Raw genomic sequence first — 115,343 nt, 5'->3', positions numbered from 1 at the left:
CGCTGCTCGGCGTGCGCGAGGAGATCGAACGCGCCGGGTTCGTCCGCAAGCACGGCGGCATGTTCCGGTGGGGCAACGATCCCGAACCGTGGACGTTCGCGTTCGCCGCGTCGGACCGCATGGCCGGGCCGACCTCGTACGCCTACCAGGTGGAGCGCACCCGGTTCGACACGATCCTGCTGCGCAACGCGCGCCGGCTCGGCGCCGACGTCCGCGAGGGGCACCGGGTGCTGGGCACGATCCGGGCCGGCGGCCGGATCGCCGGCGTCCGCTACCTCGACGAGTCCGGCCGCGAGAGGGTGGCCACGGCCCGGTTCGTCGTCGACGCCTCCGGGCACACCAGCCGCCTGCACCGGGACGTCGGCGGCCGCCGCGAGTACTCCCCGGACTTCCGCAACCTGGCGTTGTTCGGCTACTTCCACGGCGGCGCCCGGCTGCCCGAACCGGACGCGGGCAACATCCTCTGCGCCGCGTTCGACGCCGGCTGGTTCTGGTACATCCCGCTCTCGGCGAGCCTGACCAGCGTCGGCGCGGTCGTCCGGCACGACGCCGCGGCCCGCGTGCAGGGCGACCCCGAGGCGGCGTTCCGCGGCCTGATCGCGGACTGCCCGCTGATCGCCGGGTTCCTCGGCGACGCGCGGCGCGCCACCGAAGCGCCGTACGACCGGCTGCGGGTGCGCAAGGACTACTCCTACGACCGGACCGAGCTGCACTGCCCGGGACTGGTGCTGGTGGGCGACGCCGCCTGCTTCATCGACCCGGTGTTCTCCTCCGGCGTGCACCTGGCCACCTACAGCGCCCTGCTGGCCGCCCGCTCGATCAACAGCACGCTCGCGGGTCTCGTGCCCGAGGAGCGTTGCTTCGCCGAGTTCGACGCCCGCTACCGCCGTGAATTCGGTCTGTTCCGGGACTTCCTGCGCGGCTTCTACCGGCTGGAGGCCGATCAGCGGTCCTACTTCCGGCACGCGCAGCGCGTCACCGGCCACGAGGGTGACGACCGCACGGCGTTCGTCGACCTCGTCGGCGGGGTGTCCTCGAGCGACTTCGACACCTTCGGCGACGTGCTCGCCGAAGGTGCGCAGTTGCAGCTGCGCGGCCTGCTCGGCGACGCCGCGGGGGACGAGTCGCCGATGTTCCCCGGCGGGCTCGTGTCCGCGCCGGACGGCCGCCGCTGGCAGGTGCCCGATGCCTGAGCTCGCGGTCCTGTTCGCCGCCCTCGCCGTGTTGCTGGGCCTCGCCCGGCTCGCGGGACGGGCGATGGCCCGGCTGGGGCAGCCCGCGGTGCTCGGGGAAATCCTGTGCGGCGTGGCGCTCGCGCCGGCCGGGCAGGTGCTCCCGGCGCCGGTCGAGTCCACCCTCACCTCGATCGCCCAACTCGGTCTGGTGCTGTTCCTGTTCACCGCCGGTGCCCGGCTGGCGCCGTCGATGACCGCCGCGCACCTGAAGGCCGCCGTGATCCCGGCGCTCGGCGCCCTGCTCGTGCCGCTCGCCATGGGCGCGGTGCTGGCCGGGTGGCTGGCCCGGCGGCACGCACCCGCCGGCACGGGCCCGTTCGTGGTGTTCGCCGCGGCCGCGGTGGCGGTGACGGCGTTGCCGGTGCTGGCTCGGATCCTCGCCGAACGCGGCCTGCTCGACGACGTCGCCGGACGCCGCGCGCTCAGTGCCGCCGCCGTCACCGACGTCGCCGCGTGGGCCCTGCTCGCGATCGCGGCCGCGTCGCTGCACGGCTGGTCCTCGACGTCGTCGCTGCCAGCCGTGGCGGCGCTGGCGGTACTGCCGGTCCTCGCCCGGGCCCGGATCGGCCGCTGGGTCGCCCGGCTGTCCCCGCCCTCGGCGACGGTGGTTCTGGTCGCGGCGGCCTGCGCGGCCGCGGCGGCGACCGACGCGGCGGGGCTGCACCCGGCGATCGGCGCGTTCTTCGCCGGTGCCGTCCTCGGCCACGCCGTTCCGGTGATCGAACCGGCCGCCCTGGTCGCACCGGCCGGGTCGCTGCTGGCGCCGCTGTACTTCGTGCTCGTCGGGCGGACGGTCGACCTCGGCGGCTTCGACGTCGCCCTGGCCGCCGAGACCGCCACGATCGTCGCGGTGGCCGTGGCCGGCAAGTACGGCGGCGCCTACCTGGGGGCCCGGCTCGCCGGGGTACCCCCGCACCCGGCCGGGGTGTTCGCCGCCCTGATGAACACCCGCGGCGTCACCGAACTGGTCTTCGTCAGCATCGGGCTCGGCCTCGGCGTCATCGACAGCGCGTTCTACACCGCGATGGTCGTGATGGCGCTGGTGACCACGGCGATGACCGGCCCGCTGCTCACCCGCCTTTCCCGGCAACGCGAGGGAGTCTGACATGCCCGCCTACCCACCGGAACCGTGGCGCATCAAGATGGTCGAGCCGCTGCGCACCACCACCCGCGACGACCGTGAACTGGCCCTGTCCGCGGCGGGCTGGAACCCGTGCCTGCTGCGCTCGGACGACGTCTACGTCGACCTGTTCACCGACTCCGGCACCAACGCGATGTCGGACCGGCAGTGGTCGGCGCTCATGCGCGGCGACGAGGCCTACGCCGGCGCCCGCAGCTTCTACGTCTTCGAACAGGCTGTGCGTACCTTCTACGGTTACGAGCACGTCATCCCCGTGCACCAGGGCCGCGGCGGCGAGAACATCCTGTCCCGCTGCCTGATCCGCCCCGGCACGCACGTTCCGGGGAACATGTACTTCCCCAGCACCCGGGCCCACCAGGAACTCAACGGCGCGACGTTCCACGACGTCATCATCGACGCGGCCCACGATCCCGCGTCGGAACATCCGTTCAAGGGCAACGTCGATCTCGGCAAGCTGCGCGCGGTCATCGCCGAATTCGGGGCCGGCGCGATCCCGTACGTGTCCCTCGCCGCGACCGTGAACATGGCGGGCGGCCAGCCGATCAGCGTCGCCAACCTGACCGAGACGTGCGCGCTGGCGCACGCCAACGGGATCCCGGTGTTCCTCGACACCGCCCGCGCGGTCGAGAACGCCTGGCTGGTCAAGCAACGCGAACCCGGCTGGGCTAGTTGTGCGGTCGCGGACATCCTGCTCGCGCTGTGCGCACCGACCGACGGCGCGGTGATGTCCGCCAAGAAGGACTCGCTCGCCAACATCGGCGGCTGGCTCGCCCTGCGCGACCCCGCGCTCGCCGAACAGGCCCGCGGGCTCGTGCTGCTCTACGAAGGACTGCACACCTACGGCGGAATGGCCGGGCGTGACATGGAAGCCATTGCGGCCGGCATCGCGGAATCGGTGACGGAGAAACACATCCGCGCCCGCGTCGCCCAGGTCGAGTACCTCGGCGAGCGCCTGCACCGCGCGGGCGTGCCGATCATCCACCCGATCGGCGGGCACTGTGTCTGCATCGACGCGGCGGCGGCGCTCCCGCGCGTGCCGCGGACGGAGTTCCCGGCCCAGACCCTGGCCTGCGCGGTCTACTTGGAAGCCGGTGTCCGCGGCGTCGAACGCGGCGCCGTCACCGCCGGCCGCGACCCGGCCACGGGCGAAAACCGCCTGCCCAATCTGGAACTCCTGCGACTCGCCATACCACGCCGGGTTTACACCCGCGCCCACATCGATCTCGTCGCCGACAGCGTCATCGCCGTCCACCGCGACCGGGACCGGATCACGTACGGACTGACCTTCACCTACGAGCCGCGGCACTTGCGGTTCTTCCAAGCCCGCTTCAAGCCGACCTCCGGAGCGGGCATCTTCAGGGAATAGCCGAATGTCGTTGCGTAGCCGGGACGCGCTCGGATGGGGCCCAAGCGTGGCTGCCCGGCGATCGCAGTATTCGCCTGGCATAGCTAGTGACTGCGAGTGGTGGGATCACCGGTCGCAGCCGAGCACGCGCCGGACGCTTCCGTGCAGGGGTGGTCGTTCGCGATCGGTAACAGCTGGTTTGCCCGGGCGGGCCCGTTCGACGCGTCAGTTAACTGAATCGTGACAGTTCGGCGAGGGCAGGGTAAGAGAGGGCGCGGATGCTGTCCGTATGACCGAAGCCGAGGTGCCGCCGAAGATCGTCAAGCGAGCGAGGACCTCGATCAGCTGTGAGCTGATCGAGCTCGCGGCCCTGTTCATCGCCACCGGGGTCGCCGATCTGTTCGTCAGCACGTTGTCGCACAACCGAGTCGGGCCGGTCGTGCTGTTCGCGCTGGGCGGGCTGCTGATCGCCACCGCCGTGTGGCGCCGGTGGTGGACCCATCGACCGCGGGCGGACCCGGCGCGCGGCAGCGCGGATGGACGTCTGCCGCGGACCGGGGTGGCGTGGCGGGTGCGTGCCACGGTGCGTGACGTGCCGGGGAGCTTGGCTGGGGTGACGGCCGCGTTGGCGGCGCACCGCTACGACATCGTCTCGTTGCAGGTGCTCGCGGTGCCGGACGGCGTGGTGGACGAGTTCCTCGTCCGCGCGCCGGCCGGCGCGACAGCAGCGGACATCGCCACGGTGACCGAACTGGGTGGTGGCCGGGACGTGCGGGTCGTCCGGGCGGACGTGCACGAGTTCGTCGACCTGCCGACGCGGGTGTTGACGATGGCGGCGGCGCCGGAACCCGACCTTGTGCAGCTGCTCCTGGCGGTACTGGGCGATTGCGACATTGAGGGGAAACCCGCCGGGCGTCGCGGGAAAAGGGCTGGTGAAGGCATCGACGGAACGGTGATGCGGCTGGTCGACATCGACCGTGGCTTGGTGGTGGTGACCCGGTCGCTGCTGCCGTTCGCGCCCGCGGAATTCGCCAGGGCCAAGGCCGTCCTCGACCTCCAGCGCCGCCTCACCGAGTCGCGGTCCGCCCCGCCGGACCAGGTCCCGGCATCCGATGCGTAAGTGGTGAGCGCCCGCCACGACCTAGCGACGCCGGGGCGATCGAGGCGACTCGCACCCCGGCGGCGACTGGGCCCGTCGAAGGTCGGGATGTTCCGGACGATGTGACACGAATCCATCTTGGTGAACAGTTTCGCGGTGGTGCCGACATCTGGTGGCTTCTTCACTGTCACTGTGCCGTCGCCAACTCCTGCGCATGGTGATGGCGACCGAGGAAGCCGGACTCCTCGGCTGACTCACTGTTCGCCTGCGAAAGGAACCGAGATGAGCCGCCCCGTCCTTCGTGTCTGTCTCTCCGTCGCCGTCGTGAGCGTCACGATCGGTGTGATCGATGTGCCCGCGTACGCCGCCGGCGGCACTTCTGTCGGCCCGCTGTCGACCACAGCGTCGTGCTCGCAGTCCTACCTGCCGCTGCCTGACCCCGCCTGCACTCCGGGAGCGAAGAACCCGGACGTCACCCAGTCCACGATCGGCTCGACGATCTGCGTGTCCGGCTGGACCGCGACGATCCGGCCGTCGACCACGTACACCAACGGGTTGAAGAAGCAGGGCATCATCGACTACGGCTACAGCGACACCAGCCTGTCGGACTACGAGTAGGACCATTTCCTCCCGCTCGAGCTCGGTGGCGCGCCGAAGGACCCGAGCAACCTGTGGCCGGAGCCGCATTCCGGTAGCGAGAACTCCTACAGCAAGGACTCGGTGGAGAACGCGGTCAAGAAGGCAGTGTGCGCCGGTCAGGTCACCTTGTCTGCCGGGCAGACGGCGATGCTGCGCGACTGGACCACCGCGCGGTCAGTGCTCGGCATCTGACCCGAACCCAGCTCCCAGGTCACCGGAGGCGAGCGCTTCACGCCGCCGGCTCGTCTCAACGACCGGTGCTTGCCGTGCCGTGGAGGTGAACGGTGGCGTCGAGGCCGACTCCTGCAGCCGGGTGGAGGGGATGTGACCGCCCGCGTCACCAACGGCCGAATGGGCTGCTTTCGGCGAGGTGACGCTGCGTCAGCGTGGCTTGATCGAGTGGGAACACCCGATCGACCAGCGGGCTGATCTCCTTGCGGGCGGCGAGATCGAGCGGGTGGGTGTTCGCGGCGTTGATCCGCCCAGGGGTGAACAGGGCAAACCGGAAGCCGTGGACGTGGGCGTTCTTCCAGACGAGGTCGGTGACGCCGATCTCGGCCTGGGGGCTCGCCGTGTAGCCGATGCTGATCAGGGTGCCGTCGACTGCCAGGGCTCCCAGTGCCGCTCCGGTCAGGGAGCCGCCGACGCTGTCGAGCACGCCGTCGATGCCTTTGCTGTCGGTGAGCCGGTTCACGCCGTCGCGGAGGGATTCGGTGGACGGGTCGATCCGCTCGAATCCGGCTGCCCTGCCGTGCTCGGCCTTCGCGGTGCCGACGCTGAACCCGCCGGCCGGATCGGGGTAGGCGGACGGCCGCCGCGGGCAGCTTGCCGCAGCGGACGGGGAGTCGTCCAGCGGGGTTCACGCCCGCCAGGGTGAGCCGGATGAGCGCCTGCCCAGGGCCGAGCGCCGGGATCAGGACGTCGACCGCACTGAGGACGTCGTACCCGCCGAACTCGTCGTGCTGGATCGCGCGCATGGTCCTGTGGGCGGTGTCACGGTGGAGCGGCGAGTGGGTCAGGGGCGTGGTCGGCGGGACGCGGCGACGGCGGCGGCGACCTGCTGCGCGGTCAGCGTCACCGCGGTGTGGTCGACCTGGGCCGGAACCCGGCTGATTCGGCTACTCTCGGTGCGACGGATCAACTGTTTCAATCAATTTGTTGATTGCCTTTGAAACTGCCAGGGTTGCGTGCGTTTGAGCAACCGCATTCTGGTTGTGTGCCAACGCCTCTGCTGCAGCGTCCTCATGCGTTTGTGATTCATTGAGAGGTGGGTCTTCCATCGTTCATCTCGCAATACTCCCGGACCGGGTAAATCCAGGGGCAATTTTAGCGTAATTGCTCGGAAATGTAGAGGTGCTCCTTTGACCTTCACGCGAATCGGTGACAAGGGCGATCCGAGGACCACTCGTTCGGCGCACTCGTACACGCAGTGTAGCCATGATCCCATCGGGCGCTCACTTGACGCGATACCACTTCCCGTCGCGCAGTTCCATGACGGCGTCGTCCAGTTCGGTTTCGATGAGCTCGACGTCGACCTTGACCACTGCGGCGGGGATCTCGACCCTCGTCGGCGATTCGGTGATGCGGGACCGGTCCACGGTGGCGCCCTGCATCGCCTTCTTCTCCTCGGGGGAGTACATCTCGAATTGGAACTCCATCGAGTGTTCGCACGGGCCGAGGCTGCCTCGCCCCTTCTTCTCGTCGGCGATCCTGCCGATCTCGCAGGCCGTGGTGACGTCCTTGTTGCCGATCGCGTGCAGGTAGGTCTCGTACCGCCCTACGGCGTCGTCGCCGACCGGTTCCGTCGACGGTTTGGCCTCCGAGGGTTCGGTGGGGGAGGACGCGTCCGACGGCGCGGCCGGGAACAGGCCGGTACCCGAGGCGGCCGCCGAGGTGTCGCTCCCTCCTGAACAGCCCGCGATCAGCAGGGCGACGCCGGTGACGAGCAAGGGGAGTACGCGAGCGAACATGGAGCACCTTTCAGATCGGGCGGAATGCCTGGCAGCCAAAGACCTGAACTCGGCAACAAAAGCCTTCGGCACCGGCGCGAAAGCGCTACTTCTTGACGGGATACGCCATCGGGGTCCTGCCGTCGTCGGACACGCCGATGGCCGCGTACTTGCTCACCCAGATGGGTTCGACGCCGATCTCGGCGGGCAGGTCCTTCCCGGTCTTGGCGTCGAGCGCGATCGGCTTCCCGCCCTGGGTTGTGCCGTAGAGGACGCCGTGCCAGGCGAGGAGGACGCCGGGCGCGACACGGTTCGCGGTCTTGTCGGGCAGGCTCCAGAGTTTCCGCGCGGTCGCGGCGTCGTAGCCGGTCAGCACGCCGAGCGCGGAGCAGATCAGCACGGACTGCTGGTCGTAGAAGCAGTCACCGTAGCTGGAGGCCGCGGAGCCGTAGTCGCCGACGAGCCTGGTCTTCTCGGCGCCGGTGGCGGGGTCGAGGAACACCAGGAACCTGCCGCCATGGACGTTCTGCTCGATTTCGGCCTTCTGGTCGATCACGACCAGCGCGGGATCGGCGGAAACGACATCGAGCGAGTAGGAGTCCTTGGCGGCGACCCATTTCTCCCGCCCGGTCGTGACGTCGAGGGCGGTGATCTGGCTCGTGTAGCCGCTCTGAAGCCCCTTGCTGTAATCGACGCCGGCCAAGGTGTCTCCGTGGATGGTGCCGCCGCGGTAGTCCTTGCGGGTCCACAGCGTGTTGCCGGTGGCCTGGTCCAGGGCGACCGTGATGCGCTCCTCGTCCTTGTCGTAGCCGGCGATGACCGCCTTGTCGGTGACGCCGACGACCTTGGTGACGGCGTTACTGGCGTCGGCGTACTCGTCGGTGGAGACCTTGGTGTCGGTTTGCCACACCTTCTTGCCGGTGGTGGCGTCGGCGGCGAGCACCGTGAGCGCGATGTAGGCGGGGGTGGTGCCCTGTTCGGGCACCTTCACCGGGACGGCCGCGACGGCGAGCTTGCCGGTGACGACGGGTGGTTGCGGCCCGGTGGTGTTGACGAACGGGCCGCTCTGGTTGTTGGGATCGCCGGGTTTGCCCTCGATCGGGGCGGCCCACTGCTGCTTCCCGGTGAGGACGTCCACGGCGGTCAGCCCGGTCGGCGCGACGATGTACGCGGTGCGGTCACGCAGGGTGAGGAATTTCGCGGTGACGTTGCCCCCGATGTTGGTGCTGAACGACGTGGTGGGCAGGGGGACGCCGGCGGCGGCATCGAACGCGGTGGGCGGGTCGGCCGTCGTGGCCGCCGGGGTGGTGGGTTCCCCGGACGACGGGGCGACCACGTCGGATCGGGGCGACTGCGGGGTCGACCCGCCGCTGCAGCCACCGATGGTGATCATCGCCGCCAGGCAGGTCATGGTGGCCAGTACTCGCCGCATTTGTCTGCTTACTCCCCATCGCATCGTTCCGGTCGGAAGCTGCGCGGATCGGTCCTCCCAGACGGATCGCACAGATCGGCGTTACCGTACGAACCGGGGGCAAACAAGTTTCTAACACCGGGACGCGGGTCCACAGTGGCCGGACCACCTGATCGGTCACGCCGGGTTCATGTCGTCGCGTAAAGTACGACCCGGTTATGAACTTCTCAGTGCTCGGGCCGGTACGGGCGTTCCTGGATGGGAGCCCCGTCGACCTCGGCGTTCGCAAGCAGCGATTCGTCCTCGCGGTGCTGCTGCTGGAAGCCAACAAACATGTGCCGGCGGACCGCCTGATCGAGCTGGCGTGGCCGGCGGGCGAGGCGCCGGACACCGCCCGGGCTGTCATCCACACCCAGATCAGCCGCCTGCGCGCGACCTTCGCCGGGCGCGAAGACGTCACGCTTGTGCGCGAAGGATCCGGCTACCAGCTGCGCGTCGACCCCATGCGGGTCGACGTGTTCCGCTTCCGCGCCCTGTGCGCGTGGGCGCGGGCCGGCACGGACGAACGCCGGATCGAGCTGCTGGAGGAGGCGCTGGCGCTGTGGGACGGGCCTGCTCTCAGTTCGGTGGCCACCGAGGACGTCCGGCTCCGGGTGGCCGCGCCGCTGGAAGAGGCGCGGCTGGGCGCGCTGGAGGACCGGTTCGAGGCGTACCTGCGGCTCGGCCGCGAGGCCGAGATCATCCACGAGCTCGCCGAAGCGGCGATCGAGCAGCCGCTGCGCCAGCAGCTGGTGGCCAAGGTGATGCTCGCACTGCACCGCCTGGATCGCACGCCTGAGGCGCTGGCCACCTACCAGCGGCTCTACCAGCACCTCGACGAAGAGCTGGGCATCGAACCGGCGCCCGCGGTCCGTCAGCTCCAGCTCCGGATCCTGCGCGACGACCCGTCGCTCATGCTCTTCACCGGACCCCGCCAGCTACCGCCGGACGTCAACCACTTCGCCGGCCGCCGCGACCACCTGGACACCCTCGCCGGCCTGTTCGACCTCGGAGACCAGGCACCGGCCGTGGTCGCGATCACCGGCAAGCCCGGGCTGGGCAAGACCGCCCTCGCGGTCCGCGCGGCCCACCGCCTGGCCGCGCGGTTCCCGGACGGGCAACTGTTCGTCGACCTGCACGGCGCCGGCCCCCAGCCGCGCGCCCCGGCGGAGGTCCTGGCCCGGTTCCTGCGCGACCTCGGGGTCGCCGGCGCGGACCTCCCGGCATCCTTGGAGGAACGGATCGGGCTGTTCCGGGACCGCACCGCGACCCGCCACATCCTGGTGGTCCTGGACAACGCCGCCGGTGAGGAGCAGCTGCGCCCGCTGATTCCGGGGAACCCGGAGTGCGGTGTGCTGATCACGAGCCGTCGCCGCCTGACCGGGCTGGACATGCGTGGCCTGATCGACCTGGACGGCTTGGCCGACGCGGACGCCCTCGCACTGCTGACCGGCCTGGCGCCGCGGGTCCCGGCGGGGGAGGAAGCCGCTCGCAAGATCGTCCGGCTCTGCGGTGGCCTGCCGCTGGCCCTGCGGATCGTGGGCGCGAAGCTGCGGTCCCGTCCGCATCAGACGGTCGCCGACCTGGCCGCACGGCTGGCGGACGAACGTGATCGGCTGGACGAGCTCGTCGGTGGCGACCGGGAGGTCCGGGCCGGCTTCCTGCTCAGCTACACCGGCCTGGAGCCCGCCCAGCAGCGCGCTTTCCGGCTGCTGGCGGCCATGCCGGACACCGGTTTCGCGGCCTGGGCGGCGTCTGCGGCGCTGGGGGAGGACTTCCGTACCACGGAAGGGCTCCTGGAAAGCCTGGTGGACGTGAACCTCCTGGAGTGCGGACGTGGCGAGTTCACGCCGACCAGATACCACTTCCATGACCTGATCCGCTTGTACGCCATGGAGAAGCTCTCGCCACCGGATCGCGCGGCGGTCTGGTCGAGGCTCACCGACGCCTACCTTTACCTGGGGAAACGCGCGGATGCCCGGCTGGAGTTCGGTGGCCTGCACCAGTTCACCCCACCGCCGCTGGCGCTGGACGCGCCCCGGCTGGTGGCGGACGTGGAGAGCAACGCGCCGGCCTGGCTGGCGGACGAGCACGCTTCGATCGCCCAAGCCGTGGAACTGTCGGCGGCGGCCGGCGACGATGCGACGACCTGCCGGCTCTCGGCGACCGTGGCGGCCTTCTTCGAGCTGCGCGCCCAGTGGAGCGACCTGAAGCGCGTGGCGGAACTCAGCCACGTCGCGGCAACCAGAATCGACAGTCCATACTGGACTGGCTTTGCCCTGTTCGCACTCGGCTTGGCGGCCAGGGAGACGCGGGATTTCGCGACTTCGGAGCGCTCGTTCCGGGACGGACTTGCGGTCCTGCCGAAGGCGGGCGATCCCTTGCTGGAGGTCGTCATCCTGTTGTCGGTGGGTGTGTCCCACCGGTTGCTGGGGCGGTGGGACGAGGCGGCGTCGTACTTCGCCGGTTGCCTGTCCAGATTGGACTCCCTGGCCGCGCCGCGGTGGCGGGCTTATGCCCTGCGGGAATATGGGGTACTGCACCGTTACCGGGGCCAGTGGGCAAAGGCGAAGGAGTTCCTGACCGAAGCCATCGCGACGTACCGTTCGCTCGGCGACGTGAGGTGGGAGGCGGCCAGTGGGCGCGAACTTGGGATTGTCCATCAGGACGAAGGGAATCACGCGGCGGCGGTCGAACAGCTGACGATCAGCCGCGAAGCCCTCAGGAGCGTGGGCGACCACAGAAGGGAAGCCGCCACGCTCCGCTGCCTCGGCTGGGTGGCGCTGGAAGCGGGCGCCCTTCCCGAAGCCCTCGCGTACGCCCGGCAAGCCCGGGAAACTCTCCGGCGGACGCTGGACACCCACGGCCTGGCCTGTGCGGAAGTGCTGCTGGGCGACATCCAGCTCGCGATGGGCGATCCTGTGGCGGGGCGTGCCCACCTGGACCGGGGAGTTGCCTACCTCGATACCTCCGGTGATCCCCGGTGGCGTGGAAAGTCCATGCTCAGCCTGGGCTGCCACCTGGCCGCGGCGGGTGATCACGCGGGCGCCCGGGCGGCGTGGGAAAAAGCGTCGGATGACCTGTCCCGGATTGGCGCCCACGAAGCCGCGACGGTTCGTGCCTTGCTGGACCGGTGAGCTGGGCGATAGGTGCACGAGCCCGGGTGGGCTCCTCGCTGCTGACTCGCCGCCGGCCGCATTGGTCGCCGTCGGGCACAGCACCTACATGTGCCTGGTCGAACCCGTCCTGTGTGGACGTCGCCACGACCCACTCGACGAGCCGATCCCCGCCCTCGCTGACGATCGACTCCCGCAAGACCACCAAGCCGATCGGCCGGCTCCGCTCGCACGCCAACCCGAGCGGTCTGTCCTGGCAGTTCGTGATGGCGCCGCCGAAGCCGAACATGGTTCGAACATGAATCGAGGAGCTCGCAACCTCCGACGTCGTAGCACCGTCTGTCCGGATCGGTGACGTATCAGGCGGCGGACAATGTGCAATTTGCCAACTGCTTGCCCCGCCCCTCGCTGAAGCCCGTCTCGGACAGGCGGAAGATCTGTGGCGTGTCAACCTCGGTGGAATAGCCTGGAGTCTGGATCCGGATCGAGTGGAAAGGTGCGTGGTTGAACGGGTTGCCTGGTGAGCCTCGTCCGCCTCATCGCGACCATGCGGCTGGCGAGCGTAGCGGTCGGCGCCGAGTGACCAGCGCGCTAGTCGTCGGAGGGTGGCTTCGGGGGCGGGGGCGAAGAGTCGCGACTTTCGGCGCGTTGCTCGTCGGTGCGTACGACCGCTGGGAGAGGTTGGTGTGGCTGGGTTCTGTCGGAACCGGTTTTACAGACGGCAGTCTGCGTGTTCTGCGGGCCCGGTTGGATGCGTTGAGTCAGCCGATCAGTCCGTTCATCGTGCAGCCACCAGTTCCGGAGTGTGATGTCAGCTGGGTCGAGCCGGCGATCGTTGTCGATGTGATGCACGAAGTTCCGCGAGGCAGCCGAAGTCGTTTGCAGGCGGCCGTGTGGAAGCGGATTCGGTTCGACTTGAGCCCAGAGGCGATCGCGTTGCCGCCTCAATTCTCGGCGTAGGGCGCTCGCGCAGCTCGCCCCGACAGGGCAGTGTTCCGGCGGCGCAGGTCCAGGTCATCTTGACGGTGGTGCAGGTGGGCTGTCGTGAAGGTGACGTTGTCAGTCAAGTCGCACTGCGGCATGCATACTGGTCGCTGGCCGGAGCGGTTGTCAGCCTGCAAGGCCGACGTCGTGCTCAGCCTCAGCCCTCGAGAGAAGATCGTCACTGGGTGTTGTGACCTGGGCGAGACAGGCGAACACGGCTTCGGAACGGACCCGGCCGTGGTGGGGTCAGGCAGGCGGCTGTGGTCTCGGGGTGACTCCGGTCTTCTCGAGCAGTTCGCCGTCCGGCGCACCAGCGTGTGATATGTCGCCTGCAGTCGGGGTAGGCGCCCGGACTGAGCCCGGTGCCGGTTGTCGCCCGGCCTGGGCGACACGGCGTCATCCGGCGCTCCGACTGTCGGACGCCGTCGCATCGACGGACTGTGTGCCGGGCCGAGCAGCATCCCGCCGATGTGCTGGCATCGGGCCGATTCACCCGAAAGGTGACGTGATTCGGCGGGCGACGGGATGCTGAGGTCTCTGGTTTGGTCCCGTCCAGGGTGGGCCAGGGGGCGCCCGCGCCGGCCCCGACCCTGTGCGAAGAGCCGCATATCAGTCACTGCGGCGTTTCGTGCAGGACAGCGGTGCAGAAGCCACTCTCGCCCGCACTACGTGATCCTGGCGCGGTGAGGCGATACGGGATGACGTCACATGGGTACGCTGATGGGCACCGTCGGCTCATGTTTTGGTCGAGGCGACCGTCCGTTGGCCTATCGGCGATGCCGCTTGACCCAGGAGGTCGGGCTGTGTGACATGTATATGGCATTCTCGGGTCTTGCCCGTTCCGACTGATTCTGAACATGAAAAGGCCAGCGCTGCCTGAATAAGCTGGCCGCTCCGGTCGGGCCGAAGGATTTGATCCCCTGCGACCCTTGTCGGTCTCATACTTCTACGAGATCGTCGATTCGTGACGTGCGCCGACTGGATCGACCACTCGCGTTTCGGTCGACCCGCAGCTGTTGGTTGCCATACTGGCCGGTGATCTGCCGTCGACAGCGACCGGGAGCAGTGTCACGACTGGTCGGCCGCCTGTTGCAGAGTGTGGTCTTCGCGGAGGGGCGTGACGCGGCGTGTGCTGTACGTCGCCCAGGTGCCCCGAGTTGACGGCCGTGCTCGGCTGGTGAGCCCGCACTTTCTGCGCGGTTGTCTGAGCCCGACCCATTCCGAGATGCACGCGGCGTGCGAGGTGTCGGACACGCGGCACTTAACCGCCGTACCCGTGCTCGGGATTTCCGCTGTCGTCGGAGTTCTCCGCGTATCCGCCTGTGGGCATGTCGGTGTGACGGCTGTCTCCGGGGGTCGAATCGCCGACATGTTCGTCCACGGAATGGTGATCGTCATGGTCCCCCTGCGGACAGTCGGCGCTGTTGATCGCGTGGCGGCCGTAGTCGTCGGCCACGGTGTTCTCGCCACCGCCTCCGGTCGGCTGCTCGCCGTTCAAGTCGTCGTTGAGGAAGTGCTTTGCTTTCGCGGCGGCTGCGTCGATCGTGTCGGCGTGGTCGCCGAAGTGGGATTTCGCGAACTCGGCGGCCTGATCGACGTTGTCGCCGTTGGCGACGTTCTTGAGGCTGTCGAAGTCGATACCCATGGCACTCCTCGCTTCGTTTCCGGGGCCGGGTGATCGGGGTTCGGATATCACCCGGTTGATGTGTTCTATCAAAGGCGTTCGGCGCTGGAGCGCAACTCAAGCCGGGTGGCTGGGTGAAGAGCACTGCTCGCCGTCGGTTCGTGGCACCGGTGGCGCTATCCTGTCGCGCTCTTGCTGTCGTGGCTGGTGCCGCTGGGTTTCTTCACGCGGGTGGCCGAGGTCCCTCACGCGGGTGGATCTGCGCGTTGTTGTTACCCACTGCGTGGATGGCTGGTCGAAGTCGTATTGGTCGCCGGTCTTCCTGGTAGACGCGTTGCCGGCACGACGTGACGGCGGCTTGGGAATACGTCGGAGGCGTTCAGGTGTGGTTGCCGCGTCAATGCCGGCGTGTTCGTATCCCTGGCGTCAGTCGACGCGAAGCACTCGTAAAGGAGCTTGAAGTTCATGCGCAGGACAATCGTCCAAACGGCAGCAGGAGTCGCGATCGTGGCGGGCTTGGTCACGGGGTGCGGCTCGGACGGCACCAACAACACCGCGTCGTCCGGCCCGGATCTCAGCTCGTCTGGTGGTGTTGCCGCGTCGTCGGGTGCCGCGGATCCGAGTTCGCAGGGGCAGAGTGCCGGGGGCACGACCCAGCAGGTGACCGCGTCGATCGAGCAGGCGCTGCAGCAGTCGCCGATCACCTTCGAACCGGAGAAAGCCGACCTGACCGCGCAGGCGACGCAGACGCTCGGCGAGATCGCCAAGGCGCTGCAGGGCAATGCCGTGAAGATCAGTGTCGCCACCCATGCGGGTTACCCCGATACGGAAAAGGCGAAGACGCTGTCCGAGAAGCGCGCCGAGGCGATCACCTCTGCGCTCGAAGGGCTCGGGGTGGCCAAGGACCGCGTTGCGCAGGACGCGACCGGCAACGAAAAGGCTCAAGGCGACCAGGCGTTGAACACGCAGATCAGCGTCGCGCAGTGACTTTGGGCAGCGGCGTCGGCTGGGCTCGGCCGTCCGCCCTGGTCTCGCCTGCGGGAGCCCGCCGCGTGCACTACCTCGTCGGACCGAGCGGCTTCCCGAACTTCGGCGACGAGCTGATCGCCGCGACGTGGCTGCGCTACTTGGCCAGAACCGAACCGGAAGCCGATGTCTGGCTTGACACTCATTCCCCCGGTCCCGCGCAGCTCTTGCTCGGCGACCTGCATCCCCGGCTCCGGTGTACGGACACCCTGTGGCGACTGTGTGGGGAAGCGTCGTCGGACGATCCGGGGGAGGTGGCGGACTGGGTGCGGGCGGCAGTGGACGACCCCGGGCTCGCGCCGCGGTGGGACGCGGGCATTGAGTTGCTCGGACGAACCGACGTGGTCCATCTGATCGGCGGCGGCTACTTGAACGCGCTCTGGCCTCGGCATATCGGGCTGATTGCGGGCGTGGCTGCGGCCGCCCGGCGCTGCGGGGCCAGCACCGCCATGACCGGGCAGGGCCTGGTTCCGGTCCCGCCCGGCGCGGCCGATCTCCTCCGGGCGCTGGCCGAGCACGTCGACGTGGTCGACACGCGCGACAATCCGTCGGCGGAGATGCTGGACCGGGGCGCGAGCACGTGCGACGACGTCTTTCTCGAGCTGCCCGAACCGGCGCCCGTAAGGGATCCCAGGGAATTCGTGGTGTGCCTGCAGTCCGACATCGGCACCGTTGCACCGTGCTCGCTGGCCGCCCGACTGCTGGACACCATGCGGGCTTGGGGTGTCGACCCGGGACGGCTGGCGGTCGTCGAAGGAATCCCGCGGGTGGATCGCACCGTTCCAGCGCTCCTGGAGTCCGAACTGGACGGTGCCGAATTCCACCCGTTCCGCGAGGTGTGGCGCCGCGGCCTGCCTGTGGCACCGGGCCAGACCTGGATATCCAGTCGTTACCACATGCACCTGCTCGCGGCCGCCGCCGGCGCGACCGGCGTCGCGGTCAGCGTGTCCCGCGGGTATTACACGCCCAAGCACCGTGGCCTGATCGACCTCGGCTCTGGCTGGACGTTCTCGGACGTGGACGACTCCGAACCGCCGGCGCGGCCCGCAGGCAGCGGGTTCCCGCCGGACGTCCTCCGTCGGTGTCGCGCCCTGAAACGCTCGGTCGCCGAAGCGATCTACGGTCCCCGGCCCGCCGGGGTGGTTGAACCGGCGACTGTTTCGTTGGCGCGTCGGCTGACCCTGCGATCCCGCCGGTCGAGTCTCGAACGTTGATGCCGCGGGTGGTTCACGCCGGCGGGCCGGGGGAGGGCGGCGGCTCCCGCGGCGGCGGGTGCAGGGGCAGGTGCGGGTCAAGTTCGATTCCGCCGACGCGCAGCGAATCGTCGAGAATGCGCCAGATCCAGCGGGTGAGCAGGTCGGTGAGCTGGGTTCTCGTGAGGTCCTGGGGGCTTTCGAGCCATTGCGCGGTGCAGGAGTCGACGAGGCCGACGACGCCGAAGGAAATGACGTCGGCGATGCGCGCGTCCAGCTGGAACGCCGTTAGGTAGAAGCCGAACACTTGGGTGAGTTGGCGCGCGATGACGGTCTTGACGTCGGCAACGGCGTCCCGACCTGAAGTTCTCCCGATCTGGGAATGCCGGGTCAGATAGCGGTAGAGATTGCTATTGTCGGCGAGCCAGCCGGTGTGCGCGTCGACCGCGACGGCGATCATCTGCATCGCGCTGCCGTGCGGTTCCCACACCGGCAGCAGCGCGGCGGTGATGAGCTCGGTGGCCCGGTCGGCGATCGCCCGCTTCAGGTCGGTTGTGTCGTCGAAATGCTTGTAGAGCTGGGGGCGAGCGACGCCGGCGACGTCGGCGATGCGTCCGGTCGACACGTCGGGGCCGTGCTCGGCGATCGCTCGCAGAGCAGCATCGACGTATTCGCGACGCCGGCGTTCGCGCTGCCCTGCCCAGCGGGCAGCGCGCCCGTCGCCGGGACCCGGATGTGCTGAAGAGGGCGTCACCTCGGGGACTCTATCGGGAGGAGGGTAGGGGCTACACTTCTGTATCTGTTACTTTAGGCCCCGAATAGTCACGGAGCGTGTTGGTTGTGTGGGTGGCGGGTGAGTGACTGCCTTCCGCAGGCCGCCGCGGTGTCTGGCACTGGTTGAATCGGAGAACGCGATGTGGGATGCGGTGGACGACGGTGACCCGTCGGATGCTCGGCTGATCGCCGAGTTCCGGCAGGGGGACGGCGGCGCGGGTGGTTTGCTTTTCCGCCGGCATGCCGAACCCCTGCGCCGGGTCGCTGCGGGCTGGGTGAATCAGCCAGCCGAACGGGACGACCTGGTAGCGGAGGCGTTCTCCTGTGTCCTCGCCGTGTTGCGCGCCGGCGGCGGGCCGCGCGAGAACCTCCGTCCGTACCTCGTCGTGACGATGCGCAACCTGGCCGCCCGGTGGAGCCGATACCGAGGGCGGGTCGAGCCCCACGCTGTGGTCCCCGGAGTCGGGGAGGCCGAGGGGGCCGACGATTTGGCTTTGCGGCGCTCGACTGATGAGCTGGTCAGGTCTGCTTTCCACACCTTGCCGGTCCGGTGGCGGATGGTGCTGTGGAGCACGGTCGCCGAAGGGCGTACGGCGGCTGAGCTGGCGCCTGTGCTGGGCGTGTCGCCCAATGGGGTCGCCGCATTGGCCTGCCGTGCCCGAGAGGGGCTGCGGCAGGCCTACCTTCGAGCCCAGCAGAGTCCCGTGACGGGAGAGCGGTCCTGTTCTCAGGCGCGGCGTCAGTTCGGCTCGTGGCTCCGGGGTGAGCTCCCGGAGGGCCGGTCGGAGTCGATTGCCGCGCACGTCGCGGTCTGCATGACCTGTCGAACGGCGGTCGACCCGGGCGGGCGGTGTGCGCGCCAGGCTGGCAGCACACTCACCCCAGGCGTCGAGTGTCGTAGGCCGGTCGGTAGCTCGACTCGGCAGGAACGTTGATGAACGACACGGCTGTCGGCTCGGCAACGCCCATCTTCGATTCGCTGGTCGCCGAGATCGGCCTGCAATGGCCGGGTCTCACCGCCGATGCGGACCACGACGAAACCGCGGCGAGCCTCGCCGACACTCCTGAGCCACAGGTGACCACCGCCGCTCCATGATTGGCTGGCCCGCCTCGTATGAGTCCGTCAGTGGCCATCACCTGTGCGGGATGAATAACTCGTGAGGGTTAGCTCATCCGGCGGATCTAGTGGACTCTTTGCGTCACGGTCGGCGACGAGCTCCGTCGAACTCTCGACACCAACGGGAATGGCGACGCAAGCCGTCACGAATTGTGATGGCGTGGAGGGCGGGCCAGTGGGCGATCGAGGCCACGTCGGCGGGACGGGCTGTGCCGTGTGGAGACTGCGCAGCCGCTGGCGGATAGCGAGTATCACCAGTGGATGGCGGTTTCCGAGCGACTGGGCGGTACCCGAAGTGGACGCCGTGTGCGGCTCGGCGCTGTTCCGCGGTGACCTGATCGCGGCGCTGACCGTCCTGGGCGGGTCGCGGGCACGCACGGGCGCCGGCTTGGACGAGACGCTGTACGACGTCGCCGCGCTTGACGCGGTCCTTGACAGCGATTTGGACGCAGACGGGATGATTTCCGCCGATCCCCATGTCGCGCCGTTTGCCATGCTCCGCGCCGCCGCGGTGGGCTGGGCCGATGTCGCGAGCGGGATCTGTGACGTCGCGACGACCGAGTCGTACACCGGCCTGGCGACGGAGCGTATCTGCGTGCCCGGTTGGGTGAGGTGTACCGCCACGCCGCGCGGACCGACCGCGACGTAACGGAGACGCTCGTGCTACTGGTGATCGACGTCGACATGTCCGAGGTGACCGGTTGGTCCCGGCCGATGGTCATGGGGCTGGTCGCCGACGTGCTGCGCAGCGTCTTCGACGGTGGGGAGACCACCGCGGCGCTCGGCCGGGCTGGTGCCGTGGTGCTCGCTGAGCGAGACGCCGGCCTTGGTCATCGCATCAGGCACGCTCGCCGCCGGATCGTCGATCGGCTCTTCGAGGACCCGCAGCTGGTTACGGCGGCCCGCCCGACGGTTCGGCTGCATCGCTTGCCGGACACTCTGGCCGCAGCCCACGACCTGTTGCACCACCTGTCTGGTCGAGGAGGACCGGCGAGTCTCAGGCGTGTCCGTCGAATAGGTTAGTGACGGAGCCGTCGTCGAAGACTGCGCGGATCGCCTTGGCCAAGAGCGGCGCGATCGGCAGGACGGTGAGCTGGGGAAAGCGCCTGACGAACGGGATAGGGACGGTGTCGGTGACGACCACCTGGTGAATACCGCTGGCGGCGAGATGGTCCACGGCGTCGCCGGAGAAGACACCGTGGGTGGCTGCGGCCACGACGCTGAATGCCCCTTTGCTCAAGAGCAGGCGTGTCGCGCCGGTCATGGTGGCGCCCGTGTCGATCATGTCATCGACGACCACGCAGAGCCGGCCTTCGACGTCGCCAACGATCTGAGTGGCGTCGGGGTGCTGGGCGTGGAGGGCGTCGCGGTGCTGGATGAACGCGATAGGGCAGCCTCCGAGTAGGTCGGCCCATCGTTCGGCCAGGCGCACGCGTCCGGAGTCCGGGGCGACGACGGTGAGTGCCGCGGTGGGGTGGCTGCGGCGGATGTGGTCGGCCAGCAGTGGTTGCGCGAGCAGGTGGTCGACGGGGCCGTTGAAGAACCCTTGGGTCTGCGCTGTGTGCAGATCGACACTCATCAGCCGATTCGCACCCGCGGTGGCGAACAGGTCGCTGACCAGTCGGGCGGAGATGGGTTCGCGTCCGCGGTGTTTCTTGTCCTGCCGGCCGTAGGGGTAGAACGGCAGGATCACCGTGATGCGTTTGGCGCTGGCGCGTTTGAGGGCGTCGACGGTGATGAGGGCTTCCATCAGCCACGTGTTGAGCTGTTCGGTGAAGGACTGCACGAGGAACACGTCACAGCCGCGCAGCGACTTCTCGAAGCGGACGAAGGTCTCGCCGTTGGCGAAGACGTGTGCCACGCGTGGCGCGACGGTGGTGTCGAGGTGGTCTGCGAGCGCCTCGGCGAGCGCAGGGTGGGCGCCACCGGAGACGAGCATCATGCGTTTGGTGACGGCGCCTTCGCGGCGGGTCGGCATGGTCGTGGATTGCTGGCTCATTCTGCGGAGGTGTCCTTCGTCGGCGTACCGGATACGGGCGCGTAGCGGAGTGCTTCCGGCTCCACTCAACGGAGATCGGGTCAGCCCAGGCAGCGGACCAGTGTGTCGAACTCGTCGCGCAGCTCCCTGGGCAGCTTGTCGCCGATGGTGCTGAACCAGTCGCGGATCAGGTCGAGCTCGACCGGCCATTCCCCGGGGTGGACGGCCAGGGCGGCCTCGACATCGGCGGGATCGGTGTCCAGCCCGGTCAGGTCCAGGTCACTGGCGGCCGGTACGGCGCCGAGTGGGGTGTCCACGGCGCCGGCGGTCCCGTCGATGCGGCCGGTGATCCAAGCCAGGACACGGGAGTTGTCCCGGAACCCAGGCCACAGGAAGCGGCCGTCGCCGCCGCGGCGGAACCAGTTGACGCCGAAGATACGAGGCAGCTTGGCGGGATCCGCGCCGGCACCGAGGGCCAGCCAGTGCGCAAAGTAGTCACCGACGTGGTAGCCGACGAAGGGGCCCATCGCCATCGGGTCGCGGCGGGCCACACCGACCTCGCCGGTGGCCGCGGCGGTGGTTTCCGAGGACAGCGTGGCGCCGAGGAAGACCCCGTGCTGCCAGTCACGGGACTCGACCACCAGCGGCATCGTGGTGGCGCGGCGTCCGCCGAACAGAATCGCCGAGATCGGCACCCCGGCCGGGTCGTCCCACTCGGAGGCGAGGGTCGGGCACTGCTGGATCGGGGTGCAGAACCGGGAGTTGGGGTGGGCGGCGGGTTCGGCGAAGTCGGGGTGCCAGTCCCGGCCCTGCCAGTCGGTGAGGTGCTGGGGGACCTGCTCGGTCATGCCTTCCCACCACACGTCTCCGGTGTCGGAGATGGCGACGTTGGTGAAGATTGCGTTGCCCTGTTCGATCATCCGCATCGCGACCGGGTTGGTGCGGTAGCCGGTGCCGGGTGCGACGCCGAAGAACCCGAACTCCGGGTTTACTGCGTAGAGTCGGCCGTCGGGGCCGAAGCGCAGCCATGCGATGTCGTCGCCGAGGGGCTCGGCTTTCCAGCCGGGCAGGGTGGGCTGGAGCATCGCCAGGTTGGTTTTGCCGCAGGCGCTGGGGAACGCCGCGGCGATGTAGTGGACGGCGCCGGCCGGGGAGGTGAGTTTGAGGATGAGCATGTGCTCGGCGAGCCAGCCTTCGTCGCGCGCCAGCACCGAGCCGATGCGCAGGGAGTAGCTTTTCTTGCCCAGCAGCGAGTTCCCGCCGTAGCCGGAGCCGTAGCTCCAGATGGTGCGATCCTCGGGGAAGTGCGTGATGTACTTGACGGGGCTGCACGGCCAGGGCGCGTCGGCCTGGCCGGGTTTGAGCGGGGCGCCGACCGAGTGCAGGGCCTTCACGAACTCGGCGTCGTCGCTAAAGCGCTCCAGCGCCATCGCGCCCATCCGGGTCATCAGTCGCATGGACACCGCGACGTAGGCGGAGTCGGTGATCTCGACGCCGAGTTTCGGGTGTTCGTCGGTGAGCGGGCCCATGCAGAACGGGACCACGTACATCGTGTGACCTTGCATACTGCCCCGGTACAGCTCGGTCATAATGATCTTCATGTCGACCGGGTCCATCCAGTTGTTGGTGGGTCCGGCGTCGGCTTCGTCCTCGGAGCAGATGTAGGTGCGGTCCTCCACGCGCGCGACGTCGTCGGGATCGGAGGCGGCAGCGAAGGAGTTCGGCTTCTGCCGTAGCCGTACCAGGGTGCCCGCGTTGACCAGGTCCGTGGTCAACTGGCGCCATTCGTCGTCCGACCCGTCGCACCACACCACCCGCTCCGGCGCGGTCAGGTCCGCGACCTCCTGGACCCAGGCCAGCAGGTTGCGGTGCGTGGTGGGGGCCGAGTCCAGTCCGGTGATCGTGCTCAACATCGAGACACCCATGGTGGTCATCCTGTGGCTTCCTTTGCTGCGCATGCGATGGTCGCTATGGGGCGACGTGGAGGGTATTGATCGGTGACCTGACCGCATCGGTCACTCGGTCGGCCAGGACCTGAGCGTTCCGCTGCGTGAACGGCAGATCGACCGCGTGCGCGGAGACCAAGGCTCGTGCAGCGGTGCGATACGTCGCGAGATCGAAGGTCGTTGCCGGGTCGCGCAAGGCTGCACGCAGCAGGCCGGCTGCGGCGCAGGGAGCGGTGCGCGCGGCCCCGCGGGTGATCACAGCGATCTCAGCGTGGCGGTCGTCATCGACCCAGCCGGGCAGGGCGCCGACCAGATCGACGATGGCGTCGGCGCCGTACACGACGTGCCGCAGCGGAAAGGCCACCGCGTCCGAGGCGTTCCACGTGGTGATGTCCCCGACTCCGGCCGCGGCGAGCAGCGGGGCGAGGATCGGGAGGTACTGCGCACCGGCGACGACCACTTTCCCGATCCGCGAGGCGGGCGGCCGGTCGGCGACCGCGGCCAGGACGGCCGCCGTTAGCGCGATCGCAGTGGCGTCCTGGTCGGTGAGCACCAGAGGCATTCCACCGTCGCGCAGATCCTGCTGCACGAGGCGGGTCCGTTCGGGGTCGGCGTGGGTCAGCAGGATCGGTCCGGCCTCGGCCCCCAGGGCGCGGATACCCGCGGCGAGTTCTGCCGCGTCGGCGGCATCCACGGTCACCGGCCGCACCATTACCCGGGCCAGGCCGCCGAGGTGCTCGGCGAACTCGCGCACGATCAGGTCGACAGGTCCGGCTGCGCGGTCGCCCAGCGCGCTGCCGTCGGAGACGACGGCCGCCCAGCGGTGCTCGTCGGCGTCTCGTTGCCGCGTGCCGTCACGGTTCATCGAGCACCTCCGCTGCCCCGCAGGGCGCCGTCATCGAGGATGCGAACGTCATCGGTCAGTCCTGGTACGGCACGGCCGTCAGGTCCGCGGGGTCGACCCATCCGGTGGTGTCGACGCTGTTGCGCTCGGCCAGGTCCAGTAGTTCCCGGAGCCGGGCGACGTGGAGGTCGCTCTCGTAGTCGTGCCCGACCTCGCGTGCGGCGTTCAGGGCGTCCTGCACGGCCCTGACCCGAGTCCGCAAGACGGTCACGAATTCGCTCACGCTCACCTGGTCTCTGGTCCGCTGCCGGCACAGGAGCACGACAAACCTCCGCTCTGACGAATCCATCTTCTTATTACTTAATGAAGTTTGCAAGTCTTGGGTTTTGCGAGGCTGCACACACTCGATCGGGGGTCGGCCAGCTGCCCAGGTCAGAGGTCGTTGCCGGCGTAGGACAGGTTGAAGCTCTTGTTGGTCAACGGAAAGTCCGGAACGATCGTGTCGGCCAGCGCCACCGGCAGCGCGGGCCAGTTGAAGAAGCTGGGATCGACGATCTTCACCCGCGTGAGCAGACCGTCGGCCGAGCATTCGATACGATGGACGATGGTGCCTCGCCAGCCCTCGACGATGCCGACGCCGGATCGGGCGCCAGAGTAGGGCGTGTGGGCCAGTGCACTCGCCGCCGAGGACACGCGCTCCTCGAGATGGTCGAGCAAGTGCCCGATCAGCGCGATCGAATGGCCGATCTCCTCCGCACGCACGAGGAAGCGGGACAGCACGTCCCCGTCGGTGCGGGTGTGGCGGGCGCGGGGGAACTCGGCGGCCAGGAACGGGTGGTCGTGGCGGGCATCGCCGGTCAGGCCGCTGGCGCGGGCGACGTAGCCGAGGGTGCCGAGGTCGGTGGCTTGTTCCCGAGTGAGGACCGCGGTGCCTGTGAAGCGGTCGGCGACCACGGTGTTGCCCAGCGCGAGTTGCACGATCTCGGCGATATCGGCGCTGATCGAGGCAAGGCCGGCCGCATCCGGCAGCTGGACGAGGTCGGTCCGACCGGGCCGGATCGCTCCGCGCAGCAGCCGGTGGCCGGTGACCCGGTCGTTGAGCCGCAGCAACTGTTCGCGGACCCGTTGGGCGTGGGTGTTCAGAATGCCGTGAGCGACGTCGTTGCACAGGGCGCCGAGGTCGGTGACGTGGTTGTAGAGCCGTTCCAGCTCCAGCAGGATCGCCCGCATCCGCTGCGCGTCCTCGGGGACGGGAATCGCGAAGGCGTCTTCCACGGCCTGGCAGAACGCCAACGTGTGGCCGACGGCGGTGTCACCGCTGATCCGTTCGGCCAGCTCGAGTGCTGCCTCGGGGCGACGGCCCTGGAACAGCTTCTCGATGCCTCGGTGCACGAACCAGAGTCGGGCTTTGAGGTTGAGGATTGTCTCGCCGACTACGGAAAAGCGGAAGTGTCCTGGCTCGATCATCCCGGCGTGGACCGGGCCGACCGGGATCTCGTAGACGCCGTCTCCCTCCACGGTCCGGAAGGGGTACGGCCCGTCCTGGGTACCGAATTCGGGTGGTTCGCCGGTGTCGTTGAGCATCGGGTACCAGCCTGCCGGCCAGTGGAAGTGGCGGACCAGCCGCCGCGGCAGCGGATGATCGGCAGGCACGATGCCGAACAGGTCGCGCATCTCGCGTTCGAATCGCCCGGCGGGGAAGGACAATCCGGCCAGGCTCGGCAGCTCGGGCCGGGTGGGATCGAGCGGGACGTGCAGTTCCACGCGACGGTCGGGATCGGCGGCGGTGAAGAGATAGACGGCGCGCAGCCGGTGGCCGTCGTCGTGTCCGGCGACGAGCGCGACACGGTAGCCGTGCGCGAGCAGTCCCCGGGCACGGTGGGGCAGTTCGCCGGGGGTGATGGTGCGGGCGGAGCGGCGATAGCCGACCTCGTCGCTGAACGAGTCCGGGTTGGCGGTCATGATGCTCCTGTCAGAGTCCCGGCGGCGAGCCGTAGCAGCGAGCCGAGCGGGCCCGCGGTGACACCGAGTACGGCGCTGGCGACCAGGCCGGTGACCAGCGTGAGTCCGAGCGTGGCCGGGATCGGCCTGGGCGCGGGCGCGGCGCCGGGTCCCTCGGGTGCGGTGCCGAGCAGCATGCGGCTGGTGTGCCCGAGCAGCGCGGCGGCGATGACCACCACGACCGCGAGCACGGCGGCGGTGGCCCAGCCGAGCCCTCCGGCGAAGCCGGTGCGGGCGATGCCGAGTTCGCTGGCGAAGACGCTGAACGGCGGAAGCCCGATGAGTGCGAGCACGCCGAGGCCGAGACATCCGGCGACCACCGGCTGGCGGGCGACCAGACCTCGGACGGCGTCGATCCGGCTGGTGGCCTCGCTCTGCAGGATCCGTCCGGCGGCCAGGAACAGCACGCCCTTGACCAGGCCGTGGCCGAGGATGTGCAGCAGGATCGCGGCGTAGGCGAGCGGGCCACCGACCGCGGCACCGAAGGCGACCAGAGCCAGGTGCTCGATGCTGGAGTAGGCCAGCATCCGTTTGTAGTCCCGTTGCGCCAGCAGCAACGAGGCCGCGAGCAGCAGCGAGGCGAGCGCCATGACCAGCAGCAGCGCCCGGGCGAAGTCGCTGCCCAGAACGACGTCGGCGATCACCTTGACCCGCAGGACCGCGTAGAACGCGACCGCCAGCAGCACCCCGGACATGAGCGCCGACACCGGCGCGGGCGCTTGCGAGTGCGCGTCGGGCAGCCAGGCGTGCAGCGGCGCCAGCCCGGCCTTGGTACCGAACCCGATGATCAGCAGTGCGATCGCGATCCGCGTGACACCCGGGTCGAGCCCGGCCGCGTGCTGGGTCAACGCGGCCAGGTCCAGCCCCGGGGTACCAGGCGCGTGCTGGGCCGCGTAGTTGAGGAGGAACGTGCCTAGGAGTGCCAGCGCGATTCCGGTCGAGCAGATCACGACGTACTTCCAGGCGGCCTCCACGGCGTGGCGGGTGCGGCGTTGCCCGACCAGGAACGCGGTGACGATGGTGGTGGCCTCGACCGCGACCCACAGCACCCCGAGGTCGGCGGCTAGCACGGCCAGCGCCATGGCGGCCAGGAACAGCTGCACCAGCACGCTGTGCCGGGTCGCGGTCCGTGCGGTGGCGCGGCCGCCATCGATTTCGCCGCGCAGGAACGCCGGCGTCGCCGCGGTGGCCAGCAACCCGACCGCGCCGATGACGATCAGCATGAACGCGGTGAGCGCGTCGGCCCGTAGCAGTCCGCCGAGTGCGGTGCGTGGTCCGGACGTAGCGACATCGACCGCGAGGGTGATCGCAGCGGCCAGCATCAGGGTCGCGCTGACGGCGCTGACCCAGCGGGTCGCCTGCCGCCACCGGGCACCGAGGTAGAGCAGCGCGCCGAGCAGCGGCACCGCGATCGGGGCGAGCAGCAGGAAGGTGGTCATGAGTCGCGCAGCTCTCGCAACTCGTCGAGGTCGGCGTCGCCGAAGGTCTCCCGCATGCGCGTAGTGAGGATCTGCAGCACCAGCACGACCAGCAACACGTCCAGCGACACCCCGAGCTCCACGACGAGCCCGGCACCAGCGGTGGTGAGGAACCCGACCGCGGTGATCCCGTTGTCCATCAACAGGAACCCGACCAGCTGCGAGAGCGCGCGCCGACGGGTCACCAGGACGAAGAAGCCGATCAGCACCACGGTCAGCCCGATCGGGACGGCCTGGGTCGCCGGGGACGGGGCGAGCGCGATCAACGGCTGAGAGACGGCGTAGGCGAGCATGGTCAGGACCGCGGCGGCCAGCAGCGAGGACGCGACGTTGACCAGCGGGCGGGTTTCCCGTCGCACCTCGCCACCGCGCGCCAGGACGCGGCGCAGCAAGTACGGCAGCACCCCGGCTCGCAGGACGGCGATCCCCACGGCGACCGCGCCGAGCTCGGCCGACCGCTCGTGCGCGGCCAGTACCGCGACGAGCGCCGCCAGGGCGACGCCCTGGACGGCGAAGACCCGGATGATCACCGTGAGCTCGCGGCGCCAAAGGATCAGTACCGCGGTCAGCAGCAACGCCCCGCACGCGAGGTCCAGCAGCTGCACGAAGACGGTGTCGCTCATGACGGGCACCAGCACACGTACATGTCGGGACGTCCTTTCACGTCAGGCCAGGAAGAACGACGCGGCGACCGCGAGCAGCGCCAGCAGGAAGGAGCCGGCCAGCAGCTCCGGTACCCGGAACAGCCGCAGCTTCGCCAGGAACACCTCGCCCGCGGCCAGCAGCGATCCGAGCAACGTCACCTTGACGATCCAGGCCAGCACGCCGAACCCGATCGCCAGCGGGGCGGCGGAGGTGGCGATGCCCCAGGGCAGGAACAGGTTCGCCAGCAGCCCGAGGAACACGCTCAGCCGCATCGCCGAGGCCAGCTCCACCAGCGCTAGGTCCGGGCCCGCGTACTCGAGGATCATCGCCTCGTGCACCATGGTCAGCTCCAGGTGCGTGGAAGGGTTGTCCACCGGCAGCCGCCCAGTCTCGGCAACGATCACCACGACCAGCGCGACCGCCGCCAGCAGACTCACCGGGGAGATCACCCGCGCCGGATCGTCCAATGTGGACGTAACGATTGAGGCCAGGTTCGTCGACCCGACCCGCACCGACAGCGCGAAGATCGCCACCAGCAGGGTCGGCTCGACCAGCGCGATGATCGTCATCTCCCGGCTCGAGCCCATCCCGCCGAACGCGGTGCCGGTGTCCAGCCCGGCCAGCGCCAGTGCGACCGTTCCCAGCGTCAGCAGCGCGACGACCGCGAACAGGTCCGCGACCGGCCCAACCGCCGAATCAGCCGTCGCGAACGGCGCCACCACGGCGACGACCGACGTGGTCGCCACCAGCACGAGCGGCGCGATCCGGAACACCTCGCTTGTTCCGCGTGGGGTGATCGGTTCCTTGCGCAGCAGCTTGCGCAGGTCCCGCCATGGCTGCAGCACTCCCGCGCCGGCGCGGCCTTCCAGACGCGCCCGGATCTGCCGCATCACGCCGACCAGCAGCGGTGATCCGCCGAGGACCACAGCCGGCTGCACGATCCCGCCGACGATGCCCGCTGCGCTCATCGGGTCACCGCCAGCAGGACCAGGAGCCCGCACACGGTGTAGAAGCCGTAACCGAGGTAGCGGTGCACGCTGCCGGTGGCCAGCCGTCGCCCGGCCTGCCCCCACCGGGCGACTGTGGCCAGGACCGGCTCGTAGAGCCGCCGCTCGATCCGGTCCGGCACCCGGCGTCGGTAGGCCACGGCTTGCACGAGGTAGGCCGACTCCCGGTGGTGGGTGACGTCGACGTCGGTTTCGGGCTGCACCACGTCGTCGAAGACCCGCTGCAGCGGCTCGGCGAACGAGGTCGCCGTGTACTCCATCCGCGGCGACATCGGTCCGGCACCGCAGTCCCACAGCCGGGCTACCCGCCGGACGCGCCGCGCGGCCACCACCCGCAGCACCCCGACCGTGGCGATCATGCCGAGCAGCAGGGTCAGGGTGAGCAGGAGGGGCGAGAGCGCGCCGGTGATTCCGGCCAGCCGCACCATCACCACGTCCGCGGCCACGGGATCGGCGGATCCGGTGACGATCGCCGCGGTCCGGCTCAGCCCCGGCAGGACCACGCCGGGCAGGACTGCCAGTACCGCGCACGCGAGCGCGGCCAGCCCCATCCCGGCCAGCATGCCGAGCGGGCTTTCGTGCGCGTTCTCGGCGCCAGTGCTGCGGGGCCGGGCGAGGAATCCCACGCCGAACGCCTTCACGAACGTCGCGACCGCCAGCCCCGCGGTGAGCGCGACCGCGGCCACCGACAGCGGCATCGCGATCGCCGTCGCCACCCCGGAGGCCGGCAGCCCGTGGATCAACGCCTGCAGCAGCAGCCATTCGGACACGAACGCAGTCCCCGGTGGCAACGCCGACGCGGCCAGCGCACCCCACCCGAACAACGCGGTGGTCACCGGCATCCGGGCGCGCAGCCCGCCGAGCTGATCGAGGTCGCGGGTCCCGGTGGCGTGCAGGACCGACCCGGCGGCCAGGAACAGCAGGGTCTTGAACGCCGCGTGCCCGACCACGTGCAGCAGCGCCGCGGCCAGCGCAAGGCCGGCCAGGTCGCGGTTCCCGGCGGCGGTGAACAGCCCGGCCGCGCCGACGCCGAGCAGCACCAGGCCGATGTTCTCGGTCGTGGAGTAGCCGAGCAGCCGTTTCAGATCGGTGCTCATGGCGGCCTGGAGGATCCCGTACACAGCCGAGGCGGCGCCGAGTGCCAGGATCAGCAGCCACCACCAGCGGGGCCCGCCGCCGAGCAGGTCGAACCCGACCCGCACGATGCCGTAGATGCCGAGGTTGACCATGGCTGCCGACATCAGGGCCGAGACGTGACTCGGCGCTTCGGGGTGCGCTCGCGGGAGCCAGGCGTGCAGGGGCAGGATCCCGGCTTTCGAGGAGAACCCGACGAAGGTCAGGACGAACACCAGCCCGGCGGTCGCTGGCGGGAGGTGGGCGGCGCGCAGTGCGCCGAAGGTGTCGTCGCTCGCGTGCGCGGCGGCGACGAGCAGTCCGATGAGGATGCTTATCAGCCCGAGATGGGTCATCACCGCGTACCAGCGGCCTGCCGACGCGACCTGCGGGCGCTGGCGGTGTTCGGCCAGCACCAGCAACAGTGACGCCAGCGCCATCAGCTCCCAGCACAGCAGGAACGTGCCGACGCTTGAGGCGGCCGGGACCAGCAGCATCGCGGTGACGAAGACGGGCAGCGCGGCCTGGACTCCCCGGGAATCCAGGCCGCGCCGGGCATAGGAGATCCCGTAGATCCCGGTGGCGACCGCGACTCCGCCGGTGACCGCGACGAACACCCCGCCCAGCCGGTCGAGGGTGAACGACACGCCCGACAGAGGAAGCACAGCGGGCAGGGCGAGGGTGAACGACCGGCCGCCCACCGCCATGACACCGGCAGCCACGGCCAGAACCCCAGTGATCGCGGTGCCCGTCCCGGCCACGGCGGAGCGGGGCGAGGTCGACACGAGGGTGGTGGCGGTGGCGCTGAGCAGGCCGGCTGCCACAGTGAGGGTGAAGGTCAGTTCCAGGAGGTTCATCGCCCGGTGAGCTTCCGCAATCCTTCGACGATCGCCTCGGGCCGCGGCGGGCACCCAGCGATCTCGACATCCACCGGCACGACATCGGAGACCGCACCGGCCACGCCGTAGGCGCCGGCGAACGCCCCGCAGTTGCGGGCGCAATCGCCGACGGCGACGACCAACCGAGGTTCCGGTGTCGCCTCGTAGGTGCGACGCAATGGCTGGGCCATGTTGCGGGTCACCGGCCCGGTAACCAGGAGGACGTCGGCGTGACGGGGAGAGGCGACCAGCCGGGCGCCGTAGCGCTCCGCGTCGTACACCGGCCCGAACGCCGATCCGATCTCCACCTCGCAGCCGTTGCACGACCCGGCGTCCACGTGCCGCACCTGCACCGACCCGCCCAACAGCCGCGCGGCTTCCGGTTGTGGCCCGGCAGGCTGTGGCGGCGCTGGTTCGGCCACCCGCCCCGTCCTATGGATCTTGCGCCACAGTCCCAGCACATTTGGCTCCCGACTTTGTTGACCGACAGTGGTGCGACCGCCCCGCCCTGGTGACGGAGGCAAGAATCGGGCGGGGCGGTCGCGGCTCATCCCCGGTCTGGCCCCGGTGGCGGAGCGGCGGAGGGCGGCGGTGTGCGCAGGTCGTCGAGCAGGCCGATCTGGTCGGAGAGCACGCTGCTGAGGATCGTGCGGGCGATACCGAGCAGTTCAGCCACGTGTGGGCTGGTCAGTGAGTAGTACACCGTCGAGCCTTCCCTGCGCGTCGTCACCAGCGCGGCCCGGCGCAGCACCGCAAGCTGCTGGGACAGGTTCGTCTTCTCGATTCCCACCTCCGGCAGAATCTCGGCGACCGCGTACTCGCGGTGGCTCAGCAGTTCCAGCACCCGGATCCGCGCAGGGTGGGTCAGCGTCTTGAAGAACGCCGCCTTCGCCCGATGGTCGGTGCTGGTCACTCGACAAGTCTCCTGCATTCGTGCGGATCTTATGTTCAACAGTTGCGAAGCTTAGCAAGTCTGAAACGAAGTGAGCCCGGGGGAGTTCGCCAACACCACGAGGTCTGCAGAGTGGCGCAGAGACGATGGAGCGCGCGGTTACGGCGCCAGCGGGTGTGTGGCCAGCGCATCGCTGGTGTGATAGTTCGTCAGCCCGTCGAGGTCGAAGAGACCGAACAGCTCCGTTTGCGCCAGCTCCTGGCTCTGCGGCTACACGACCACCGAGTCTCGGCCAGGCCGCAGGCGACCAGCGTGCTGCGCCACTGCGGGCTCATCCGGGGAAAGTCATCCCGGGTATGGCCGCCACGACTCCGGGCGCATCAAAGCTGCTTGTGCAATGCATTCACTGACCGTGAGCATGCTGCGCAGATCGAGGGTGAGGTGTCAGCCCGGTTGAGTTGCCGGTGGCCCTCGACCCCGGCTGCCGTGCCGAGTCCCGCGTGGCGGTCGAACACCAGCGGGTCGAGCAGCGAGTTGCCGCCGAGCCGGTTGGGCCCATGCGTGGGCATATCGCGACCTTGCGCGACCGCACGTACCGTCCTGAGCCGGGCCGGAATGCCCATTCGTTGGCGTGCAGCGGGCTAGGGGCAGATTACCGGCGGAGACGGCTGAGATGGACGCCGGCCGCGATGTCGACGATCAGGCGAGTGAGCCTCAAGCCCTGACCGCGCGCGAGCGGGCGATTGCTGGGCAACTCGGGCGCCAGCGCCCGCGCACACGCGGCCAGTATTTCGGTGTCGAGTCTCAGTCCGGCTGTGCCCGCGGCTGCACGCAGCAGACCGGCGCTGACGAAGGGCACGACGTGGGCGTCTTCGCGGGAAATCACCGCGATCCCGGCTCGCCGGTAGTCCGCCGCCGCGACGGATTCATTGACCAGATCGATCACCATGTCGGCGCCGTGGAGCACCGTATGCAGCGGGAACACGACGGCGTCGGACAAGTTCCACGTGGTGATGTCCGCGACTCCTGATGCCATCAGGATGGTCGACAGCATCGGCAGTTCCCGCGCGCCGGCGAGCACCATGGTGCACCGCTGAGGGCTGCGACCATCGAAAGCCATGGACCGAAGTGCGACGGCCGCCAGCACGACGGCGCTCACGTCGTGCTCTGACACCGTCGGGCGAACGCCATGAGATTGCAGCTCATGGGTGACGTGATAGGCGCGTTCCACCTCGACGTGTGCGAGCAGGACGGATCCGATGTCAGCGGGCAGTCCGCGCACGCCCGCCGCGAGACCGTCAGGACTGTCGGCCAGGATCACCTGCGACAATGCCGGGATTCCGCCCAGGTCGCTGATCAAGGCCGCGTCTGCTCGCAGCATCGCACTCACGTCGGCACCGCGCGGCAAAGCGCTGCCGTCGGACACGATCGCGACCCGCGAATTCCCTTGTCCAGCCTCCGACGGTGGCCGTTCCGAACTCATCGCTGCGCGCCCTCCGGTCCTGTATGCGATACCCCGCTGCCTTGACCCCGGAACGACTCGCGACCTCGGCCGACCTCAGCGACTGACATCCTCGGCGGGCAACTCCGCGCGGTCGATCCACGTCGCGGTATCCACGCTGTACCGCTCGGCGAGATCAAGCAGTTCCTCGATGCGGGCGGTGTGGAGGTCGACGTCGTCGTCGCGCTCGGCGGCCCGCGCTGCGGCCAAATCCTCGCGTGCCCTGTCGATCCGTCCCCGGAGCACGGTCACGAACTCGCTCATCGTTTGTCGCCTCTTCCCGTCCCCGACGTCGGTGCCGGCGAACCGCCACCTCCACGCCGCTCTTATAGTCTAAGCACTTAAGAAATTTCGCAAGTCTTGCGTTGCGCGAGAAGCCTCACACTTCTGGCCACGGCCAGGGTGCGGGGCGTTGGTTCGGGTGGATGCAGGCGACCGTGAGGCGGCGGGACCGCGTCGTCGCGAGCGACGATGGCCGCTACGCGTGACGGCCATCGACTTCCTCGTCAATGGGTACCCCGGCGATCGCGGGGAGCTCACACGCTGCGCTTGCTCCCCGACGACCGGGCTCCGGTCGAAGCCGCAGGTTCGCGCAGGTCGTCGAGGAGTTCGATCTGGCCCGTCAGTACGCCGGTGAGGATCTGTCGCGCAACCGCCAGCAGCTCGGCAACATGCGGGCTGGTCAGGGAGTAGTACACGGTCGAGCCTTCCTTGCGGGTCACGACCAGGCCGGCGCGCCGCAGCACGGCCAGCTGCTGCGACAGGTTCGCCGCCTCGATCCCCACCTCGGGCAGCATCTCGGCTACCGCGTGTTCACGTTCACTGAGTAGCTCGAGCACCCGGATCCGCGCGGGATGACCGAGGGTCTTGAAGAATTCGGCCTTGGCTTGATAGAGAGGCCTACTCACCGAAGGTCCCTTCTCGCCAGGCAGCCGCAACGGCAACGTGTAAGACTTGCTAAGCTTAGCAAGTCTGTAACTTTGTCGCGAGCGACAGGCTCGCGCTGGCGGTGGCGGATGCGTGAGATCACCGTCGGCGACTTGATGATGAGAGCCGTGACCACTGCCGTCCCTGAAACGTCGATCAGGGAGATCGTAGCGATCCAAGCCGCTCGCCTCGGCGAGGCCGTACCGGTCATCGATGCCTCCGGCCGGTCGGCATGGTCTCGGAAGCCGACGTGCCCACGAAACTGGAGTTCCACGGCGGAGGGGACGTGCCGCCACTGCTCTGCGGAGCCGCAGCCCGCGCCCGCTGGCGCACGTCGGCAGCCACGACTGCCGATGAGGTGACGACCGCCTCAGCGACCTGCATTGCTCCCGACGCCGGGTTGAGTGCCGCCGTGCGGGCGCTCGCGGCAGCGTCCGTGCCCGGCGTGTGCGTAGACCCATGGGCAGGCTGGTTGGCACGGGCAGTCGACTCGACGTGCTACGGCCGTTCCTGCGCGACGACGTCGAACTCCAGACGGAGGTCGAGCAGGAGATCTTCGGCCGTGGTCGCGCTGAGGGCACGATCTGCATGGAGGTCGCGGACGGGATTGTCATTCTCGACGGCGCTCCTGCTACGCAACAGTGCCGACCACGCCTGCTTGAGAACCCGGCGCGCGCCTGGCGCGGTGGCCGTCAACAACCGTCTCCGGTTTCAGGTGGAGAACCTGATGATCACTGATCTGTGAATGGCCGGGCTTCAGCGCGTTGTGTCGCTGTTGATCTGGACCGTCATAACTCGCGGCGAGTACCCCGCCGGCCCGCTCTTCCGTGCAGCAACCGGGCCAAACGGCCGCCTGTTCGTCGGAACCGCGCAGCGCCTGATGTTCTATCTCGACAAGCCCTCGCAGGAGTCTGGCGACCGGGCAGGTATTCGACATGTTCGAGGCGTTCGCCAATCTGCGAGCCGACGTCGAACATGCCGTGGGGGACGGCGTATTCACGATTCTTTGACGCGCGTCGGAGGCTGGCCAGGCTAACTAGTGTCCGGTGACGTCGACGCCGATTTTTGCTCGGCACCCTTCGCTGTTGACACGCAATCACCTTGAGCGGCTGACGGCCCCCGTGGAGACTTCGAGCGCCGATGAGAGCCCGGCCATGGTGACCATTTCACTGATGGTGACCGGCGACTTCCGCGGCCGGGCAAGCATGATCGACGCCGCGCGCAGTAGTGCGGTCGCCTGGACAGACCGATCACCCACGACCTGGGCTTCCCGCCCCGGCATCCTTGGCGGCACGACGCACGAAAGCGTGGCCAGGATACTGCGGGTGGGTATCAGAGCGGTCGACGTCCTCAACTGCGCCTGGCAGCAGCAGCTCGCCCGCCTGGGCCGCGGCAAGCCCGTCCGTCCGAACCTTCAAGCGCGGACCGGCAGGCACGTCGAGGCCGTCCAACAGCGCGCCGGTGCGTGAATACGTCATGGCCACATCACGATGGGTCGCCAGGGTCCGCCGAGTCCGTGGACGTGCGACCGCGTCCTGCGGGTGACAGGAAATGTGTCCACGAAGACGGGAGCCTGCGAGAACCCGGTCAGGTGGGGCGGCCCCGGCCGGCGGAAGGGGGAGGGGCCAGCCGAGGTCGCCGGGCGAACGGTAGCGCAGGGCATCCGCTTCGACCAGGCTTATCGGACGTAGCGCCCACGCCCAGCGCTGCGAGCTGCAACGACTCCGCACACTCAGGTAGCGGGGTGGTCCGCGTACGTGGTGGTCGGTGAGTCTGAGCGGCGTACTCGCCGGTCGGTGGTGCTCAATCGGAACGCCACATCTGACGCTCACGCGCCCGCCGCCGGTCTTGCGTACGATGCTGATTGCGATACCGCACCGAACCGGCGAAGATTGTGATTGAAGAACTGGAAGAGTTATGAGCACGCCCGTCGAATCACGCCACGCCGAGCCGTTCACCCATCCCGCACTCTTCTACCGGGATATCAGCGAGTATCTCGCTGGCACTGTCCCGTTCATCCGGTTTGGGCTCGCCGCGGGTGAGCCGGTCGCCGTCGCGGTCCCCGAGCCCAACCTCGCCCTGCTACGCGCCGAACTCGGCGCCGACGCCGCCCGGGTTCAACTGCTGGACATGCGTACCGCCGGACGCAACCCCGGCCGGATCATCCCCGGAGTACTCCGGGCCTTTGCCGACACCCACACCGGCCGCCGCGTCCGTATCATCGGCGAACCGATCTGGCCGGATCGCCGTTACCACGAGTACCCCGCCTGCGCCCAGCACGAAGCCTTGATCAACCTGGCCTTCACCGGCCGAGACGTCACCATCCTCTGCCCCTACGACACGCAGAACCTGCCCTCGGCAGTGCTGGCCGACGCCGAAGCGACCCATCCGCTGCTCATCGACAACGCCGGCCGGCGAACCAGCGCCGCTTACGACCCCGACGCGATCATCGCCAGCTACAACCAGCCACTACCCGAACCGGCAAACGCCGCCGAGCTCACTGTCGATGCCACCAACCTCTCGCAGGCCCTGACCTTCGCCCGCACCCATGCACGCCAAGCGGGCCTGACCGATGGCAAGACCGCCGATCTGGAAGTGGTCATCACCGAGTTGGTCACCAACAGCATCGACCACGGTGGCGGCTTCGGTCGGCTGCGGATCTGGACGGACGATGGGAACCTCGTGTGCCAGGTCGACGACCACGGGACCCTGACCGACCCGCTGGCCGGACGGCACCCGATCGCACCGGGCCAACGGCCGAACCGCGGCTTGCTATTGGTCAACCACATATCCGACCTGGTGCGCCTCTACGCCGGCGCCGCAGGTACGGCCACGCGCGGCCACTTCCAGCTGTGACCGTGAACTGTTGCCGCGGCAGACGAGTCGTTGCCGGGGCAGTTCACGGTGGTGCCTATGCCTGATGAGCAAACGTGGTCGCGGTGAACTCGGACCGTGGCGCCATCGATGACTGGGGCCCCTGCAACGTCGGCGACAGCAATATCTCGCCCAGGCCACTGCCGGGAAGTCGGCGCCGCGTTTCAGGGAACACGTGCTCCGGACCTTCGGTCAGGCCTCGTCTAAGAGCGCGATCAGCTGGGTGCACCATCCGACACGATCTGAGCCGAAGGTGAGCTGTCGGTCGCTGATGTTGCCGATCGCGACTGAGGCTTGGACGGAGACGAACAGCCGGCCGGGAGCCAGCGAAAGGCCGTTGCTCCGGAAATCGGGGCGGAAACAGCGTGTTCGCTGCTCGGTAGCGGTGTGTCTGAGATTCGGTCCTGGACGGCGTTGTGGGCGATCTCTTCTGTTGTCGCGTTGACACCCTCGGTAACCCTGGCTCGTTGGTGTGTCTGAAGCGTTGCGGCAACAGCATCGTAGATCGGAGTTGGTTCGACATCCCCTTCTTCGCGGCCTGGCGCGGAAATCGTGTCTTCCATGTCAAGCATTCTGCACGATTTCGATTCGGCCGTTGGCATCAATCGTGAAGGCAAAGGCATGACTACCTTTGCCGGGTGAACTCGAATGGGTGACATCGTTGTGGAGACTGTGATGAGACCTGCGGCTTCTCGGGCATGATTCCAAAGGGCGGCTGCCTGAGGCGCCGACTGCAGTCGCTGTCGGGTGAGTATCTCGTCGCGGCCCCGCGACGTCGTGGAGCACGCCGTCATGGCGACGTCGCAAACTGGCCTTGCGATTCGAACGGGTCAGATCCTCTCATCGCGTTCTTGCTTCGTCTTGCGTTCGCGTCAGTGAAGACAGCGGCCATGGAGGCTCGGCGCCCCCGCCCGGCGTGAGCGCACGCAAGGCAGGCAAGCGATCGTAGTGAACGCGCTGGTGGGTGTGCGGTCATGTGCAAGCGCGGCGATTGCGAACGCGAGGTGCACCACCGTCCAACTGCGATCTTCGCGGTGCAGGACTTGCAGCAGGTCGAGTGTTGCGTTGTCCGAACTGCGCCCGCGGCGGCGAGCGGCGGCGTAGGTCCGGGTCAGTTGGTCGAGATTGCGACGGAACTCGGGGAAGGTTTCCGCGTGTCGGGTGGGGTTGAGGGGATCGGAGGGCATGTCACAGAGGGTTACATGCTGAGTCGCAGTGTTATCGCTGCGACACACCAAGACCCCCCGCGCGGGGGGTACTTACTGCGATATGGCGTGATTGGTATGGGGTGCCATGGCTGACACCGACCAGCCTCTGTGGGGACTCACAGTTTCTGTTGGCATTTCCCACAACGCGCATCGAACTCTGACGTCAACACTGAACATCAGGCCGCAGATCCCGGAACGCTCCCGGCTACCATTGTTTTCATGCACACCCGGATACTGAACTCCGCGGTCTTCCGGCTTGCGGGTGCCGCAGGCCTTGGAACGCTGGCGGGCCTGGCTGTCGGTGCGCTGATGGACCCGGCCATGGGCACACTTGCAGGCATCGCCGTTACAGCGACGATTTTCGTCGTCGCCGGCTGGATTGAACTGTGGCCGATGGACGCTGCGGCAACCCACCGCAACGCGCGTCGTGAGGTCTTTCGGCCGGCGATCGAGGAACTTGTCGTGGTTGGGGCTGCTTTGAGCGGGCTGACGGGCATCGTGGTGTTGCTCGTGTTCGACGATTCCGCCACCAGCGGCGCCGCAGCGGCAACGGCGCTGGGTGGTGTGTTCATGGCTTGGGCGGGGTTGCACTTGATGTATGCGACGCGTTACGCCGACCTCTACTACACGGCGCCGGCGGGCGGGATCGACTTCAACTCGGACGAATCGCCCGCATATCGGGACTTCTTCTACTTCAGTTACAACCTCGGCATGACCTACCAGGTATCCGATACGGACGTCTCGAACTCCACGATCCGGGCGGTGGTACTGCGGCACACGTTGCTGTCGTATGTTTTCGGGACAGTGATCCTGGCCGCTACCATCAACCTCGTCGCCGGGATCATCAGCCGCTGAACCCGGCCGTCGGCCTGCCGACCAGTTGCACCGCACAGGTCAGGGGCCACACAACGGGCGCTGTCGGTTCACACAAACTTCGACGACGCGTGGCACGATCTGAGATCGCACGGGTTACGTTTGCCACCTTCTCCGAGGAGGCCGCGATCGCTGCCTCGGCGCCGGACCGGCTCGCCGGCATTTTCCGCGAGGTGTTCTCATGACCGCACCGACTATCGTCGAGTTCGAGTTGACCAGCTCAGGCTCCGCTGACGCGCCCCTGCCGTCGGCGGTCCGACTGGGTCGCGTCCTGCACAAGCCATTCAGCTTCCGAACCCGACGGGTCACAAGTGGCTCGCTCGCTGTCGAGGAAACTCGCTGCACCGACGAAGTCCACATGCGCATGCCCGACGAGCACGGCTATCTGGTCGGGATTCCGGTGCGGGGAGCGCTGCGCATCCGCTACCGAGGGCAGGATCTCGACCTCGGACCGGGCCGGGCCGCCGTGCTTGCGCCGCCGGCCGAGGCGACCGTGGACACAGTCGAGCAGTTCGATGTCGTGGTGGCAGACATCGGTTCGGTGGCGCTGGAGGACATGCTCGAGGCGTTACTCGGTCGCTCCGTCCGCCGACCTCTGCCGCTGGCCGCGTCACTGTCCCTGAACAGTCCCGCCGGTCGAAGCTGGGCGGCCGACGTACGGCTCATCACGGACGTCACCGCGAAGCCGACCTCATTATCGGCCGACCCGATCAGTGCAGAACCGATGCAGGACCATGTGATGGTGCAGTTGCTGTTCGCCACCGATCATCCCCACCACGAGGCACTCGACGCCTCGGTGCCGACCTGGGGACCGCGGGCGATACGCCGATGCATCGACTACATCGAGGCTTTTCCGGACCAGCCGTTGACACCAGGCCGACTTGCAACTGTGGCCGGGCTGAGTATCCGGGCGCTGGCAGGCTCCTGGATCCGGCATCGAGATGTGCCGTCCTGGCAGGACATCGAGCGCGTCCGCCTCGGGCGTGCACATGCCGATCTGGAGTTCTTTCGGCCAGGAGAGACCACAGTCGCCGCGGTCGCCAGGTCGTGGGGGTTCGGCCCGCCGCGGTTCGTGGCTGCCTACGGCACACGCTTCGGCCGCTCGCCAGCACAAACGTTGCGCGGCCCGGCGTTCGCGTGACCGTCTGCTCGTCGCGCCCCGCCGTGGCCGTCGTTGTCGCGTTCACCAAATAGATTTGGTGTTGCCGACAAGGGAGTAGATCGACGCCCCCCAGCCTCGGCCGACGACGCTAGCCTTGCGTCCATGACCGTCTCGGAGACCTTGTTCGATGTCGACATCCGAGCGCTGCCGAGCCATCGGAATGGCCTCGACGACCGCTCGCGCAAGCGACGCGGCTGCGTGCCCCGCTGACTCGGCGACCGTTCGCATGGACACCGAAGTACGGCCACCGCGCCTCGGTCGGCTACGCCGCCGGTGTCCGTGGCTTGAGCATGTCTTCCGGGCCGCCAAGTCGTTCAGCGAGCACTACGGCACCTATTACGCGGCCGCCATCACCTACTTCAGCGTGCTCGCCCTGGTGCCGGTCGTGATGGTGGCGTTCGCCGTCGCCGCTTTCGTGCTTGCCGGCAATCACGCCGTGATGGAACGGCTGATGACCGAGATCCGCGCGCAGATGCCCGGTGCGTTCGGCGACACTGTCGGCGACCTGGTCCGCGGCGCGGTCGACGCCCGGGGCACGGTCGGCGCCATCGGGCTGCTCGTCGGGCTCGGTGCGGGGGTCGGGTGGATGACACACCTGCGGGCCGCGCTGACCGAGCAGTGGCGGCTGCAACGACCTGCACTGCCGGTCGTGTCCACGGCGGTCAAGGACCTGTTCGCGTTGCTCGGCCTGGGCTTCGCCCTGGTGGTGTCCTTCGCGATCACCGCCGCCGGCGCGGTGCTGCCGCGACTGACGACGGGGCTCTCTTCCCCATGGGCAACGACGGCGAGTGTAGTGCTTGCCCTGACGATGAACTGGCTACTGTTCCTGTGGGTGATCGCCCGGTTGCCCCGACGCCCGGTCGTCGCCCGCGCGGCGATACCGGGCGCACTGCTTGCTGCTGTCGGATTCGAGGTTCTCAAGCAGATTGCGAGCATCCTGCTGGCCAAGGCTGCTCACTCTCCGGCTGGCGCCGTGTTCGGCCCGGTGATAGGGGTGCTCGTATTCGCCAACGCGACAGCGCGGCTGCTGCTATTTGCCACGGCGTGGACCGCGACCTCGGCTTCGCGTCCGCCAGAACAGTGAACCCGGTCACGTGGGCCGGACCGGACCGTCGTCCCACTCGCGGTCGGCCAGATCTGACGCTTCAGTGCGTTCGCGGGCGATGTCCAGTGCCCGACGGGCCGTAGTCTCGTCCGGATAAGGACCGAGCCGGTCAGCGGCTCGCGACAGCGAGCCGTGTTCGACCTGGTGCGTCGTGGTGTTGTAGTACCACGCCGGGTCAGGACACGGATCGGTCTCCGGACGCTCGTCACGCGTCATGCTGCGTTCCTCATTTCAGTTGGAATCGGGCAGCCACGGCGCCTGCCAGTCTCGTCCCGCCGGCAGCAGCGCGTCGGCCTCGACTGGTCCCCATGTGCCCGGCCGGTACTCGTGCGCGCGTGGCGGGTAGGCCACGAGGGGCCGCAGGATCCGCCAGCTTTCCTCCACAGCGTCCTGCCACGCGAACAGCCGGTCGTCGCCGGCCAGGGCGTCATGCAGCAGCCGCTCGTAGGGCGCCTGCGGTACGCCGAGGTCCCGCGCGAACGTGGTGTCCAGCCGGACCGGGCGCCACGAGTCGTTGCCGCCCAGCCCTGACAGCTGCAGCCGCAGGCCGGGCGTAGGTGAGATGCGCAGGACTATCTGGTTGGCCTCAACCCTGGCCGCGTCGGGCAGGAAACGCAGTCGCGGGGTGTGGCGCAGCACCAAACGGACCTCGGTGGCGTTTACCGGCAGGTGTTTGCCCGCCCGGATCAACACGGGAACACCCGCCCAGCGCCAGCTGTCGATCTCCAGCCGCAGCGCGACGAACGTCTCGGTGTCCGAGTCTGCCGCGACTCCCGGGACCGCCAGGTAGCCGTCGTACTGGCCGCGTACGCACTGCCGGACGTCGACGGCGGGGATCGCTTTGAGCACCTCGAGTTTCTTGGCCCGCAGCTCCGCCACCGAGGAGCCGATGGGTGCGTCCATCGCGACCAGCGCCAGTACCTGCAGCAGGTGGTTCTGCACGACATCTCGTACCGCGCCGACCGAGTCGTAGAACTTTCCCCGGCCGGCGACGCTGTGGTTCTCGGCCATGGTGATCTGGACGGACTCGACGCTGTCGCGGTGCCACAGTTCGGCCATGGCGAAGTTCGCGAACCGCAGGTATTCGATCTCGATGACCGGTTCTTTGCCCAGGAAGTGGTCCACCAGCAGCAGCTGCCGGTCCTCGAGGATCTGGTGCAGACGGCTCTGCAGTTCACGCGCCGTCGCCAGGTCGGAGCCGAACGGTTTCTCGAGCGCCACGCGGGCGTCGACCAGCAGCCCGGCCGCGCCCAGCCGCTCGACGATCGGCGCGAACAGGGCGGGCGGGGTGGCCAGGTAGTACAGCGGCCGTCGCCGGCCGCCGCCGAGCTGGGTGGCCAGCGATTCGTACAGGTGCGGGTCGGTCGCGTCGCCGCCGAGGTAGGTCAGCCGGCGGGACAGCCGGGTGAAGACGGCGTCGTCGATCGGGCCGCCGGATTTCTCGATCGCGCGGCGGGCGCGCTCGACGAGCTCGTGCGTGGTCAAGGGTGCGGACGCGACGCCGATGATGGCGCAGTCCAGGGCGCCTCGCCGCTCCAGCTGGTATAGCGCCGGCAACGTCATCTTGCCGGCGAGGTCGCCGGTGATCCCGAAGATCACCAGGGTGCTCGCGGTCCATCCCGGTTCCGGCATGCCGGCCTCACTCCTGCCTGGTCGGAAGTTCGGGCGGATCGGCCAGGAAGTCGGCGGGTGGGACGAAGAAGAGCCCGCCGGTCACGGCGGTGGAGACGTCGAGGAGGCGGTCGGAGTTTCCGGGCGGCTCGCCGACGAACATGCGGGTCAGCATTTCCTCGGTCACGCCGGGATCGGCGGCGTAGCCGGCGAAGTACGTGCCGTACTCGCCGCGGGCGATCGACCCGAACGGCATGTTGTCCCGCAGGATCTTGCGTTCGTTGCCGTCACCGTCCTCGATCGTGGTCAGCGCCACGTGGGAGTCGGTGGCCTTCTTCGCGTCGGGGATCTCGACGTCGTCGAGCATGTGGCGGCCCACCGCGCGCTCCCGGTCCTCCACCGGCATCGCGTTCCACCGGTCGAGGTCGTGCAGGTACTTCTGCACGATCAGGTAGGAACCGCCGGTGAAGCGGGGATCGTCGTCAGTACCGACCAGCGCGGCGGCGGCTGCCAGGCCGCCCGTGGGGTTCTCCGTGCCGTCGACGAACCCGAGCAGGTCACGGCGGTCGAAGTACCGGAAGCCCGCGACCTCGTCGGTCACGGTGACGGCGTCGCCGAGGCCGTCGACCACCCGGCGCGCCAGCTCGAAGCAGGTGTAGAGCCGTTTCGCGCGCAGGTGGAGGAACAGGTCACCCGGGGTCGCCGGTGCCCGGTGTCGCGGTCCGTCGATCTCGCGGAAGGGGTGCAGGTGCGCCGGTCGCGGGCCGGTGAACAGCCGATCCCACGCCGCGGACCCGAAGCCCACGACGCAGGTCAGCGCCTCCTCCGGGAGAGGAAAGCCGACCGAGCGGACCATCCCGGCCAGCTCCGGCAGCAGGTCGTGGACGGCGGCCTCGTCGCCGGGCCGCCGGATCGTGAGGGTGAGGAACATGGCGCTTTCGGTGAGCGGGGTGAGCACACCCTGGGGCTCGGGCACCGGCGTCTCCGATCGTGTCGTTCAAACGAGTCGCGGGTCGTCCGGCAGTACTTCGCACGTCGGATCGACATTCCTGCCTTCGGCCGCGTGCACGACCTTTCCGGTCCCGCAGCCGACCCACCTGACCGTGATTCCCTGCGGCTGGTCCTGCGCCGGTCCGATGGCGCCTTCTCGTGCCAAGCCGGCGGGCGCGACGTGGTAGGTCCGCAGGTCCTGCTCGTCCTGGTCCACTTTGGTCACTTCGAAGGCGAAGATCGCGACCTGGTCGTCCACGGCGGGCCGACCGTGCTGCCACGGGTTGTCGAACAGCCCGCCGTCCGGGTTTCCGATGGTCTTGGCCGTGATGGTCTGCTGTGCGTTCACCGCTGTCCTCGAGTGAGTAGGAGAAAGGGTTCTCGTGTCAGTGTTTGCCGTCGGTCTGCGGTGCCGGTGCCGCGCCGGGAGCGCGGCGGCCGGGATTCAGCCGGAGGGCCTGTGCCGCGGTCACCAGTTCGGCGATCGCGCGCGGATCGGTCAGTGACCGGCCGGTGAGCTCCCGGATGCGGCGCAACCGGTACCGGACGGTGTTGGCGTGGCAGTGCAGGACTTCCGCGGCGCGATCGGACGATCCGCCGCAGGTGAGGTAGGCGTGCAGGGTTTCCAGCAAGATGTCGCGTTCCTCGGTGGGCTGGTCCAGGACCGCGCCCAGTACTTCCTCGGCCAGGCGCCGTCCCTCGTCCGGGTCGTAGGCGAGGAAGGCGGCGAGCGGGCTGGAGCTGAACGGGCGGACGTCCGGTTTGCCCGGTGGGAGCCCGGCGAGCGCCGTGCGGGCCAAGTGCAAGGCGCGCGGGGTCTCGACGAGGGATCGATATAGGGGGCTCACGCCCGCGCGGGCGACCGCGACCTCGTTCAGCACGGCCAGCATGGGGTCGCGTTGTTCGTCGCGCAGGGACACCACGCCGGCCTGCAGTGTGGGGGTGAGCTGCCACGCCGAGACGATCCCGAGCCGGGCGAGCCGCCGCTCGACCCCGATCAGGCTCTCCTCGGCCAGGCCGCGGGTCTCCGCCGCCACCACCGCGAGCTTCCCATCGAGGGACAGGCCGAGCAGCTTTCCGGCCTCCCAGGGGCCGGCGTTGAACACGCGCTGGCCGGTGAACAGGGCTTCGGCCAGCGCTGATCGGCGCCGTTGTTGCGCCACGAGCAGCTCCGCGCTCGCGGCGCGGTAGGCCTCCGTGAGCCGCACCGCGTGGTCGTCGGTGACCTGCCAGAGCAGGCTGGCCACGTCGACGAGCGTGTCCGTCGTGGCCGGCCCGCCATGGTTGCGGGCCTGGTCGACCACCATGTCCCACAGCATCGCGCAGCCGACGCGGTAGACCTGCAGGACCTCCGGCAGCGGTGCGCCCTGGTGGGCTCGGCGGCTGCCGGTTTCGACCGGTGCGGCCAAGTCGGCGTCGGTGTGGTTCCCGGCGAGCGCGGTGACCATGAAGCGCAGGTTGACCGCGATCGAGCGGTGCAGGTCGTCGCGCGGGACGATCTTCTCGTCGCGGTAGAGGTCGATGCGGTCGCAGACGGCGGCGTACACGTCGTCGATCAGCCGGGGCAGGCGTGTTTCCAGCCAGGTGACGAGCGCGGCTGGGGCGGCGTTGTTCACCCGGCCGCCCCATTCGCCGGCCGGCCGGGGCGGTGAACTTCGTTCACGCCGATCACCGCCGGAATGCTACGCGGCACTGTCGCCGGGTCGCAGCTTTCGCTCGGCATCTCACCCGCCCTCCGGGTTGTCGTAGGTGACGGCGAGCTCGCCACCGACGAGCGCGACGCGGATCACGGCGCCGTCGCGGGCATCGCCGCTGAGCAGCGCCCGCCCGATGCGGGTCTCCACCTGGCGGGCGAGGTAGCGACGGAGCGGGCGGGCGCCGTACACGGGGTCGAACCCCTGCTCCGCGATGTATCGGAGGGCTTCGCCGGTGACCTCGAGGGTCATCCGCTGCTGAGCCAGGCGGGTGCGCAGGTCCTCGAGCATCAGCTCGACGATCCGCTCGATCTCCGGTTCGGTGAGCGGCTTGAACAGCACGATCTCGTCGATCCGGTTGAGGAACTCCGGCCGGAAGTGCCCGCGCAACTCGGCCAGCACCGCATCGCGGGCGTCGGTCTTGATCTCCCCGTTCGCGGTCACCCCGTCCACGAGGTAGGGCGCGCCGATGTTCGAGGTCATGATGATCACCGTGTTGCGGAAGTCGACCGTCCGGCCTTGCGCGTCGGTCATGCGGCCGTCGTCGAGGACCTGCAACAGCGTGTTGAACACGTCGGCGTGAGCCTTCTCGATCTCGTCGAACAGCACCACCGCATAGGGCTTGCGGCGCACCGCCTCGGTGAGCTGACCACCCTCGTCATACCCGACGTACCCTGGTGGGGCGCCGACGAGCCGCGAGACGGTGTGGCGCTCCTGGTACTCGCTCATGTCGATGCGGACGATGTTGTCCTCGGTGTCGAACAGGTTCGCCGCGAGCGCCTTCGCCAGCTCGGTCTTGCCGACCCCGGTGGGGCCGAGGAACAGGAACGACCCGATCGGGCGACCGGGGTCCTTGATCCCCGAGCGTGCCCGGACGATCGCATCGGCCACCACGTCCACGGCCTCGTCCTGGCCGATCACCCGTTCGTGGAGCAGGTCGTCCAGGCGCAGCAGCTTGTTCCGTTCGCCCTCCTGAAGCCGGCTGACCGGGATGCCGGTCCAGCGGGCCACGACGGCCGCGATCTCGTCGTCGGTGACGACCTCGCGCAGCAGCCGGGTGCCGCCCTGTCTGGTCGCGAGCAGACCTTCTTCGCCTTCGAGTCGCCGTTGCAGCTCCGGGAGCCTTCCGTGTCGCAGCTCCGCGGCGCGGTTGAGGTCGTAGGCCCGTTCGGCGGCTTCTGCGTCGATGCGGACCTGTTCGATCTCGCCGCGCAACGCCTGGACCTTGTGCAGTGCGGCGCGTTCGGACTCCCATTGGGTCCGCATGACACCGGCTTCGGCGCGCAGATCAGCCAGCTCACGGTCCAGCTCGTCGCGCCGTGTCCTGCTCGGGGCGTCGGTCTCCTTGGCCAGCGCGGCTTCCTCGATCTCCATGCGGGTCAGGCGCCGGGAGAGCTCGTCCAGTTCGGCGGGCATCGAGTCGATCTCCGTGCGGAGCATTGCGCAGGCCTCGTCCACCAGGTCGATGGCCTTGTCCGGCAGGAAGCGGTCGGAGATGTAGCGGTGCGACAGGACCGCGGCGGCCACGAGGGCGCTGTCCTGGATCTTGACGCCGTGGAAGACCTCCAGGCGTTCGCGCAGTCCGCGCAGGATCGAGATCGCGTCCTCCACCGAGGGTTCGTCGACCAGCACGGGCTGGAACCGGCGTTCGAGTGCGGCGTCCTTCTCGATGTGTTTGCGGTACTCGTCGCTGGTCGTGGCGCCGATCATGTGCAGTTCGCCGCGGGCGAGCATCGGCTTGAGCAGGTTGCCGGCGTCCATCGCGCCTTCGGTGGCCCCGGCGCCGACAACGGTGTGCAGCTCGTCGACGAAGAGCAGGATCTTCCCTTCGGCGGCCTTCACCTCGTTGAGTACGGCCTTGAGCCGTTCCTCGAACTCGCCGCGGTACTTCGCGCCGGCCACCAGCGCTCCCATGTCGAGCGAGAAGACCGTCTTGTCCTTCAGCCCCTCGGGTACATCGCCGTGGCTGATGCGCAGAGCCAGTCCTTCCGCGATGGCGGTCTTGCCGACACCGGGATCGCCGATGAGGACCGGGTTGTTCTTCCGCTTGCGGGACAGGATCTGGATGACCCGGCGGATTTCGGTGTCCCGGCCGATCACCGGGTCGAGCGTGCCGGCCGCGGCGTCGGCCACCAGGTCCACGCCATATTTCTCCAGCGCTTCGTAGGCGACCTCGGGCATCGCGGAGGTGACCCGCTGGTTGCCCCGGACCGACCGCAGCGCCTGGAGGAAGGTGTCGCGGCTCAGTCCGGCCGCGTGCAGCAAGCGCCCGGCCGCGCTCTCGCTGCCTTCCTCGAGCAGGGCCATCACCAGATGTTCGACCGAGACGTAGTCGTCCTTGAGGCGGGTGGCCTCGCGGTCGGCGGTGTCGAGCAGCCGGGACAGCCGCTGGGTGATCAGGGTCTGGCCGGGGGTGGTGCCGGGCCCGCTGACCTTGGGGCGGCGGCCGAGCTCGGTCTCGAGGTCGGTGCGCAGCCGGTCGGGGTCGGCCCCGGCCTGGGTGAGCAGGCGGGTCGCGAGACCGTCGGGCTGCTCGAGCAGAGCGAGCAGCAGGTGTTCCCCGTCGACCTCGGGGTGGCCGTGCCGGGTCGCCTTGGTCTGGGCGTCGTGCAGCGCTTCCTGGGATTTCCGGGTGAGCCGGTCGGGGTCCATCGTCAGCCTCCGCTGCGTCGAGAGCGCGTCCGAAGCGCCGCTTCCAGGTCCGCGATGTGGTCGAGCAGGTCGGCCACCAGCCCCGCTGCGGCATAGTTGAGCGAGAAGCCGTGCCGCAGGCGCTGGATGCGTCCCACGGTGGCGAGCTGCCCGACGGGGAACCAGAGCTCACCGGCGGTGTCCTGGACGGCGTCGACGAGCCCGAGGGTGAGCAGGCGCTGTACCAGCTCGGGGTGCAGCCCGGTGGCTCGGGCGAACGACGTCAGGTCCAGGTGTGCCGCGCCGGTGTGCCTGCGGACGAGTGCGTAGGTCACCGTTGCCTCCTCGGATCGAAGGTCGAGGCCGCCGCGAGCTGTTCGAACAAGCGCCGGTCCTCGTCAGTGAGTTCGGGCGGCACGACGATGCGGGCCTCGGCGAACAAGTCGCCGGGCTTTCCGCGCGGGTGCGGCAGCCCTCGTCCTCGCAGGCGCAGCCGCCGTCCGCTCGACGTTCCCGCCGGCACCTTCACCTTCGCCTCGCCGCCGGGGATCTCGAGGGTCACGGTCGTTCCCAGCGCCGCTTCCCACGGTGTCAGCGGGAGATCGACGTCGATGTCCCGGCTGTCGACGCGGTATCGCGGGTGCGGCGCCAGCCGCACCACCAGGTACAGGTCGCCCGCCGGCGCCCCGTCACTGCCTCGGCCGCCCTGCCCGGCCAGCCGGATCCGCTGCCCGTCGGTGACCCCGGCCGGGATGTTCACGTCGATGGTGCGCGGGCCGGGCAGGGTGAGTGACCGCCGCCCACCGCGGTAGGCGTCCTCGACCGTGAGGTCGATTCCGGCTTCCTGGTCCGCACCGGGGACCGGGCCGCGGCGCCGACCCGCCCGTGCGCCGAACAGGCCGCCCAGCAGGTCGTCCAGGTCGATGTCGTCGGCGCCGTAGCCGAACCGGACGCTGCCCTCGTCATCCGGCCACGACCCGCCAGCCTGCGCAGCCTTCGCGTGTGCCCAGGTAGCGGGGTCCACGCCGTCGGGCACCTGCCGGAAGTCGGCGCCGAAAGCGTCGTAGCGACGGCGCGTGTCCGGTTCGGACAGGACGTCGTAGGCCTCGGAGATCTCCTTGAACCGGTCCTCGGCCGCCGGGTCCTTGTTCACATCGGGGTGGTACTGGCGCGCCAGCTTGCGGTAGGCCCGCTGGATTTCGTCCTGACCGGCGGTCCTGGGGACGCCGAGGATCGTGTAGAAGTCGTCGCTCGCCGTCACGGGTCTGCCCTCGCCGCCACCACCACTGCGGCCGGCCGCAGCTGATGCTCTCCGGTGCCGTAACCGGCTCGGACGGTCTGCACGATCGTGCCGGGGACCGCACCGTGCACGGGTACCGCGCTCACGGCCTCATGGGCGGCCGGGTCGAACGTGGTGCCCGCTTCGTCGTCGCGGCGGGCGAAACCCAGCCGGGCCATCACGGCGTCGGCCTGTTCGCGCACGGCCCGCAGGCCTGCGACGATCGTGGCGGGGTCGGCGTCGGCGTGTTCCAGGGCGATGTCCAGGTTGTCGAGCACGGGCAGCCATGCGGCGGCCGCCCGCGCCCGTTCGAAACCGCCGAGCTGCTCGGCATCGCGTGCGGTGCGCTTGCGGAAGTTGTCGAGGTCGGCCGCGGTGGACCGCCATCGGCCTTCCAGTTCGGCGACCCGTGCGCGAAGATCGGCGACCTCGTCGGGCGCGGTCTCCGGCGGATGGTCGTGTGCCATTTCCTCGGTCATGGTCAGGAGGTGGTGAATTCGGCGTCGATGACGTCGCCGTCATCACCGGAACGGCCAGTTGCCGCGTCGTCGGCTGAGACGGCTTCGAGGCCGTGGTAGAGCTGCTGCAGTTCGCCGGTCGATGCGCGCAGCCGCTCGAGGCTCGGCTCCTGGTCGTCCTTCAGCAGCTTCCGGGCGTCACCGACGAGCATCTCGGCGCGGGCCTTGTCGTGCACCGCGGCGCCGGAGCCGAGTTCTTCGAGCTTGTGTTCCACCTGGTAGGCAGCCATGTCCAGGGTGTTGCGGGCGTCGATGAGCTCCCGGAGCCGGACGTCTTCGGTGCGGTTGCGCTCCGCGTCCTGGACCATCCGCTCGACCTCGGCGCCGTCGAGGTTGGAGCTCTCGCTGATGGTGATGCGCTGCTCGGCGCCGGTTTCCTTGTCCTGCGCCGACACGTTGAGGATGCCGTTGGCGTCGATGTCGTAAACGACTTCGATCTGCGGGACGCCCCGGGCGGCCGGGCGGATGTTCTCCAGCCGGAACCGTCCCAGCACCCGATTGTCCGCGGCCTGCTCCCGCTCGCCCTGCAGCACCACCACGTCGACCGCGGACTGGTTGTCCTCCGCGGTGCTGAAGGTCTCCTTGCGCCGGGCCGGGATGGTGGTGTTGCGTTCGATGACCCGGGTCATCACCCCGCCCAGGGTTTCAATGCCCAGCGACAGCGGCGTGACGTCGAGCAGCAGGACGTCCTTGGCTTCGCCCTTGATGATCGCCGCCTGGACCGCCGCGCCCAGCGCGACCACCTCGTCCGGGTTGACCGTCATGTTCGGGTCCTTGCCGCCCGCGAGCCGCCGGACCAGCTCCTGCACGGCCGGGATTCGGGTGGAGCCGCCGACCAGGATGACCTCGTCGATATCGGCCGGGGTGAGTTTCGCGTCGCCGATGGCTTGTTCCACCGGCCCCTTGCAGCGTCGGACGAGGTCCCCGGTGATCTGGTCGAACGTCGAGCGCATGAGCGTGGTGTTGAGATGCTTCGGGCCGGACGCGTCCGCGGTGATGAACGGCAGGTTGATCGTGGTACGGGTGACCGAGGACAGCTCCTCCTTGGCCTTGACCGCCGCTTCGAACAGCCGCTGCAGGGCCTGCGGGTCCGCGCGCAGGTCGATCCCGTTCTCCCGCTCGAACTCGCCGGCGAGGTGGTCGACGACGCGGCGGTCGAAGTCGTCCCCGCCCAGATGGGTGTCGCCCGCGGTGGACCGGACCTCGACGACGCCGTCGCCGATGTCGAGGACGCTGACGTCGAACGTTCCGCCGCCCAGGTCGAACACCAGCACGGTCTCGCTCTGCTTCTTGTCCAGGCCATAGGCCAGCGCCGCCGCGGTCGGCTCGTTGATGATCCGCAGGACGTCCAGCCCCGCGATCCGCCCGGCGTCCTTGGTCGCCTGACGCTGAGCGTCGTTGAAGTACGCAGGAACCGTGACGACGGCCTCGGTCACCTTCTCTCCGAGGTACTTCGACGCATCCTCGACAAGTTTGCGCAGCACGAGCGCCGAGACCTCCTCCGGCGCGTACAGCTTGCCGTGGACGTCGAACCGCACGGCGTCGTCCGGGCCTGCGACGACGTCGTAGGTGACCGCGTCCAGTTCGCTGGTGACCTCGTCGTAGCGGCGTCCGATGAACCGCTTCGCCGAGGAGATCGTGCCCTTGGGGTTGAGGATCGCCTGGCGGCGAGCCAGCTGGCCGACGAGCCGCTCTCCCGAGTCGGTGTAGGCCACCACCGACGGGGTCGTGCGCGCGCCGTCGGCGTTGGCGAGGACTGTCGGCTGGCCGCCTTCCATCACCGCGATCACCGAATTCGTCGTACCGAGATCGATACCGACCGCTTTCGCCATCGTGGGCTCCCTCCACTCCGGAATCGACGATCGGTTTACTGGCGGGTCTTGGAGGCGTCAAGACGAACGATCCCGCGGGGTAACCCACTCCTGGGGAGATGTGGCACCCGACAATGAACTTTGTTTTGCGCCACATCGAACGAGTGGCGGTGGGGTGGCGCACACGATTGTGTGTTTTCCTCGACATCCGCACCGCGCCCCCTTCCGGCGGGAGGCGGGCCGTGATCGGATCGTGCGGCGAGCGCGGTGCGACAGCGGGAGTGTGGGCGATGAACGACAAGGATAAGGCGCCGGAGTTCACGCCGTACCACCATCCGGCCGCCGGGTGGGGTGCGGCGAGGAGCGTCACCGAGTTCCTGGTCCGCGAGGGCGAACTCCTGGATGGTCCGCGCGCGATTGTGCGGATGAATCACGAAAACGGCGGTTTCGACTGCCCCGGATGCGCGTGGCCCGATGATACCAAGGGCCTGCATCTGGATATCTGTGAGAACGGCATCAAACACGTCACGTGGGAAATGACTCGCAAACGGGTCGGGCCCGAGTTCTTTACCGCCCACACGGTGCGCGAATTGTCGCGCTGGAGCGACGCGGACCTCGAGAGTCAGGGCCGGTTGACCGAACCCTTGCGCTACGACGCGGACAGCGACCGCTACGTCCCGATCTCCTGGCCGGACGCCTTCGCTCTCGTCGGCCATGCCCTGCGCACCCTCGACCACCCCGGTCAGGCGGCCTTCTACACTTCGGGCCGGCTCGGCAACGAGGCGACGTTCCTGTACCAGCTCATGGCCAGGGAACTCGGGACGAACAACCTCCCCGACTGCTCGAACATGTGTCACGAAGCGAGCGGGCGCGCCCTGCAGGCGGCCCTGGGAACAGGGAAGGGCACCGTCGACCTCAAGGACTGGGAGCTCACCGACGCTCTGTTCATCCTGGGTGTCAACGCCGCGTCCAACGCACCGCGCATGCTCACCTCGCTGGCGGAGGCCTACCGCCGGGGCGCGCAGATCGTGCACATCAACCCACTCATTGAGGCCGCCGCGACCCGGACGATCATCCCGCACGACTTCGCGAAGATGGCCACCTTCCGCGCCACCCGTACCGGGACCATGAACCTGCAGCCCCGTATCGGCGGTGACCTGGCCTTGATCCGAGGCATGGCCAAGGCGGTCCTGGAGCAGGCCCGAACCGACCCGAAAGCCCTCGACACGGAGTTCGTCGAGCGGCACACCTCCGGCTTCGCCGAGTACCGCGCCCTCTGCGAAACCACGTCATGGGAAGAACTCGAGCGCCAGTCGGGCCTCGGTCAGGCCGAGATGCGTGCCGCGGCCCAGGTCTACCGCGAGGCCGACCGGAGCATCATCAGCTGGTGCCTGGGCGTCACCCAGCACGAGCACGGCGTCGACACGGTCCGCGAGATCGTCAACCTGTTGCTGCTGCGAGGAAATCTGGGCCGGGAAGGTGCCGGGCCATCGCCCGTGCGCGGGCACAGCAACGTGCAGGGCAACCGGACCTGCGGCATCGACCACCGTCCGTCCGACGCCTTCCTCGACCGGCTCGGCGAGGTCTGCGGCATCACTCCACCCCGGGCGCACGGTCTCGACACGGTGGGCACCATCGAGGCCATGCACCGCGGTGAGGTGACGGTGTTCGTCGGCATGGGCGGCAACTTCGCCCTCGCCGCCCCAGACACGCCCTACACCGCTGCGGGCCTGCGCAAGTGTGAGCTGACGGTGCAGGTCAGCACCAAGCTCAACCGCAGTCACCTCGTCCACGGCCGGCAAGCGCTGATCCTGCCGTGTCTCGGCCGCACCGAGAAGGACAACCAAGCCGGGGGAGTGCAAGCCACCTCGGTCGAGGACTCGATGAGCATGGTCCACCTGTCCGTCGGAATGAAACGACCTGCCTCACCGCACCTGCTCTCCGAGCCGGCGATCATCGCCGGCATGGCCCGCGCGGCACTGCCGCACAGCGCCACCCCGTGGGAGGACTACGTCGAGGACTACGACCGGATCCGCGACACCATGGCCCAAGTGCTCGACGGCTTCGAAGACTTCAACCGACGGGTCCGGCTGCCCCTGGGGTTCCGCATCCGCCAACCTGCCCGCGAGTTGGTCTTCCGCACACCCTCGGGCCGTGCGGAGTTCTCCGCGGCCCGCCTGCCCGACGTCGTCCCCGCAGAGGGAACCCTCGCGCTGGGGACGATGCGGTCCCACGACCAGTGGAACACCACGATCTACTCGGACAACGACCGCTACCGCGGGATCAAGAACCTGCGCACGCTGATCTTCATGAACGCCGACGACATGCGTGAGCGCGGTCTGGGCGAGTTCGACGAGGTGGACATCACCAGCATCGCCAAGGACGGCAGCACCCGCTGCCTGCGCCGCTACAAGGTGGTGCCCTACGACATCCCGCGCGGCTGCGCGGCCGGCTACATGCCCGAAATGAACGTCCTGTGCGCCATCGGCGACTACAGCACCCAAAGCGATCAGCCGATCATGAAACACCTGAAGATCACGGTCCAGGCGTCGACCGGCGACTCGGCGAATAGTTAGTCGTCGCGACATAGGCCGCGGACGACGACCGCGGCCAGAACGCCGGTGCATACACCGATCAGGGTGTCGACCACCCGGTCGGTGAGCAGGGTCATCGGTTCGGCAGGCGCGGCGAGTTCAGTCATCACCATGATCAGCGGAGTGAAGAAGCCCAGGGCCAACCCGTAGTGGCGGACCATGAACAGCTCCGTCGGGAACAGCAACGCGATCACGAACAGCGCCAGCAGCGTCTCACCGAGGCGCGGCAGGAGCAGCAGTGCACTGACGCCGAGGCCGGCGAGCGTGCCCAGCATCCGGTGAATACTGCGGTCGATGACGCTGCGGATACCGGGGTGCAGCCGGTTGCGCACGTCTGCGGCGGCCAGCGGCACCGCGGCCGAGGCCATGGCCCAGTTCGCGTGTTCCACACCGAGCAACAAGCCGCACGAACCGGCGGCCGAGATCGCCAGCGCGTAGCGCGCCGAATGGATCGCTACACAGCTCAGTCGCCACCCCGGTCCGCAGGCCGCTCGTCCGCACGCGGAGCCTGACCCGGATAGGGGATCTTCGGTGTGTGGTCGTGGCGCCCCGGCGAACCCGATGAGGACACAGAAAACGATCGTCGCGACGCAGATCGACAATGCCACCCAAGGCGCGACCCTGTCGACCGGAACCACGGCGGTGGCGCCGAGTGCGAATATCCCGAAGAAGGGCCCCCGCGGGCTGAGGCCGAGCCGGTTCGTCACCAGCGCGGCCACGCACGCGAAACCGGCCTCGACGACCACCAGGACCCATGGCCGGGCGTGGTAAGCCGCCAGGAAGACGCCCGTCGCAACACCGATCAGCAGCACCAGACCGGCCTGCACCTGGTGCCGGAGACGAAGTGGGCGAGATTCGGCCCGCCCGTACATGCCCGCGAATGAGCCGAGAACGGCGTAGATCATCAGATCAGGCCGCCCTGCCAGCAGCAGCGCCAGCCCGGGAACGAGCAACCCGGCGCCGACCCGGCCCGCGTGCAGCCACTCGCCGGCAGCGGGACCTCGCCCTGCGAGCAGACCTGCCAGCGGCGGAGCTGCAGGCAAGAAAGGCTCCGATCGTCTTATCTCCGGTATCGATGGCGATTCTGCCAGCCGGCAAGGCTTGAGTGCTCCGGAAGATCCTGTGGTGTGCAACAGAATTCTTTGTGTGCCGACTGCTTTCGTACATGCGACAGTCAAGCCGACGACGAAGATGGGCCGTGGAGGGCAGCGCCATGCGGCAGCAGGTACTGGTGGGCTGGGTCTACGCCGACCCCGCTGCGGAAGACGGCGTCCGGGTCCTGGTCGACCGTCTCTGGCCACCGCGCCTGAGCGAGGACAGCGCGCGTCTGGGCGAGTGTGCAAGCAGATCGCCCCGTCGGCCGAACTGTCCACCTGGTTCGGCTGCGATCCGGCCCGCTTCGTCGAGTTCGCCCGCCGGTACCAGCTCGAACTCCATGCACCTGTGCGCGCCTCAGCCCTCAACAGCCTGTGCGAACTCGCGCGCCACCAGACGGTCACCCTGCTCACCGCGATCAGGCACATCGAGGTCAGCCAGGCGACCATCTTGGCCGACCTCGTCACGACTCGCATTGGGGCGTGACGGCCCCACGTGCGGCTCCGACATCGGGGTCTCCGCCTCCGCATGGGGCCGGGACCTACTTTCGTCCGCGACCGGCCATCCCAGCGCGAGTTCGGTGACCAATCGATCGAAGATGGGCGTGACCGAGGCCGCCGGCGAACTCATTCGTGTTCCTGTCGCGGTACGGTGCCGGTCGGCAAGCGGTGTGTACTTCGGGCGGCACCGCCGACCTCACGGACGGTCGGCCCGCGCTGCTCGGATTCGGCCTCGGCCGCGCGGTAGGCCTGCCGTGGAGCGAGCGCCGATCAGGCTCGGAGACAAGCACCGCGTCGTCAGCTCGGTGCGTTGGCGAAGGCTGCACAGCCCGGGACCGGCTCGATCGTGAGGCCGGTGGTGTCGACGACGTACTCGAATTCGTCGCGGTCGCGATTGCGGGCCAGCAACCGGTCCGGGGCGACCAGTGCGGTCCAGATCGCGCCGGGCAGCCGGCCGCCGAAGCCGCCTGCGGCGTAGGTGCGGGCGACGTCGCGTGAGTCGGTCCAGGACCAGTCATCGCGCCGGTCGGCCACCGACCCGCGGTACAGCTGCTGTGGCGCGGTGGGACGCGGGACGCGGTGACCGTCCTCGGTGTAGCCGGCCGCAGCAAATAGGCCCCGCCACTGGTCACGGCTGAGGATGCGGTCCGGATACTCGGCCCCTGACCACACGAGCCCGACGACCTGGCCCACGTCGAGATCGGTGACCAGGCGATGCTGGTGCAGGGCATCGAGCAGGACCGGGCCCTCGTCGCCCGACACCCGGAACAGGGCGACCGTGAACTCCTCGGCGCTCAGGACGGCGCCGCGGTCGATCAGCGAGGTGGTCAGCCCGACCACATCGAGGATGGCCGGAATACCGACCTCGACGTCGTCGCCTGACGGCAGAGGTGTCGTGCTCGGGCCTAGATCTGTAGCCGACATGACGCCTCGCAGTTGGGAATCGACGATCTCGCGTGTGCCTGGCCAGGATCCTAGCTCCAGGCACACCGCTGTGACCTCAGGTGCCCTGTCCGCCTGAAGCTTGCGAGTGTGAAGCTTCTGACCTGCGGCTCTCAATGTAGGTCCGGACGATTTCGGGCCTGCCGTCCGGATCTAGTTTGCGGATTCGGCGTGGTCGCCAAACTGTGATCGCGCTTGAGGACCAAGTCCGAGCTCGTGGCGGCAGGAGTCGATCAAGCCTTCGAAGGCAGCGTTGAACGCTCGGACGAAGCCTTCGTAGTCTGGCTTCTCGCCGTCCGGGGGTCGAAGCTCGGGTGCATACCAGATGGCGAGATCCTTGCAGGCACCGATCAGCTGCCTTCCCGCTGCGTCGACCGCGGTGCTGCTCCCGATCATGACCAGCGTGTAGACGTCGTGGAGTTCGTGGTGGATCCGCTGGAAATCCTTCTGTTGGGCAGGGTCGTCAACTACGGCTGGATTCTCGATCGGTGCGTGAAACTTGGGTTCCAAGGCGAGCATCACGGTGAACAGCCGCGTGTAGGCAGCGTGTCGTTCGGCGCGCCAGGCAAGGTTGACGTCGCGATCATGCTGTAGCCGCAGCTTTTCCATTTCGCGATCGTGGCGAAGGTCTTCCCGTTCGCGCTCACGTTGCCAGCGGCGGTCTTCGCGTCGTGAGGCGATGAGCTGGCCGCCCCAGCTGCCAGCGAGAGCGCCGGCGAAGCCCAGCACTGCTGCCCACCAGGTCATGAGTCCCCCTGTTCACCGGTGTTGACGAGCGAGCTGTTCCAGTTTGCGTGACTCACTCTCTCGAAATCGAGCAAGTGAAGGAGTGACGCAGGCGGCCAGTCGTTGAGCAGAGGCTTGAGGTTCGAGCGGAGCGGGTTAGTGGGAATCGGCGACTTCGCCATGAGGCGCGCCTCGGTGTCCGACAACGTGCGCCCGCTGGTCGCGTGGCGGTGACCGCCTTCCCTCTCGGGCCGGGAAACGGGTTCGACGGCGAGTGCGAGGTAACGTGTCCCTATGTGGTTGTCAAGCCGCAGCTGCAGCAACGCAAAGCCGTCGCTGAGCAGGTTGAGGGGATACTTGATGCGCACCCTCTTGCCGGGGTCCTGACCTCGATGCCCGGCATCGGCGTCAGGACCGCCGCAAGGATCTTGCTCGAGGGTGACGCCTCGAACTTCGCCAGCTCCGGGCACCTGGCCGCCTACGCCGGCATCGCCCCGGTCACCCGCAGCTCCGGATCGTCGATCAGAGGCGAGCATCCGGCTCGGACCGGCAACCGGAAGCTGAAACGGGCGTTCTTCCTCGCTGCGTTCGCGGCCCTGCACGACCCGACCAGCAGGGCCTACTACGACCGCAAAGTGCGCCACGAGGCGCTTGATGTTCGAGTGGAGGTGAGAGACCTTCGCCGCCCGGCCGTCGCAGCGGCCGGGGTGAAGCTGGGAGCAGCCTGATCCGGGGAACGCCGGGGAGGGTGGGAAGCAGCTCCGACAACGTCGGGACGCGCCAGTACTGCCAGATGGTGCGGGTCCGGCTAGCGAGGCCAGAGGGTACAGCGCAAGCGAACCAGTGGATGACGCCCCGTAAGCGTAGTACCGGCTCCAACCTGGCGGATGTGGGCCGGGATGCAGTGCGCGGTCCCTGTTTTGCGAGGGGACCGACTCCGACACCGCGTTTGTCGACCGGTGCGGAGGCCACGCCGAATGTCTGCGGCGTAGGCGTGGCGATGCTGCCGGGGTAGAGCTGGGTGCCTGCCTGGCCGATCGAACATCGAGCGAACGTGGGAACCGCCCCCGCCCGCCCTCACTGCCGGGCAGCCAGCCCGGCAGCGGGCAGGTCCGTTGCCGATCGATGGGCGTGGGGCGGGACGGAGGTCTCGTAGTAGTCCGAGCGCGCGAGAGGCGCGTACATGGCGAAGGAGACCAGCAAGTCGGCAAGGAGGATGCTGGAATGCCGGGAGGCCACGGGTGAATACCCGAGATCCGGAATCGGTCCTGTATTGGGCCGAGCGCCGGGTACTGGAGATCCAGACCAAACTGCACCAATGGGCAGCCGACGATCCTCATCGCCGGTTCGATGATGTGTTCAACCTCGTCACCGACCACGCTTTCCTTTTGGTGGCATGGGATCGGGTGCGGAGCAACAAGGGGTCGCGCACGGCCGGAGTGGACGGCAAGACCGCCCGCTACATCGAAGCCGTGACCGAGGTCGAGGAATTCCTCGACCAGCTGCGTTGCCAGCTCAAACAGCGCAGCTTCCGCCCGGTCCCGGTCCGAGAACGGATGATCCCCAAGGCGAACGGCAAGATGCGTCGCCTGGGCATCCCGACCACGGCCGACCGGGTGGTCCAAGCGGCCCTGAAACTGGTGCTGGAACCGATCTTCGAGGCGGATTTCCACCCGTGTTCCTACGGGTTCCGTCCCGGACGCCGGGCGCAGGACGCGATCGCCGAGACGTGGTTTCTGGCCAAACACTCCTATGATTGGGTGGTCGAGGGCGATATCGAGGCATGCTTCGACATGATCGACCACACGGCCCTGATGGACCGGGTGCGACATCGTGTCGGGGACAAACGCGTGCTGGGCCTGGTGAAGGCGTTCCTGAAAGCGGGTATCCTCAATCGGGACCGGCAGTTCAGGAACACCGAGACCGGCACTCCGCAGGGAGGCATCCTCTCCCCGCTGCTGGCCAACATCGCCCTGTCGGTCCTGGACGAACACTTCGCCCAGATCGAGGGCGGTCCAGCCACCCGCGAGTGGGAGCGCCGCAAACGACGGCAACGGGGCCAGGCCAACTACCGGCTGATCCGGTATGCGGATGACTTCCTGGTCATGGTGTCCGGCGACCGCGAGCACACCGAGCAGGCGCGCGACGTGGTGGCGGCGGTCTTGGCGCCGATGGGTCTGCGCCTGTCGGAGGCCAAGACGATGATCACCCATGTCGACGAGGGCCTCGATTTTCTCGGCTGGCGCATCCAGCGTCACCGCAAGCGAGGCACTAACCGGCAGCACATCTACACCTACCCGGCCAAGAAGGCTCTCGAGGCCGTCGTGGCCAAGGTTAAGATGATCTGCCGGCAGAACAACAACGAACCCTTGGCAGTCCTGCTGCGCCGGCTGAACCCGGTGCTGCGGGGTTGGGCCACCTACTTCCGGGCCGGGGTGTCCGCCTCGACGTTCCAATACCTGTCCAAGTACGCCTGGGAACGGGTGATGGGCTGGATCAGGCGCAAACACCGGAAGATCACCTGGAAGGAACTTCGACGCCGCTTTTGCGGCGGCGAGTGGTGGCCGACCGACGGTCGGTCGTATCTCTTCGATCCCGGGAGGATGCGGATCATCCGCTACCGCTACCGCGGAACGAAGATCCCGACACCGTGGACCGCCACGAGCTGAGGGCCACTGGCCACCCTGCCGGGACTTGTGGAGAGCCCGGTGCTCAGTAATGGGCACGCCGGGTTCGGCGGGCGGCCCGAGGAAACGGACCAGTCGAAAGGCTGACACCGCGCCTCGGGCCGACCCAACAAAACCCGCGGAGCCGGCCACAACGCCGCGCTGCGCCAGCTCGCCAACCGACTCGTCGGCATTCTCCACGGCTGCCTCAAAACCGGCGCGCTTTACGACGAGCAGACTGCCTGGTCGCATCACGCCGAGAACATCGCTGCTTGACATCTACGCTCCTGGGATGTCTCTTAGCGTTCGACGTGCGCGGGGACGACCAGCACAGCGCCTGCAGGTTCTCGTCGTCCCAGGGATCAGCCCCGCGTGCGCGGGGACGACATCACCAACCTCTACACCTACAACCAAACCGGAGGAGCAGCCCCACGTGCGCGGGGACGACCGCCTGAAGGACCGGATGAAGGTCCGCGAGGGCGGACCAGCCCCGCGTGCGCGGGGACGACTAGCAGACCCGGCCGCGCCCGAGCCGCTGGTATGGACCAGCCCCGCTTGCGCGGGGACGACCCGCGCAGGTGCGACGGCCGGGTCTGCGGGTGGGGACCAGCCCCCCGTGCGCGCGACGACCAGGACGCGGTGAACCTGCTGTGGGCGCAGCTGGGACCAGCCCCGCGTGGCGGGGACGACGCGAATGCAGCCGTCTGGGCAGCGCGCGGCAGCGGACCAGCCCCGCGTGCGCAGGGACGACGACCGGCTGCCGTCGGCGACCTACGCTACCGACGGACCAGCCCCACGTGCGTGGCGACAACCACAGCCGTGGTGCAAGGTTCGAGTCACAGTGGGGACCAGCCCTGCGTGCGCGGAGACGACATACGCCGGGGTGTCTCAGCCACACGGTGCCGGGACTACCCCGCATGCGCGGGACGCCAGCAGGACAGGTAGCGCCTTGTCCGCGGGCGACCGGACCAGCCCTCGCGTACACGGAGACGAATCAAGAAGACCTCGACGAGATCGTGGTCAGGTCCGGAGTAGCTCCGCGTGCGCGGGGGCACCGACCTAAGGTCTCGCCCGGCGGACCTGGCTGGAACCAGCCATGCACGGGGACTACGCGACTCGCGTGCGGAACGCGGCACGTCGAAAGGATCCAGCCCGCAAGCGTGAGTACGACGCCATGCCGTTCGGCAACAGGTCCAAGGTGACGGGAATTGCCCGCGTGCGCGGAGGCAACTTCCTGGTCGCCGGGTTCGGCGTGGTCAGCGAGGGACCAGCTCCGCGTACGGGGACAACCTGCAGCCCACCGGGCAGGCCATCATGGCTGGCGGACCCGCCCGCGTAGGCGGGGATGACTACAGGTCGGCCAAGGGGTGAACGTCTTGCTCTGGACCAGCCCCGCCTGCGCGGGGACAACTGGTAGAAGTCGGCCATCCGGTTGAACGCCTCGGGGCCAGCCCCGCCTGTGCGGGGACGACCAGGACGCGGTGAACACGCTCACCGTTATGGGGGGACCGGGCCCGCCTTTGCGGAGACGACGGCTACGGCGGGCTCGACGTCGCCCTGTTCCAGGGACCAGCCCCGCCTGCGCAGGGACGACATCTTCGCGGTTAACCTTGCCGGCTGAGAACCGGGACCAGCCCCGCGTGTGCGGAGACGACTAGGCGCGCGTGCCCCCCTCTTCGAAGAACATCGGACCAACCCCGCCTGTGCGGGGACGACGCGGTCTCCGACCCGACCGTGTATCTGCATACGGGACCAGCCCCGCTGTGCGTGGACGACCACCCAGAGCAGACCGACCGGATCTGGCACAGCGGACCAGCCCCGCCCCACGGGGACGACACCGTGGCCGTAGCAGCCGACGTCTACATGCCGGGACCAGCCTCGCTGCGCGGGGACGAAATACTTGCTGACCTGCAACGTTAGCATTGAAACAGTGTTCTACATCTACTTCGCCCCTTCGATTCCGTCGCTCGCCGCCGGAGGCGACGAACATGAACGACCAGGGTCGCGCGAGCTCGCGCTCGCGGCCCGCAGTCGACGATCCACAGACTCGCGGTGCATACCGGGGCCGACTCGGTCGTCGAGTGCGATGACCAGCGGCTCGACCTCGACAAGGTGGCTGATGAAGTACTGATAGATCAGTTCCTTGGCGCGTACATCCGACGCGGTCTCGTCGTTTTGGCCCTCGAGCCGCTGAGTGGAGACGAGCAGGACTGCGTGATCGTCATTGACGACGGCTTGGAGGTTAGCGAGCACGATGAGGTCAAGCGCTGGTGCGCCATCGACGACGGCAAGTACCGGGCCAGGCAGCGCAGCGAGGGACCTCACTTCCTTCGAGGTGATCGCCGTTACCGCGAACCGGCATGAGCACCAGCCAAACCATCTGGCGTGGTCGGGTTGGGTCCGCTGTAAGCGACACGGTCAACCCCTTCAGGTTGCGGTCGTCGGCCTACCTGCGAACTGGATACCCCCGTTGGCCAGAACCTCGGCCGAGTGGTTACCCACCGAGCTACATGCAGCGTCAGGGGTTAGACAGACCGGTTTGGACGCTCCACGAGCGGGGGCACGAACCCTTGAGGTACATGTTGTGGATCTCGAGATACGGGTTATGCTGAAGTGGTACACATTCGTTACCATACTGTTAGCAGTAGGTTTTCGCTTACGGGAGGACGAAGCCGCAAGCTCTTGCGCGTAACACTCGCCTCGGCAGTGGCGTCTTAGGCGTCGCCGGGACGACGTATTGGGAGGTGCGGCGAAGCTGGAGTAGTGGAAGATCGCCCAGGCACAGCGATCTTGTCACTTTAGGTAATCGGCTGTATACTTCAGGTAAATGGAAGGATATCCACCAGCTTCAACTCCTGAGGAAAGCGCAGAGATTGAGGGAAGTTCAGTAGGCATACCCGGCATGGAAGGTGGCGACGCTACGATGGGATCAGCAACGGCGAGAGCGGGCGATGTCGAGCGGCAGGTCCTGGAAGATCTCATTGATCAATCGGGCGAAGGATCTACCCGAATCTCAAGCTTCGTCTCATCCATGATCGCCCGCGGGTATACGCGCGAGCGCGCCGTGGCTCATCTGCATCGTCAGGTTGATGAAGGTAACGTAGCGTTCGATAGCTTATTCCATATTGTTCGGAGATAGATCAAGTTTTGTTCACAACGAGGGAGTGGACGATCGAAGCCCGGGAAGCTCGACGATCAGGCCGTAACGTAACTGACACCTCGAACCGTCGCGCAGCGCAACGCGACAGGGACAGGATCTTGTACGCCGAGAGCTTTCGTAGACTGGGTGGCGTTACGCAAGTGGCTCTCGGTGCGCCGGACATGTCGTTGCACAACCGGCTTGTTCACTCCCTGAAGGTCGAGCAAGTAGGCACCTCCCTCGTTTCTCGGCTGTTGTATCGCTATGAGGACTTGAAGGGTGAGCTTGACCCCTACGTGGTCGGGGCTGCCTGTTTGGCGCACGACTTGGGGCATCCTCCTTTCGGGCATGCCGGCGAGCAGGAGTTGCAGAACCTTCTCACCTGTAGCGATCATCGGAAGACTCCGCGCACGTATGTGCAGCGAAAAGACCAGCCCTGCCCAAGGTGCAAGCTGGAAGATAGCTTCGAGGGAAACGCACAATCGTTTCGCATCCTGACTGCATTGGCGGTGCATCGTAGTCTGAGTGATGATCCTGAAGGACCGATCGGCTTGGACCTGACTCGCGCCACTTTGGCTGCGTGTAGCAAGTACCCATGGACGCGTGGAGCGGAGAAGCGGAAGCGCGGCAAGTGGGGTGCGTACGACTGCGACATCCGCGCCCTGCGGTGGGTGATGGGCGGCGACAATAGTGACCCGTCACTCGAAGCTCAGGTAATGGATTGGGCGGACGACATTTCTTATGCCGTCCACGATATTGAAGATTTCTTTCGCGTTGGGCTGATTCCGATTGATGACTATCGCCAGAACAGTGAGCGGCTTGAAAAATTTCTCAACTATATTCAGGATCCATCTGCGCTCGGTGAACTAGAGCGGGAGGTCCTGGACGCCTTTGATCAGCTGCTCGATTTGTTCCCGAAAGCGCGATTTGACTCGACGACCAGCGACATGATTGCTATTGACAACTTGCGCTCTCGCCTTCTCTCGCAGTTCATCGAGGCCGTGACGGTCGATGAGTCTCAGGACTTAGTCCGCGAGAAGGTGCAGGAGCAGATCAACTCTATTTTGAAGCAAATGATCTGGTATCACATCATTGACGAGCCAAGGCTCGCCAATATACAGGCTGGTCAGCAGCGAGTCCTCCGCGATCTTTTCGAGGCCTTTGATAAGTCTGCCGCTGACGCCTACGACGGCACGACCGGTACCGACATCGATGAACACCGGTTGCGTCGGCTGCCGTTTGGCCTGCGGCGTGCAATCCGCCTTGGCTTGGAGCAACGTGAGAAAGACGAAGGCAACGGGTGGCACTCCGGCTACACCCGTCAACAGCAGATCCTGCGCGGGGTGGTCGACTACCTTTCTGGGCTCAGTGACGCCGAGGCGTACACGTTGCACGCGGTTCTCCGCGGCCGGGAGGTAGCCGGTCACCTGTGAGGATGGCGGGTACCAGCGGCTGCGGCCATGGCGCTCGCTCATGCCTGAGCCCACCTGAGGGCATCGGCCACGATGAGGATGGTTCCTTCGCGCAACCTGACGACCGTTGTCTCGGGTGTGGTGTCGGCGAATGCCACGCGGCTAGCGCCCTGGGCTGTGGTCTCAATCTTGTCCTAGCCCCGCTGCGCGGGGACGACCCGGGCAAGCGTCTCGACGTCGGGAATTTGCTGGGACCAACCCCGCGTGCGGGGACGACCGCCCGAAGTGGCCGTCCATGGTGGCCCGTCGGGAGAGGGCCCCGTCGGACCAGCCCCGCCTCCGCGGGGACGACAAGTCGGGGGATCGGAAGAAGCTACGCGACCGCGGGACCAGCCCTGCCTGCGCAGGGACGACCTGGCGAAGAAGGTCGACGCGCTCGACGCGTTCGGTCAAGCCTCGCTTGCGCGGGGACGACTCGACCAGGAAGTACAGGCCGGCCGGGAAACCGGGACCAGCCCCGCCTGCGCGGGGAACACAACCCGGAGCCGACCAGCGATGCCGGCCAGCGCGGACCAGCCCCACGCCCGCGCGGGACGACACGATCTCGTGTAGCGCGATGTAGTCATCCTGCGGGTTAGCCCGCCTGCGCGGGGACGACCGCAATTCCGAGGGACCTGTCCGAGGTCCGCACCGGACCAGCCCCGCTTGCGCGGGGACGACCCCCGTCACCGTGGCGTTCAAGCAGGACGGCCCGGAACCAGCCCCGCCTGCGCGGGGACGCTCGGACGGCAAGCTCGGTCACAACCCGCATGGGGGAGCAGCCCCGCCTGCACGGGGCGACTACGCCGGCATAGCGGCCAACGGGAAGAAGCGAACCAGTCTCGCGCGGGGACGACGGGCTCACCGGATCGGAAGAAAGTATATGGCGGGACCGGCCTCGCCTGGCGAGGAACACGGGGTGAACCCTGAGGCGGTCCGTGAGGTGGTGGGACCAGCGCCGCCTAGACGGGGACGACAACTGCCGCCTCTTCCTTCGCGTGTTCGACTTGTTGTCAGCCCCCGCCTGCGCGGGGGACATCAGACCACGGCCGTGCAGGTTGTCGCCGGCCAGGGACCAGCCCTGCCTGCCCGGGGATGACACGTAGGGCTGGCCGCATGGCTCGCCGGTGACCGGACCAGCCCCGCCTGCATGGGGGACGACGAGGCCCAACCGGCTTCGAGGCCCGTGGACTCGGGACCAGCCCCGCCTGCGCGGGCACGACTCGGTGGCGCTGGGCAACCTGTCCGCGGTCGACGGATCAGCCCCGCGTGTGCGGGGATGATGGACATCCCCTGATGTTGTGCCTGGCCGCGGCGGGATCAGCCCCGCCTGCGCGGGGACGATCACGGCAAGCCGACGCTCATGGTGGTCGACGACGGATCAGCTCCGCCTGCGCGGGGACGATCACGGCAAGCCGACGCTCATGGTGGTCGACGACGGATCAGCTCCGCCTGCGCGGGGATGTTACTTGCTGACCTGCAACGTCAGCACTCGAAACAGTGTTTTACATTCGCTTCGTCCCTTAGGTGATCTGACCCGGACCAGCTAAGGCGGCGACCAATGCCCACGGCGGAGGCGAATCACGTGAGTGAGATTCGCTGCGGGGCCCAGCGGGACTTCTGGACGAGCCCGGTCAGGACCGCACGGTCAAGCACCTTCAGGAGCTGGCGCGGATCGCGCCGGCGCCGGGAACTCCGGTCGTCTCCGAGGCCGCCTTGATGCTCGCACGGGTGCTGCGGTGGCTGATCGACGCGTGCGCCGAAACCGAGCGCGCGAAAGTTCGCCAGAACCTGGATCGGGCGCCTCGATGGGCCAGTGTTGGTCGACCGGCTGTCCGGACGTCTGGCTGAGACCGTACCCGTAGTTCTTCCCGTGTGGGTCTTCCAGGAACGCAACAGCCACAGCGGCGAGCGCTCTCGTCTTCCTCATCTGCTTAACCTACATACATAGACCTCCAAGCAGGCCGCGGCTGGTGGCGGCGGGGGAGCGGGACGTCGACATCGCGCTGATCTTCGGCATCGGCGTCGAGACCGTGCGGGGTTATCTCGACCGGATCCGCGAGAAGACGAGCGAATGGCGACCGGGAGATGCCGGAGCCAGGCGCGGCAATGGAGCCTGAGTGACATGCACGGCGCGCACCGGCTCCCGCCGCCGTCGCAGGCGACGATCGGGATGTCCGGGCAGATCGCCACGCTTCGGCCTGAGCCCCGAGGGCTCCGCCCGGGCGCCATGAGGCGGTGCACGCCTGTCCGCTCGAGCTTATGCGCGCTGGCGGCCGAGTCATCGTGTGGTCGGTCACGGCCGACCGGCTACCCGAGGAGTGTGGCCAAGAGGGGCCGACCAGGTTGCCCACGTGCAGAGCGACGGCTAAGGGGTCATATCGTCGAAGTCATACGAATAGGTGTGGCAACCTGCAGTGCAAACGTGCGTCTGCGCAGTAGCATGCTCTCATGCTGATCCGCTTCGAAGCGGCGAACTTCCGGTCGATCGCCGCTGCCGTGGAGTTGTCCATGGTCGCGATCGACCGGGAGCGTGAGGCGACTCGTGTGGTCCCGATGCTGGGCGAGAGCCTGCTCGCTGTCGCAGCCGTGTACGGTCCGAATGCCTCCGGGAAGTCAAACCTCATCGCCGCGTTCCATTGGCTGCGGGAGGCTGTCCAGCACTCCCTCCGCATCTGGGACGATGAGATTGCGATCGAACCGTTCGCCTTCGACGGCAATCCGGATGCGCCCAGTGAGTTCGTGGTCGAATCCACGATCGACGGCGTCAGGTTCGAGTATGTGCTCGAGGTGACCAGTGAGCGCGTCGTCTACGAAGCGCTCTTCCACTATCCGGAAAAGAAGCGGCGCCGGATCTTCGAACGGGAGGGGCAGGAACTCAAGCTCCAGCGCGGTCTCGGCAACCTCTCCGGAACACGAGAGCTACTCACCGAGCGTGCCCTGGCGTTGTCGATCGCGCGTCGCTTCGACGAACCCACTGTGTCGAGGTTCGCACGTGATCTTCTCCGTACGCAGGTCCTCGGTCATGTCCCGCGACGAGTGCGCCCACGAGGCGGTGTCTACTTCGCCGGGGCACCGCACTCGGGAACCCGGGCGACCATGCGCTGGTTCGAAGAACGCGATCAACCGTCCCTGTTCGATGAGCGGGAATACGTCCCACCAGGACTCGGTGTCGACGACCGGGAGCGTGCGCTCGCACTTTTGCGACTCGCAGATCTCGGCATTGACGACGTCGTCATCACCCCTCAGGACGAGTCTCCGGATGGTCGTATCGTTCAGTCCCGTGTCAAGATGATCCACCGCGCGGCTGGTAAACATGCCGCCCTGGAATTCGCCGCAGAATCCGAAGGCACGCGAACGTGGTTCCAGCTTATCGGGCCAGTTCTCACCGCACTGTCGAATGGGTCACTTCTGCTCTTTGACGAGCTTGATGCGAGTCTGCATCCAACGTTGTCGGCCCAGCTGATCCAGTTATTCCATGATCCGGCGACTAACCCGCTGGGCGCCCAGCTGATATTCACCTCTCACGACACGAGCCTTCTCAATCATCTCAACCGCGACGAGGTGTGGCTAACGGAAAAGACCCCTGACGGTTCGACTCGCCTCGGGGCCTTGGCTGATTTCGCCGGTGAGCGGGTTCGGCAGTCACAAAACCTCGAGCGGGCCTATCTTCACGGGCGGTTCGGAGCCCTGCCGGACGTCGATCAAGCAGAGTTGCTCCGATCGTTGGGCTTGATCGGATGAGTCCACGTCCGTCCCGTCGCACACAGGCTAAGTCGCTCAGGAGGTCTGCGGGGCATCGGCCGGAGCGCAGGACCATCGTGGTGTTCACTGAGGGGAAGAACTCCGAACCGGACTACATCAACGGCCTGAAGAAGCTGCCGCATATCGCCGAGAACGTGGCGATGAACATCGAGATTCACCCCGATCACGGCGTCCCGCTGACGTTGGTTCGGCTGGCAGCAGACAAGATTGTCGATGACGAGATCGACGAGTGCTGGTGCATCTTCGACGTCGAGTGGCCGAAAAACCACCCCAATCTCGAACAGGCGCTCGCGCTGGCCAAGAAGGCCAGCGTGCGGCTGGCGATCTCCAACCCCTGCTTTGAGGTGTGGCTGATTCTTCATCATCAGCAGTTCAGCAAATTCGCCAACACCGACGAGGTGGAGAGTGCCAGCCGCAAACTCGATGGCCGGCCAGGCAAGAGCATCGACGCAGCAACCTACATGCCACTGCGGAAAGAGGCCTCGAAACGAGCCAAGCTGCTGGAAAAACGCCATGACGACAATGGCACGTGGTTCCCTCATGACAATCCTTCGTCCGGCATGCATCACTTTCTCTTAGCGGCAGAGGGAGAAGGCGAAGGCGATACTGCGCCGTAACCTGCCAGGACGCTGACGGGCGACGTAACGGCTCGTTCGCGGGATTCCCGCCTGCGCCGGAGGCGGGAATCCCGCCTCCATTCCCGTGGAGCAGGGAGGTCAGCGCGGGTTTCGCGGTGATGGATCTCGAGCGTCAGGACGCGGCCGCGCTGGAGCTCACTCTTGGGGCGTGTTCCGGCAGTTCACCCGCGGCGCCGGCCGGCTGCGCCACACCGCCTGGCGCGGCCTGCGCGAGGACCGCAAACCCGCCGACGTCCTCGCCCCGCGCGCCTGCGAACGCGTCGACGCCGAAGCTGCCCCAGCATCTGGCCGGCGGTCGGCACCACGTCCGAACGAACCAGACCCTACTGCGGCCGCGTCGGCACCGCTGGGGCCGAAGGTCACCGTGCAGGCCGGAAACCTGCGTCTCACCTTGTCCAACCTCGACAAAGCAGCTGTATCCGTCGGTGTTCACCAAAGGCGAGGTCGTCCACTATTACTCTCGCGTCGCTGAGGTGCTGCTGCCACATCTCACCGGCCGCCCGGTCAAGTTCATCCGGTTCCCCGACGGCGTCGGTGCCGGCAAGCAACAGTTCTTCGAGAAGAACGTCCCTAACGGCGCCCCGGACTGGCTAACCACCGTCGCGCTCCCCAGCTCCGGCTCCCGCTCCGGCCGCGGCGAAGGCACCATCCACTACGTGCTGCGGGAGGAGCTGCCGGCGTTGGTGTGGGCGGCGAACATGGCGAGGCCTGCTCGGTGAGCCGGACCGTGGTGCGCGAAGCGGTGAATGTCCTGCAGGGACAACTCGGCCACTCGCGGACCGCGCGCTACGTAGGTCGGGGGCCCAGGCCTACGTACGCGGGGACGACCCAGCTTCGGTAGTCGACTGCCGGTCGGACAGGGGACCAGCCCCGCGTGCGCGGGGACGACAAGACGAAGGGCCTCGGCGGCGCGATCGAGGGCGGACCAGCCCCGCGTGCGCGGGGATGACGGTTCTAGGTCCGGGGTGTCGTAGGCCGGGCCGGGACCAGCCCCGCGTGTGCGGGCACGACCACCACAAGACGTTCGGGGATGAGCCCGAGCAGGGACCAGCCCCGCGTACGCGGGGACGACCGCAGCGTGCCCTTGCCGTTGGCGCCTTGGCCGGGACCAGCCCCGCGTGCGCGGGGACGATGGCTTCACCACCGACTGCTGGACTCAGGAGAACGGACCAGCCCCGCGTGCGCAGGGACGACGAGGTGTCAACGGCGTTCGAATTTTGACCCCGTGGCGACGGCCGAACCCGGACCCCCGCGTCGGTTGTTGATCTCTATTCGTTGGTCTTGCCGGCCGCGGGGACGCGGCCCAGGTCTCGGTCCTTCAGGCGGTAGCTGTCTCCCTTCATCGAGATCACGTCGGCGTGATGAACGAGCCGGTCGATCATTGCCGCGGCAACGACGTCATCACCGAAGACTTCACCCCATCGGCCGAACGGCTTGTTCGAGGTCACGATCAAACTCGCCCGTTCGTAGCGGGAAGACACCAGCTGGAAGAACAGGTTGGCGGCCTCGGCCTCGAACGGGATGTAGCCGACCTCATCCACGATGATCAACGGGATCCGGCCGAGTTTGACCAATTCCTGCTGCAACCGGCCGGCGTGATGGGCATCGGCAAGCCGAGCGACCCACTCGGCGGCAGTAGCGAACGCGACGCGATGCCCAGCCTGACACGCCCGGATGCCCAATCCGATCGACAGGTGCGTCTTGCCGGTGCCGGGAGGGCCGAGGAAGACCACATTCTCCTTGCCTGCAATGAAATCCAGTGTCCCAAGGTGGGTGATCGCGTCTCGCTTGAGTGAGCGCTGGTGGTCGAAGTCGAACTCCTCCAACGACTTGCGTGCAGGGAACCGGGCCGCCCGCACTCGTCCCTCACCGCCGTGGGACTCTCGGGCGGCGACCTCGCGCTGCAGACACGCGGCCAGGAACTCTTCATGCGACCAGCCTTCGGCGCGGGCCCGCTCGCCCAGCCGTTCGACCGCTCCAGCCAGCGACGGTGCCTTGAGCGCCCGGGTGAGATAGGCGATCTCGCTGGACACGTTGCGGCCGTTTCCGTTGGCGTTACTGGCTTTGGCGGCCATCAGGCGATCTCCTCGTTCTCGTCGTCGGCCAGACCGAACAGCTGGTCGTAGTCGGTCAGGCTGCGGTGCTCCACCGCCGTGTCGGCCGGCGCAACCGCGGCCAGCCGACGCGCCTGACGCAGCTCGGCGGCCGCGGCGGCGTGAGCGGGGTCGGTGATGCTCTGGTGCTCGGCCCAGCAGCGCTGGTGCTGGGCGACGACGCGACCGTCGCAGGTCACCACCACCTGCTCCAGGCCTGCGACAACCCCGACCCGGCGACCGACCACACTCGGGTGGACCGAGTAGTCGTTGGAGTCCAGCCGGACGTAGTGATCCCGCGGGAGCCGGGTCGTGGCCTGCCAGCCGACGACCGGGGCCACCGGCGGCAGCACCAGCATCGCGGCCCGGTCAGCCTCCCACCGGTCGATCGGCCGGCAGCCCAACCGGAGGTGCTGGCGCTGGTTGGCCCGCACCAGCCAGCCGGCGAGCTGGATGTTGAAGTCGGCCGGCGAAACAAAACTGCGGCCGGGCAGGAACGAGGTCTCCAGATAGCCGTTGGCCCGCTCGACCAGTCCCTTGGCCTCGGGGTCGGCGGGACGGCACTGGATGACCTTGATACCGAGGGTCCCGCGGAAGGCGTTCATCGCTTCGGTCAACTGCGGTTTGCCGCCGCGCCACTGGCCGACCGCGGACTCGTTGTCCCACACCAAGCTCTTGGGCACCCGGCCGAGTGCGCTGATCACCGCCCAGTGCCCGGCCAGCAGGTCCGGTGACTGGCGTGAGGGGATCATCGTCGCGGCCGTCATCCGCGAGTACCCGGACACCATCACCAGCACCGGCGGTCGCCCGACCTGCCCGAACCCGAGCGGGATATCGACCGGCGGGAACCACAGGTCGCACTGCGCGAGCTCGCCGGGCAGGTAGTCGGTCCGGCTGGCCGGATCCGGCGGGGCAAACAGCGGCCGCAGCTCTCGCACGCGCTCTTTGAGCACGGTCAGCGACCTGGTCCAGCCGATCCGCTCAGCGATCACGGTGGCAGGCATCGTCGGCCACAGCGCCAGCAGCTGCCGGATCTGTGGTTCGACCTCGTCCACGATCGACCCCTTGGCCGGCCGCTGGTACTGCGGTGGGGCATCGGCAGCCAGGGCCCGGCGAACGGTGTTACGGCTGATCCCGAGCTGACGGACGATGGCCTTGATCGGCATGCCCTCAGCCCGGTGAAGACGGCGGATCTCCGCCCAATCCTCCACGTTGAGCACTCCCTACTGTCGACGGGGGTCCGTTTTCACCCGTCGCCAGGGGGTCAGTTTTCACGCGTCGCCGACACGAGGCCGCGTTCTCGCTGGTGATCGCGATCTTCGGACCAGCCCCACGTGCGCGGGGACGACTACATGCCCAGCTGGAACTCGTCGCCCGGCTTGGGACCAGCCCCGCATGGGCGGGGACGACTAGCTGTCCATGGTGATCTTCTCGACGTACTGAGTTCGCCTTCCACCCTCGCCTCCCATCCACGGGTGCCGCTCCCTTGGCACAACGGCAGCACTAGGTCCAACCACCGCAGCGCCTCCTCGAACCGCCCCCGCCGGAGGAAAAGCAGGCCACGGGCGTAGAGGCTGTCGCGCTGGATGGTGGTGTTGTCGAGTCGCTGGGCCAGGGTTTCCGCGCAGTCAAGATCGGCTTGGACCTGTTCCCACCTGCCCAACAGAGTGCCTGCCTCCCCACGGCTGATCAGGAGGTGTGCTTTCAAGGTGAAGTTGCCGGTTCCGCGGGCAGCGGTGATCCCCAGACTGAGAGTTTCGATCCACTCGTGGGGGCTGCCCGCTGAGAGGAGAAAGTTGCCGGCGTCGGCGAGGGGAAGGACATGGTGGTCGAGTTGGTGGTCGGCGGCGTGCTGGAGCGCGGCGAGGATATTGGTGCGTTCGGTGGTGAGCCAGCTCCACGCCTCTTCCGGACCAGCGAGAGGATGCGGATAGTCGGGTTCGGCCACCACCGCCGGCAACTGCACGGCCGTGGAATAGAGGTGGTGGTCGGCGGTGCGGACGGTGTGGGTGTACCAGGTAAGCAAGGATTCGAGGGCGCGGTGGCGGTCGTCGGGGGTGTCGTGGCGATGGGCTTGGTCGGCGGCGTAGGTGCGAAGCAGGTCATGGAACCGGTACCGGCCACCACCGACATATTCGATCAAGTGCGCGGCGGTGAGTGCGGACAGCAGCGGGCGGGTGTCGGCGGGCGATAGTTCGGCGAGTGCGGCGGCGGCAGGCAGGGACAGGTCGGGTCCGGGCTGCAGGCCGAGGCGCCGGAACAGGCGCGCTTGCGCGGGCGGGAGCCGCTGGTATGACCAGTCGAACACGGCGCGAACGGCGGTCCGCTCGTCCCCGGTCTCGCTGAGGACCGCCAGGCGGGTGCGGTCGTCGGCGAGACCGGCGACGACATCGGCGACGGCCTGGTGTGGGAGGGCCGCGGCGCGGCCGGCCGCGATCCGCAGCGCCAGCGGCAGCCGGGCGCACAGGCGGATCAGCTCGTCGGCCGCGTCCGGCTCGGCGGCGACACAGTCGGCGCCGAGGATGCCGGTAACCAGGTCGAGGGCTTCGCGTGGGGAGAGCAGATCAAGGGTCAGGCGGCGAGCAGCGTCGGTGACGACCAGGCCGGTGAGGCTGTCACGGCTGGTCACCAGCACCATGCAACCGGGTGTGCCGGGCAGCAGCGGCCGGATTTGCTCAGCGCTGTAAGCGTTGTCCAGCACCATCAGTAGCCGTTTTCCTGCCAGCAGCGACCGCAGCAGCGCTGCCTGCTCGTCCAGGTCTGCGGGGATCGCACGCGGGGCGACGCCGAGTGCGCGCAGGAACCCGTTGAGGGCCTCACTGGCGATGGCAGGGGTACCGGGGCCGTAGCCGCGCAGGTTGATGTGCAGGGTGCCGTCGGGGAACCGGTCTTGAGCGCGATGGGCCCAGTGCGGGGCAAGGGTTGTTTTTCCGATGCCGCCGGCGCCGTCAACGGCGGTGATCACCACCGACCGAGCTACCTGCCCAGTAATTCCGTCACGGCCGGGTGCGGGCGGGATCAGCGCGTCGAGGGCGGCCAGGTGCTCGGCACGGCCGGTGAAGTCCCGCACCGCCGCGGGCAGCTGCCGCGGTACCACTCCACCCGAGCCGGGCCTGGAACTAACGTCGGGATGCCGGGCGCCTCGCCCGCTACTGCCAAGCGGTGTGAGGGCGAGCTGGTAGGGATGGTCGGGCAGGGTGATCCAGCCGGTGGTGTCGGGTTCCTTCACCGTGACCGGGACAGAGCGCCAGGTGGCGGGTGCGGCGGCGGGGGTGTGGCGGATGACGTCGTCGAACAGCCCGTCCGAGGCGATCACCGCCAGCACCCCTGGCGACTCGGTCAGCGCCGCCTTCAGCGGCGGGGCGTCGCACAACCGGAACGTTCGGATGAGCGCGGCGGAGGAGATGCCGTGGGTGTCGTATCCGACTTCTCCGGCGTGCAGCGCTACCCGCAGCCGCAGCCGCAGCCGCAGCCGCAGCCGCAGCCGCAGCCGCAGCCGCAGCCGCAGCCGCAGCCGCTGCGCATCGGGGTGGGTGTCGTTGTGCACGCGCAGCCGCGTCACCAGTACTGGCAGCGCTACTTCCACGAACTGGGCTTTGTCCGTCTCCGACGAGACGAGCGCGACGATGACGTCTCCGCGCATTTCGCGGTAGCAGTCCTTCCACTGCACTCCGGCTGCAGCGAACGCTGCCCGCATGACCGCGTCGAGCCCGTCGCGCACTGCCTGCAAGTGCGGGCCCGTCCGGCGCGGATCGCCGAACCCTTCGACATCCGCGACCACGATCAGGTGATGTCGTGACCCCGGCCCCCGCACCGCCACCATCGCCCGCCCTCTCTTCCCGGCTCCACAAGAACGCAGGATCTGTTCACCGTCGCAAAAATCCGGCACGAGAGGTAGCCCCTGCACGGGGTGCCTGGTCCTGAAACTGAGCCGTTGACTTGGTCGGCGTCGTGATCATGACGGGGTGATGACCTCGACCGTCGTCGACGGAATGAGCGGCGACGCCTGCCCAGAGGCTGGCGCCGGTCGAGGGGCGCACTTGCTGCCGCAGGCGACATCAACGCCCTGGAGAACCCGCAAACCCTGCTTCGCGAGCACGGCGGGGCGCGAAGCCAAATGGGCGGAGAGCGCGTCGGGCTCACAGTGCAGGTCGTGGAGGGTGCGGACTTATGCGCTCGGATATCCCGCCATTGGGTACTCCGTCAAAGATGTTCCCATACGAGCAGGCTGTTTCAGGTGAGCGGAGCTAGGTGCGGAGTTGCCAGATCTATGTGATTCGCTGCGCCAGTTCCACTGTTCGATCCTCGATCGCCTGGTCAGTCCACTTGTCGAGGTGTTTGTCGACGAGTCGCTTGTTCAGGAGCAGGACGCTGTGAGCGCTGATGCCGGCGCGCTTTCCCTCGGGGCTCGGAGCGCCGGCTGTCGGTGGCCACGGACTGTTCGAGATGACGGGGTTGAGCCGGGCGGTCACCAGTGTCAGGTTGCCGAGGGTTTGTATGCGGTGGTTCCGATCTTGGATCGACGCGGGGTCTGAGGGGTAGTCGGCGCCCCAATGCTGCTCCCAGCTCTGTGGCATGAGGTGCTCGATCGTGAGGTCGCCGCGTCGGCAGTGGGCTTCCTCAGTCTTGGGGGATCGGTAGCTGTCCTCGAGTGCTTCGAGGATCATGCGTCCGCGGCGGCGCGGTGTCATGGAGTTGTAGAAGCGAATGCGCCGAATCGAGTCGATGACTTCTTCGTCGGTCGGCCAGCGGCGGGTGTCGGCGGTTTGCTCGGCAAGGAACGTTTCGGTGATCTGCCCGGCCTCGGCCGGGTCGGCTGTGCGTAGCCGTCGGAGAAGTTCGACGACCAGGTTGGTGGTGTCGGCGATGCTGACTCGGCAGAGCATGCGCCGGACGAGCCAGCTTTCGAGTGCGGTCAGGGCTTGGTCGCGGGCCTGTTCGGGCACCCCCGAACTCGGGCGCGCCAGCCAGAGCAGTAGCGGCATGGTCGCGGCGATGTCCATCACTTGGATGACCCGGTAGTAGAAGGTGCCGGGGACCGAGTGCGGCGGGAAGTCGGACAGGTGCCGATACGTCTTCGCATCCGCCTGCAACTCGGCCATGACGGTCAGAACGTCTTCGGCGGGCCGCAGCACATGGTCGCGGAAGTCGGTGAAGATGCGGTCAGACGGCACGACGTGCGCGCGCCGCATGGTCAGCCAGTAACTCAGGAAGATGTCGATCCGCGGCCTGTTCAGCCGGCCTTGCCGCTGCTCTTCACGCCAGAAGTCGCCGGACAGCGTGTCCCAATAGTCGCGATCGAGCTTGTCGACGTCCAGGTGCTGCCGCTCGGCGGCCTGGAAGACGGCGTTTTTGACCAGGTCGGCTGCCAACAGTGGCGCACCGCGGTCGTTGAGGGCTTCGAAGATCGCTTGAGCGTTGTCTGCTGGCTCCAGGTTGATGACGACCAGTTTGAGGTTGAGGGCCAGGGCCATGGTGAGGGCACGTAGTCGATCGGACGGCGTGCTGTTGTCGTCGGTCGAGGCGTCGAACGCCCAGCTGGTGATGCGTTCACGCAGGAAGACAATGGCTTGGCTGACACGATGGCCGCTCGCATCGTTGGCCTCGTCATCGTCCATCGTGGCTTGGAAGGCTGCACGGTCGGCGTTGATCGGCCAGACCTTGAGGATCTCATCGTCGCTGTCGACGATGTGCTCCGGATTCCGCACCAGCGTGGTCAGGAGAGCCGCGTCCCGCTGCCGGCCATGCTTGGCCGCGACCTGACGCGTGGCGTTGAGCAGCAGCTGGAGCGTAATGAGCCGCTGCTGGCCGTCGATAACATGCCTGACCTGGATAAATCCGGCGGGGATACGCTGCTGATCGAGCACCACAGCGCCCAAGAAGTGCGCTGGCACCTCGGACGGCGTCGGTTGCTGGCTGGATTCCAGCAGCTCTTCGGCAACTGCCCGCACGTCCTCCCACAACGGTTCCCACTGCTTCTCGATGTCCCAGACGTAGGGGCGTTGGAAGACCGGGATGACGTAGCGGACCTGCGGCTCGAACAGCTTCTGCGGCGTCAGCGTGTTGGCTTCCACGAACGACATCCCACAGAGTCCGGCAGTTGGGCGCGACCAGGAAGCCTAACGGCCCTTTCCGACTGTCGCCGATCGCTGGCGGTCAGAGACCACGGCGGATCACCCGTACGCCGTAGTAAGCAGCTGTATAACGAAATATTCGGCAACGGCGAAACTTGATATCGCCGGTCGAACTGAACTCGTCAGTGGCAAACCGTGCCGAGCCGTGGTCATTCGTATCGAATTTTCTGCCGTCAGCTTCCCAGCGCGGGACCAGCCCCGCCTGCGCGGGGACGACAGGATCGCCGCGCCCATTGTGATCACGCGGTTCGGACCAGCCCCACATACGTGGGGGATGACATACCGATCGTCCTGGCCTACTTCATCTACGCGGGTCCAGTCCCGCCTGCGCGGGGACGACGAACAGGCCGCGATGAACGCCGCCCTCGTCGACGGAGCAACCCCGCCTGCGCGGGGACGACATCACCATGTCGCACAGCACCAGCTTCACGTTCGGACCAGCCCCGCCTGCGCGGGGACGACGCCGAGCGCCTCGGCTCGACGTTCGTCGAGGCCGGACCAAACCCCCGCCTGGGCGGGGGCGACCTGGCGACGAACCCGCACGCGTGGCGGCACCTGGGACCAGCCCCGCCTGGCGGGGACGACACCCAGCTGCAGTGGGCCGCCGGCCGCGAAGGGGGATCAGCCCCGCCTGCGCGGAGACGACGCATAGCCCGAGGGCGCAGACCAGATCATCAACTGACCAGCTCCGCCTGCGCGGGGACGAACCCGAGTCGATCACCAAGTATGCGCGCGATGTCCGGACCAGCCCCGCATACGCGGCGACGACGGCAAGTTGACCAAGGTCCTCGACAACCCCGGAGGACCAGCCCCGCCTGCGCGGGGACGATTGGCGGTGCTCCAACCTTTCTTGCGCACGTCTTCAGTCACCAGCTGCTCTGGAGCTGGAGGCATAGAGTTGCCGGCCATCGAAGTCGATCGATGTCCAGTTGTGGTGGTGAGCCTTGAACGTCCTGTTCGTTATCGGCCGCATACTCCGTGATCGCGCGCCCCCGCCTTCACCATGCCCGGGACGTGGTTCCACAACAAAGCACGGACGCGAGCGGAGACCTCTGAGATCTCCAGCAACCATCGGTCCATGTGACCGCGAAGGCTGGATGGCGCCACGACCAGATCCTCCCGCCGCTGCGGGAGGCGTCCACCTCGCGATACGACACCACCTCAAGCGACTGGAAGATTGCGAGCCGGAGCCAGGCTCAAAAGCCCGCACCCGTAAGCCTTGGCGCGTCCGATGCCGTCAGCGAGGGCCGCGGTGAATGCCTCGCGGTCAGTGACGATCAGGTGCCCGTCGAAGCGAACAGGCTCCACGGTGATCTTCGTCGAACCATCCTTCCGGCCGGTCGCTGCGGCGATCGGGGTGACCGCGAGATCCGGCAATCCGCCGGCAGCGCTGGGGACGACGAAGCCGTGGCGTTCGCCTTGGCGGATGAGCCAGTCGATCTGGTCGGTGGGCTGGCGGAGCGGGAAGCGCTTGCGTGTCTTGCTGTCGCACTTGGTGGGGTTGGCGGTGAAACGGAACGCGAACTTGCGGCCCGGGCTCACGGCGTCGAGGACCGGCTGTAGCGGCCGGACCTCCGCGGGAGCGGCGAGGTGGCCGGTGGGAAGTTTGCTCCACTCGGGTTTGCTGTGGCTCTGGACGTATTGGACGAACCCGCCGCGGTGGCTGTCGAGCCGCCAGAGGAGGCCGTGGGTGCGTCGGGCTTCGTTGCTCGGTGGGAGTTCGGGGTAGACCGACATGAGCGTGCGGTGCATGTCGTGCACGTTGGCGTAGTCGCGGCGGAACGTGCGGGATCGGATGTTGATGGTGAGCTTGCTCAGGAACATCGGGTTTCCTCGGTGGGGATCATCGCCGGAGTCAGGGGGACGTCGTCGACGAGGACGGTGCGGGTGGCGTAGCGGCGAGCGCCGTCGGCGAACGACACCGGGACGTCGTTGCGGGCTTCCGCGCCGGGAGCCGACGGCAGGCAGTCGACGACGGTCCGCAGCGCGAGCTTCCGCTGCGCGTCGTCCAACTCGGCGACGCGCTCAGGGTGCTCAAGCCACCGATGGCTGCGCAGGACGTCCTCGAGCGAGGCATCCTGGATGCAGTCGAACAGTGGCTGGGCGGGTACGAACGCGCGCCGGCCGAAGTACAGCGGCCAGTGCGGTTTCGTGACGGCCTCGCCGAGCCGGGTCACCAGTTCGAGGGAGCCTTCGAGGGCGACGAGGAACAGGGCGTCGGCGAGGTAGTAGCGTTCGCTGACCACGGTGCGGTGCCCGGTGCCCTGGGTGGTCGGGACGTTCTGGGTGGTGTGGTAGTCCCGTTCCAGCAGCCCTTCGCGGTCTACCCGGACACCGAGCCGTAGGGTCGCGAGTTCGGCGATCTGCTTTTCGTCGTCGCGTTCCACTCCGCAGGCGGCGGCGAGCACGCCGACGATCCCGGACTTGGTGGGCTCCATGCTGGTGTCGCGGAGCACGCCGCGAGCGCGCTGGCCCCACGACTGCAGCGGCGCGTCGATGCACAGGATGAGAGTGTGGCTCATACGGCGGCCGGCTCCGTCGCGGCCAGCAGGCCGGCGGTGAACTCGCCGAGGTTCGCGGCTGTCTCGGCGCCCTCGATGGTGAGCGGCTCGCTCGTGACGGACGCGGCAATCGCGGCACGGATGCCGTCGTCGCCGTAGAAGCCGCGCAGCTGCGTGAAGTGGGCGGCGAGGCGGTGGGCGGAGGCGGTCATGACGTCGGCGTCGCTGACGGGCTTGAGGAAGGCGTTGGCGAGGTTCCAGGCGTCGCCGTCGCGGACGACTCCGAGCAGGACTTCGGGTTTGGTGAGGGCCGCCATCGAGTTCTGTTTGCCGCTGGGGACGGCGTGGATGAACGCGTTCAGCCACGCTTTGGCCGCGCGCGCCGCGAGGTCGTGGTCACCGCCGAGGTTCCGCTCGAGCTGGTCGAGGTCGAGGTTGGCGTAGCGGTAGTAGCAGGCGGCGTTGAAGTCGACGGTGCCGATCATGTCGGCGCCGGACTCGGCTTCGGGCTTGAGGTCGTCGACGGCGGTGTAGAAGTCGAACTCGGTGGCTACCGCGTGGGTGGACAGCGCATGTGCGACCTGGGACGCGGCGGTGACGCTGAAGTCCTTGTTGTCGGCGATCATCCGGCCGAACAACGCGACGTCGGCGGCGCGGCTGGCGTCGAGCAGCCGACGAGCGTGGGTGAGCGCGTCCTTGTCGGGCTTGACCTTCGGTGGCTTCTTCGTGCCTTCCTTGGCCGCGGCGATCGCCAGCAGTTCGTCCCAGTGCTCGTCGCAGTAGCCGGCGAGGTAGGTGATGGCGTCGTGGCCGACGAAGAGGAGGTATTCGGTCAGGCCGGTGGTCTGGTCGACGCCGAAGCCGAGCTTCTCCAGCCCGGCGATGGCCACCCCACGCGCCTCGTCGAGGTCCCGGCCGCGTTCGGCGAGCACGGCGGCCGCCTCGGCCCGCAGGCGCTTGGTCCGCACCGCGGTCTCGTGCTCGTCCAGGCCGTGCTGGGCGAACAGGTTCCGGGCGGCACGTTTGAGGCTCTGGCTGGAGATCCGGCCCCGGGTGACGCCGCCGAAGGTGGCGGTCTTGGGCTGGCCGACGTCGTCGCGGTTGAGGTTGCTGACGGGAAACGACTGCAGCAGGTGGAGTTCGAGAATCATGATCGGTTTCTCCGGGGTCGGGATCAGTCGGTGGTCGCGGTTGTGGCTGTGGTGGCGGGGGCAGTGTGGAAGTCGCGGGCCCAGCGCAGGCGAACGCGGTGGGCGGCCTTGTCCTGGTGGTTGTCGCCGAGCAGGACGACGAGGTCGTCGAGCAGACCGGCGTAGTTGATCGGGATGTTGTCGGAGGCCAGCAGCCGGATCACCTGTCGCAGGTGGTGAGGCAGCGCTGCGCGGTCGATCTGCAGCAGCTGATCGAAGCGGCGGGTCGCGGCGTCGCCTCGCAGTTCCTGCAGGGTGCGCATCGACGTGCCGAGTGAGCGCTTGGCGAGGGTGCGGTGGGGGTTGGTCGCGAACAGGCCCGCGATCAGCAGCCACACCTCCAGCTCGGAGTCGGGCGGATCGTGCCGGAACACGATCTCGTGCGCGCCGAGCTGCGGCTGTCCCGTGGCCAAGCCGCGGCGCAGTCCCGCCAGGGTCTGGCGGCTCGCCGCCTGTCGCGCGGCGTTGCCGGAGTCGGCTGCGGCGTGCAGGACGTGCAGTCCCTTGATGAACGCGTACCGGCGTTCTGAATACGGTGCGCTCACTCGTCGCCCTTCGTCAGAAATTTGGCTATCTGAACGTCGAAGCGGCCTAAGACCTGCCGCATCCGCTTGTACAGGCCGTTTTGGTGCTTCCCGAGCGCCCTCAGATCGCGGCCCCTCGCATCCAAGCCGGTCGCCCAGCCATCGGCGGCCCGCCGTGCGACGGAGTCCACGACCCGGCGCCAGTCCTTCAGGACCTGCCGCTCCGGTGTCCCCGCGACCCGGGCGTCGTTGAGGCTGCGGAGGAACCCGGCGAACGGTCGCGGCAACACCGGCCAGTAAGCCAGATCGAGCGTGACGTCGGGCTCGGCCCGCAGCTCCTTGTGGTACTCACGCTGAAACGCCCGCAGGGCGGCGCCGGCCTCGTCGGCCAGCTCGATCGCGGCTCCGACCAGCCCGGCCACGTCGCCGCGTCCTGCGCGGATCAACGCGACCGGCGCCGGTACCGCCTCTTCGAAGTATCCCTCGACGACACTGGCGTTCTTGTCCAGCCGCTGACCGAAAACCCGCAACGTAAAGACGGTGTCGCCGGGAATGTGGTCTCGCTCGGCGCGGTCAGCGAGCTCCTTCAGCGCGCGGGGCCGTTGCCGGCTGCGTTCCTCCTGCCAGAGATCGACCAGCAGCAGCTCGACGCTGTGCCGCCAGACACCCCGGACCGGGTGCAGGCGCACCGGCAGCATCGGCGCCTCGGCCTTCGGCCGGCCTGACGCCGTCAGCGTCGTGCGGTAGGCGGCCATGAACTCGACATCCGCCACCTTATCGACGAGTTCCGTGCCCGGGCTGAGTACCGCTTCGGCGACGACGGGCGTCCCGTCGCGGTCGTCAGGAACCAGCAGGACACGCCGCGACGGCCACGTCAGCAGGTCCGTCCAGCCGCTGCGCCGGCGCCGGTCCGGCTCAGCGGGTGGCACCGGTCGCTCCCAGGTAGGAGCGTCCGCCGGATCGGCGGGATCGTATCGGGTCGCGTTGAGCAGCAACGTCTCCTTGAGGTTGCCGCCTTCGACGAGGACGACGGCGAAGTTGTTGCAGGGAGCGCGTTTCGAGGACTTGATCGTGGACGCCGGCGTCTTCATGCCGCCGGGGTCGTAGGCGTGGGCGGTCACCAGCCACCGCGCGGCCGCGGCGGGGGTGAGCTCGATCCGGTCACCGGCGGTGGTGTGGTCGAACAGCGTCACGTTGTTGCCGACCGCCCGGTCCGGGATCAGCTTCGCCACGGTCGACTTCTTCACCGCGGGCAACGCCGCGCACTGCAGGAACGGCCGCTGCGGATCGAACAGGTCGAACGCCCCCGGCCAGCGGGCGAAGTACGTCGAGAGCGGCTCGCGCTCGAAGGATTCGGCTTTCCACAGTGCACCCCAGTCCCCGCTTCGAGCGGGACCGTAGGCGCGGTGCAGGAGCGCTAGCACCAGCCGGTGCAGGGCGGCGGTCATCGGCGGTGTCTCTCCGACGATCCGCCGGATGTCGTGCGCGGACGTGAATAGCTCGCTCAGCCCGGCTTCGCCGGGTCTGCCGTCCAGGTGGACCACCGGGATCCACGGCTCGGTGATGAGGTTGAAGGACGCGGTCATGTCTCCTCGGCCGGGTAGACGCCGAATTTCTCGTGGTAGCGCAGGTCGTGTCCGCCGATCTGGCATCGGCCGTCGGTGAAGATCAGCGCGCGGTGCCGGTTGATGTGCGGATTCTCCGCGAATTCCGCCGGTACGCTGGTGGCCAGCAGCGCCCGCACGACGGCGAACGGGACGGAGACCGGCGCGGTCAGCACGGTCGCGGACTGCGCTGGGTCGTCGCTGCCGGAGCAGATCAACGTCGGTTCGCCTGCCGGGTCACGGCGGTAGAGCACCACCCTGACCGACGACCCGACGACGTTCTCCTCGATGGTCATCGTCGGCCTCCCGAATTCTTGCGCGTGCGGATCGGCCTGGGGTAGCCGGTCAGCTCGTGGAGTTCCTCCACCAGGTGGGGCAGCGGCAGGCATGCGCCGGCCGCGGCCATCTTGTCGTTGTGATGTGCTGTGGCGAGCCGCTGGGTTGCCTGGTTCCAGGCGGCCTCCCAGCCCAGTGGGCAGGCGAACTGGTCGCTGTAGACCTTTTCGACCAGTTCGGCCACCTCGGTCCAGGACTCGATGGTTGACAGCTCCCGCAGTAGCGTCCAGGTGCGTAGCAGCACGATAGGGGCGTAAACCGCGTGCGTGTACCGGGGGAACTGCGGCCCTGTCGCCGTGTCGCTCACCCCGGTGATGGCCATGACCAATCGACCGCGCTCGGCACCGCGTTGATGGCGGTGCACCCGGCCGACTCGCTGCAGCATCGAGTCGATCGGGGCGAGGTCGGTCAGCAGCCGGTCGAAGTCCAAGTCAAGGCTCTGCTCCAGTACCTGGGTGCCGACCACGATCGCACGCTGTGGCCGGGCGCCGTTCTCACCGAAGAATCCTTCCAGTTCGTTCTCCACCTTCCGGCGCGTCGCCTCAGGGAGAGTGCCGTTGATCGCGACCAGCAGCGGACGTTCCCGTTCCGGCAGCGTCGCGATGCGCTTCTCGAGCTCGTCGTAGGTCTCGACGGCACGGCGGACCAGGTTGTGCACCACCGCAACACAACGGCCCTTCGCCGCTTCGGCCAGCAGCCAGTCGACGACGTCGCCATCGGGAACGTGTTCGAGATGGACCGTCCGATTTTCGTTGACCTCGGACACTGTCGTCTCGAGGTACTCGACGTCACCGGCGGCCTTCGCGAGCGCCACCCGCGGATAAGCCGCCTCTGTCGGCGCGGCGGGGATCTCGTGGGGGTAGCAGCCTCGGGCGCCGGCCTGCCATGCAGCGATGAGGTCATGGCGCCGTCCGGCGGGCAGCGTCGCCGACAGCAACACCACCGGCACACCGAGCGCGCCGAGCCAGGTGAGCAGCCTGGCCAGCGTGGTGGACATGTAGGTGTCGTAGGCGTGCACCTCGTCGATCACGACGACCTTGCCCGCCAGCCCCGTGAGCCGGACGAACACGTGCCCTGATCGGAACGTCGCCTTCAGCGCCTGGTCGATGGTGCCGCAGCCGAGCGCGGCGAGCAGGGCCAGCTTGCGGGTGAACCACGTCCTGGCGGCCACGTCGGAATCGCCGACCTCGTCCAGTCCCACCTCGGCCGGCTGCGTAGAATCGGTTTGCAGGGCGCCGGCGTAGACCAGGTGCACATCGGTCGGATCGCCCAGAGCGCGCTGCATCTTCTCCACGACCTTGCGCGTCTGCCGGCTGGAGGCCTGCGTCGGCAACGCGAAGTAGAACCCGGCCAGATCCAGACGTCGCACCAGCGCCGCAGCGGCCTGCAAGGCTGCCTTGGTCTTGCCGTCGCCGGTCGGTGCCTCGATCAGCAGCAGCGCAGGTTCGTCAAGGTCAGCGGTCAGCCGCTCGACAAGACCCTGAACCGGCCGGGGAGCACTGTCGAAGAGCACATCGAACCGGGACGTCGTCGGCCGCCACGGTGCCATGTTCAATCGGGCGACGGCCTGTTCTGTTCGCTTCCGGGCGTCGTCGGCGTAGGCGGCGAGGTCGAACACCGCTTCCGGCGGCTCGAAGTTCCGCCGATCGGAGGCGACCCAGTCGCTCACGGTGGTCAGCGCCGCCAGTGCGACACCGTTCGGCACGGACAGCTGGACATCCCGCCAGGGCAGTCGACGCGGATCGGGCAGCCCACACAGTTCGGCAACCTGGAGCACGAGATCCGTCGTCGCGGCTTCCCAGGCCTGGCCGCCACGACTGTTGCTCTCACCTCGTACCTGGGTGATTTCCTGACCTGAGGGAAAGTGCCCGTGATGTCCGCCAGCTACAGCGGCCAGCGTGGCTGCGGTTTCCCTCGTGGCGCCCCAGCTTTCCAGCAGATTCTGGAGGTGAAAGGTCGTCAACAGGCCGTGGGGCGTGTCCGCGTGGCCCGAAAAGCCAGCGGGCTTGGCTACGAACTCGACGTCATGTAGACCCCATGGCCCGATTCTAGTGGCCGCCAAAGGCAAGTTCAAAGCCTGGAAAGAAGGTGAATACTTGCCGAGGTCGTGGATGGCGCAGAAGAATGCGACCCACTCCCGCGTGTTCTTCTCGCCCAGTGCGCCGAGAGACTTCCGCAATTCGGTGCGCATCCTGCCCCGGACTAGAAGAAGATCGGACAGTACTCGTGCGGTGTGGAAGGTGTCGATCATGTGGCAGACCAACGGATGGCATCGCTCGAGTCCGGCGGACTTGCCCCAAGGCTCGGTGATCTTCGCCTTGTTCGTGTGCGGTGATGTCACTTTCCCTCGTGGACGGTCGACGTCAACGTCAGCAGTTGAAAGCCTATCTCAAAGACGGTGATGTCTATTCTTAGGCTGCCTGACGGACGGTTCAGGCCGGTTCTGCCACGTGACCTGGTGATCAACAATGGAATTCAGGTCGTCGGCACGGGACCAGCCCCCGCGTGCGCGGAGACGCCCCCAACCACACCTACACCTGCCAGGTCCGCGGGAACCAGCCCCGCGTGCGCGGGGACGACAGGCCGCCGTACTCGTCGAGCAGCGGGAGCCCGGGACCAGCCCCGCGTGCGCGGGGACGACGGGATCAGCGCCGACTCGAACGAGCTGGAGACGGGACTAGCCCCGCGTGCGCGGGGACGACGCCGAGATGATGCGGCGGGGCTGCATCGAGATCGGACCAGCCCCGCGTGCGCGGGGACGACACTTGCTGACCTGCGAAGTCGACAGTCGTTGATCGCCACCGTCGCCGCGGCGCTGCGCGGGTGCCGACTGTGCTGACTACTCGCCAGTGCGGCTCCGCGCGGTCGTGCGACTGGTCGAGCAATGCCAGGCCGGCTGCCAGGCCGTTCATGTGCTGGCTCGTAGCGGCGACGGCTGCCGCCCCGCCACGATCTTGTTACGCCGAGGCTTTGGGAGTAACGGCGGGCACCCGGACGGCGACATCGCACAGGCACCATGATCCAAGGGGAATCCATGCGAATGAGAACAATTGCCGCGATCGGCGCGGTCACCGGAGGCGTCTTCCTCGGCGGCTGCGGCGTGCCGAGCGCCAACACCGGCAGTGTCAGTCCGGCGTCGGCAGGCGCGTCCAGCGAGGCCGCAGTGCCGGCCGAGCAGAAGCCGGCGCCCAGTTGGGGACAGCGCTACACCTGGAAGTCGGGGCTGGCGATTGAACTCGCCGAACCAGTAGCGTGCAAACCTTCGTCCTATGCGTCGCCACCGAACGTCGAGCGCGCCGTCAAAGTCAGGTTCACGATCGTCAACGGCACGGACAAGCCCTACGAAGCGGCAGCGCTGGCCTTCGGCAACGACGTCCAGTTCGCTGGCGCGAAAGCCGAACCGATCTTCGACAGCGGCGGTTCCTGCGGCGGGGGCGGGCTGGACGCCGCCACGGTGCTGCCGGGCAAGACCTACACCTACGAGCAGGCTTACGCGGTCGGCAAAGGGAAAGGCGAATTGCAGATCGCGCTTCAACCGGATTTCGCGTCGGACAAGGCTGTGTTCGTCGGCCAGGCATGATCGGACCTGAGGTGCGGTAGGCAGCGGGGGGAGGGCGGATGGCGGGGCACTCCGATCCACCGCCGAGGTCTTGGGTAGCGGCGAGTGGACGGTGGCCTTCGGGTAGCGCCGCGGGCAACCCGCGGCGACGTCCGCCGTCGGGTCGGCGCCCCAGCGGTCCCGGAACGCGCGCGGGTAGAGCCGGTCCAGCCACTGGGCGACGGTCATGCCGGTCGGACGTCGAGCCGCCGGAGCCCGGCGTCGGCCACCCGGGCCATGGCGCGCAGTTTGCGCTCCAGGACCGTGCGTCCCTGGTCGGTGATCTGCACCGGGCGCTGACGCCCTTCGCCGTTGAGGGCTTCGATCAGCCCTTTCGTCTCCAGACGGGGCTTCGACAACTAAATTGCCTGTGTACTCGGCTTCTCAATTCGACCAAATCTAGGCGGGACCAGTTCCGCCTGCGCGGGACGACCGCGAACACTTCAAGACCGCACCCACCCAGCTGGGACTAGGCCCGCCTGCGCGGGGAAGAAGACGACACCACCGACCCGGTCCAGATCGCGAAGCGGGGACCAGCCCCGCCTGCGCGGGGACGACGAATAGGCCGCGATGAACGCCGCCCTCGTCGACGGAGCATCCTCGCCTGCGCGGGGACGACATCACCATGTCGCACAGCACCAGCTTCACGTTCGGACCAGCCCCGCCTGCGCGGGGACGGCACGTCGACTTCGAACGGCTCGGCGGCCGAGTAAGGACCAGCCCTGCCTGCACGGGGACGACACCACCGCCGCCGGCGCTTCGCGATCCCCTGGGACCAGTCCCTCCTGCGCGGAGACGACTCCGACCGGCGCCGCGACACCACGGTGATGAACGGACCAGCCCCGCGTGCGCGGAGACGACGCCGCGACGTCGTCGGGCGTGGGGTACTTGGCGGGACCAGCCCCGTGTGCGCGGGGACGACGCGGCGTCAGCGGTGCCGAGGTCGGCCTGGTCGGGACCAGCCTCGCGTGCGCGGGACGACATGGTCGAGACCGACGGCCACCGTAGCGTGCAGGGACCAGCCCCGCGTGGGCGGGGACGACGGCAACCCGAGCGGCGTGGCCGGCGTCGACGCGGGACCAGCCCTGCGTGCGCGGGGACGACCGCCGTAACGTGACGCCGGCGTACAGCAGCATGAGACCAGCCCCGCGTGCGCGGGGACGACCCGTCGGACACGGACATCCTGACCGGCGATCGGGGGCCAGCCCCGCGTGCGCGGGGAAGACACCGGTACCGACCAGCAGGCCGCCTACTTCCAGGGACCAGCCCCGCGTGCGCGGGGACGACATGAGCGGCGCCGCCGCGGACTGCAGCGACGACGGACCAGCCCCGCGTGCGCGGGGACGACTTGGCTCCGGAGTCCGCGACGTCGATCTTGACGGGACCAGCCCAGCGTGCGCGGGGACGACCTGCCGCACGGTTTCCCGTCCGGCTTGGTTCCGGGACCAGCCCCGCGTACGCGGGACGACGGATCGATTCCGGACGGGTGGCCGATCCAGTGGGGACGAGCCCCGCGTGCGCGGGGACGACCTGGCGGTGGACCCGGCGTGCGGATGCGGCGTGGGACCAGCCCCGCGTGCGCGGGGACGACACTTGCTGACCTGCGAATCTAGCAGTCGAACAGCGTTTTTAGTTCACTTTGCTGCTGCGCCTCTTACGTGTTTCCAGCTATTCAAGGTACCGCCGAGGGTGTCGCACAGCCGATCTGCTCGAGCTGCGCAGTCGTATGGAGACGCGACTGTGGCCGCGGATCACGGAGGCTCAGTGGCTCGCTCAGGTGACTGCGCAGGCGGTGCGCCGGATCGGCAATATGCGACCGCCCGCTGAACTCGCCGAGGAGAGGGCCGCAGTTCGGGGCTGAGCTCCCCGCGGTGGGTCTCCGGCCAGTTCGTCGGAGACCCACCGACTCTGTGAACAATGAGCGGCAGCCGGATGCAGGGCGGCGCGGCAACTCGCGCCGAGCCGCCGCGTACGCGACTTGGCCGCTGTTACAGGCGCGACGATCGAGTTCTTCTACCTCACCACTGCTGGAGTGCTGGGAGGTCGTCGCGACCAGTCGGGGCCGCGGGCCGGGGCTCGCTTGCCCAGCGTCGCGCTGCACCTTCCGGGACCCGGCGGTGCCGTCTTCATCGCCGAGGTACACCGGCGGCCGCTGCGCAAGGCCCCGAGCGAGCCGGCGGGCAGTGATCGCCCCGGGAAAGCGCCCGGCGACCTCGCACTCGGTGAGCGCGCCGAACGCACCGATCGTACGCAGGCTCAGGCATGCAGCCCTACGAGCTCGCCGCGGTCGTCGCCGGCTGGTCGAGCTCGGGCAGCCAGCCTTCGGCGAATATTCGTCGAGGAGACAGGGGTCTTGCCAGAACGCCGCCGCCGCGTAGACCGGTTGGGCCGAAGGGTGCGGGCCCGTGTGCGGGTCATGCAGGCATGACATCAAAAAATGCTCCGGGGGTGGAAGATGTCGGCGAACCGTCCGCGGAGCCCCTACTCGAATACTCAACGGTCCAGGATGCGGCGGTTGTCGCCGCCCAGATGAACGGCTCGGTCAGGGGCCAGTGGCCGGGGTTGAACTGGCCACGGGGAAGAGTCGACGGAGCAAGAACTGTGCGACTGGGTGCGGGCTCGGCTGCCGGCCTACAAGGTGCCTACGCGCATCCGGGTCTTGGGGCGCTGCCCCGGAACGCGAGCATGGAGGTCGTGAACCTGAGCTGCTCGAGCTCCTGTTCGATGCTGAGGCGTTACGTAGGCTGCCGGGTCGGCCGTCCCGGTGTGTTACGCCGGGGAAGTCTCGTACGACTTCGTGATATGAGCACGAATGACCAGCCGCAGGCCAGCCCGACGTCTGGACTGAGCACTTCAGACGCCGACGGAAGTGACTACACCGTCGTGCTGCAAGCGACATCTTCGGCGAGGTTCCTGCCGGAGGGCGGCTGGGAATTGTCCGTGCATGCGCCCGAGATCGACTTGCGGCCCCTTCGGATTCGCGCCTTCACTCGCTGGGTTGACGACCAAAGCAAACCGCTGCCCCGCGAGCTGGTCGTGGAGGTGCGTGGCCATGCTAGTTCGCTGGACGAGGCAGTGGCTAAGTTTCCCAATGTCGCGCGACCCATCGCTAACATGGTCGGATTCGTTGCGAACGTCCGCGTGGGACCGGCGGGGGTGGTGCTCGCGTACGAGACCTTCGCTTCCAGCGGTGAACGCGATTATCTTCAAGTGTTCATCGCGGACGAGCGTGGTCCCGTCCCACCGGGGCGTAGCTTCGAGGTGCAGCACCTCGAGGCGGTTTGCGTGGCGTTCATGGGTGTTGCTGATAACGAGCGCATCGGCAGAGCACTGCGTCACTACGAACTGGCGTTACGTGAGTGGTGCATCGGCGGCGAATGGCTTGCGCTCAACTATCTGTGGATCGCTGCCGAGAACCTGACGAAAGCTGTAATACGCAAAATCATCGCACGTACGGACGTCTCGGAGGAGAGTTTGGCGCGTGAACATGGTCTCGTAACGGATGACCCGAATCGCCCGAGGTGGAGAGACCTCTTGGGGGCGCGGATCCGAGCGTCTGTCATATTCCAAGGGGATGCGTCTACTTATCAGGCGGCAAAAACGGCGAGTGATGGCCTTGAGCACGGGATCTTGGAGTTGAATGCGGTAGCTAAACATGCCATCGCCTGCGCTGACAAGACCTTCAAATACGTTCGTCGAGCCATTGTGGATCTGCTTGATCTGCCTGAAGGGATCGCGGAAAAGCTGAACGACGTTGCCCCGATGGACGTTCAGTCTCTGCGCAAGGTTGTGCGCGGACGTTTGACAGGGGTGGCGGAGGATCCGGCTGAGGAGGGGGAACGCTACCCCCGGCTTGTGTGGAGCTCGGGAGTTGACTCGGTCGTGCGCGAGGGATCTGCTTTTATGATCATGCATCGGGAGAGAATGACTGTCCGCACGCATCCCGAAATTGGCTTTCGGCTGGAACGATTAGGTGTTCACGGGCGCCTTGAGAGTGGTCAAGCTCCGGTGCAGATAAGTGATGAAGAGATCGTGGTCGAGAGAGAGCCTGCCTCGTCGCTCAAGAAGTTGCTTGATGCGGTCGTTCCGATAGTGGACTCGGCGGTGGAGAGTGGGGGGGAGCGATCTCATACTCAAGCATCGTTATTTGCCTTTAATCTGTTCGGGCAAGGGATGTCGTGTTTTCAAGCAGTTCAACAGCTGATCACCTCATTCTTGCCCGTGGAAGCATTTGCGAATCTGCAAGGACTGGTCTTGGTTGCCGCTCGCTTCGAGCAGATGGCAACTTCGGGCGGTCCGCGCTTCGGATTGGCTGTTCGTGAGGCACTTGAGGCGATTTCAGGGTTTGGTGCCGACGCCGAGTACGTCGCCAATCGGCAATCGGAATTGCTTGCCACTGCCGACGCTCAGAACGTAGTGGTGCCCAGCAGGCTCGCTGATCCGAAGGATTCGCTCATCTATCGTAGCTTGGACTTGGAGATGAGCTTTGCAAAGTGGGCGGCCAGCGGCGCATACGGAACGGCTGGTCTCCACGTTCGGCGTGTCGACTCCCAGAAGGCTGGATTCCATACGAAGCTGTCGCCAGGTCCGTTGACCGATTTGGTCGGCTCGGCGGCCGTGATCGCCATGTTGACTTTGCTGGGGCACGCAAGCTCTTTGTTCGGCTGGAGAGTCGACCGAGATCGGCTGAGCCGGCTTGTGTCCCAGGCGCGGGAACTCAATGAATCTGCCGCGCAGTTGGACCTCTATCCACCTGATTGAACGTCCTGCGACTTCGTGCCCCATTCACTTCGACGCGGCGTCACGGCTACGTATTGTCGGCCGGCATCGAATTCTCGGTCCGCTCGCAAGGGATCTCAGCGCTTATGTCACGTGCCATCCAGTTCGACCACAGCCGCATCACGCAACTCCCACCTGGGCGGCACGTGCGAGCGTGGTGACTCTGCGCTACGATGAGGGCATGATCTCCCCGAAGTTGGGAGATCTCCCACGCGTGGGGGTTCAAGTCCCCCTTTGAGCACGTGGAGGTGGGAGATCTCTCGGGTTGAGGTTGAGTGGTCTGCGGAGCGATCTATAAACCCACTTTGAAGCTCGGCACCGACCTGCAGCTCAAGTGGCCGACTTTGCTCGCGTGGCAGAGGCAGCGCTGGTCGCTGAAGCAGGTCCGCCCAGCTCTTGGGCGTTGTGGGGGCGGCGACAGCGGTGCAGACGTCATGTGGCTGCAGCCGGCCTTCCAATAGCCGACCACGGAGGTCATGGACTCCGCCGGCTTACCGATGGTCGATCGTGTGGCGAGCTGATCACTACGAGCCGCCGAAGCCGGGAGCGTCGCTGCCGCCTGGTCTTCTGGGTTGCTCGATCCACGCCTTCGGTACGAGTTGCAACGCCGGGGCCGGTTGCGGTGCCCCCTTGGTGAACGCATCGGCCGGCCGCTCTTCCCAGCTGGTGGCCAAGGTGAGCAACGTGCCTGTCCGTTGGTCCACGGCGACCCGTTCGGCGGCTTCGAAATCGCGGGACGGCGGCGTTTTCGTGGCGTCGGGCCCGGCCAGGTCCCGGTACGGCGTGGTGGCGGGCGGTGTTGCGGTGTAGCCGATGTGGAAGCTTGTCAGCCACCGGGAAAGTCCGGCGGTCGCTGTGCGGAAGCGAAGCCAGCGTTGCCGTTCCCAGCCGGGTGCCGGAGTCGTCGCAGGGTGTTGTCCAGCGAAGCGCGCTACGAGCTGCTCGGCTGCGGCTTCGCCGCGTTCAGCGAGGGCGGTGATCTGCTTCCCGTCCATCTCGAGGTTGAGACCGCCTTCGTCGTCCTTGACGTACACGGTCACAATGCGGTCGTCGTAGCCGGGCATGGCGGCTTGGGACTCGTCCACCCAAGACCTGGCCGTGCTCAGCATCGCGCCGGCAAATCCTGAGAGGCTCCCCAGGCCGGTGCTTGGCCAGGTGGTCCACCGCGGCGGCCGCCCGGTGCCGTCGAGGGCTGGCAGGAAGGTGTTGTCCCGCTGGCAGTCCGACTTTTCCTGGCCGTCCGGGAACGGCGCGAGGTCGATGGCGAATGTCGGCCGGCCTGGCAGGGGACTGTCGAAGAAGTGCACCGGCAGGTTGCTGCAGATGCCGCCGTCGGAGAACCAGTGCACCCGACAACCCCCAGGTGTTGCGTCGTCCAGCGTGTAGAGCGGGATCGCCGAGAGCAGGAACGGGAAGCTCAAGCTCATCCTCGTCGCGACGAGGACGGGCAGGTGCTCGGGCGGGGGCAGGGGCCACAATGGACGACCCGCTTGGGACGTGCTCACCGGTGGGTGAGGTTTCATCCGGTCGACGACGTCGGCCGGGAACAGGTCGCGGAACTCGTTCTCATCGAAGAAGTACTGCTGGTCGCTCCAGGGCATCGCGAGCGGCTGTCCCTGGGTGAGGTTGGTGGTCATCACCCGCAGCGCGCAGTCCTGGTTTTCGAGGTCGCCGAAGGTCAAGGGCAGCTCAGCCGTTCCCCGGCCGGCGAGGTCCTGCAGAGTCCTGTGTAACCACGGGGTGAGCGCCTCGGCGCGGCCGCTGCGTCCCGGGCCGGGCATGCCGGAGCAAAGTCCGAAGTTGTTCGCCGGCACGGCGCGGCCCACTCGTCGTGCGATGCCGAGCGCCGCGCCGAGTGGCACGCCCACAAGCAGGAGCATGACGGACGCGGCGGTGGCTGTACTTTGCGCGGTCCCGGATCCGAGCAGGGCGAGGATCAGCACCGCGATTCCAGGCGCCGCACCCAGCACCACGGCGATCGGGAACGATCGGACCACGGCCAGGGCGATTCCGATGACCCGCGTGGGTTTGCACCTGCCCAAACCGGCAGTGGCCACCCGGAAGAGTCCCTTGGTCCGGCCCGACGGCTGGAAGAGACGGAACAGCACCGAGCCGCCGATCTTGGCCGCTTTGCTGATCTCGTCCGGCAGGTCCGCGAGCTTGTCGAATCCGCCGGTGGTCCGGCCGTATTCGGCCGCGGCCGCGGCCGCGGCGGCGATCGCGCCGGCGGAAGCGCCGCCGACCGAGCGCAGCCGGTAGGTACGGGCGAGCTCGCACACGGCACGCGGGTAGATCACGCCGCTGGTGATCCCACCCTTCATAATGATGTCGCAGTCCAGACGGGGCTGGGCGGGGTACTCGGTCATGTCTCACCTGACCTGGTCCGAAGGGCGGCTCCCGGAGCAAGCCGGGCGTCCACGACGGCATAGTCGCCAGAACCCTCGACCTTGTTTCATCGCGGGGCGACCTGTTCGTGGTCTCCGCTGGGTCTGGCGATCATCGTGACCGTCGCCCGATCTGGTTCGCCCCCAGATCGTCGCATAATCGCCGGGTTTAGGAGCGCGATGAGCGTATAACGGCGTATTGGGCAGGGTTACGTGCGCGCGTCGAACGTGTGTTCCAGATTGGGTACGTTGCTGTCGGGACTGGCCAGCGAACTCAAGGAGAGACCGTGGCGTGGTTGTTGTCGGAGCGAGCCACCGGTCGCGCCTGGAGGGTGGGCGATAGCGATCTCGCCTGGGAGATCGGTGGCTACGACCTGGCTCGGTTCGAGCTTCACGTCCTCGACGAGGAGGTCGTCGGCACGCCGGACGGGAGGCCGACCCTGACGTCGGGTGATTGACCGTCACCGGATCGTGGTCGAGTTCGTGCTCCACCGTATGCGTCCCTATCTCGGGAGCCGGGGGGGGGGGGGGGGGGGGGGGGGGGGGGGGGCCCCCCCCCCCCCCCCCCCCCCCACGACTCCAGCGTCAGTGCTTCGCCGTCGCGTCGCAGCGGAGCTCGCCGGCGATGAGTGCAAAGCCGCTGATGGTCATCAGCCCGTCGAGGACGAGTGGGCCGATGGCTGCGGCGATCGGGTCGTAGTGCCAGGCGGTGAGGACTGCGTGGATGTGCCCGTAGGAGATCGCAAACGATCCGATCGCCACGATGGTGCCGATGCCGTAGCGGACCGCGTTCCAGAACCAGGTTCGTCGCCAGGGCACTCTGGTGAGCACCTCGACCGTGACGATCAAGGCAATCGGCCACACGCCAGCGCCGACCTGGGGACCCAAGCCAGGCGCCCAGCTTGGCGGCTGCCAGCTGGCGGGCAGCCAGGTGTGGAGGACGTTGGCGGCGATCGAAGTGACCGAGCCGAAGGCGAACCCGAGCCAGCTGACGAAGATTCCACCAGCGCGTGCTCCGCCTCGCGGCGAGGTGCCGGGCTCGAGCGACTGGTTCTCCGGAGCGCCGGGTGTCCGTTGGCGTGCCGTTATGCCGGCTGGCGGCATCGAGGTGTGGCCTGGCGCCCGTTCAGGCAGGCTGGTTGCGGGCGATAAGGGCGGGCGGGTTGGTGACCCACCTTCGCCAACGGACCGATCTGGCGTGGACTGGCTGTCGCCAGCTCCGGTGTGGCGCTGGCTCTCGCCGCGAGCGGTGGTAGACCGGCTGGCGACGCCAGCCGGCGTCGCTGCAGCCGGACTCAGGTCACCTGGCGAGTCCGCCGTGATTGCCGTCGCCCGTGTAGTCTTGCCAGCCTTCACCGGGGGTCGCTGCGCGGTGGGCCTGGTCAATTGGCGATCGCCAACAGGGTGGGCGGAGCTGGCGCTTGGCCGTTGCCGGACTGTTTCTGGCGCGATGGTGGCGCCAAGGGCATTGATCTTGTCGATGGCTTGGCGGACGTAGTAGGGACTGAGCCCGGTTGCGTCGGCCAGCTTGCCGCGCCCGGGCTTGCGTGCGCCTTGTTCCCGTGCGAGCTCGTACTGTGCCATGACCTGCTTGACGGGGTCGAGGTCGGCGGCCGTCATTGGTCACCTCGAAGCCGAGCGGGGTTGTCGGCGTGCTCGCTCGTGCCGGCGATGCTTGGGAGGGGTGGTCCGTCCGCACGCGCGCCGATGTCGATCGCTTCTGTCTGCAGGGTCGCGAACTCGGCCAGCGGGTGCGGCTCTCCGGTGAGCGCGGACAGCGCGGCCGCAACTTCGTGGATGGTTGCCGAGGTGTACGTCAACGTCACGCCGCCGCGATCGCTCGACGTCCCAGGGCCGGCGTGTCCGGCGTATGCAGCCGCGACTGCGTAGCCGAAAGAGCGCTCGACCCAGGTCAGCGTGGTGTACCGCAACCAGTGCGACGTGACGCCGAGCGCTTTGGCCCACGGCAGAACTCGCCAGATCCGGTTCCAGAACGTTTGGTAGTTGTGGTAGTGGAGTGGGATGCCGTTGCGTAGGCGCAGTACCTGGTCGTTCGGCTCACAGCCGGGAACACGAGAGTTGATGTGCTCCAGCAGCGCCTCAAACAGGGTCGGTGAGACAGGCTGACGGCGGTTCTTACCGCCCTTCTCTCGCAGCAAAATGCTGCAGTCCATCGGGTTGAGGTCGCGGCGACGCAGGTTGAGCGCGCCACCGGCGCGGCAGGCGGTCTCGCTGTGCAACCGGAGCAAGAGGCTGTCGAGCAGTGGGTCGGGGCCGGAGCTGGCGGCGGCTCGGTTGATGTCGGTGAGTTCGCGGGGTGTGAGGGCCCGTCGGCTGGTATTGCGATGTTTGCTGTTCTTGATGGTGGCGACCGGGCTCTCCGCCAAGGTGATCAGCTTGTCGCCCGCGGCGCACCGGTAGAAGCATTTCACTGCGTCGATGAATAGCGACCTCGCTCCTTGGCCGGTGTACGACGGGGATTTTGCGGCGGCACGCTGCTGGACCAGGTTGGCCAGCTGGTTGATCTCCGAGGCGCGGGGCTCATCGATGGGCCGGTCGCCCCATTCGTCGACTAGCACCTTCCAGTAGAACTTCCAGGTCTCACTCGACGAAGCCGGCGTCGTCTTCGCGACCTCGGGTGCGTATTCGGCAAACGTCGGCATGACCTTGGGTTTGGCCACGTCGGCGACCTGGTCCAAGGACAGGCCGAGCTTGGCGAGCACGATCTCGGCAGCTGCGGCGACGGCTCGCTCGTCGATGGACGTTTCCGCGCTCATCAGCAGCCTCCCCGCAGGTTGGCCTCGTGATGTGGCGAGAGCAGGCGATCGAGCTCAGGCATCGTGTAGATGACGAGCGCGTCGCAGCCCGCGCTGGCGGCGAGCAAGAGACGGTCACCCCGGGCGATCCTGCAGCGTGCCCGCATGGGGGCAGGAATGCGGATCTCGCGCCTTGGGGTGAGGCGGTACCAGCCGGTCGCCGCACGGCGATACGTCCCGACGCCGACGCCGACGCCGACGCCGACGCCGACGCCGACGCCGACGCCGACGCCGACGCCGACGCCGACGCCGACGCCGACGCCGACGGTGGTGAGGGCGAGGGCGTCGTCGACTGTCCAGCCGAGGGTGTCGACGATCGAGTGCTCTGAGACGCGGCCTGAGCGATCTACGCGCGCGATTGCGTAGGTCCAACTGGCCTCAACCGGCACGGAGGGTACTTGGGCGAGCGGGGGAGTGGCCGCGGCCCCTCCGCGGCGACGCTCCGCCTGAGGAGGGTGAACGTCGGGTACTAGGGCAGGAACGAGGCGCTCAGACACGGTTCCACCGCCGTCGCCCGACGTCGTGCGTCTGACCGTCAGCGATCAGGCGGCCGCAGACCGGTACCGAAGCGCCGTTACGGTGGTGATGTGTCGCGCAAAAAGCTGACTTAGCGGTTGGTCACCCGACGATACGCGGGACTGATCCCCAGGGTGGTGACACCATGCGCAGGATCATAGTCATGGGCGAAGGCGGGAACCTGGCTGCTCCGCTTGGGGGAACCGCTTCAGGTAGTCCGGTCCACTGGGCTCTTGACTTGCCGCCGCAGGCTGCTGTATCGGGCACTCGCCGAAGGCCACTGGTTCGGGAGAGCGTGCTGCCGCTACCGAGCAGGCGGCCCCGCTCCCTGGCGGGAGCGGGGCCGCCGGTCACGCGCTCAGTTCACGTACACCGAGTAGCCGATGCCACCCGACCTGGTGCCGTCGGCCGTGGTGCCCCGCACGATGACCGCGTAGCTGCCTCGGTCCGGTGGGGTCCACGTCATCGTGCCCGCACCCGAACCGTCCGCCGGCACGGTGAGCTCCTCGGTCACGGCACCCCGGTCGTCCTGGACGTAGTAGGTGTACGAGACGATGCCCGGCATACCCGGCGTGAAGGTGAACGTCCCCGGCACACCGGCACCGCCCGACCACTCGCTTTCCGGGTAGTCCTCGGATGACACGTACGGCGCGCTCAGGATGTTGAAATAGTACGTGTTCTCCTGCGAGGAGACCTGGTCGGCCGTCACCGTGCGCACCCGCAGGTTGTGGTCGGCCGAGCCATCCGGTGGCAGCGGGGGAGTCCATGCCAGCACGGAGCGCCCGTTCTGAGCGGGCGTCTGCTGGAACGGACCCCAGTCGAACGAGTACTCGAACGCCACCGCGCCCGGCTGGCGGGCATCGAAGGTGAAGGTGCCGGGGAACACCCGCCCGTTCGCCTGGAACTCCTTCGAGGTCACCGTCGGGTAGTTCGTCACCGTCCACGTGATGTTGTCCGTCGACGACCACACGCCCGCCGTGTTCTTCGCGCGCACCAGCATCTCGTAGTCGCCGATCCTCGGTGGGGTGTAGCTCACCGTCGCGGTGTTCCCGCTGACCGGCACGGTCCACCTGGTAGCCGGGTCCGCCGTCAGCCAGTACTCGAACTCCACGGCGTTCGGCATCGGGGTGGTGAACGTGTACGTGGCGGCTCTGCCCTCGGTCCCGATGTCGCCCTCGTAACCGATCTCCGGTCGCCAGGTGTTGAGCGACAACCGTTTCTCCGTCACCGGGGACAGCCCGCCGGACGCGTCACGGGCCTGGACCCGCAGCAGGTTCTGGTCGGCCGAGGTGAACCCGACCGGCAGCGTGGCGGTTCCGCCGGCGTTCGCCTTGACCGTCCACTTCGTACTCTCGGCACTCGCGAACCAGTAGTCGTACTCGACGACGGCCGGCATTCTCGGTGTGGCCGTGTACGTGGCCGAGGTGCCCAGGTCGACGTTCTCGGGCCCGCTCACCACCGGTGACGCATCGACGAGGAACCGGTACTCCCGATCCGGCGACCTCGCGCCCGAGGTGTCGGTGCTGTGCACGTACAGCACGTGATCACCGCCGGTGGCCGGCGTGATCGTCACCTCGGCGACGCCGTCCTGGCCGGCCGTGACCGTGGCGGACGCGCCGTCGTCCAGCCGGTAGTCGTACGCCACGACGTTCGCCATCCCCGGCGCGAACCGGAACACGCCCGGCACGCCGATGCCGCCGTCCGGGCCGCCCTGCGGCGGGTAGCGGTCGGACGTGACCGTCGGTCGCGTCTCCTTGACGATGAAGGAGTAGTAGGTGCTGAGCGAGAGGTTGCCCGCCCGGTCCCACGCCCGCACGAGCACCGACTGCCGGCCGTTGGACGTCGGCGTGAAGCTGACGGTGGCCTTGCCGTCGGGGCCCGCGGCGATCTCCCGCGTGTCCGCGCCGAAGTTGTAGTCGTACCGCGCGACGTCGGTGGACCCGTTGGGGGAGAAGGTGAACTCGCCCGCCACCCCGACCCCGCCGCCCTCGGCGTCCTCCGGGTACGTCGCGGAGACGACAGCAGGCGCCTTCGGATCCGTGCGGTCGACGGTGAACCGGCACGGGCCTGCCGTGGACGACTTCGCACCCCAGCTGTCCTGGGCGTACACCTCCCACGCGTAGGTGCCGTCGGCGAGGTCCGACGTGTCGGGGTACGCCGCGGCGGGGTTGCCCGACCCGGCACCCGTGTGCCGTTGCGACGGGTCCGCCACCGGCCACCACGTGAACCGCCCGGACGTGAAGTCGCCGTTCGGGTCGGATACCTGTGCGCTCAGCACCAGCTGGCGGCTCGCCAGCGCTCCGGTGCCGTCCTTGGCGCAGGGTTCGCCGTTGGTGCGGAGGTCGGCCGGCGTCGCGGGCGGTGCGTTGTTGACCACCCGCAGCGTTACCGGGGCCTCGATCAGCCGGTAGAACGCCGGGTCCGCCTCGTGGGCTTCGGCGACGCGGAAGCCCAGCGTGAGGTGACGGACCTTGTGGTCGACAGCGTCCCGCACCGCGGTGGTGACGTCGAACGTGGCGTCGTTGTCGATGCAGGTGCCGTCGGCACCCCTGGACGCCACCCGGGTCCGCTCCGCCGGGCGGTTCTGCCAGGTCGACTGCTTGGTGTAGGCGGAGGTCTGCCACACCTCGGTGGCGCGGCTGTCGCAGTCGACGTAGTGGGTCTCGCCGGCCGACAGCAGCACCGTCGTGAACGGCGCACCCCGCAACGAGCTCAGGTCGAAATCCACGTACGAGCGTTGGCGGTGCGGTGTGGTGTCCCAGGTGCCGATCGGCAAGTTGCCGGATGGCTTGAAGTGGGCGGTGGTCGGTGCCGCCGAGTCGACGTAACCCCAGGACGTCGCGGACAGCGTCACTTCGGAACGCTGTTGACCAGCGGTTTCCGCTGCCGCCATCGCGCCATCAGTGCCGGTGAGCGCGACGGCGAGCGCTACGGCGAGCAACGTCAGTGATCTTCGTAAGGTCATGCTGGCTCTCCCCTGTTGCTTGCATGCGGGACGTACACGCCTGAAGGGGAGAATTGGTTGCTTCATGGTTCAGCCCGCTCGCGCAGCGCGTCCTCTCCCGCCTCGGTGAGACCGCCGCTCGCCAGCAGGCCCTCCAGGGTCGTGCCGGCGGTGAGTCCTCGGGCGGGCTCCCCGGCCCAGGTGGACGCGGACCCGCAGGATGGCGAAGGCGGCGACGATCGTCGGCCGGCAGGACGTACATCGGCGCCCCGGGAACGACGCTCGCGACGAATCACAACAGGATCAGACTGAGGAAGCCGCCGAGCAGCGCGATCACGATGTTGTACGGCAACGAAACCCGGTCTGCCGCACCTCGGTCGGGAAGATCACCGGCACCACGCCCGGAACAGCGGCCGGGATCCCGCCGCCGGCAGCTGGATCCACGCGGTGAGCCCGGAACCCGGCGGCAAAGTGGGCAGGACCACCAGTGTTCACCAGCGTCAGGGCGACGGCCACGAGGACCGCGTACCCGAACGCACGGCGATGCTTGCCGAGCACCGGCCTCGGGATGAACCTCCACAGTGGAGGAGCCGGCGTTCTACGCGGAGCGAAACGAGAAGGAGGGCGATCTCACAGGGTGAGGCGCCGCCCGCGTCTTCGTTCAGCGGACCCCTGGAACCGGCAGGTACGGTTGCCCCACGACACGAACGACATGCGCACGCGCCGAACCGGAGGAATGGTCCATGCCACAGCCCGAACCGGCCACCAAAAATCCCGAAAAGGGTCACTTGGCCCTGCTCGGCTGGAGCCTCAACGCGGTCGAGGCCCTCGACCGCTTCGACCGGCGATACGTCGTGGTGGCGCCGGACTGGGCCGAAAAGTACTGCGAAGAACACGACATCCCTTATGTGCCTTGGAATTTCGAGCGGCTCAACGACCGGTCGCTGGAGATCGCCGAAATCCTCAAGGAAAGAGGGGTCGACGTCGCGATCCCGCTGTTCGAAGAGACGGTGGAGTGGGCCGGGGCGATCAACTCCGTCCTGCTCGACAACCCGCGGCTGTTCGGGCAGGCCATGTTGCTGCGCGACAAGGCGCTGATGAAGCGCCGCGCGCAGCTCGGCGGCATCCGGGTCGGGATCTTCGAAGAGGCCCACGACCGCGACGACGTCATCCGCTTCCTCAAGCGCGTCAACCAGACGCTGCTCAAGCTCGACGGCGACCCCAACGACCCGATCCACCTCAAGGCCTTCGACAAGGCCGGCTGCCTCGGGCACCGCGTCATCCGCACGCCCGACGAGATCGACACGATCCCGGAGGACGAGTTCCCGGTGCTGATGGAATCCCACTTGGACGGCTGGGAGTTCGCCGTCGAAGCGTGGATCCACAACGGGAAGATCAAGTTCCTCAACATCTCCGAATACGTCACCCTCGGGTACTCGGTGTTCGTTCCGGCGACCTCGGAGCTGGAGAAGTACCGGCCGCAGATCACCGCACAGATCGAGAAGCTCATCAAGGCCTTCGACATCGAGTTCGGTTTCGTGCACCCGGAGTACTTCGTCACCAGCGACGGCGAGATGTACTTCGGCGAAGTCGCTTACCGGCCACCGGGTTTCAAGGTCTTCGAGCTGCTCGAACGGGCCTACGGGTTCAACGCCTACCAAGGTCTGGCCCTGGCGTTCGACCCCAAGACGACCGAGGAGGAGATCGACGCCTTCTTCCCGCGCGAGGTCGTCGACGCGTCCGGCGTCGCGGGCTGCTTCGGTGTCTACCCGCGCCGGCGGGTGGTCAGCGAGCTGCGGATCCCCGAGCAGACCCAGGACGACGACTACTACGAGTCGCACGACCTCTCGGCGCCGTTGGAGGAGACGGTGACGAAGAGGACCGCGTTCGGCACGCACTGGGGTCTGCTGTACTTCTTCGGCGACGACGCGTACCGGATGCGCGATCTGCTGAAGGAGCAGGAAGAGTACGACTTCTACGTCTGATGTGGAGGCCGGAGACCTACCCCGGGGGAACCCTGTGAAACCGACCACCGACGGCCGGGAAGCGGCCCTGGCCAAGCGCGTGGCCGCGCTCGACGACGCCGTGCAGGCCATGGCCGAGACGCGCGACTTCGGCAAGCACACGAAGCTGCGGCGCGTGCTGGAGGCCCTGCGGCGGGTCCTGCTGCAGCCGGGCGGGCCCGCGGCGGTCCAGGCCAGGGCGCAGGCGATCGAGGAAGCCGGGGTGTTCCTGGGCACGGACTGGGCGACCCCGGAGATCCTCGTCCCAGCGCTGGTGGGGCCGGGGCTGCGCAGTGAGAACGGCGACACCGTCGTGATCGAAGCGACCAGCGAGCTGCGGATGCTCGCCGTGGCCCGCGGCGACTTCGCGCATCCCACACTGTCGGCCGAGGACGCTCGTCAGTTCCTGTCGCAGGTGCTGGCGATGAACCTCGAACTGCTGTTCACCCCGCCCACCGAGGCGGAACGGGTCCGGCAGGGCCGCACCGCGCAGCTGATCCGGGACCTGTTCCGGCACGTCGCCGACGAGGTCGGCTACGACAGCGTCCTGGACGAGCTGGTCGACGAGATCTGGCGGATCCTGCGCCAGCGCCCGATCCAGGTCGAGCAGGTGCAGTCGCTGATCACCCGGATCGCGATCTACCGCGGCGATCCGGACGTCGCGCTCGGGGGAGCGTCCGGGCAGGGCCTCGACCGGCTCATCACCAGCCTGTTCGGCACCACGGAGGCGTGCCGGGAGGACCCGGGCGTCGACGTCTTCCGGTCGCGGCTGGAGGCGATGGACACCGGCGCCCTGCAGTACGAGGCCACCGGGTTCGCCAGGGCGATGCACGACACCGGCCTGGTGTCGCCGTACCACGCGGAGCTGCTGCGCTTCCTGCGGCACGAGAGCGACTACCTCCTCGGCGAGGCGCTCGGCCTGTCCGACACCGGCCGCAACTGCCTGCTGCGCTACCGCGACCTGGTGCACTGGCTGATCGAGGTGGCCGTGCACCCGCAGACCGCGCAGTGCAGCTACGGGCTGGCGCTGCTGCTCGACCGCGGCATCCTGTACGAGCCGCCGGTGGTGCCCGCGCTGTGGCGCCAGCTGGCCCTGGAGCTGGCCCCGGCCGCCCGGGAACGGCTCACGACGGTGTTCGGCGACCAGCCGGGACCCGAGGCGCGGCTGGTCGCGGGCGTGCTGTCGATGCTGGGCCTGCCGCTCGGCGTCGGGCAGGGTGACAACCCCACCTGCCAGTCGGCCCGCGCGCTGTCGATGTGGGCCTACAACGACCCGGACTACCTGCTGCAGATCGTCGCGTGGGCGGCCCGCGACGACGAGGTCATCATGCACTTCGAAGGGCAGCCGATCTCGTCGAAGGAGAGCGCGGCCGGGCTGGCGGCCACGCTGCCGATGGACCTGGACCCCGTGTCGCTGCTCGTCGTGCCCCACCTGGACCGGATCTACGCCGAGATGGGCCGCCGCTGCGCCGACCGGCCGGGCGACCCGCACCGGTGGGTCAACCCCGAGTTCCACGGCTGGTGGACCGCGCGCGGCTTCCGGATCAACGTCGACGTCGCGACCGGGCAGCTGATCGACCTCGACGACTTCTACCGGCACTTCCACGCGAGCTACCACCCGTCCTACAACGGTGGGCAGCCGCTGATCCACCCGCAGCCGGCCGGCGTCGCGGTCACCGACAGCGCGGCGCGCTACATCGGCTGGCACGCGATCACGATCCTGCGGGCCGCGCCGGACCCACAGGACGTCATGCGCGTGTACTTCTTCAACCCGAACAACGACAGCGGCCAGGACTGGGGCGACGGCGTCGTGGTCTCCACCGCGGGCAACGGCGAGCGGTTCGGCGAGGCGTCACTGCCGTTCGACCAGTTCGCCTCACGGCTCTACATCTTCCACGTCGACCCGCTCGAGCGCGGGCAGCCGGAGAAGGTGCCCGCCGAGGACGTCACGCGGATCCTCGGGTACGTCGAGCGCAGCTGGGGAGCCGACCGGCTGCCGTCCGGAAGCCTTTGATCCGCGTTCAAAGGTTGTGGGAGCTGGGTAATCGTGGGTCCGAGTCCCTTCCCGTGCTTGGCGGGGATTCGGCGGTGGCGTCGGTTCAGCAGAGAGCCGGCGCCGTCGTCGTGTCGCGACCAGCCCGCTCATGTCCGGTCCGGGGCGGACACGGCAGAGGTGACGAAGTCCTGGGCGACTTCGCGAAGCTTCGCGTTCTGCTCTTGCGACGCCTTGACGAGCAGCTCGAAGGCGTCGTCGGCGGGGATGCGGTGCAGGGCCATCAGGATGCCCTTCGCCTGGTCGATCACCGCGCGGGAGGTCAGCGCCGTGGACAGCTGTGCCATGGTGTCACGGGCCGACTGGTGCCGGCGGGCGCTGCGCAGGGCGGCTTCGGCTGCGGTGGTGTACAGCTCCAGCAGGGCCGCGTCGAGAGCGCCGAAGCTGTTGCCGCCGGTGTCGTACAGGTTGAGCGAACCGTGGTACTCGTCGTCGATGAACAGCGGCGCGGACAGGTAGCCGAGCACCGCCGACGCCGCCGCGGCCGCGGCGAACTCGGGCCACCGCTGTGCCGCTTCGGCCACCTTGACCCGCTGGAGCTCGCCGGTCCGGGCGGCCTCCAGGCAGGGGCCTTGCCCGGCGGTGTACTGGGCCTGGTCGATGTGGTGCGCGCCGTCATGGGTCGACGTCGCGGTGTAGGGGGCGCCGTCGCGCAGCAGGGTGATGCTGGCGATCTCCGCGTCCGGCACCGCGTGCACCACCTGCAGGCACACTCGTTGCAGGACAACGGACAGCTTCTCTTCCTCCAGGAAGGTGCCGGCCAGCCGCTCCAGTGCGGCGGTGACGTCGTCCACTCGCCGCACGGCGTCCTGTTCGTGAAGCAGGGTTTCGTCCATGTGATGCTCCCTCGGGTCGATGCGCCAGGCCGCCGGCCGCGCGACGGGCAGAAGATCAGCGGGGCGCAGCGCGTCGTCGATCGGAGGGCGACACGTCAGCGGGCCCAGGCTCGGATAGCGGCCAAGCGTGGCGACTGCCCGTACTGTCTGTGCCCCGGACTGCTCGGCTGCGCGGACATCGGTCCCACCCACCTTCCTCGTGGCCGACCACTGGACTCGTCGCGCCGTGGACATGGGGGTACCCACTGGTCGGCAAAGGCAAAACGGCCAGGTCAGGGGACATCCGGGCGGCCCGGCGTTGCGGCCGGCCACCGCCGAAACCAAGGCGACCCCGGGTTGACGTCATCGTCTCGGTCGGTCGTCAACCCGGCGGGCAGGGGCAACCCGTACTGCTCGACGAGCTGCGGCTGTGGATCCACCCGGTGTTGCGCGGCACCGGCGAGCAACTCTTCAGCGAGGGAGCCACCGGCGTGTTCGGCAAGGTCGAAAACCGCGCGTTCGCGAGCGGCACGGTGGTCCTCGTCCTGTCCGAGCCCCGGCACTGACGGCCCCGGGCGGCCGCCGGCGTCCTGCCGGACCGCCCGGACACGTCAGGGCGGCCCTTCCAAAGCCGCGATCGCCCGGCGTCCGAGGCTGCCCTGCACATGCTTCTTCATCGCGCGCTCCGCCGCCCGCGTGTCTCCGGCGATGACCGTCTCCGCGATCTCCGCGTGCTCCTGCCGGACGCGCTCGCGGTCCTCGTCGGAGTCCGGTGTGGACCGCAACCCCACCAGGCGATACCGGTCCGCCTTGTCCCAGAGCCCTTCGAGCAGCGACGACAGCAGCGGGTTGTGCGACGCCGTGTACACGCTGCGGTGGAACGCCCGGTGCGCCAGCAGCGCCTCGAACCCCGTCGACGCGCTGAGCGGCTCCAGATCGCGAAGCGCCGACTCGATGGCCGAAACGTCCGCGTCCGTGCGGCGGTCCGCCGCGAGCTTGGCCGCCAGGGGGTCGAGGTTTTCGCGGATTTCGAACAGGCTCCGCGCCTCCGCGGCGTCCAGTTCGGTGACCCGCGCGTCGCGGTGGGACGCCAGGGTCACCAGGCCCTCCGCGTCCAGCCGCCGGAGTGCCTCGCGCAGGGGAGTCGTGCTGACCCCCAGCTCGACCGCGAGGTGCTCCTGGGAAATGGTCTGCCCGGCGGCCAGTTCGCCGGCGAGGATGCGGCGGCGCAGCTCCTCGTAGGCGTACGCGTTCTTGGTGAGAGCCGGGCGGGGGCTGGTCATCCCGTCAGCCTATAGCCCATAACCACGCGTCGCTTCCGCGAGGCGTGCGACGAACTCGTCCACGTGCGTCGTGTCCCAGACCAGCGGAGGACGCACCTTCAGCACGTCGCCGCCCGGACCGGTGAGGCCGGCGAGCACGCCGCGGGAGACCAGACCGTCTAGCAGAGCGCGTGCCACTTCACGTGAGGGAGCGCCGTCGACCGGCAGCACGTCGATGCCCGCGAGCAGGCCCGTGCCCCGCACCGGGCCGAGCACCGGCGACCCGGCCGCCAGCTCACGCAGCCCGCGGCGGAGGTGCTCGCCGACCCGGACCGCCTGGGCCGGGAGGCCGGTCAGCTCGAGGACGTCGAGGACCGCGTGGCCCGCGGCCGCCGCGGCCGGGGTCGCCGCGAACGTCGAGAAGTACTCGTACTTGCGCGCCAGCACGTCGGCGATTTCGCGGCGGGTGACCAGCGCGCCGATCGGGTAGCCCGCGCCCATCGGCTTGCCCAGCGTCACCACGTCGGGCGTGATGCCGGCCAGGGCGAACCGCCACAACTGCGGCCCGCTGCGGCCGTACCCCGACTGGACTTCGTCGGCCAGGTACAGCGCACCCGCCGAGTGGGCGCCTTCGACCAGCCCGGCCAGGAAGCCGTCGGGTACGTCGAGGATGCCCTCCGACGTGAACTGCGAGTCGGCCAGCACCAGCGCCGGGCGCAGGCCCGCGGCCTCGATCCGCGGCGTGGCACCGGGTTCGCGCGGCGCGGCGAAGGTCCCGACGTGGGCGGGCCGGTAGCCCGGTGGCCACTCGTTCGAGCTGAGATCCGCCATCCACTTCGACGAACCGTGGTACGCGTGCTCGGCGATGATCGCCGCGTCGCCGCCGGTGTACTCCGTCGCCAGCCGCCACGCCAGCTCGTTCGCCTCGGTGCCGGACGTCGTGAACAGGCACGTGTCCAGCTCCGGCGGCATCGTCGCCAGGATCCGCTCGGCGAGGGAGACGATGCCGCCGTGCAGGTACCGCGAATGCGTGTTCAGCTCCGCCAGCTGCCGCCCGACGGCCCGCGTGACGGCGGGGTGCGCGTGCCCGACGACGGCCACGTTGTTGTACGCGTCGAGGTAGCGGGCGCCGTCGCGGGCGTACAGCCAGGCGCCTTCGCCGCGGACCAGCTCGAGGGGACGGCGGTAGAACAGCGGGGACAGCCCGCCGCCCATCGCCGCCGCGCGCCGGGACGGCAGCTCGCCCGCCGGGACAGCCGAAGCGAGGTCGCGGGTGCCGGCCAGGCGCGCCAGCCGGTCACCCAGCTCGTCCGGGGTGCGGCCGGCGAGCAGCCGCAGCACGCGCTCGCTCGTGTCGTCGTACTGGGTGATGTACCGCTCGTTGTCGCGGTGCGCGTCGCGCCGCGTCGCCGACACCGCCAGCGTCGTGAGCAGCCGCGCGATCACCAGCTCGCCGAGCACGGCGACCTCGGCCGCGCTCAGCGTGCGGTACCGCTGGTAGCCGCGCAGCACGGCTTCGGTCGCGCGCCAGACGTCCTCGGCCCGGCGCAGCACCGAGGTCAGCGTGACGGCCAGGTCGGTGACGGCGGCCGTGTGGTGCATGTCGCCGAAGTCGATCACGCCGGTGACCGCGCCCGCTTCGGCCAGGACGTTGGTGAGCGTGACGTCGGCGTGCTGCAGCCCGGCCGGCAGCGTCGCGGTGGCGGCGAGCGCCGGCGCCACCCGGGCCACGAGCTCGGCCCGGCCGATCCCGGCCGCCGCGACGACCGCCGGCATCCGGCGGACGTCCCACAGCAGCTCCCGCCCTGCCGCCGGGTGGAAGAACCCTTGCAGCGCCACGGAAACCCGCGCCGCGACCGAGCCGACCCTGGCGGCCATGTCGTCGTCGACCGGGCTCCCTTCCAGCGGACGGCCGGGCAGCAGCGTGATCAGCCGGGCCAGGCAGGCGCGGCCGGAGTCGTCGGTCAGCCGGGCGACCTCGCCGACCGACTCCGGCACCGGCAGCCCGGGGTCGGCGGCACGCACGTGCGCGAGCGCGCGGACCTCCATGTCGACGACGTCGGGGCGCTCGGCCGAGTTCGAGATCTTCAGCACGAACTCCCCGTCGACGAGCACGTTGAGGTCGCGCTCGCTGTCGAGCGGCTTCAGCACGGTGTCCGCGAGGTCCCAGTGCTCGCGCAGCGCCGCGCGCAGGCTGCCGGGGGAGAAGGCCGGGGCCGGTTCGGTGAAGGTGCTCATGCGGGGAGGTCCTTTCCGGGGGTACCGGCTTCCAGGGTGAACGGCCGGTCGTGGCCGGGGTAGACGAGATCGGCGCGCGACCGGACGAGCGCCATCGACTCCGCCGCGGCCACCTCGTCGACGGCGCTGCTGCAGCGTCCCCGCCGCAGGGCCCCGGCGGACGGCACGGCATCGCCGGTCAGCAGCGCGGTGCCCGCGGCGGTGGCGACGGTCAGCCCGATCGAGCCCGCGGTGTGCCCGGGCAGCGAGGTGACCGTGACGCCGGGCGCGAGCTCGAGCCCGTCGGCGGCGGCGTGCACGGAGACCCCGCCGAGGACGGCCGCCGTCCAGGGCGGGGTGAAGGGATTTCCTTGCGGGGCCAGGTCTTCCGCCGGATGGATCAGGACGTCGGCGAAGAGGTCCGCGTTCTGGACGTGGTCCCAGTGCGCGTGGGAAAGCACCAGGACGTCGACGTCGCGCGGCGCCAGCCCGCGGTCGCCGAGGGCGCGCAGCAGCGCCCGCCGCCGCCCGGCGTGGCCGCAGTCGAAGAGGATCCGCCGTGCCCCGGCGTGGACCAGGTACACGCCGCAGAACCCGATGCTGCCCTGGTCCGAGCTTTGCCCCTGGCCCCGGAGCAGGGGATCGACGTCAGGCACGGAACCGGCCGAGCGTGTAGGGGAGGACGCCGCCGTGGGCGTAGTAGACCGCCTCCTGCGGGGTGTCCAGCCGGGCGCGGACCGCGAACTCGAACGCGGGCGCGCCGGCCGGCCGGACCCGCACGGTGACCGGCCGCGCCGGGTCGTCGACGGCTTCGGGGATGCCGAGCAGGTCGAACTCCTCGGTGCCGTCGAGCCCGAGTGAGTCCGCGCTCTGCCCGTCGGCGAACTGCAGCGGCAGCACGCCCAGCTGGACCAGGTTCGACCGGTGGATCCGCTCGAACGACTCGGCCAGCACGACCCGCACCTTCAGCAGCGCGGTGGCCTTCGCCGCCCAGTCGCGCGACGACCCGGTGCCGTACTCCCGGCCCGCGATCACCAGCAGGGGAGTGCCGGCGAACGACCTCGCGGCGTCGTACACCGGGACGGCGGCGCCGTCGGCGTCGCGGGTCCGGCCGCCGGGCCCGAGGCGGTTCTTCAGCCGCGGGTTGGCGAACCCGCCGCGGACCATCACCTCGAAGTTGCCGCGGCGGGAGGCGTAGGTGTTCAGGTCCGCCTCGCCGAGCGCGGTCAGGTAGCGCCCGGCGCGGCTCGACGGCGGGATGCGTCCGGCCGGGCTGATGTGGTCCGTGGTCACCGAGTCGCCGAGGAGCAGCAGCACGCGCGCGTCGCGGAGGTCTTCCGGCGGGGGAGCGACGTCGTCGAGGAACGGCGGGCGCCGCAGGTAGGTCGAGCCGGCCGGCCACTCGAACCGGGCCCCGCCGGCCGCGGGCACGCCGGCCCAGCGCTCGTCGCCGGTGAAGACGTCGGCGTAAGCGTCGCGGAACAGCTCCGGGGTGAGGTGGGCCGTGACGACGGCGTCGACCTCGGCGTCGTCCGGCCAGAGGTCGGCGAGGAACACCGGCTCGCCGTGCGCATCGGTGCCGAGTGGTTCGGTGGTGAGGTCGCGGGTGATCGATCCGGCGAGCGCGTACGCGACCACCAGCGGCGGCGACGCGAGGTAGTTGAGCGAGACGTCGTTGTTGATCCGGCCGTCGAAGTTGCGGTTGCCCGAGAGCACCGACGCGACGACCGTGCCGTCGGCGACCGCCGCGGTGACCTCGGGCAGCAGCGGCCCGGAGTTGCCGATGCACGTCATGCAGCCGTAGCCGACGAGCTGGAAGCCGAGCTCGTCGAGCGGCTCGTCGAGCCCGGCCCGGCGCAGGTATTCGGTGACGGTCTTCGACCCCGGTGCGAGACTCGTCTTCACCCACGGCTGGGCCGTCAGGCCGCGGGCGCGGGCGTTGCGGGCGAGCAGGCCGGCGGCGACCATCACGTGCGGGTTGGACGTGTTGGTGCACGACGTGATCGCCGCGATGGCGACCGCGCCGTCCGGGACCGGACCGTCCGTTGTGGATCCGATGGCCGCCCGCGCGTTCGCCGGGACGCCGGCGAGCGCGACGCGGTCCTGCGGCCGCCGCGGCCCGGCGAGCGAGGGGGCGACGGCGGAGAGGTCGACCCGCACCCGCTCGGCGTACCGCACGTCGGCGCCCGAGTCGTGCCAGAGGCCCTGTTCCTTCGCGTAAACCTCGACGGCGGTGACGTGCTCGGGCGCGCGTCCGGTGAGCCGCAGGTAGCCGAGGGTGGCGTCGTCGATCGGGAACATCGCCGCGGTGGCGCCGAACTCCGGGCACATGTTCGAGATCGTCGCGCGGTGGGCGAGCGGGATCCGCGCCACCGCGGAACCGGTGAACTCGACGAACTTCCCGACGACGCCGTGCGCGCGCAGGGTTTCGGCGATGGTGAGCACCAGGTCGGTCGCGGTGACGCCGGGGCCGAGCTCACCGGTCAGTTCGACGCCGACGACGGGAGGCGCGAGCAGGCTCAGCGGCTGCCCGAGCAGCGCGACCTCGGCTTCGACGCCGCCGACGCCCCAGGCCAGCACGCCCAGCGCGTTGACCATCGTGGTGTGGGAGTCGGTGCCGGCGCAGGTGTCCGGGAACGCCCAGCCGTCACGGCGTTCGACGACGCTCGCCAGGTACTCGAGGTTGATCTGGTGCATGATCCCGGTGCCGGGCGGGACGACGCGCAGCCCGTCGAGCCGCTCGCCCCACTTGAGGAAGCGGAACCGCTCGGCGTTGCGCGCGTACTCGATCTCGACGTTGCGGCGCAGGGCGTCCGGCCGGCCGGCCACCTCGGTCGCGATGGAGTGGTCGACGGTCAGGTGGCTGGGGATGTGCGGGCGCACCGCCGCCGGGTCGCCGCCCGCTTCGGCCACGGCGTCGCGCAGCGCGGCCAGGTCGGTCAGCACCGGGACGCCGTTGGTGTCGTGCAGGAAGACCCGGGACGGCGAGAAGGCGACGACGCCGGTTTCCCCGCGCACGAGCCGGTCGATCTGCCCGGCGGTGACCGTGTGGCCGTCTTCGTGGCGCAGCAGGTTTTCCAGCAGGATCTTGTGGCTCAGGGGCAGCCGCTCGGCGCCCGGCACAGCGTCCAGGCGGTGCACCCGGTACTCGGTGCCGGCCAGGTCGAGCCGGGCCAGGCTGGCGTAGCTGTCCGCCCTGCTTGTCGTCTTCACGCCGATCCTCTCCGCATAGCTTATAGGCTATAATATCAGCATGACCTCCCTCCTGGACCGGATCATGGACGCACATCGCGGCATCCGCCCCGAAGTGCCGGTGAGCACGCTCGAACGCAGCAGGCTGCTGTCGGACGAGCTGGGCTGCGACGTGTGGCTGAAGACCGACCACCTGATGCCGACCGGCTCGTTCAAGGTGCGCGGCTCGGCCAACAAGATCCGCGTGCTCGGCGACGCGGCGAAGCGGACCGGGGTGATCACGGCGTCCACGGGCAACCACGGCCAGGGTGTCGCGCGCGCCGGGAAGCTGGCCGGCGTCGCCGTGACCGTCTACGTCGGCCAGACGACCACCCGCGCGAAGATGGCCGCGATCGAGGCACTCGGCGCGGACCTCGTCGTGGTCCCGGGCGGCCCGCTCGACGCCGAACAGGAAGCGCGCAAGCAAGCCGCCCAGCGGGGAAAGCCGTACGTGGCGCCGTATAACGACGTCGACACCGTGGCGGGACAGGGCACGCTGGGCGTGGAGCTGGCCGAGCAGGCCCCGGACCTGGACGCGGTGTTCGTCTGCGTCGGCGGGGGCGGCCTCATCGGCGGGGTGGGCACGGCGCTGAAGACGTTGAGCCCGCACACCCGTGTGGTCGGTGTCTGGCCGGCGGCGTCGACCTGCCTGCTGGACTCGCTGAAGGCAGGCCACATCATCGAGACACCCGAATCGCCGACGCTGTCGGACGGTTCGGCCGGGGCGGTCGAGCCGGGCTCGGTCACGTTCCCGATCTGCCAGGAGGTGATCGACGAGACCGTGACGGTCTCCGAGGACGAGATCGCCCGGGCGATGCGCAAGATCGCGGAGGGGGAGCGCTGGATGATCGAGGGCGCGGCCGGAGTCGCCGTCGCGGGCCTCGTCAAGACCGCGGAACGGTATCGGGGGAAGAAGGTCGCGATCGTCCTCTGTGGACGCAACGTCACGCTGGAGACCTTCCTGCGCGCCGTGGCCGTGTGACGTGGGCGCGCCGGAACCGCTGGTCAGCCGGGTCAACCACGCGTGGAGCCGGCTGAGCGAGCCGGAACGGGCGGTCGCGGAGTACCTCGTCACGTCACCCCCGCGCCAGGTGGTGCTCGCGACGGCGGACGACCTCGGCCGCCGCACCGGCACGAACGACGAGACGGTCGTCCGCACCGCCCGCCGCCTCGGCTACACCGGGTTGCCGGCGCTGAAGGCGTCGCTCGGCGGGGCCACCGGCGCGCCGCAGGTGAGCTTCCGGCGGCAGGTGGCCCGCGACCTGCCGAGCGCGACGACGCACGTGGTCCGCGACGCGCTCGGCCGGATCAGCGCGTTCGGCCGCGGGCTCGACGTCGGCGAGCTGGCGCAGGCGCTGCGGATCCTCGGGGCGGCGTCGCGGGTGTTCTGCTACGGCTGGGGCGTCAACGAGCTGAGTGCGCGCTACCTGGCGTTGAAGCTGACGCGGGCCGGCAAGGCCGCGTCGGCTTCGGGGGCCACCGGGGTGGAGTTCGCGGACGACCTGGCGGACCTCTCGCCGCGGCACGCGGTCGTAGTCTTCGCACCCGGGCGGCTGCTGCCCGAACTGGAAGTCCTGGCGGCGCGGGCGAAGCAGGTCGGGGCCGGGCTGGTCCTGGTCACCGAGCACCTCGCCGGGGAGATCCCGGCGGACGCGGTCCTGCGTGACCCGGGCTCGCCCGGCAGCCTCACCGCCGAACCGCTGTGCGCGATGCTCGTCGCCGATTTGCTGGTGCTCGGCACCCTCGGCGACGGCGACACGTACGCCCTGCTCACCCGGCTTCGTGAGGAACTTCAATGACGTTGTCCACAGTGGACCTCGCGCGCATCCGCGAGGTCGCTTCCCGGGACCTGTCTTGAATGAGTCATTCAGGACCTCGCAAGACCTGAATGACTCATTCAGGACGTCCGGGTCGCGGGCCACTCTCGTCCGCGCGTTCCGACGACTCACTGCACCCGCGCACCTGACCACAGTGGAAAGCCTCGCCGGGGCGGGTGGTGGCAAGCCGCCCCGGCGAGGCCGGTCTGAAGGAACTCAGGAAACACTCTCGAGCGGCGCGGGCGCCGGGGAGTCCACCCGCGCCACCCGGGCCCGACGACGCCGCCGCGGCGGCCGGTCCAGCAGCTCCGCGATCCGCGACAACCCGAAGTTGATCACGATGTAGAACGCCGCCGTCAACGCGTACGCCTGGATGAAGTTCGCGTTGTACTCGCCGAGCACCTGCCCGTTGCGCAGCAGCTCGGGATAGCTGACGACGTACCCGAGGCTCGACTCCTTGAGCGTCCGGATCACCTGCGTCACCAGCGCCGGCCGCAACGCGCGGAACACCTGGGGCAGCACCACCAGGCGCAGGGCCTGGCCGCGGCGGAGACCGATCGCCGCCGCCGCGTCGAACTGGCCGCGGTCCAGGGAGTTCACGCCCGCGCGGACGATCTCGGCGAACACCGAGCCCGCGTGCAGCACGATCGGGATCGACAGCACCCAGAACGGCGGCAGGTTCCAGCCGAACGCCGGCAGGCCGATCAGGAAGAAGTACACCAGCAGGATCAGCGGGATCGCCCGGAACAGCTCGATCGCCGCCGCGGCCGGGACGGACAGCCAGCGGCGTGGCGAAAGCCGGCCCAGGCCGAACACCGTGCCGAACACCAGGGACATCGCCGCGCAGGACAGGCCGATCCGCAGCGTCATGCCCAGGCCGTCGAGCAGGTAGCGGATGTTGGGCCACGACGCCAGGGGCCGCCACAGCCGGCCCTCGAGCTGGCCGACGTGCTGGAGCTGGAAGAAGATCCCGACGAGCGCGCCGGCCACGACCACGATCGCGACGATCGTCGCGATCCGGAGCCGGGCCTTGCCGCGCGGGCCGAGCTCGTCGAACAACACGGTGGTCTTCATCGGCGGATCCGCACCTTCCGTTCGATGACCCCGGTCAGCTGGCCCGCGGTGAGCGTGATCAGCAGGTAGCCGATCGCCGCGGCGATGAAGCTCGGGATGGGCTGGGCGTGGTCGAGGTTGAACTGCCGCGCGGAGCCGGTGAGCTCCTGCACGCCCACCGCCGCGCCGAGCGCCGACGCGAGGCAGACGTTGATGAAGATGGAGCCCAGCGGCTGGGCCATGGACCGGAACGCCTGCGGCAGCACGACCTGCCGCAGGACACCGGCGAAGGTCAGCCC

94 protein-coding genes, 3 pseudogenes and 1 CRISPR repeat array (2 of these 98 cut by a window edge) are annotated in these 115,343 nt (G+C 68.4%); of the genes and pseudogenes, 39 read left to right on the top strand and 58 right to left on the bottom strand.

Features of this window, described 5'->3' with window-relative positions:
• From QQ657_RS13040 to QQ657_RS13020, 5 genes are all read left to right on the top strand, one after another.
• Window positions 1-1,193, top strand: partial view of a tryptophan 7-halogenase gene (locus QQ657_RS13040; protein WP_284742356.1) — the 3' portion only. Its footprint begins 166 nt before the window's first position; only the last 1,193 of its 1,359 coding nucleotides appear in the window; its start codon lies off the left edge, out of view; the stop codon is at window positions 1,191-1,193.
• Window positions 1,186-2,340 (top strand): cation:proton antiporter, encoded by a 1,155-nt coding sequence (locus QQ657_RS13035; protein WP_284742355.1) that lies wholly within the window; start codon window positions 1,186-1,188, stop codon window positions 2,338-2,340. The genes QQ657_RS13040 and QQ657_RS13035 overlap by 8 nt, the downstream gene beginning before the upstream one ends.
• 1 nt (window position 2,341) lies before the next feature.
• On the top strand, window positions 2,342-3,742 hold the full coding sequence (locus tag QQ657_RS13030; RefSeq protein ID WP_284742354.1) for a tryptophanase: 1,401 nt from the start codon (window positions 2,342-2,344) through the stop codon (window positions 3,740-3,742).
• 268 nt (window positions 3,743-4,010) lie between these two features.
• The gene (locus tag QQ657_RS13025; RefSeq protein ID WP_284742353.1) at window positions 4,011-4,841 is read left to right on the top strand and encodes an ACT domain-containing protein; all 831 of its coding nucleotides are present in this window, start codon (window positions 4,011-4,013) and stop codon (window positions 4,839-4,841) included.
• A 261-nt stretch (window positions 4,842-5,102) separates the two neighbouring features.
• Window positions 5,103-5,438: a hypothetical protein gene (locus tag QQ657_RS13020; protein ID WP_284742352.1), complete on the top strand. Its 336-nt coding sequence runs from the start codon at window positions 5,103-5,105 to the stop codon at window positions 5,436-5,438.
• Between the two features lie 358 nt (window positions 5,439-5,796).
• On the opposite strand, the gene QQ657_RS13015 is transcribed toward QQ657_RS13020, so the two are convergent.
• The 3 genes from QQ657_RS13015 to QQ657_RS13005 form a co-directional block, all read right to left on the bottom strand.
• The gene (locus QQ657_RS13015) at window positions 5,797-6,312 is read right to left on the bottom strand and encodes a zinc-binding dehydrogenase (RefSeq protein ID WP_434056737.1); all 516 of its coding nucleotides are present in this window, start codon (window positions 6,310-6,312) and stop codon (window positions 5,797-5,799) included.
• 601 nt (window positions 6,313-6,913) lie between these two features.
• The gene (locus tag QQ657_RS13010; protein WP_284742351.1) at window positions 6,914-7,429 is read right to left on the bottom strand and encodes a hypothetical protein; all 516 of its coding nucleotides are present in this window, start codon (window positions 7,427-7,429) and stop codon (window positions 6,914-6,916) included.
• 85 nt (window positions 7,430-7,514) lie between these two features.
• Window positions 7,515-8,840: an outer membrane protein assembly factor BamB family protein gene (locus tag QQ657_RS13005; RefSeq protein WP_350310672.1), complete on the bottom strand. Its 1,326-nt coding sequence runs from the start codon at window positions 8,838-8,840 to the stop codon at window positions 7,515-7,517.
• A 197-nt stretch (window positions 8,841-9,037) separates the two neighbouring features.
• Here QQ657_RS13005 and QQ657_RS13000 point away from each other — a divergent pair, with 197 nt between their 5' ends.
• The 3 genes from QQ657_RS13000 (at window position 9,038) to QQ657_RS56695 (ending at window position 12,934) form a co-directional block, all read left to right on the top strand.
• Entirely contained in the window at window positions 9,038-11,995 is a 2,958-nt protein-coding gene (locus QQ657_RS13000) for an AfsR/SARP family transcriptional regulator (protein WP_284742349.1), read from the top strand.
• A 113-nt stretch (window positions 11,996-12,108) separates the two neighbouring features.
• Complete coding sequence (locus tag QQ657_RS12995) at window positions 12,109-12,276, top strand: hypothetical protein (RefSeq protein WP_284742348.1); 168 nt, start codon at window positions 12,109-12,111, stop codon at window positions 12,274-12,276.
• A gap of 277 nt (window positions 12,277-12,553) precedes the next feature.
• Window positions 12,554-12,934: an ATP dependent DNA ligase gene (locus QQ657_RS56695; protein ID WP_350310671.1), complete on the top strand. Its 381-nt coding sequence runs from the start codon at window positions 12,554-12,556 to the stop codon at window positions 12,932-12,934.
• Between the two features lie 1,285 nt (window positions 12,935-14,219).
• Here the strand turns inward: QQ657_RS56695 and QQ657_RS56690 are convergent.
• Window positions 14,220-14,603 carry a hypothetical protein gene (locus QQ657_RS56690; protein ID WP_350310670.1) on the bottom strand — a complete coding sequence of 128 codons (384 nt, stop codon included), beginning with the start codon at window positions 14,601-14,603 and terminating at the stop codon, window positions 14,220-14,222.
• Between the two features lie 444 nt (window positions 14,604-15,047).
• On the opposite strand from QQ657_RS56690, the gene QQ657_RS12985 reads away from it, so the two are divergent.
• The gene (locus QQ657_RS12985; RefSeq protein WP_284742347.1) at window positions 15,048-15,569 is read left to right on the top strand and encodes an OmpA family protein; all 522 of its coding nucleotides are present in this window, start codon (window positions 15,048-15,050) and stop codon (window positions 15,567-15,569) included.
• A 65-nt stretch (window positions 15,570-15,634) separates the two neighbouring features.
• On the top strand, window positions 15,635-16,822 hold the full coding sequence (locus QQ657_RS12980; protein WP_284742346.1) for a polysaccharide pyruvyl transferase family protein: 1,188 nt from the start codon (window positions 15,635-15,637) through the stop codon (window positions 16,820-16,822).
• Between the two features lie 13 nt (window positions 16,823-16,835).
• Here the strand turns inward: QQ657_RS12980 and QQ657_RS12975 are convergent, their stop codons facing one another.
• Complete coding sequence (locus tag QQ657_RS12975; RefSeq protein WP_284742345.1) at window positions 16,836-17,555, bottom strand: TetR/AcrR family transcriptional regulator; 720 nt, start codon at window positions 17,553-17,555, stop codon at window positions 16,836-16,838.
• A 103-nt stretch (window positions 17,556-17,658) separates the two neighbouring features.
• On the opposite strand from QQ657_RS12975, the gene QQ657_RS12970 reads away from it, so the two are divergent.
• The 3 genes from QQ657_RS12970 to QQ657_RS12960 all read left to right on the top strand — a co-directional run bounded on the left by QQ657_RS12970 (window position 17,659) and on the right by QQ657_RS12960 (window position 19,341).
• Entirely contained in the window at window positions 17,659-18,510 is an 852-nt protein-coding gene (locus QQ657_RS12970) for a sigma-70 family RNA polymerase sigma factor (RefSeq protein WP_284742344.1), read from the top strand.
• Window positions 18,510-18,671, top strand: a complete 162-nt coding sequence (locus tag QQ657_RS12965) for a hypothetical protein (RefSeq protein WP_284742343.1) — start codon at window positions 18,510-18,512, stop codon at window positions 18,669-18,671. The genes QQ657_RS12970 and QQ657_RS12965 overlap by 1 nt, the downstream gene beginning before the upstream one ends.
• Window positions 18,672-18,987: 316 nt before the next feature.
• On the top strand, window positions 18,988-19,341 hold the full coding sequence (locus QQ657_RS12960; RefSeq protein WP_284742342.1) for a hypothetical protein: 354 nt from the start codon (window positions 18,988-18,990) through the stop codon (window positions 19,339-19,341).
• A 14-nt stretch (window positions 19,342-19,355) separates the two neighbouring features.
• Here the strand turns inward: QQ657_RS12960 and QQ657_RS12955 are convergent, their stop codons facing one another.
• The 15 genes from QQ657_RS12955 to QQ657_RS12880 all read right to left on the bottom strand — a co-directional run bounded on the left by QQ657_RS12955 (window position 19,356) and on the right by QQ657_RS12880 (window position 33,883).
• Window positions 19,356-19,616, bottom strand: coding sequence for a hypothetical protein (locus tag QQ657_RS12955; protein WP_284742341.1), 261 nt, complete (start codon window positions 19,614-19,616; stop codon window positions 19,356-19,358).
• A gap of 73 nt (window positions 19,617-19,689) precedes the next feature.
• Window positions 19,690-20,691, bottom strand: a complete 1,002-nt coding sequence (locus tag QQ657_RS12950; protein WP_284742340.1) for a ribose-phosphate diphosphokinase — start codon at window positions 20,689-20,691, stop codon at window positions 19,690-19,692.
• An 80-nt stretch (window positions 20,692-20,771) separates the two neighbouring features.
• Complete coding sequence (locus QQ657_RS12945; RefSeq protein WP_284742339.1) at window positions 20,772-22,604, bottom strand: phosphoenolpyruvate carboxykinase (GTP); 1,833 nt, start codon at window positions 22,602-22,604, stop codon at window positions 20,772-20,774.
• A 34-nt stretch (window positions 22,605-22,638) separates the two neighbouring features.
• Window positions 22,639-23,481: a hypothetical protein gene (locus QQ657_RS12940; RefSeq protein WP_284742338.1), complete on the bottom strand. Its 843-nt coding sequence runs from the start codon at window positions 23,479-23,481 to the stop codon at window positions 22,639-22,641.
• A 55-nt stretch (window positions 23,482-23,536) separates the two neighbouring features.
• Window positions 23,537-23,701 (bottom strand): hypothetical protein, encoded by a 165-nt coding sequence (locus QQ657_RS12935; RefSeq protein ID WP_284742337.1) that lies wholly within the window; start codon window positions 23,699-23,701, stop codon window positions 23,537-23,539.
• A gap of 191 nt (window positions 23,702-23,892) precedes the next feature.
• Window positions 23,893-25,422 (bottom strand): hydrogenase large subunit, encoded by a 1,530-nt coding sequence (locus tag QQ657_RS12930; protein ID WP_284742336.1) that lies wholly within the window; start codon window positions 25,420-25,422, stop codon window positions 23,893-23,895.
• Complete coding sequence (locus QQ657_RS12925; protein WP_284742335.1) at window positions 25,419-26,900, bottom strand: proton-conducting transporter transmembrane domain-containing protein; 1,482 nt, start codon at window positions 26,898-26,900, stop codon at window positions 25,419-25,421. The genes QQ657_RS12930 and QQ657_RS12925 overlap by 4 nt, the downstream gene beginning before the upstream one ends.
• Complete coding sequence (locus QQ657_RS12920; protein WP_284742334.1) at window positions 26,897-27,562, bottom strand: hypothetical protein; 666 nt, start codon at window positions 27,560-27,562, stop codon at window positions 26,897-26,899. The genes QQ657_RS12925 and QQ657_RS12920 overlap by 4 nt, the downstream gene beginning before the upstream one ends.
• Before the next feature lie 42 nt (window positions 27,563-27,604).
• Complete coding sequence (locus QQ657_RS12915; protein WP_284742333.1) at window positions 27,605-28,552, bottom strand: respiratory chain complex I subunit 1 family protein; 948 nt, start codon at window positions 28,550-28,552, stop codon at window positions 27,605-27,607.
• Complete coding sequence (locus QQ657_RS12910) at window positions 28,549-30,561, bottom strand: proton-conducting transporter transmembrane domain-containing protein (RefSeq protein WP_284742332.1); 2,013 nt, start codon at window positions 30,559-30,561, stop codon at window positions 28,549-28,551. The genes QQ657_RS12915 and QQ657_RS12910 overlap by 4 nt, the downstream gene beginning before the upstream one ends.
• Window positions 30,558-31,043 carry an NADH-quinone oxidoreductase subunit B family protein gene (locus QQ657_RS12905; protein WP_284742331.1) on the bottom strand — a complete coding sequence of 162 codons (486 nt, stop codon included), beginning with the start codon at window positions 31,041-31,043 and terminating at the stop codon, window positions 30,558-30,560. The genes QQ657_RS12910 and QQ657_RS12905 overlap by 4 nt, the downstream gene beginning before the upstream one ends.
• 86 nt (window positions 31,044-31,129) lie before the next feature.
• Window positions 31,130-31,495 carry an ArsR/SmtB family transcription factor gene (locus QQ657_RS12900; protein WP_284742330.1) on the bottom strand — a complete coding sequence of 122 codons (366 nt, stop codon included), beginning with the start codon at window positions 31,493-31,495 and terminating at the stop codon, window positions 31,130-31,132.
• Between the two features lie 631 nt (window positions 31,496-32,126).
• Entirely contained in the window at window positions 32,127-32,900 is a 774-nt protein-coding gene (locus QQ657_RS12890) for a hypothetical protein (RefSeq protein ID WP_284742329.1), read from the bottom strand.
• Between the two features lie 132 nt (window positions 32,901-33,032).
• Entirely contained in the window at window positions 33,033-33,239 is a 207-nt protein-coding gene (locus QQ657_RS12885; RefSeq protein ID WP_284742328.1) for a hypothetical protein, read from the bottom strand.
• 272 nt (window positions 33,240-33,511) lie between these two features.
• Window positions 33,512-33,883, bottom strand: a complete 372-nt coding sequence (locus QQ657_RS12880) for an ArsR/SmtB family transcription factor (RefSeq protein WP_284742479.1) — start codon at window positions 33,881-33,883, stop codon at window positions 33,512-33,514.
• Window positions 33,884-34,361: 478 nt separating this feature from the next.
• On the opposite strand from QQ657_RS12880, the gene QQ657_RS12875 reads away from it, so the two are divergent.
• The 3 genes from QQ657_RS12875 (at window position 34,362) to QQ657_RS12865 (ending at window position 36,758) form a co-directional block, all read left to right on the top strand.
• A complete protein-coding gene (locus tag QQ657_RS12875) occupies window positions 34,362-34,640 on the top strand; it encodes a hypothetical protein (protein WP_284742327.1) in 279 nt (92 codons plus the stop codon).
• A gap of 308 nt (window positions 34,641-34,948) precedes the next feature.
• A complete protein-coding gene (locus QQ657_RS12870; protein ID WP_284742326.1) occupies window positions 34,949-35,371 on the top strand; it encodes a hypothetical protein in 423 nt (140 codons plus the stop codon).
• 448 nt (window positions 35,372-35,819) lie between these two features.
• On the top strand, window positions 35,820-36,758 hold the full coding sequence (locus QQ657_RS12865; protein WP_284742325.1) for a sensor histidine kinase: 939 nt from the start codon (window positions 35,820-35,822) through the stop codon (window positions 36,756-36,758).
• 890 nt (window positions 36,759-37,648) lie between these two features.
• Here the strand turns inward: QQ657_RS12865 and QQ657_RS12860 are convergent.
• Window positions 37,649-37,963: a hypothetical protein gene (locus QQ657_RS12860; RefSeq protein WP_284742324.1), complete on the bottom strand. Its 315-nt coding sequence runs from the start codon at window positions 37,961-37,963 to the stop codon at window positions 37,649-37,651.
• Between the two features lie 240 nt (window positions 37,964-38,203).
• Here QQ657_RS12860 and QQ657_RS12855 point away from each other — a divergent pair, with 240 nt between their 5' ends.
• The 3 genes from QQ657_RS12855 (at window position 38,204) to QQ657_RS12845 (ending at window position 41,103) form a co-directional block, all read left to right on the top strand.
• Window positions 38,204-38,839: a DUF1345 domain-containing protein gene (locus QQ657_RS12855; protein ID WP_284742323.1), complete on the top strand. Its 636-nt coding sequence runs from the start codon at window positions 38,204-38,206 to the stop codon at window positions 38,837-38,839.
• A 199-nt stretch (window positions 38,840-39,038) separates the two neighbouring features.
• On the top strand, window positions 39,039-39,998 hold the full coding sequence (locus QQ657_RS12850; protein WP_284742322.1) for an AraC family transcriptional regulator: 960 nt from the start codon (window positions 39,039-39,041) through the stop codon (window positions 39,996-39,998).
• 247 nt (window positions 39,999-40,245) lie between these two features.
• Window positions 40,246-41,103: a YhjD/YihY/BrkB family envelope integrity protein gene (locus tag QQ657_RS12845; protein ID WP_284742321.1), complete on the top strand. Its 858-nt coding sequence runs from the start codon at window positions 40,246-40,248 to the stop codon at window positions 41,101-41,103.
• 6 nt (window positions 41,104-41,109) lie between these two features.
• Here QQ657_RS12845 and QQ657_RS12840 read toward each other — a convergent pair whose 3' ends face one another.
• From QQ657_RS12840 to dnaK, 10 genes are all read right to left on the bottom strand, one after another.
• On the bottom strand, window positions 41,110-41,340 hold the full coding sequence (locus QQ657_RS12840) for a hypothetical protein (protein WP_284742320.1): 231 nt from the start codon (window positions 41,338-41,340) through the stop codon (window positions 41,110-41,112).
• Window positions 41,341-41,355: 15 nt separating this feature from the next.
• A complete protein-coding gene (locus tag QQ657_RS12835; RefSeq protein WP_284742319.1) occupies window positions 41,356-42,756 on the bottom strand; it encodes a glucose-6-phosphate dehydrogenase in 1,401 nt (466 codons plus the stop codon).
• Window positions 42,757-42,763: 7 nt separating this feature from the next.
• Complete coding sequence (locus QQ657_RS12830) at window positions 42,764-43,711, bottom strand: Dyp-type peroxidase (protein ID WP_284742318.1); 948 nt, start codon at window positions 43,709-43,711, stop codon at window positions 42,764-42,766.
• A 21-nt stretch (window positions 43,712-43,732) separates the two neighbouring features.
• Window positions 43,733-44,074 carry a hypothetical protein gene (locus QQ657_RS12825; protein WP_284742317.1) on the bottom strand — a complete coding sequence of 114 codons (342 nt, stop codon included), beginning with the start codon at window positions 44,072-44,074 and terminating at the stop codon, window positions 43,733-43,735.
• Between the two features lie 37 nt (window positions 44,075-44,111).
• Window positions 44,112-45,341 (bottom strand): PucR family transcriptional regulator, encoded by a 1,230-nt coding sequence (locus QQ657_RS12820; RefSeq protein ID WP_284742316.1) that lies wholly within the window; start codon window positions 45,339-45,341, stop codon window positions 44,112-44,114.
• A 108-nt stretch (window positions 45,342-45,449) separates the two neighbouring features.
• Window positions 45,450-48,071 (bottom strand): ATP-dependent chaperone ClpB, encoded by a 2,622-nt coding sequence (clpB, locus tag QQ657_RS12815; RefSeq protein WP_284742315.1) that lies wholly within the window; start codon window positions 48,069-48,071, stop codon window positions 45,450-45,452.
• A gap of 2 nt (window positions 48,072-48,073) precedes the next feature.
• Window positions 48,074-48,385, bottom strand: coding sequence for a chaperone modulator CbpM (locus tag QQ657_RS12810; RefSeq protein WP_284742314.1), 312 nt, complete (start codon window positions 48,383-48,385; stop codon window positions 48,074-48,076).
• Window positions 48,382-49,311 carry a DnaJ C-terminal domain-containing protein gene (locus QQ657_RS12805; RefSeq protein WP_284742313.1) on the bottom strand — a complete coding sequence of 310 codons (930 nt, stop codon included), beginning with the start codon at window positions 49,309-49,311 and terminating at the stop codon, window positions 48,382-48,384. The genes QQ657_RS12810 and QQ657_RS12805 overlap by 4 nt, the downstream gene beginning before the upstream one ends.
• Window positions 49,308-49,808: a nucleotide exchange factor GrpE gene (locus QQ657_RS12800; RefSeq protein ID WP_284742312.1), complete on the bottom strand. Its 501-nt coding sequence runs from the start codon at window positions 49,806-49,808 to the stop codon at window positions 49,308-49,310. Before QQ657_RS12800 ends, QQ657_RS12805 begins: the two co-directional genes overlap by 4 nt.
• 2 nt (window positions 49,809-49,810) lie before the next feature.
• The gene (gene dnaK, locus QQ657_RS12795; protein WP_284742311.1) at window positions 49,811-51,679 is read right to left on the bottom strand and encodes a molecular chaperone DnaK; all 1,869 of its coding nucleotides are present in this window, start codon (window positions 51,677-51,679) and stop codon (window positions 49,811-49,813) included.
• Between the two features lie 125 nt (window positions 51,680-51,804).
• Between dnaK and QQ657_RS12790 the strand changes: the two genes are divergently transcribed.
• A complete protein-coding gene (locus tag QQ657_RS12790; protein WP_284742310.1) occupies window positions 51,805-54,234 on the top strand; it encodes an FdhF/YdeP family oxidoreductase in 2,430 nt (809 codons plus the stop codon).
• On the opposite strand, the gene QQ657_RS12785 is transcribed toward QQ657_RS12790, so the two are convergent.
• The gene (locus QQ657_RS12785; RefSeq protein WP_284742309.1) at window positions 54,231-55,295 is read right to left on the bottom strand and encodes an FUSC family protein; all 1,065 of its coding nucleotides are present in this window, start codon (window positions 55,293-55,295) and stop codon (window positions 54,231-54,233) included. The two genes, QQ657_RS12790 and QQ657_RS12785, sit on opposite strands and share 4 nt — an antisense overlap.
• A gap of 292 nt (window positions 55,296-55,587) precedes the next feature.
• Between QQ657_RS12785 and QQ657_RS12780 the strand changes: the two genes are divergently transcribed.
• Window positions 55,588-55,833 carry a DUF488 domain-containing protein gene (locus tag QQ657_RS12780; RefSeq protein WP_284742308.1) on the top strand — a complete coding sequence of 82 codons (246 nt, stop codon included), beginning with the start codon at window positions 55,588-55,590 and terminating at the stop codon, window positions 55,831-55,833.
• Between the two features lie 311 nt (window positions 55,834-56,144).
• Here the strand turns inward: QQ657_RS12780 and QQ657_RS12775 are convergent, their stop codons facing one another.
• Both QQ657_RS12775 and QQ657_RS12770 read right to left on the bottom strand, forming a co-directional pair.
• Window positions 56,145-56,771: a type 1 periplasmic-binding domain-containing protein gene (locus tag QQ657_RS12775; RefSeq protein WP_284742307.1), complete on the bottom strand. Its 627-nt coding sequence runs from the start codon at window positions 56,769-56,771 to the stop codon at window positions 56,145-56,147.
• Between the two features lie 171 nt (window positions 56,772-56,942).
• A complete protein-coding gene (locus QQ657_RS12770; RefSeq protein WP_284742306.1) occupies window positions 56,943-57,536 on the bottom strand; it encodes a hypothetical protein in 594 nt (197 codons plus the stop codon).
• A 284-nt stretch (window positions 57,537-57,820) separates the two neighbouring features.
• Between QQ657_RS12770 and QQ657_RS12765 the strand changes: the two are divergent.
• The 9 genes and pseudogenes from QQ657_RS12765 to ligD form a co-directional block, all read left to right on the top strand.
• A pseudogene (locus tag QQ657_RS12765) lies at window positions 57,821-58,150 on the top strand (transposase); the annotation flags it as partial.
• A 606-nt stretch (window positions 58,151-58,756) separates the two neighbouring features.
• The gene (ltrA, locus tag QQ657_RS12760; protein WP_284742305.1) at window positions 58,757-60,184 is read left to right on the top strand and encodes a group II intron reverse transcriptase/maturase; all 1,428 of its coding nucleotides are present in this window, start codon (window positions 58,757-58,759) and stop codon (window positions 60,182-60,184) included.
• A gap of 2,049 nt (window positions 60,185-62,233) precedes the next feature.
• Window positions 62,234-62,545 carry a hypothetical protein gene (locus QQ657_RS12755; RefSeq protein ID WP_284742304.1) on the top strand — a complete coding sequence of 104 codons (312 nt, stop codon included), beginning with the start codon at window positions 62,234-62,236 and terminating at the stop codon, window positions 62,543-62,545.
• 783 nt (window positions 62,546-63,328) lie between these two features.
• On the top strand, window positions 63,329-64,753 hold the full coding sequence (locus tag QQ657_RS12750) for a deoxyguanosinetriphosphate triphosphohydrolase family protein (RefSeq protein ID WP_284742303.1): 1,425 nt from the start codon (window positions 63,329-63,331) through the stop codon (window positions 64,751-64,753).
• Between the two features lie 1,617 nt (window positions 64,754-66,370).
• Window positions 66,371-66,622 carry a DUF6218 family protein gene (locus QQ657_RS57060; RefSeq protein WP_491047353.1) on the top strand — a complete coding sequence of 84 codons (252 nt, stop codon included), beginning with the start codon at window positions 66,371-66,373 and terminating at the stop codon, window positions 66,620-66,622.
• 116 nt (window positions 66,623-66,738) lie between these two features.
• Window positions 66,739-66,891, top strand: a pseudogene (locus QQ657_RS12745) (DNA-binding response regulator); the annotation flags it as partial.
• Between the two features lie 331 nt (window positions 66,892-67,222).
• On the top strand, window positions 67,223-68,515 hold the full coding sequence (locus QQ657_RS12740; RefSeq protein WP_284742302.1) for an AAA family ATPase: 1,293 nt from the start codon (window positions 67,223-67,225) through the stop codon (window positions 68,513-68,515).
• 77 nt (window positions 68,516-68,592) lie between these two features.
• Window positions 68,593-69,153: an RloB family protein gene (locus QQ657_RS12735; protein ID WP_284742301.1), complete on the top strand. Its 561-nt coding sequence runs from the start codon at window positions 68,593-68,595 to the stop codon at window positions 69,151-69,153.
• Between the two features lie 169 nt (window positions 69,154-69,322).
• Window positions 69,323-69,878 (top strand): annotated as a pseudogene (gene ligD / locus QQ657_RS56945) (non-homologous end-joining DNA ligase LigD); the annotation flags it as partial.
• Window positions 69,879-70,035: 157 nt separating this feature from the next.
• A CRISPR array of direct repeats spans window positions 70,036-70,364; the repeat unit is 24 nt; unit sequence GGACCAGCCCCGCGTGCGCGGGGA.
• A 78-nt stretch (window positions 70,365-70,442) separates the two neighbouring features.
• Here ligD and istB read toward each other — a convergent pair.
• From istB to cas3, 12 genes are all read right to left on the bottom strand, one after another.
• A complete protein-coding gene (istB, locus tag QQ657_RS12725; RefSeq protein WP_284742299.1) occupies window positions 70,443-71,249 on the bottom strand; it encodes an IS21-like element helper ATPase IstB in 807 nt (268 codons plus the stop codon).
• A complete protein-coding gene (istA, locus tag QQ657_RS12720) occupies window positions 71,249-72,487 on the bottom strand; it encodes an IS21 family transposase (protein ID WP_284742298.1) in 1,239 nt (412 codons plus the stop codon). The genes istB and istA overlap by 1 nt, the downstream gene beginning before the upstream one ends.
• A gap of 128 nt (window positions 72,488-72,615) precedes the next feature.
• A complete protein-coding gene (locus QQ657_RS12715) occupies window positions 72,616-75,090 on the bottom strand; it encodes an ATP-binding protein (protein ID WP_284742297.1) in 2,475 nt (824 codons plus the stop codon).
• A 445-nt stretch (window positions 75,091-75,535) separates the two neighbouring features.
• A complete protein-coding gene (locus QQ657_RS12710) occupies window positions 75,536-77,350 on the bottom strand; it encodes a DUF262 domain-containing protein (RefSeq protein WP_284742296.1) in 1,815 nt (604 codons plus the stop codon).
• Between the two features lie 1,011 nt (window positions 77,351-78,361).
• Window positions 78,362-78,508 (bottom strand): type I-E CRISPR-associated endoribonuclease Cas2, encoded by a 147-nt coding sequence (locus QQ657_RS56685; RefSeq protein WP_434056735.1) that lies wholly within the window; start codon window positions 78,506-78,508, stop codon window positions 78,362-78,364.
• 54 nt (window positions 78,509-78,562) lie between these two features.
• Window positions 78,563-79,225: a type I-E CRISPR-associated protein Cas6/Cse3/CasE gene (cas6e, locus tag QQ657_RS12705; protein WP_284742295.1), complete on the bottom strand. Its 663-nt coding sequence runs from the start codon at window positions 79,223-79,225 to the stop codon at window positions 78,563-78,565.
• Window positions 79,216-79,923 carry a type I-E CRISPR-associated protein Cas5/CasD gene (gene cas5e / locus QQ657_RS12700; RefSeq protein WP_284742294.1) on the bottom strand — a complete coding sequence of 236 codons (708 nt, stop codon included), beginning with the start codon at window positions 79,921-79,923 and terminating at the stop codon, window positions 79,216-79,218. Before cas5e ends, cas6e begins: the two co-directional genes overlap by 10 nt.
• Window positions 79,920-81,053: a type I-E CRISPR-associated protein Cas7/Cse4/CasC gene (gene cas7e, locus QQ657_RS12695; protein WP_284742293.1), complete on the bottom strand. Its 1,134-nt coding sequence runs from the start codon at window positions 81,051-81,053 to the stop codon at window positions 79,920-79,922. Before cas7e ends, cas5e begins: the two co-directional genes overlap by 4 nt.
• A gap of 23 nt (window positions 81,054-81,076) precedes the next feature.
• The gene (casB, locus tag QQ657_RS12690) at window positions 81,077-81,637 is read right to left on the bottom strand and encodes a type I-E CRISPR-associated protein Cse2/CasB (RefSeq protein WP_284742292.1); all 561 of its coding nucleotides are present in this window, start codon (window positions 81,635-81,637) and stop codon (window positions 81,077-81,079) included.
• Window positions 81,634-83,202, bottom strand: coding sequence for a type I-E CRISPR-associated protein Cse1/CasA (gene casA / locus QQ657_RS12685; RefSeq protein WP_284742291.1), 1,569 nt, complete (start codon window positions 83,200-83,202; stop codon window positions 81,634-81,636). Before casA ends, casB begins: the two co-directional genes overlap by 4 nt.
• Window positions 83,199-83,516: a hypothetical protein gene (locus QQ657_RS12680; RefSeq protein ID WP_284742290.1), complete on the bottom strand. Its 318-nt coding sequence runs from the start codon at window positions 83,514-83,516 to the stop codon at window positions 83,199-83,201. The genes casA and QQ657_RS12680 overlap by 4 nt, the downstream gene beginning before the upstream one ends.
• Window positions 83,513-85,897, bottom strand: a complete 2,385-nt coding sequence (gene cas3 / locus QQ657_RS12675; protein WP_284742289.1) for a CRISPR-associated helicase Cas3' — start codon at window positions 85,895-85,897, stop codon at window positions 83,513-83,515. The genes QQ657_RS12680 and cas3 overlap by 4 nt, the downstream gene beginning before the upstream one ends.
• A gap of 699 nt (window positions 85,898-86,596) precedes the next feature.
• Between cas3 and QQ657_RS12670 the strand changes: the two genes are divergently transcribed.
• A complete protein-coding gene (locus QQ657_RS12670; protein ID WP_284742288.1) occupies window positions 86,597-87,136 on the top strand; it encodes a hypothetical protein in 540 nt (179 codons plus the stop codon).
• Window positions 87,137-87,339: 203 nt separating this feature from the next.
• Here the strand turns inward: QQ657_RS12670 and QQ657_RS12665 are convergent, their stop codons facing one another.
• Entirely contained in the window at window positions 87,340-87,513 is a 174-nt protein-coding gene (locus QQ657_RS12665; protein ID WP_284742287.1) for a hypothetical protein, read from the bottom strand.
• Window positions 87,514-89,956: 2,443 nt separating this feature from the next.
• On the opposite strand from QQ657_RS12665, the gene QQ657_RS12660 reads away from it, so the two are divergent.
• Window positions 89,957-91,915, top strand: coding sequence for a hypothetical protein (locus QQ657_RS12660; RefSeq protein ID WP_284742286.1), 1,959 nt, complete (start codon window positions 89,957-89,959; stop codon window positions 91,913-91,915).
• 542 nt (window positions 91,916-92,457) lie between these two features.
• Here QQ657_RS12660 and QQ657_RS12655 read toward each other — a convergent pair.
• A complete protein-coding gene (locus tag QQ657_RS12655) occupies window positions 92,458-94,299 on the bottom strand; it encodes a patatin-like phospholipase family protein (protein ID WP_284742285.1) in 1,842 nt (613 codons plus the stop codon).
• A gap of 305 nt (window positions 94,300-94,604) precedes the next feature.
• Here QQ657_RS12655 and QQ657_RS12650 point away from each other — a divergent pair, with 305 nt between their 5' ends.
• Entirely contained in the window at window positions 94,605-94,775 is a 171-nt protein-coding gene (locus QQ657_RS12650) for a hypothetical protein (RefSeq protein ID WP_284742284.1), read from the top strand.
• 127 nt (window positions 94,776-94,902) lie between these two features.
• Here the strand turns inward: QQ657_RS12650 and QQ657_RS12645 are convergent, their stop codons facing one another.
• On the bottom strand, window positions 94,903-95,937 hold the full coding sequence (locus QQ657_RS12645; RefSeq protein WP_284742283.1) for a hypothetical protein: 1,035 nt from the start codon (window positions 95,935-95,937) through the stop codon (window positions 94,903-94,905).
• Window positions 95,934-97,094, bottom strand: a complete 1,161-nt coding sequence (locus tag QQ657_RS12640) for a tyrosine-type recombinase/integrase (RefSeq protein WP_284742282.1) — start codon at window positions 97,092-97,094, stop codon at window positions 95,934-95,936. Before QQ657_RS12640 ends, QQ657_RS12645 begins: the two co-directional genes overlap by 4 nt.
• Window positions 97,095-97,120: 26 nt before the next feature.
• Between QQ657_RS12640 and QQ657_RS12635 the strand changes: the two genes are divergently transcribed.
• Window positions 97,121-97,462, top strand: coding sequence for a hypothetical protein (locus tag QQ657_RS12635; protein ID WP_284742281.1), 342 nt, complete (start codon window positions 97,121-97,123; stop codon window positions 97,460-97,462).
• Window positions 97,463-98,007: 545 nt separating this feature from the next.
• On the opposite strand, the gene QQ657_RS12630 is transcribed toward QQ657_RS12635, so the two are convergent.
• Window positions 98,008-100,614 carry a hypothetical protein gene (locus QQ657_RS12630; protein ID WP_284742280.1) on the bottom strand — a complete coding sequence of 869 codons (2,607 nt, stop codon included), beginning with the start codon at window positions 100,612-100,614 and terminating at the stop codon, window positions 98,008-98,010.
• A 722-nt stretch (window positions 100,615-101,336) separates the two neighbouring features.
• Here QQ657_RS12630 and QQ657_RS12625 point away from each other — a divergent pair.
• Together QQ657_RS12625 and QQ657_RS12620 are read left to right on the top strand one after the other, a co-directional pair.
• A complete protein-coding gene (locus QQ657_RS12625; RefSeq protein WP_284742279.1) occupies window positions 101,337-102,578 on the top strand; it encodes an ATP-grasp domain-containing protein in 1,242 nt (413 codons plus the stop codon).
• A 34-nt stretch (window positions 102,579-102,612) separates the two neighbouring features.
• Window positions 102,613-104,610, top strand: coding sequence for a hypothetical protein (locus QQ657_RS12620; RefSeq protein ID WP_284742278.1), 1,998 nt, complete (start codon window positions 102,613-102,615; stop codon window positions 104,608-104,610).
• A 128-nt stretch (window positions 104,611-104,738) separates the two neighbouring features.
• Here the strand turns inward: QQ657_RS12620 and QQ657_RS12615 are convergent, their stop codons facing one another.
• A complete protein-coding gene (locus QQ657_RS12615; protein ID WP_284742277.1) occupies window positions 104,739-105,485 on the bottom strand; it encodes an ANTAR domain-containing response regulator in 747 nt (248 codons plus the stop codon).
• Between the two features lie 422 nt (window positions 105,486-105,907).
• Between QQ657_RS12615 and QQ657_RS12610 the strand changes: the two genes are divergently transcribed.
• On the top strand, window positions 105,908-106,030 hold the full coding sequence (locus QQ657_RS12610; protein ID WP_284742276.1) for a hypothetical protein: 123 nt from the start codon (window positions 105,908-105,910) through the stop codon (window positions 106,028-106,030).
• A gap of 45 nt (window positions 106,031-106,075) precedes the next feature.
• On the opposite strand, the gene QQ657_RS12605 is transcribed toward QQ657_RS12610, so the two are convergent.
• From QQ657_RS12605 to acnA, 4 genes are read right to left on the bottom strand one after another with little or no spacing between them, the layout of a single operon-like run.
• The gene (locus QQ657_RS12605; RefSeq protein WP_284742275.1) at window positions 106,076-106,747 is read right to left on the bottom strand and encodes a GntR family transcriptional regulator; all 672 of its coding nucleotides are present in this window, start codon (window positions 106,745-106,747) and stop codon (window positions 106,076-106,078) included.
• 9 nt (window positions 106,748-106,756) lie between these two features.
• Complete coding sequence (locus QQ657_RS12600) at window positions 106,757-108,964, bottom strand: aminotransferase class III-fold pyridoxal phosphate-dependent enzyme (RefSeq protein ID WP_284742274.1); 2,208 nt, start codon at window positions 108,962-108,964, stop codon at window positions 106,757-106,759.
• Window positions 108,961-109,599 (bottom strand): MBL fold metallo-hydrolase, encoded by a 639-nt coding sequence (locus tag QQ657_RS12595; protein ID WP_284742273.1) that lies wholly within the window; start codon window positions 109,597-109,599, stop codon window positions 108,961-108,963. Before QQ657_RS12595 ends, QQ657_RS12600 begins: the two co-directional genes overlap by 4 nt.
• Entirely contained in the window at window positions 109,592-112,156 is a 2,565-nt protein-coding gene (acnA, locus tag QQ657_RS12590; protein WP_284742272.1) for an aconitate hydratase AcnA, read from the bottom strand. Before acnA ends, QQ657_RS12595 begins: the two co-directional genes overlap by 8 nt.
• Before the next feature lie 40 nt (window positions 112,157-112,196).
• Between acnA and QQ657_RS12585 the strand changes: the two genes are divergently transcribed.
• Window positions 112,197-113,156 carry a threonine/serine dehydratase gene (locus QQ657_RS12585; RefSeq protein WP_284742271.1) on the top strand — a complete coding sequence of 320 codons (960 nt, stop codon included), beginning with the start codon at window positions 112,197-112,199 and terminating at the stop codon, window positions 113,154-113,156.
• Window position 113,157: 1 nt separating this feature from the next.
• Window positions 113,158-113,973 carry a MurR/RpiR family transcriptional regulator gene (locus QQ657_RS12580; protein WP_284742270.1) on the top strand — a complete coding sequence of 272 codons (816 nt, stop codon included), beginning with the start codon at window positions 113,158-113,160 and terminating at the stop codon, window positions 113,971-113,973.
• Between the two features lie 234 nt (window positions 113,974-114,207).
• On the opposite strand, the gene QQ657_RS12575 is transcribed toward QQ657_RS12580, so the two are convergent.
• A complete protein-coding gene (locus QQ657_RS12575; RefSeq protein ID WP_284742269.1) occupies window positions 114,208-115,065 on the bottom strand; it encodes an amino acid ABC transporter permease in 858 nt (285 codons plus the stop codon).
• On the bottom strand, window positions 115,062-115,343 hold the final stretch of the coding sequence (locus tag QQ657_RS12570) for an amino acid ABC transporter permease (RefSeq protein ID WP_284742268.1). Its footprint extends 363 nt past the window's final position; 282 of the gene's 645 nt are visible here — the last part of the coding sequence; its start codon lies off the right edge, out of view; it ends in the stop codon at window positions 115,062-115,064. The genes QQ657_RS12575 and QQ657_RS12570 overlap by 4 nt, the downstream gene beginning before the upstream one ends.

The sequence above is a fragment of the Amycolatopsis ponsaeliensis genome, from assembly GCF_030182635.1.
Classification (GTDB): Bacteria; Actinomycetota; Actinomycetes; order Mycobacteriales; family Pseudonocardiaceae; genus Amycolatopsis; species Amycolatopsis ponsaeliensis.
Note: the sequence above shows the minus strand (reverse complement) of the source record. Positions and strands in the feature narration are given on the sequence as shown.

What these genes read in the sequence shown, in the direction of transcription:
- QQ657_RS13035 (WP_284742355.1), top strand. Translation starts at nt 1,186, where the DNA reads ATGCCTGAGCTCGCGGTCCTGTTCGCCGCCCTCGCCGTGTTGCTGGGC.
- QQ657_RS13030 (WP_284742354.1), top strand. Translation starts at nt 2,342, where the DNA reads ATGCCCGCCTACCCACCGGAACCGTGGCGCATCAAGATGGTCGAGCCG.
- QQ657_RS13025 (WP_284742353.1), top strand. Translation starts at nt 4,011, where the DNA reads ATGACCGAAGCCGAGGTGCCGCCGAAGATCGTCAAGCGAGCGAGGACC.
- QQ657_RS13020 (WP_284742352.1), top strand. Translation starts at nt 5,103, where the DNA reads ATGAGCCGCCCCGTCCTTCGTGTCTGTCTCTCCGTCGCCGTCGTGAGC.
- QQ657_RS13010 (WP_284742351.1), bottom strand. Translation starts at nt 7,429, where the DNA reads ATGTTCGCTCGCGTACTCCCCTTGCTCGTCACCGGCGTCGCCCTGCTG.
- QQ657_RS13005 (WP_350310672.1), bottom strand. Translation starts at nt 8,840, where the DNA reads ATGCGGCGAGTACTGGCCACCATGACCTGCCTGGCGGCGATGATCACC.
- QQ657_RS13000 (WP_284742349.1), top strand. Translation starts at nt 9,038, where the DNA reads ATGAACTTCTCAGTGCTCGGGCCGGTACGGGCGTTCCTGGATGGGAGC.
- QQ657_RS56690 (WP_350310670.1), bottom strand. Translation starts at nt 14,603, where the DNA reads ATGGGTATCGACTTCGACAGCCTCAAGAACGTCGCCAACGGCGACAAC.
- QQ657_RS12985 (WP_284742347.1), top strand. Translation starts at nt 15,048, where the DNA reads ATGCGCAGGACAATCGTCCAAACGGCAGCAGGAGTCGCGATCGTGGCG.
- QQ657_RS12965 (WP_284742343.1), top strand. Translation starts at nt 18,510, where the DNA reads ATGAACGACACGGCTGTCGGCTCGGCAACGCCCATCTTCGATTCGCTG.
- QQ657_RS12955 (WP_284742341.1), bottom strand. Translation starts at nt 19,616, where the DNA reads ATGCAGCCGAACCGTCGGGCGGGCCGCCGTAACCAGCTGCGGGTCCTC.
- QQ657_RS12950 (WP_284742340.1), bottom strand. Translation starts at nt 20,691, where the DNA reads ATGAGCCAGCAATCCACGACCATGCCGACCCGCCGCGAAGGCGCCGTC.
- QQ657_RS12945 (WP_284742339.1), bottom strand. Translation starts at nt 22,604, where the DNA reads ATGACCACCATGGGTGTCTCGATGTTGAGCACGATCACCGGACTGGAC.
- QQ657_RS12940 (WP_284742338.1), bottom strand. Translation starts at nt 23,481, where the DNA reads ATGAACCGTGACGGCACGCGGCAACGAGACGCCGACGAGCACCGCTGG.
- QQ657_RS12930 (WP_284742336.1), bottom strand. Translation starts at nt 25,422, where the DNA reads ATGACCGCCAACCCGGACTCGTTCAGCGACGAGGTCGGCTATCGCCGC.
- QQ657_RS12925 (WP_284742335.1), bottom strand. Translation starts at nt 26,900, where the DNA reads ATGACCACCTTCCTGCTGCTCGCCCCGATCGCGGTGCCGCTGCTCGGC.
- QQ657_RS12920 (WP_284742334.1), bottom strand. Translation starts at nt 27,562, where the DNA reads ATGAGCGACACCGTCTTCGTGCAGCTGCTGGACCTCGCGTGCGGGGCG.
- QQ657_RS12915 (WP_284742333.1), bottom strand. Translation starts at nt 28,552, where the DNA reads ATGAGCGCAGCGGGCATCGTCGGCGGGATCGTGCAGCCGGCTGTGGTC.
- QQ657_RS12910 (WP_284742332.1), bottom strand. Translation starts at nt 30,561, where the DNA reads ATGAACCTCCTGGAACTGACCTTCACCCTCACTGTGGCAGCCGGCCTG.
- QQ657_RS12885 (WP_284742328.1), bottom strand. Translation starts at nt 33,239, where the DNA reads ATGAGCGAGTTCGTGACCGTGCTCCGGGGACGGATCGACAGGGCACGC.
- QQ657_RS12875 (WP_284742327.1), top strand. Translation starts at nt 34,362, where the DNA reads ATGGGCAGGCTGGTTGGCACGGGCAGTCGACTCGACGTGCTACGGCCG.
- QQ657_RS12865 (WP_284742325.1), top strand. Translation starts at nt 35,820, where the DNA reads ATGAGCACGCCCGTCGAATCACGCCACGCCGAGCCGTTCACCCATCCC.
- QQ657_RS12860 (WP_284742324.1), bottom strand. Translation starts at nt 37,963, where the DNA reads ATGCCCTCCGATCCCCTCAACCCCACCCGACACGCGGAAACCTTCCCC.
- QQ657_RS12855 (WP_284742323.1), top strand. Translation starts at nt 38,204, where the DNA reads ATGCACACCCGGATACTGAACTCCGCGGTCTTCCGGCTTGCGGGTGCC.
- QQ657_RS12850 (WP_284742322.1), top strand. Translation starts at nt 39,039, where the DNA reads ATGACCGCACCGACTATCGTCGAGTTCGAGTTGACCAGCTCAGGCTCC.
- QQ657_RS12845 (WP_284742321.1), top strand. Translation starts at nt 40,246, where the DNA reads ATGGACACCGAAGTACGGCCACCGCGCCTCGGTCGGCTACGCCGCCGG.
- QQ657_RS12840 (WP_284742320.1), bottom strand. Translation starts at nt 41,340, where the DNA reads ATGACGCGTGACGAGCGTCCGGAGACCGATCCGTGTCCTGACCCGGCG.
- QQ657_RS12835 (WP_284742319.1), bottom strand. Translation starts at nt 42,756, where the DNA reads ATGCCGGAACCGGGATGGACCGCGAGCACCCTGGTGATCTTCGGGATC.
- clpB (WP_284742315.1), bottom strand. Translation starts at nt 48,071, where the DNA reads ATGGACCCCGACCGGCTCACCCGGAAATCCCAGGAAGCGCTGCACGAC.
- QQ657_RS12800 (WP_284742312.1), bottom strand. Translation starts at nt 49,808, where the DNA reads ATGACCGAGGAAATGGCACACGACCATCCGCCGGAGACCGCGCCCGAC.
- dnaK (WP_284742311.1), bottom strand. Translation starts at nt 51,679, where the DNA reads ATGGCGAAAGCGGTCGGTATCGATCTCGGTACGACGAATTCGGTGATC.
- QQ657_RS12775 (WP_284742307.1), bottom strand. Translation starts at nt 56,771, where the DNA reads ATGTCGGCTACAGATCTAGGCCCGAGCACGACACCTCTGCCGTCAGGC.
- QQ657_RS12770 (WP_284742306.1), bottom strand. Translation starts at nt 57,536, where the DNA reads ATGACCTGGTGGGCAGCAGTGCTGGGCTTCGCCGGCGCTCTCGCTGGC.
- QQ657_RS12740 (WP_284742302.1), top strand. Translation starts at nt 67,223, where the DNA reads ATGCTGATCCGCTTCGAAGCGGCGAACTTCCGGTCGATCGCCGCTGCC.
- istB (WP_284742299.1), bottom strand. Translation starts at nt 71,249, where the DNA reads ATGGCCGCCAAAGCCAGTAACGCCAACGGAAACGGCCGCAACGTGTCC.
- QQ657_RS12715 (WP_284742297.1), bottom strand. Translation starts at nt 75,090, where the DNA reads ATGGTGGCGGTGCGGGGGCCGGGGTCACGACATCACCTGATCGTGGTC.
- QQ657_RS12710 (WP_284742296.1), bottom strand. Translation starts at nt 77,350, where the DNA reads ATGTCGTTCGTGGAAGCCAACACGCTGACGCCGCAGAAGCTGTTCGAG.
- cas6e (WP_284742295.1), bottom strand. Translation starts at nt 79,225, where the DNA reads ATGTTCCTGAGCAAGCTCACCATCAACATCCGATCCCGCACGTTCCGC.
- cas5e (WP_284742294.1), bottom strand. Translation starts at nt 79,923, where the DNA reads ATGAGCCACACTCTCATCCTGTGCATCGACGCGCCGCTGCAGTCGTGG.
- cas7e (WP_284742293.1), bottom strand. Translation starts at nt 81,053, where the DNA reads ATGATTCTCGAACTCCACCTGCTGCAGTCGTTTCCCGTCAGCAACCTC.
- casA (WP_284742291.1), bottom strand. Translation starts at nt 83,202, where the DNA reads ATGACCGCGTCCTTCAACCTCATCACCGAGCCGTGGATCCCGGTGGTC.
- QQ657_RS12680 (WP_284742290.1), bottom strand. Translation starts at nt 83,516, where the DNA reads ATGACCATCGAGGAGAACGTCGTCGGGTCGTCGGTCAGGGTGGTGCTC.
- QQ657_RS12670 (WP_284742288.1), top strand. Translation starts at nt 86,597, where the DNA reads ATGAGAACAATTGCCGCGATCGGCGCGGTCACCGGAGGCGTCTTCCTC.
- QQ657_RS12660 (WP_284742286.1), top strand. Translation starts at nt 89,957, where the DNA reads ATGAGCACGAATGACCAGCCGCAGGCCAGCCCGACGTCTGGACTGAGC.
- QQ657_RS12655 (WP_284742285.1), bottom strand. Translation starts at nt 94,299, where the DNA reads ATGACCGAGTACCCCGCCCAGCCCCGTCTGGACTGCGACATCATTATG.
- QQ657_RS12645 (WP_284742283.1), bottom strand. Translation starts at nt 95,937, where the DNA reads ATGACGGCCGCCGACCTCGACCCCGTCAAGCAGGTCATGGCACAGTAC.
- QQ657_RS12640 (WP_284742282.1), bottom strand. Translation starts at nt 97,094, where the DNA reads ATGAGCGCGGAAACGTCCATCGACGAGCGAGCCGTCGCCGCAGCTGCC.
- QQ657_RS12630 (WP_284742280.1), bottom strand. Translation starts at nt 100,614, where the DNA reads ATGACCTTACGAAGATCACTGACGTTGCTCGCCGTAGCGCTCGCCGTC.
- QQ657_RS12625 (WP_284742279.1), top strand. Translation starts at nt 101,337, where the DNA reads ATGCCACAGCCCGAACCGGCCACCAAAAATCCCGAAAAGGGTCACTTG.
- QQ657_RS12615 (WP_284742277.1), bottom strand. Translation starts at nt 105,485, where the DNA reads ATGGACGAAACCCTGCTTCACGAACAGGACGCCGTGCGGCGAGTGGAC.
- QQ657_RS12605 (WP_284742275.1), bottom strand. Translation starts at nt 106,747, where the DNA reads ATGACCAGCCCCCGCCCGGCTCTCACCAAGAACGCGTACGCCTACGAG.
- QQ657_RS12600 (WP_284742274.1), bottom strand. Translation starts at nt 108,964, where the DNA reads ATGAGCACCTTCACCGAACCGGCCCCGGCCTTCTCCCCCGGCAGCCTG.
- QQ657_RS12585 (WP_284742271.1), top strand. Translation starts at nt 112,197, where the DNA reads ATGACCTCCCTCCTGGACCGGATCATGGACGCACATCGCGGCATCCGC.
- QQ657_RS12575 (WP_284742269.1), bottom strand. Translation starts at nt 115,065, where the DNA reads ATGAAGACCACCGTGTTGTTCGACGAGCTCGGCCCGCGCGGCAAGGCC.